The organism is Pseudomonas entomophila L48 (assembly GCF_000026105.1).
Classification (GTDB): domain Bacteria; phylum Pseudomonadota; class Gammaproteobacteria; order Pseudomonadales; family Pseudomonadaceae; genus Aquipseudomonas; species Aquipseudomonas entomophila.
Window position 1 is genome coordinate 3,372,718 of record NC_008027.1, and the last position, 115,343, is coordinate 3,488,060.

The 115,343-nt window shown below is 66.3% G+C and carries 74 protein-coding genes (2 of these 74 only partly in view); 42 read left to right on the forward strand and 32 right to left on the reverse strand.

Annotated elements, in window-relative coordinates:
- The 8 genes from PSEEN_RS14585 to PSEEN_RS14620 all read left to right on the forward strand — a co-directional run.
- Nucleotides 1-720, forward strand: the 3' portion of a protein-coding gene (locus PSEEN_RS14585; protein WP_011534306.1) for a microcin C ABC transporter permease YejB. Its footprint begins 339 nt before the window's first position; 720 of the gene's 1,059 nt are visible here — the last part of the coding sequence; the start codon falls outside the window, past its left edge; it ends in the stop codon at nucleotides 718-720.
- Nucleotides 720-1,736, forward strand: a complete 1,017-nt coding sequence (locus tag PSEEN_RS14590) for an ABC transporter permease (protein ID WP_011534307.1) — start codon at nucleotides 720-722, stop codon at nucleotides 1,734-1,736. Before PSEEN_RS14585 ends, PSEEN_RS14590 begins: the two co-directional genes overlap by 1 nt.
- Nucleotides 1,737-1,852: 116 nt before the next feature.
- A complete protein-coding gene (locus PSEEN_RS14595) occupies nucleotides 1,853-3,238 on the forward strand; it encodes a sigma-54 interaction domain-containing protein (protein WP_011534308.1) in 1,386 nt (461 codons plus the stop codon).
- Between the two features lie 334 nt (nucleotides 3,239-3,572).
- Complete coding sequence (locus PSEEN_RS14600; RefSeq protein ID WP_011534309.1) at nucleotides 3,573-4,964, forward strand: GntP family permease; 1,392 nt, start codon at nucleotides 3,573-3,575, stop codon at nucleotides 4,962-4,964.
- A gap of 10 nt (nucleotides 4,965-4,974) precedes the next feature.
- Complete coding sequence (gene hbdH, locus PSEEN_RS14605) at nucleotides 4,975-5,745, forward strand: 3-hydroxybutyrate dehydrogenase (RefSeq protein ID WP_011534310.1); 771 nt, start codon at nucleotides 4,975-4,977, stop codon at nucleotides 5,743-5,745.
- A 43-nt stretch (nucleotides 5,746-5,788) separates the two neighbouring features.
- Complete coding sequence (locus PSEEN_RS14610) at nucleotides 5,789-7,741, forward strand: acetoacetate--CoA ligase (protein WP_011534311.1); 1,953 nt, start codon at nucleotides 5,789-5,791, stop codon at nucleotides 7,739-7,741.
- Nucleotides 7,742-7,893: 152 nt separating this feature from the next.
- Entirely contained in the window at nucleotides 7,894-8,169 is a 276-nt protein-coding gene (locus tag PSEEN_RS14615) for a peptidylprolyl isomerase (RefSeq protein WP_008095636.1), read from the forward strand.
- A gap of 93 nt (nucleotides 8,170-8,262) precedes the next feature.
- Entirely contained in the window at nucleotides 8,263-10,431 is a 2,169-nt protein-coding gene (locus PSEEN_RS14620; RefSeq protein ID WP_011534312.1) for an autotransporter family protein, read from the forward strand.
- On the opposite strand, the gene PSEEN_RS14625 is transcribed toward PSEEN_RS14620, so the two are convergent.
- Nucleotides 10,428-11,051 carry a LysE family translocator gene (locus PSEEN_RS14625; protein ID WP_011534313.1) on the reverse strand — a complete coding sequence of 208 codons (624 nt, stop codon included), beginning with the start codon at nucleotides 11,049-11,051 and terminating at the stop codon, nucleotides 10,428-10,430. The two genes, PSEEN_RS14620 and PSEEN_RS14625, sit on opposite strands and share 4 nt — an antisense overlap.
- Nucleotides 11,052-11,185: 134 nt before the next feature.
- On the opposite strand from PSEEN_RS14625, the gene PSEEN_RS14630 reads away from it, so the two are divergent.
- Nucleotides 11,186-12,001 carry an AraC family transcriptional regulator gene (locus tag PSEEN_RS14630; RefSeq protein ID WP_011534314.1) on the forward strand — a complete coding sequence of 272 codons (816 nt, stop codon included), beginning with the start codon at nucleotides 11,186-11,188 and terminating at the stop codon, nucleotides 11,999-12,001.
- A gap of 155 nt (nucleotides 12,002-12,156) precedes the next feature.
- The gene (locus tag PSEEN_RS14635; RefSeq protein WP_011534315.1) at nucleotides 12,157-12,777 is read left to right on the forward strand and encodes a LysE family translocator; all 621 of its coding nucleotides are present in this window, start codon (nucleotides 12,157-12,159) and stop codon (nucleotides 12,775-12,777) included.
- On the opposite strand, the gene PSEEN_RS14640 is transcribed toward PSEEN_RS14635, so the two are convergent.
- Entirely contained in the window at nucleotides 12,755-13,450 is a 696-nt protein-coding gene (locus PSEEN_RS14640) for a metallophosphoesterase (RefSeq protein ID WP_011534316.1), read from the reverse strand. The two genes, PSEEN_RS14635 and PSEEN_RS14640, sit on opposite strands and share 23 nt — an antisense overlap.
- Nucleotides 13,451-13,524: 74 nt before the next feature.
- Between PSEEN_RS14640 and PSEEN_RS14645 the strand changes: the two genes are divergently transcribed.
- Complete coding sequence (locus tag PSEEN_RS14645) at nucleotides 13,525-14,037, forward strand: DUF3016 domain-containing protein (protein WP_011534317.1); 513 nt, start codon at nucleotides 13,525-13,527, stop codon at nucleotides 14,035-14,037.
- 2 nt (nucleotides 14,038-14,039) lie between these two features.
- On the opposite strand, the gene PSEEN_RS14650 is transcribed toward PSEEN_RS14645, so the two are convergent.
- Entirely contained in the window at nucleotides 14,040-14,549 is a 510-nt protein-coding gene (locus tag PSEEN_RS14650) for a DUF2867 domain-containing protein (RefSeq protein WP_011534318.1), read from the reverse strand.
- A gap of 99 nt (nucleotides 14,550-14,648) precedes the next feature.
- On the opposite strand from PSEEN_RS14650, the gene PSEEN_RS14655 reads away from it, so the two are divergent.
- Complete coding sequence (locus PSEEN_RS14655; RefSeq protein ID WP_011534319.1) at nucleotides 14,649-14,891, forward strand: hypothetical protein; 243 nt, start codon at nucleotides 14,649-14,651, stop codon at nucleotides 14,889-14,891.
- Nucleotides 14,892-14,895: 4 nt separating this feature from the next.
- Here PSEEN_RS14655 and PSEEN_RS14660 read toward each other — a convergent pair whose 3' ends face one another.
- Nucleotides 14,896-15,396: a methylated-DNA--[protein]-cysteine S-methyltransferase gene (locus tag PSEEN_RS14660; RefSeq protein ID WP_011534320.1), complete on the reverse strand. Its 501-nt coding sequence runs from the start codon at nucleotides 15,394-15,396 to the stop codon at nucleotides 14,896-14,898.
- Between the two features lie 120 nt (nucleotides 15,397-15,516).
- A complete protein-coding gene (locus tag PSEEN_RS14665; RefSeq protein WP_231845271.1) occupies nucleotides 15,517-15,897 on the reverse strand; it encodes a hypothetical protein in 381 nt (126 codons plus the stop codon).
- A 650-nt stretch (nucleotides 15,898-16,547) separates the two neighbouring features.
- Between PSEEN_RS14665 and PSEEN_RS14670 the strand changes: the two genes are divergently transcribed.
- Nucleotides 16,548-16,889: a DUF2388 domain-containing protein gene (locus tag PSEEN_RS14670; RefSeq protein WP_011534323.1), complete on the forward strand. Its 342-nt coding sequence runs from the start codon at nucleotides 16,548-16,550 to the stop codon at nucleotides 16,887-16,889.
- 12 nt (nucleotides 16,890-16,901) lie between these two features.
- Here PSEEN_RS14670 and PSEEN_RS26670 read toward each other — a convergent pair whose 3' ends face one another.
- Together PSEEN_RS26670 and PSEEN_RS14675 are read right to left on the reverse strand one after the other, a co-directional pair.
- The gene (locus PSEEN_RS26670; RefSeq protein WP_158020260.1) at nucleotides 16,902-17,042 is read right to left on the reverse strand and encodes a hypothetical protein; all 141 of its coding nucleotides are present in this window, start codon (nucleotides 17,040-17,042) and stop codon (nucleotides 16,902-16,904) included.
- 118 nt (nucleotides 17,043-17,160) lie between these two features.
- Nucleotides 17,161-17,976 (reverse strand): beta-barrel pore-forming toxin monalysin, encoded by an 816-nt coding sequence (locus PSEEN_RS14675; protein ID WP_011534324.1) that lies wholly within the window; start codon nucleotides 17,974-17,976, stop codon nucleotides 17,161-17,163.
- A gap of 510 nt (nucleotides 17,977-18,486) precedes the next feature.
- On the opposite strand from PSEEN_RS14675, the gene PSEEN_RS14680 reads away from it, so the two are divergent.
- Nucleotides 18,487-19,212 carry an META and DUF4377 domain-containing protein gene (locus PSEEN_RS14680; protein ID WP_231845272.1) on the forward strand — a complete coding sequence of 242 codons (726 nt, stop codon included), beginning with the start codon at nucleotides 18,487-18,489 and terminating at the stop codon, nucleotides 19,210-19,212.
- 338 nt (nucleotides 19,213-19,550) lie between these two features.
- Nucleotides 19,551-21,137: an ABC-F family ATPase gene (locus PSEEN_RS14685; protein WP_011534326.1), complete on the forward strand. Its 1,587-nt coding sequence runs from the start codon at nucleotides 19,551-19,553 to the stop codon at nucleotides 21,135-21,137.
- Between the two features lie 205 nt (nucleotides 21,138-21,342).
- Here the strand turns inward: PSEEN_RS14685 and PSEEN_RS14690 are convergent, their stop codons facing one another.
- From PSEEN_RS14690 to PSEEN_RS14705, 4 genes are all read right to left on the reverse strand, one after another.
- The gene (locus tag PSEEN_RS14690; protein ID WP_011534327.1) at nucleotides 21,343-23,880 is read right to left on the reverse strand and encodes a hypothetical protein; all 2,538 of its coding nucleotides are present in this window, start codon (nucleotides 23,878-23,880) and stop codon (nucleotides 21,343-21,345) included.
- A 358-nt stretch (nucleotides 23,881-24,238) separates the two neighbouring features.
- Entirely contained in the window at nucleotides 24,239-26,836 is a 2,598-nt protein-coding gene (locus PSEEN_RS14695) for an Ig-like domain-containing protein (RefSeq protein WP_011534328.1), read from the reverse strand.
- Between the two features lie 303 nt (nucleotides 26,837-27,139).
- Nucleotides 27,140-39,733 (reverse strand): filamentous haemagglutinin family protein, encoded by a 12,594-nt coding sequence (locus tag PSEEN_RS14700; RefSeq protein ID WP_011534330.1) that lies wholly within the window; start codon nucleotides 39,731-39,733, stop codon nucleotides 27,140-27,142.
- Nucleotides 39,734-40,184: 451 nt separating this feature from the next.
- On the reverse strand, nucleotides 40,185-41,345 hold the full coding sequence (locus PSEEN_RS14705; protein WP_011534331.1) for a substrate-binding domain-containing protein: 1,161 nt from the start codon (nucleotides 41,343-41,345) through the stop codon (nucleotides 40,185-40,187).
- A 373-nt stretch (nucleotides 41,346-41,718) separates the two neighbouring features.
- On the opposite strand from PSEEN_RS14705, the gene PSEEN_RS26675 reads away from it, so the two are divergent.
- The 7 genes from PSEEN_RS26675 to PSEEN_RS14735 all read left to right on the forward strand — a co-directional run bounded on the left by PSEEN_RS26675 (nucleotide 41,719) and on the right by PSEEN_RS14735 (nucleotide 48,451).
- A complete protein-coding gene (locus PSEEN_RS26675; protein WP_158020261.1) occupies nucleotides 41,719-41,874 on the forward strand; it encodes a hypothetical protein in 156 nt (51 codons plus the stop codon).
- Nucleotides 41,875-41,877: 3 nt separating this feature from the next.
- Entirely contained in the window at nucleotides 41,878-42,351 is a 474-nt protein-coding gene (locus PSEEN_RS14710; RefSeq protein ID WP_011534333.1) for a DUF2059 domain-containing protein, read from the forward strand.
- Nucleotides 42,352-42,476: 125 nt separating this feature from the next.
- Nucleotides 42,477-44,060, forward strand: coding sequence for a sensor domain-containing diguanylate cyclase (locus PSEEN_RS14715; RefSeq protein ID WP_044488198.1), 1,584 nt, complete (start codon nucleotides 42,477-42,479; stop codon nucleotides 44,058-44,060).
- A 206-nt stretch (nucleotides 44,061-44,266) separates the two neighbouring features.
- Complete coding sequence (gene glcD, locus PSEEN_RS14720; protein ID WP_011534335.1) at nucleotides 44,267-45,766, forward strand: glycolate oxidase subunit GlcD; 1,500 nt, start codon at nucleotides 44,267-44,269, stop codon at nucleotides 45,764-45,766.
- A complete protein-coding gene (gene glcE, locus PSEEN_RS14725) occupies nucleotides 45,766-46,818 on the forward strand; it encodes a glycolate oxidase subunit GlcE (RefSeq protein WP_011534336.1) in 1,053 nt (350 codons plus the stop codon). The genes glcD and glcE overlap by 1 nt, the downstream gene beginning before the upstream one ends.
- A 9-nt stretch (nucleotides 46,819-46,827) precedes the next feature.
- On the forward strand, nucleotides 46,828-48,060 hold the full coding sequence (gene glcF / locus PSEEN_RS14730) for a glycolate oxidase subunit GlcF (RefSeq protein ID WP_011534337.1): 1,233 nt from the start codon (nucleotides 46,828-46,830) through the stop codon (nucleotides 48,058-48,060).
- Nucleotides 48,053-48,451: a heme-binding protein gene (locus tag PSEEN_RS14735; protein WP_011534338.1), complete on the forward strand. Its 399-nt coding sequence runs from the start codon at nucleotides 48,053-48,055 to the stop codon at nucleotides 48,449-48,451. Before glcF ends, PSEEN_RS14735 begins: the two co-directional genes overlap by 8 nt.
- A 105-nt stretch (nucleotides 48,452-48,556) precedes the next feature.
- On the opposite strand, the gene PSEEN_RS14740 is transcribed toward PSEEN_RS14735, so the two are convergent.
- Entirely contained in the window at nucleotides 48,557-49,138 is a 582-nt protein-coding gene (locus PSEEN_RS14740) for a flavin reductase family protein (protein ID WP_011534339.1), read from the reverse strand.
- A gap of 246 nt (nucleotides 49,139-49,384) precedes the next feature.
- On the opposite strand from PSEEN_RS14740, the gene PSEEN_RS14745 reads away from it, so the two are divergent.
- Nucleotides 49,385-49,723 (forward strand): hypothetical protein, encoded by a 339-nt coding sequence (locus PSEEN_RS14745; protein WP_011534340.1) that lies wholly within the window; start codon nucleotides 49,385-49,387, stop codon nucleotides 49,721-49,723.
- A 73-nt stretch (nucleotides 49,724-49,796) separates the two neighbouring features.
- Nucleotides 49,797-51,230, forward strand: coding sequence for a MocR-like pyridoxine biosynthesis transcription factor PdxR (gene pdxR, locus PSEEN_RS14750; RefSeq protein WP_011534341.1), 1,434 nt, complete (start codon nucleotides 49,797-49,799; stop codon nucleotides 51,228-51,230).
- Here pdxR and PSEEN_RS14755 read toward each other — a convergent pair.
- The gene (locus tag PSEEN_RS14755) at nucleotides 51,223-52,419 is read right to left on the reverse strand and encodes a cyanate transporter (RefSeq protein ID WP_011534342.1); all 1,197 of its coding nucleotides are present in this window, start codon (nucleotides 52,417-52,419) and stop codon (nucleotides 51,223-51,225) included. The genes pdxR and PSEEN_RS14755 overlap by 8 nt on opposite strands.
- Complete coding sequence (locus PSEEN_RS14760; RefSeq protein ID WP_011534343.1) at nucleotides 52,416-52,874, reverse strand: nucleoside deaminase; 459 nt, start codon at nucleotides 52,872-52,874, stop codon at nucleotides 52,416-52,418. Before PSEEN_RS14760 ends, PSEEN_RS14755 begins: the two co-directional genes overlap by 4 nt.
- A 192-nt stretch (nucleotides 52,875-53,066) precedes the next feature.
- Between PSEEN_RS14760 and PSEEN_RS14765 the strand changes: the two genes are divergently transcribed.
- The gene (locus PSEEN_RS14765; protein ID WP_011534344.1) at nucleotides 53,067-53,504 is read left to right on the forward strand and encodes a carboxymuconolactone decarboxylase family protein; all 438 of its coding nucleotides are present in this window, start codon (nucleotides 53,067-53,069) and stop codon (nucleotides 53,502-53,504) included.
- 115 nt (nucleotides 53,505-53,619) lie between these two features.
- Here PSEEN_RS14765 and PSEEN_RS14770 read toward each other — a convergent pair whose 3' ends face one another.
- Entirely contained in the window at nucleotides 53,620-54,630 is a 1,011-nt protein-coding gene (locus PSEEN_RS14770) for an AraC family transcriptional regulator (RefSeq protein WP_011534345.1), read from the reverse strand.
- 170 nt (nucleotides 54,631-54,800) lie between these two features.
- Here PSEEN_RS14770 and PSEEN_RS14775 point away from each other — a divergent pair, with 170 nt between their 5' ends.
- Genes PSEEN_RS14775 through PSEEN_RS14785 form a run of 3 tightly spaced genes read left to right on the forward strand, consistent with a single transcriptional unit; the run spans nucleotide 54,801 to nucleotide 57,448 of the window.
- Nucleotides 54,801-55,985: an acetyl-CoA C-acyltransferase family protein gene (locus PSEEN_RS14775; protein WP_011534346.1), complete on the forward strand. Its 1,185-nt coding sequence runs from the start codon at nucleotides 54,801-54,803 to the stop codon at nucleotides 55,983-55,985.
- A 14-nt stretch (nucleotides 55,986-55,999) separates the two neighbouring features.
- Nucleotides 56,000-56,848: a 3-hydroxybutyryl-CoA dehydrogenase gene (locus PSEEN_RS14780; RefSeq protein WP_011534347.1), complete on the forward strand. Its 849-nt coding sequence runs from the start codon at nucleotides 56,000-56,002 to the stop codon at nucleotides 56,846-56,848.
- A gap of 12 nt (nucleotides 56,849-56,860) precedes the next feature.
- Nucleotides 56,861-57,448 carry a TetR/AcrR family transcriptional regulator gene (locus tag PSEEN_RS14785; RefSeq protein ID WP_011534348.1) on the forward strand — a complete coding sequence of 196 codons (588 nt, stop codon included), beginning with the start codon at nucleotides 56,861-56,863 and terminating at the stop codon, nucleotides 57,446-57,448.
- Nucleotides 57,449-58,524: 1,076 nt separating this feature from the next.
- Here the strand turns inward: PSEEN_RS14785 and PSEEN_RS14795 are convergent.
- The 5 genes from PSEEN_RS14795 to PSEEN_RS14815 are packed head-to-tail and all read right to left on the reverse strand — an operon-like array spanning nucleotide 58,525 to nucleotide 65,035.
- Nucleotides 58,525-58,902, reverse strand: coding sequence for a response regulator (locus PSEEN_RS14795; RefSeq protein ID WP_011534349.1), 378 nt, complete (start codon nucleotides 58,900-58,902; stop codon nucleotides 58,525-58,527).
- A 44-nt stretch (nucleotides 58,903-58,946) separates the two neighbouring features.
- Nucleotides 58,947-60,173 (reverse strand): hybrid sensor histidine kinase/response regulator, encoded by a 1,227-nt coding sequence (locus PSEEN_RS14800; protein WP_011534350.1) that lies wholly within the window; start codon nucleotides 60,171-60,173, stop codon nucleotides 58,947-58,949.
- Nucleotides 60,167-60,742, reverse strand: a complete 576-nt coding sequence (locus PSEEN_RS14805; RefSeq protein WP_011534351.1) for a chemotaxis protein CheB — start codon at nucleotides 60,740-60,742, stop codon at nucleotides 60,167-60,169. The genes PSEEN_RS14800 and PSEEN_RS14805 overlap by 7 nt, the downstream gene beginning before the upstream one ends.
- Nucleotides 60,739-61,560, reverse strand: coding sequence for a CheR family methyltransferase (locus PSEEN_RS14810; RefSeq protein WP_011534352.1), 822 nt, complete (start codon nucleotides 61,558-61,560; stop codon nucleotides 60,739-60,741). The genes PSEEN_RS14805 and PSEEN_RS14810 overlap by 4 nt, the downstream gene beginning before the upstream one ends.
- A gap of 4 nt (nucleotides 61,561-61,564) precedes the next feature.
- Nucleotides 61,565-65,035, reverse strand: coding sequence for a response regulator (locus PSEEN_RS14815; RefSeq protein WP_011534353.1), 3,471 nt, complete (start codon nucleotides 65,033-65,035; stop codon nucleotides 61,565-61,567).
- A 256-nt stretch (nucleotides 65,036-65,291) separates the two neighbouring features.
- Between PSEEN_RS14815 and PSEEN_RS14820 the strand changes: the two genes are divergently transcribed.
- Complete coding sequence (locus tag PSEEN_RS14820; RefSeq protein ID WP_011534354.1) at nucleotides 65,292-65,642, forward strand: response regulator; 351 nt, start codon at nucleotides 65,292-65,294, stop codon at nucleotides 65,640-65,642.
- Between the two features lie 139 nt (nucleotides 65,643-65,781).
- Here PSEEN_RS14820 and cobF read toward each other — a convergent pair whose 3' ends face one another.
- Nucleotides 65,782-66,531, reverse strand: coding sequence for a precorrin-6A synthase (deacetylating) (gene cobF / locus PSEEN_RS14825; protein ID WP_011534355.1), 750 nt, complete (start codon nucleotides 66,529-66,531; stop codon nucleotides 65,782-65,784).
- 71 nt (nucleotides 66,532-66,602) lie between these two features.
- Nucleotides 66,603-67,892 carry an OprD family porin gene (locus tag PSEEN_RS14830; RefSeq protein ID WP_011534356.1) on the reverse strand — a complete coding sequence of 430 codons (1,290 nt, stop codon included), beginning with the start codon at nucleotides 67,890-67,892 and terminating at the stop codon, nucleotides 66,603-66,605.
- Nucleotides 67,893-68,251: 359 nt separating this feature from the next.
- Between PSEEN_RS14830 and PSEEN_RS14835 the strand changes: the two genes are divergently transcribed.
- From PSEEN_RS14835 to PSEEN_RS14845, 3 genes are all read left to right on the forward strand, one after another.
- Nucleotides 68,252-68,611, forward strand: a complete 360-nt coding sequence (locus PSEEN_RS14835) for a histone-like nucleoid-structuring protein, MvaT/MvaU family (protein ID WP_044488201.1) — start codon at nucleotides 68,252-68,254, stop codon at nucleotides 68,609-68,611.
- Between the two features lie 206 nt (nucleotides 68,612-68,817).
- Nucleotides 68,818-69,345 (forward strand): lactoylglutathione lyase, encoded by a 528-nt coding sequence (gene gloA, locus PSEEN_RS14840; protein ID WP_011534358.1) that lies wholly within the window; start codon nucleotides 68,818-68,820, stop codon nucleotides 69,343-69,345.
- Nucleotides 69,346-69,441: 96 nt separating this feature from the next.
- Nucleotides 69,442-69,684 carry a hypothetical protein gene (locus tag PSEEN_RS14845; RefSeq protein WP_011534359.1) on the forward strand — a complete coding sequence of 81 codons (243 nt, stop codon included), beginning with the start codon at nucleotides 69,442-69,444 and terminating at the stop codon, nucleotides 69,682-69,684.
- Nucleotides 69,685-69,813: 129 nt separating this feature from the next.
- Here PSEEN_RS14845 and PSEEN_RS14850 read toward each other — a convergent pair whose 3' ends face one another.
- The gene (locus PSEEN_RS14850) at nucleotides 69,814-70,635 is read right to left on the reverse strand and encodes a shikimate 5-dehydrogenase (protein ID WP_011534360.1); all 822 of its coding nucleotides are present in this window, start codon (nucleotides 70,633-70,635) and stop codon (nucleotides 69,814-69,816) included.
- A gap of 164 nt (nucleotides 70,636-70,799) precedes the next feature.
- Here PSEEN_RS14850 and PSEEN_RS14855 point away from each other — a divergent pair, with 164 nt between their 5' ends.
- On the forward strand, nucleotides 70,800-71,147 hold the full coding sequence (locus PSEEN_RS14855) for a hypothetical protein (RefSeq protein WP_044488202.1): 348 nt from the start codon (nucleotides 70,800-70,802) through the stop codon (nucleotides 71,145-71,147).
- A 100-nt stretch (nucleotides 71,148-71,247) separates the two neighbouring features.
- A complete protein-coding gene (locus tag PSEEN_RS14860; RefSeq protein ID WP_011534362.1) occupies nucleotides 71,248-71,430 on the forward strand; it encodes a hypothetical protein in 183 nt (60 codons plus the stop codon).
- Between the two features lie 78 nt (nucleotides 71,431-71,508).
- On the opposite strand, the gene PSEEN_RS14865 is transcribed toward PSEEN_RS14860, so the two are convergent.
- Nucleotides 71,509-71,931 (reverse strand): GNAT family N-acetyltransferase, encoded by a 423-nt coding sequence (locus PSEEN_RS14865; RefSeq protein ID WP_011534363.1) that lies wholly within the window; start codon nucleotides 71,929-71,931, stop codon nucleotides 71,509-71,511.
- Between the two features lie 205 nt (nucleotides 71,932-72,136).
- Between PSEEN_RS14865 and pbpG the strand changes: the two genes are divergently transcribed.
- Complete coding sequence (gene pbpG, locus PSEEN_RS14870) at nucleotides 72,137-73,063, forward strand: D-alanyl-D-alanine endopeptidase (RefSeq protein WP_011534364.1); 927 nt, start codon at nucleotides 72,137-72,139, stop codon at nucleotides 73,061-73,063.
- Between the two features lie 156 nt (nucleotides 73,064-73,219).
- Here pbpG and PSEEN_RS14875 read toward each other — a convergent pair whose 3' ends face one another.
- Nucleotides 73,220-73,663, reverse strand: coding sequence for a hypothetical protein (locus PSEEN_RS14875; RefSeq protein WP_011534365.1), 444 nt, complete (start codon nucleotides 73,661-73,663; stop codon nucleotides 73,220-73,222).
- Between the two features lie 170 nt (nucleotides 73,664-73,833).
- On the opposite strand from PSEEN_RS14875, the gene pvdM reads away from it, so the two are divergent.
- The 7 genes from pvdM to PSEEN_RS14910 all read left to right on the forward strand — a co-directional run bounded on the left by pvdM (nucleotide 73,834) and on the right by PSEEN_RS14910 (nucleotide 83,761).
- Entirely contained in the window at nucleotides 73,834-75,183 is a 1,350-nt protein-coding gene (pvdM, locus tag PSEEN_RS14880) for a pyoverdine-tailoring dipeptidase-like protein PvdM (RefSeq protein WP_011534366.1), read from the forward strand.
- 16 nt (nucleotides 75,184-75,199) lie between these two features.
- On the forward strand, nucleotides 75,200-76,477 hold the full coding sequence (pvdN, locus tag PSEEN_RS14885) for a pyoverdine-tailoring periplasmic protein PvdN (protein WP_011534367.1): 1,278 nt from the start codon (nucleotides 75,200-75,202) through the stop codon (nucleotides 76,475-76,477).
- Nucleotides 76,478-76,490: 13 nt separating this feature from the next.
- A complete protein-coding gene (pvdO, locus tag PSEEN_RS14890; RefSeq protein ID WP_011534368.1) occupies nucleotides 76,491-77,372 on the forward strand; it encodes a dihydropyoverdine dehydrogenase in 882 nt (293 codons plus the stop codon).
- Nucleotides 77,373-77,483: 111 nt separating this feature from the next.
- A complete protein-coding gene (locus PSEEN_RS14895; protein WP_011534369.1) occupies nucleotides 77,484-78,815 on the forward strand; it encodes a lysine N(6)-hydroxylase/L-ornithine N(5)-oxygenase family protein in 1,332 nt (443 codons plus the stop codon).
- A gap of 11 nt (nucleotides 78,816-78,826) precedes the next feature.
- Complete coding sequence (locus PSEEN_RS14900) at nucleotides 78,827-80,476, forward strand: cyclic peptide export ABC transporter (RefSeq protein ID WP_011534370.1); 1,650 nt, start codon at nucleotides 78,827-78,829, stop codon at nucleotides 80,474-80,476.
- A gap of 130 nt (nucleotides 80,477-80,606) precedes the next feature.
- Nucleotides 80,607-83,045, forward strand: coding sequence for a TonB-dependent siderophore receptor (locus PSEEN_RS14905; RefSeq protein ID WP_011534371.1), 2,439 nt, complete (start codon nucleotides 80,607-80,609; stop codon nucleotides 83,043-83,045).
- 251 nt (nucleotides 83,046-83,296) lie between these two features.
- On the forward strand, nucleotides 83,297-83,761 hold the full coding sequence (locus PSEEN_RS14910; RefSeq protein ID WP_011534372.1) for an REP-associated tyrosine transposase: 465 nt from the start codon (nucleotides 83,297-83,299) through the stop codon (nucleotides 83,759-83,761).
- An 84-nt stretch (nucleotides 83,762-83,845) separates the two neighbouring features.
- On the opposite strand, the gene PSEEN_RS14915 is transcribed toward PSEEN_RS14910, so the two are convergent.
- From PSEEN_RS14915 to PSEEN_RS14945, 7 genes are all read right to left on the reverse strand, one after another.
- Nucleotides 83,846-84,799: an alpha/beta hydrolase gene (locus PSEEN_RS14915; protein ID WP_011534373.1), complete on the reverse strand. Its 954-nt coding sequence runs from the start codon at nucleotides 84,797-84,799 to the stop codon at nucleotides 83,846-83,848.
- 63 nt (nucleotides 84,800-84,862) lie between these two features.
- On the reverse strand, nucleotides 84,863-96,658 hold the full coding sequence (locus PSEEN_RS14920) for a non-ribosomal peptide synthetase (protein WP_011534374.1): 11,796 nt from the start codon (nucleotides 96,656-96,658) through the stop codon (nucleotides 84,863-84,865).
- Nucleotides 96,658-103,170, reverse strand: coding sequence for a non-ribosomal peptide synthetase (locus tag PSEEN_RS14925; protein ID WP_158020297.1), 6,513 nt, complete (start codon nucleotides 103,168-103,170; stop codon nucleotides 96,658-96,660). The genes PSEEN_RS14920 and PSEEN_RS14925 overlap by 1 nt, the downstream gene beginning before the upstream one ends.
- Before the next feature lie 2 nt (nucleotides 103,171-103,172).
- Nucleotides 103,173-110,987, reverse strand: a complete 7,815-nt coding sequence (locus tag PSEEN_RS14930) for a non-ribosomal peptide synthetase (RefSeq protein ID WP_011534376.1) — start codon at nucleotides 110,985-110,987, stop codon at nucleotides 103,173-103,175.
- Nucleotides 110,984-114,028: a non-ribosomal peptide synthetase gene (locus PSEEN_RS14935; protein WP_011534377.1), complete on the reverse strand. Its 3,045-nt coding sequence runs from the start codon at nucleotides 114,026-114,028 to the stop codon at nucleotides 110,984-110,986. The genes PSEEN_RS14930 and PSEEN_RS14935 overlap by 4 nt, the downstream gene beginning before the upstream one ends.
- Entirely contained in the window at nucleotides 114,025-115,101 is a 1,077-nt protein-coding gene (locus tag PSEEN_RS14940; RefSeq protein ID WP_011534378.1) for a TauD/TfdA family dioxygenase, read from the reverse strand. The genes PSEEN_RS14935 and PSEEN_RS14940 overlap by 4 nt, the downstream gene beginning before the upstream one ends.
- 57 nt (nucleotides 115,102-115,158) lie before the next feature.
- Nucleotides 115,159-115,343, reverse strand: the 3' portion of a protein-coding gene (locus PSEEN_RS14945; RefSeq protein WP_011534379.1) for a non-ribosomal peptide synthetase. It continues 9,082 nt past the right edge of the window; the window shows 185 of its 9,267 coding nt (coding positions 9,083-9,267); the start codon falls outside the window, past its right edge; its stop codon occupies nucleotides 115,159-115,161.

A 115,343-nucleotide genomic window follows, 5' to 3' on the forward strand; every position in this document is an offset into this window, starting at 1 on the left:
CTGATCCTCGACAAACTGCCCGTCACCCTGTCGCTGGGCTTCTGGGCGACGCTGATCACCTACCTGGTGTCGATCCCGCTGGGCATCCGCAAGGCGGTGCGCCACGGCAGCCGCTTCGACGCCTGGAGCAGCGCGCTGATCGTGATCGGCTATGCCCTGCCCTCGTTCCTGTTCGCCCTGCTGCTGATCGTGCTGTTCGCCGGCGGCACCTCGCTGAACTGGTTCCCGGTGCGCGGGCTGGTGTCGGACGACTTCGACCAGCTCAGCCTGCTGGGCAAGCTCGCCGACTACTTCTGGCACCTGGTACTGCCGGTGGGCGCCCTGGTGATCGGCGGCTTCGCCACGCTGACCCTGCTGACCAAGAACGCCTTCCTCGACGAGATCGCCCGCCAGTACGTGGTCACCGCCCGGGCCAAGGGGCTGAGCGAACGCCGGGTGCTGTACGGCCATGTGTTGCGCAACGCCATGCTGCTGGTGGTGGCCGGCCTGCCCCAGGCGCTGATCACCGTGTTCTTCGCCGGCTCCCTGCTGATCGAGGTGATCTTCTCCCTCGACGGGCTCGGGCGCATGAGCTACGAGGCGGCGGTGTCGCGGGACTACCCGGTGGTGTTCGGCACGCTGTTCATATTCACCCTGGCCGGGTTGTTGATCCGCCTGGTCGGTGACCTCTGCTATACCGCGCTCGACCCACGTATCGACTTCGACGCGAGGGCGCACTGATGCTTTCCCCGGTTTCCCGACGTCGTTTCAGGCGTTTTCGCGACAATCGCCTGGGCTGGGTCTCCTTGTGGCTGTTCGCCGGCCTGCTGTTGCTCAGCCTCGGCGCCGAACTGGTGGCCAACGACAAGCCATTGCTGCTCTCGTACAAGGGCGAGCTTTACACCCCCGCGCTCAAGCGCTACACCGAGCAGCAGTTCGGCGGCCAACTGCCGTTCCAGCCCGACTACCGCAGCCAGTACGTGCGCCAGCTGATCGAGGGCCAGGGCGGTTGGATGCTGTTCGCGCCGATCCCGTTCAGCGCCGACACCCCCAACTATGACCTGCAGGTACCCACCCCAAGCCCACCCAGCGCGAGCAACTGGCTGGGTACCGACGACCAGGGGCGTGATGTGCTGGCCCGGGTGCTGTACGGCACCCGCGTGTCGCTGCTGTTCGCCTTCGCCCTGACCGTGCTCAGCGTGCTGATCGGCGTGACTGCCGGCGCCTTGCAGGGTTACCACGGCGGTTGGGTCGACCTGCTCGGGCAACGTTTGCTGGAGGTGTGGTCGGGGCTGCCGGTGCTGTACCTGCTGATCATCCTGTCCGGTTTCGTCGAGCCAGATTTCTGGTGGCTGTTGGGGATCATGGCGCTATTTTCGTGGCTTGCCCTGGTCGATGTGGTGCGCGCCGAGTTTCTCCGCGGGCGCAACCTTGAGTACGTGAAGGCCGCACGGGCGCTGGGTTTGCCGGACAACCAGGTGATGCTGCGGCATATCCTGCCCAATGCGATGAACGCGACGCTGACCTACATCCCCTTCATGCTCACCGGGGCGATTACCACCCTTACCGCGCTGGACTTCCTCGGTTTCGGGATGCCGGCCGGCAGCGCCTCGCTGGGCGAGCTGGTGACCCAGGGCAAGCAGCACCTGGAAGCGCCGTGGCTGGGCTTTACCGCGTTCTTTGCCCTGGCGCTGATCCTGTCGTTACTGGTATTCATCGGCGATGCGCTGCGCGAGGCGTTCGACCCACGCCGGTAACCCTGTAGGAGCCGGCCTTGCCGGCGAACCGGGCGACGCGATGGATGGCACCGGCTGCGCCGGTGTTCGCGGCTGAAGCCGCTCCTACACGTACTTTTCAATTGAGCTTCGCTACCATGCACGACAACCTCAAGGACTACCCCCAGGTCCGCCAACTGGCGATCCGCTCGCTGTTCGAGATCATCGAGCAGTCCAGCGAGGGCACGGTGATCGTCGACCGCCAGGCGCGCATCGTCTGGATGAACGAGCGCTACGCCCGGCGCTTCGGCCTGGCCGACGCCGCCAGTGCCATCGGCCAGCCCTGCGAGGCGGTGATCCCCGGCAGCCTGATGCGCGAAGTGGTGAACAACGGCAAGCCCATCCTGCTGGACATGCTCGACACCCCCAACGAACCGCTGGTGGTGATGCGCCTCCCCATCCACGACGACCAGGACAGGCTGATCGGCGCCATCGGCTTTGCCCTGTTCGACGAGCTGCGCAGCCTGTCACCGCTGCTCAAGCGCTATTCGAGCATGCAGCAGGAACTGGCCTCGACCCGCTCGCAACTGCGCGCCCGCCAGGCCCGCTACAGCTTCGCCCAGTTCGTCGGCAGCAGCGCCGCCTGCCTGGAAGCCAAACGCCGTGCGCGCCGTGGCGCGAGCAGCGACTCGCCGGTGCTGCTGCTCGGCGAGACCGGCACCGGCAAGGAGCTGCTGGCCCATGCCATCCATGCCGCCTCGCCCCGGGCGCACAAGGCGTTCGTCAGCATCAACAGCGCGGCGATACCCGAGACCCTGCTCGAAGCCGAGTTCTTCGGCACCGCCCCCGGCGCCTTCACCGGCGCCGAACGCAAGGGCCGCAGCGGCAAGCTGCAACTGGCCGAAGGCGGCACGCTATTCCTCGACGAGATCGGTGACATGCCGCTGGCATTGCAAAGCAAGCTGCTGCGGGTGCTGCAGGAGAAAGAATACGAACCGGTGGGCTCCAACCAGATGCTGCGCAGCGACGTGCGCATCATCGCCGCCACCTCCATCGACCTGCAAGCGGCGATGGCCCGCGGGGCGTTCAGGGCCGACCTGTATTACCGGTTGAATGTGCTGCCGATCGACGTGCCGCCGCTGCGTGAACGGCTGGAGGACCTGCCAGCGCTGTGCGAGGCAATCCTTGCCGAGCTGGGCAGCCAGTACGAGCTGGACGCCGAGGCCCAGGCGCTGCTGGGGCGGCATGCCTGGCCAGGGAACATTCGTGAACTGCGCAATGTGCTGGAACGGGCGACGTTGCTGGCGGACCAGCCGCGCCTGGGGGTGCAGGAGCTGAAGAACGCCCTGGGACCACTGAGCCCGGTGGCGATCGAGACGACTCAGCTGGACTATCGTGAGGCCTGCGCACGGTTCGAGCGCGGCTTGATTGTGGATGCCTTGGCGCGGCATGCCGGGAATGTGCCGCAGGCCGCGCAGGCGTTGGGGTTGGGGCGGTCTACGCTGTACAAGAAGATGGTCGCGCTGGGCATTGAGTCTCAATAATGAGATTTTTGTTTCAAATTTGAGATGCGTGACCGGAGAGCAGCAGCGCCTTTGAAACCGAGCGCCGCCCACGCGGCGCATCGCGGATGAATCCGCTCCTACAGGTGCCCGAAAAGCCGTGGTGAATCACATGTACGGCACGTTGCGATGCGCCGCGCGGGCGGCACTCGATCTTGAACACGCAACAAAGCTGTTGCCTGGCCAAGAAGTCTCAAATACGAGACGAAATACGCTTGGTTTTTTGTATTGCTCAATAAAATCAATAACTTAATAGTTGGCACGATTCCCGCTATCTCCCCGGCAACCATAAAAACAATACCCTGGAGACCCCTCGATGACCGTGCTCATCGCCCTGGCTGCCCTCGCCCTGCTGATGCTCGCCGCCTACCGCGGCTACAGCGTCATCCTGTTCGCCCCCATCGCCGCCCTCGGCGCCGTGCTGCTCACCGACCCGTCAGCGGTGGCCCCGACCTTCACCGGGGTGTTCATGGAGAAGATGGTCGGCTTCATCAAGCTGTACTTCCCGGTGTTCCTGCTCGGCGCCGTGTTCGGCAAGCTGATCGAACTGTCCGGCTTCTCGCGCTCGATCGTCGCCGCCGCCATTCGCCTGCTTGGCACCCGCCAGGCGATGCTGGTGATCGTGCTGGTCTGCGCCCTGCTCACCTACGGCGGCGTGTCGCTGTTCGTGGTGGTGTTCGCCGTCTACCCGTTCGCCGCCGAGATGTTCCGCCAGAGCGACATCCCCAAGCGGCTGATCCCGGCGACCATCGCCCTGGGCGCGTTCTCCTTCACCATGGACGCCCTGCCCGGCACGCCGCAGATCCAGAACATCATCCCCAGCACCTTCTTCAACACCACTGCCTGGGCCGCGCCCTGGCTGGGGCTGATCGGCACGCTGTTCGTGTTCTGCACCGGCATGCTCTACCTGCAGCGCCAGCGCAACAAGGCCCAGCGCCGCGGCGAAGGCTATGGCAGCGACCTGCGCAACGAACCGGAAACCGCCGACGACCTCGCCCTGCCCAACCCCTGGCTGGCCCTGGCCCCGCTGATCCTGGTGGGGGTGATGAACCTGCTGTTCACCCACTGGATCCCGCAGTGGTACGGCGCCAGCCACACCCTGCAACTGCCGGGCATGGCCGCGCCGGTGCAGAGCGACGTGGCCAAGCTCACGGCGATCTGGGCGGTGCAGGCGGCGCTGCTGGTGGGCATCCTGATGGTGCTGGTGTGCGCCTTCGGCACGATTCGCCAGCGCCTGGCCGAAGGTACCAAGAGCGCGGTAAGCGGCGCCTTGCTGGCGGCGATGAACACGGCCTCGGAGTATGGCTTCGGCGCGGTGATCGCCTCGCTGCCAGGCTTCCTGGTACTGGCCGACGCCCTGCGCGGCATCCCCAACCCCTTGGTGAACGAAGCCATCACCGTGACCCTGCTGGCCGGTATCACCGGCTCGGCCTCCGGCGGCATGAGCATCGCCCTCGCCGCCATGAGCGACAGCTTCATCGCCGCCGCCAACGCCGCGCATATTCCCCTCGAGGTGTTGCACCGGGTCGCGGCCATGGCCAGCGGCGGCATGGACACCCTGCCGCACAACGGCGCGGTGATCACGCTGCTGGCGGTGACCGGGCTGACCCACCGCGAGGCGTACAAGGATATTTTCGGTATTACCCTGATCAAGACCCTGGCCGTGTTCGTGGTCATCGCCACGTTCTACGCCACCGGCATCGTTTGAGGAGAACGGCATGACGCTCAAAGGCAAGACCGCACTGGTCACCGGTTCCACCAGCGGCATTGGGCTGGGCATCGCCCAGGTACTGGCCGAGGCCGGCGCGAACATCCTGCTCAACGGCTTTGGCGACCCGGCACCGGCCCTCGCCGAAATCGCCCGCCACGGCGTGAAAGTCGCCCATCATCCCGCCGACCTGTCCGACGTGACGCAGATCGAACAGATGTTCGCCCTGGTCGAGCGCGAGTTCGGCGCGCTGGATATCCTCGTCAACAACGCCGGCATCCAGCACGTGGCGCCGGTCGAGCAGTTTCCGGTCGAGGCCTGGGACAAGATCATCGCCCTCAACCTGTCGGCGGTGTTCCATGGCAGCCGCCTGGCGCTGCCGGGCATGCGCGCACGGGGTTGGGGACGTATCGTCAACATCGCCTCGGTGCATGGCTTGGTAGGCTCGACCGGCAAGGCCGCCTACGTGGCCGCCAAGCATGGCGTGGTCGGTCTGACCAAGGTGATCGGGCTGGAGACCGCCACCAGCAACGTCACCTGCAATGCCATCTGCCCAGGCTGGGTGCTGACCCCGCTGGTGCAGAAGCAGATCGATGATCGTGCGGCCAAGGGTGGCGATCCGCTGCAGGCACAGCACGACCTGCTGGCCGAGAAGCAGCCGTCCCTGGCCTTCGTGACACCCCGCCACCTCGGCGAACTGGTATTGTTCCTGTGCAGCGAGGCCGGCAGCCAGGTCCGCGGCGCCGCCTGGAATGTCGACGGCGGCTGGCTCGCCCAGTGAGGGTGGGCCGTGCGGCTCGGTCCCCTATGCAGTGGAGGTTCCCATGAACGATGTACTCTGGCGCCCCAGTACGTCCCGGATCGAAGCCAGCCGGATGGACGCCTTCCGCCGCCGGGTCAACCTGCGCTTCAACCTCCAGCTGGACGACTATGCGGCCCTGCACCGCTGGAGCATCGAACACCGTCCACAGTTCTGGCAGACCCTCAGCGAGTACTTTCACGTTCGTTGGCATGAACCGCCCACTCACGTGCTGGAAGAAGGCCCACGGATTGCCGACGCCCGCTGGTTCACCGACGCCACGCTCAACTTCGCCGAACACTTGTTGCAGCGGCGCGATGATCGCACCGCCGTGATCGCCGTGCGTGAGGATGGCACCCGTCGCCAGCTCACTCACAACGAACTTGCCGCCCAGGTGGCCGGCTTGCAACGGGCTTTTAAGCAAGCCGGCATCCAGCCCGGCGACCGGATTGCCGCCGTGATGCCCAACACCTGGGAAACCCTGGTGGCCATGCTCGCCGCCACCAGCCTGGGCGCGGTCTGGTCAAGCTGCTCGCCCGAGTTCGGTACCCACGGCATCATCGACCGCTTCGGGCAGATCGCCCCCAAGGTGCTGATCGCCTGCGCTGGCTGCGAGTACGCGGGGAAAGCGCTCGACCTGGTGGAGAAGATCAACCAGGTCACCGAGCAATTACCGAGCCTGGAAACAGTGCTCGTCGTGCCCTACACACGCTCCAATACCCTGGCAGACGAGTTTACCCACGCTAACGCCAGGCTCTGGGACGACTTCTGTAAACCCGGTGGCGCACCGATCTTCACCGCGTTGCCTTTTGACCACCCGCTGTACATCCTCTACTCCAGCGGCACCACGGGCGTGCCCAAGTGCATTGTCCACCGTGCCGGTGGCGTGCTGCTGCAGCACCTCAAGGAGCACGGCCTGCACAACGACCTCAAAGCGGATGACGTGCTGTTCTACTACACCACCTGCGGCTGGATGATGTGGAACTGGCTGGTAAGCGGATTGGCGGTCGGCGCCACCGTGGTGCTGTACGACGGCTCGCCCTTGCACCCGGGCCCCGAGCGCCTGCTCGACCTGATCGACGCCGAAGGTATCCAGGCCTTCGGCACCAGCGCCAAGTACCTGGCGGCGCTGGAACAGGCCGGGGTGGAGCCGGCGAAATCCCATCGCCTCGACAGCCTGCGCCTGCTGCTCAGTACCGGCTCGCCGTTGTCGCCGCACAGCTACGACTACGTGTATACCCGAGTCAAACCCGATGTGTGCCTGGCGTCCATGTCCGGCGGTACGGATATCGTCGCCTGTTTCGTGGCGGGCAACCCGCTGCTGCCGGTGCGCCGTGGTGAAATTGCCGGCAAGGCGCTGGGCATGGCGGTCGAAGTGTGGAACGCGCACGGCAAGCCGGTGATCGGCGAGAAAGGCGAGCTGGTCTGCACCCAGCCGTTCCCGTCGATGCCACTGGGTTTCTGGGGCGACGACGATGGCAGCCGCTACCACGACGCCTATTTCAGCCAATTCGAAAATGTCTGGTGCCAGGGTGACTACGCCGAGGAGTATCCCGGCGGCGGCCTGGTGATCCACGGCCGCTCGGACGCCGTGCTCAACCCGGGCGGGGTGCGTATCGGCACCGCGGAGATCTACCGCCAGGTGGAAAAGGTCGAGGAAGTGCTGGAAAGCGTGGCCATCGGCCAGGACTGGGGCAACGACATCCGCGTGGTACTGTTCGTGCGCCTGCGCGACGGCCTGCAACTGGACGATACACTGCGCCAGCACATCCGCCAGGTGATCCGCCAGTACGCCACGCCGCGCCATGTGCCGGCGGTGATCGCCCAGGTCACCGACATCCCGCGCACCCTCAGCGGCAAGCTGGTGGAGCTGGCGATCCGCAATGTGGTGCATGGCCTGCCGGTGAAGAACACCGATGCCCTGGCCAACCCCGAGGCGCTGGAGCAGTTCCGCGACCGTGCGGAGCTCAAGGCGTGAACCCTTTGTAGGAGCGGCTTCAGCCGCGATGCGAGCAACGCGATGCGTGGCACCCGCTTCGCGGGTGATCGCGGCTGAAGCCGCTCCTACAGAGGCCATCGTCAGGCATAATGGCGGCCTCCATCTGCCGTTCGAAGTACAGGTACCTCGCCATGAAAGCCCAAGCCCGCCACATCCTGGTCAAGACCGCTGACGAAGCCGAGAAGCTCAAGCAGCGCATCGCCAACGGCGAGGCCTTCGACGTGCTGGCGAAGAAGTTCTCCACCTGCCCCTCCGGCAAGCGCGGCGGCGACCTGGGCGAGGTGCGCCCGGGCCAGTTGGTCGGCGCCATCGACCAGGTGATCTTCAAGAAGCCCCTGCGCGTGGTGCACGGGCCAATCAAGAGCAAGTTCGGTTATCACCTGGTGCAAACGTTCTACCGCGATTGATCTCAACTCGTCACCTGGCATTTCTGCCAGTTGTCTGGCAGCGGGCATTTACCTACAACTCAGGCAGTTCCGAATGGACACGGAGACCTGCCAATGCGTTATCTGCCCCTGCTTGCGCCTATCACCCTCCCCCTGCTCACACTGCCACTGCTCGCTCACGCCCAGACCCTGACGGTTTCACCGGGCGACAACCTGGGCGCGGTGGTGCAGACCGAAGCCATCGACGACGTCATCATGACGGGCGGAACCGTCGACTCCCTCAACCAGCGTGATGGCTACGACACGTTCAAGATGACCGGCGGGCATATCAAAGGTGTCTTCGAGAATGGTGACTCGGCCAGATTCGAAGGTGGCACGATTGGACGGGTGGACCTCAATCTCGCCAACAACGTATTCATCATGTCCCAGGACACGGCAGTTGACACTCGCATCGAGGGCGACCTGCTGAGTGAACGTGGCGACGACACGTTCACCCTCCGTGGCGGCAGCATCGGCGGCCGGGTCTACACCGGCTCCGGCGACGACCGAGTAACCGTCAGCGGCCTCGGCGGCAAGACCCAGCTCACACGCCTCGACGGTGGCGCCGGCAATGACAGCCTGGTCTTCCAGGGCAGCCAGCTCAGCACAGGCACCGACTACACCTACTGGGAGGTGATCTGGCTCAACGACAACAGCCATCTACGCCTCGATGACACCCTCACCCTGGGTGACGGCACCAGCGCCACTGGAATACTCACCATCGACGCCAGCAGCACACTGTCTTCACGGCAAGGCATGGTAGCGGCATTCATCCCTGGCCAGAAAATCACCGTACGCAACGCAGGACTGATCGACCTGAGCACAGGCAACGATGCCCAAGGGCGCCTCACCCTGAACGGCGACTACCTCGGCGACAACGGCACGCTGAAACTCAAGAGTGTGCTGGCGGGTGACGAGGCGGCCTCCGACCGCCTCGTGGTAAGCCTGGGCAGCATTTCCGGCAGCACCAACCTGCAGGTCGACAATCTCGGCGGTGCAGGCGCAGCCACGGCGCGCAACGGCATCCAGGTGGTGGAGGCCCGCGAGGGCGCTACCAGCGGCGACACGGCCTTCGTCCAGACCCAGACGCTTTCGGCCGGTGCCTACGACTATCGCCTGTTCAAAGGTGGCGTGACCGCTGGCAGCGAAAACAACTGGTACTTGCGCTCCACCCTGGTGGCGCCGCCGCCAGCCAGTGCGGGTGAGCCAACCATTCAAGTTCCGATTGCCGCGCCTGCCCCAGGCCTGGATGCGCTTCCCACGCCAATCCCTGGCCGGAACCTTCCCTTGTATCGCCCCGAAGTGCCGGTCTATGCCTCAGCTGCCCGGGGCGCCGCGATCATCACTCGGCAGGCCCTGGGCACCTTTCACCAACGCCAGGGTGACCAACACCTGCTCGCCGGCAATGGCGCGCTGCCCGCAAGCTGGGGCCAAGCCTACGGTGGTCACCTGCGCCAACAGTGGAGCGGCACGGTCAGCCCAAGCCTGGATGGCAACCTGCATGGATTCAAGGTGGGCCAGGACCTATATGCTCATGCCAGCGACAGTGGCTATCGCCAGCACATGGGCCTGTATCTCGGCCACAGCCGATTGGATGCCGACGTCAAGGGTTTCGCCCTGGCGGTAAAAGATCGCCGTGTCGGCGACCTGAAACTCGATGGCGACAGTGTCGGCGCCTACTGGAGCCTTGTCGGGCCGCAGCGCTGGTACCTCGACAGTGTGCTCCAATACACCCGCTTCGACGGCCGCGCCCGCTCCGATCGTGGCGGCAAGCTCGATATCGATGGCCATGCCTGGGCGGCCTCGGTCGAAACGGGCTATCCCATCGCCTTGTCACATCAGTGGACGCTGGAGCCCCAAGCCCAGCTGATTGTCCAGAAGACCGCGCTGGACAGCGCCAGCGACAGCGTCTCGCACGTCAGCCACGATGCCCAGGTCGAATTCACCGGTCGCCTGGGCGTGCGCCTGGAGGGTGCTTTCGAGCATCTGGGTGTGCGCCTGCTGCAGCCCTATGTCCAGCTCGACCTGTGGCATGGGGACGGTGGCCGCGACACCCTGACCTTCAACCATGCGGACAGGATCAAGACCGACTACCGCTACACCTCGCTGCAACTCGAAGCTGGCCTGGTCGCCCAGATCAGCGATGCGCTGAGCCTGCACGGCGCAGTGCTGTACAGCGGCAACCTCGACAGCCGCCAGCAGGAAGCCAGCGGCGTGAACCTGGGGGTACGCTGGCAGTTCTAGCGACGGGCAGCCAGCAACCCAAGCCCGGCAGCACCCAGCAGCGAAGCACTGACACGATTGAACACCCGGCGCGGCCCCGGGCGCTCGAACCAGCGCTGCAGGTAGGCGCCCAGCCCTGCGTAGATCGCGATGGCCGCCCATTCCAGCAGCAGGAACAGCACGCCCAATTGCAGGAACTGCTCGCTGACCGGCGTGGCGCCGCCTACGGTGACGAACTGCGGCAGGAAAGCGGTGAAGATCAGGATCGCCTTTGGATTGCCGGCCGCCACCCAGAACTCCTGGCGTGCCAGTTTCCAAGTGCCGCGCGGCTGATCCCCCGCCACCTGCGCCTCGCCCACCGGCGCCCGCCACAGTTGCCAGGCGATATAGAACAGGTAGCCCGCGCCCAGCACCTTGATCGCCAGGAACAGGTATTCGCTGGTGTGCAGCACCACCGCCAGGCCCATGGCGGCCAGGGCGATCATCCCGCTGAACGCCAGCAGCCGGCCGCCACCGGCCACGCAAGCGGTGCGCAGGCCATAGCGGCTGGCATTGTGCAGGGACAGCAGGTTGTTCGGCCCTGGGGCCATGTTCAGGGCAAAGCAGGCAGGGATGAACAGCAACAGGCTCGACAGGTCCATTCTTCTTCTCCTTCAAGGACCCGTGCAGCGTCGCGCCGCCCCGTGCTTGGGTCAAGCACAGTCGCCCGGCAAATGGCCGCAACAGTCGCCAGCGATTACACTGCTGCCGTCTGCGGATACCCCTGGCCCTTGCCATGTCTTCTTCAAGCAGTGAAATCTGGCACGACCCGGCCCTGCCCCATGTCGAGAGCCGGCGCGCCTGCCACAGCCGCGCCTGCTACAAGGCCCACAGCCATCCGACCTTTTCCATCGGCGCGGTGGATGCTGGTTGCAGCCGCTTTACCGGCGCCGGAGTAGGTGAAGTGCGCCTTACGCCCGGCACCCTGGTGCTGGTCCCGGCGCAGCGGGTGCATGCCTGTAACCCAGAACCTGGCCAGGCCTGGAGCTACCAGATGCTGCACCTGGACGCCGACTGGCTGCGCGGCTTGCGCCTGGAGTCCGGGGTCGCCGCTGGCGAGCCTGGGGCGCCGGCGCGGATCAGTGTTTCACGGGGGCTTTATCGGCAGTTCTGCGCGCTCAATGCACTGCTGTTTTCACCCGCCGCGCCAATCGAGAAGGACGCGGCGTTGGTGACGTTCATCGGCGACCACGATTTCTCCGGGCATCCTGCGTTACGACCAGCCCCGCCGCTACCGCCCTCGATCCTGCAGGAGCTGGTCGCGCGTGTCGATGACGACGACCTGGCGACATTGAACCTTGACCGCCTGGCGCAACAGGCGCAGTTGGGGCGTTACCAACTGATCCGCGCGTTCGCCGCCGCCACCGGCATGACACCCCACGCGTACCTGCTCAATGCGCGGGTGAGCAAGGCGCGCCAGTTGCTGCGCCAGGGGCACGGGTTGGCGGAGGTTGCCTATAAGCTGGGGTTCGCCGACCAGAGTCACTTCCAAAGGGTGTTCAAGGCCCACGCGGGAGTGACACCCGGCGCCTACCGCCGCGCGCATCTGTAGGAGCCAGCCTTGCAGGCGAACGCCTGCCACCACCTTGCAATGCCTTTCGCCAGCAAGGCTGGCTCCTACAGGTATCGGGCGGGTGCAATTTTCTTCAATACCCCGTGAAAGGCTATCGACAGACTACGGTTTTCCCTACACACGAAAACCGTCCCATGGAACAGTTCCTGCTCATCGCCACCGCCCACTTCCTCGCCCTGCTCTCCCCCGGCCCGGACTTCTTCCTGGTCGCCCGCACGTCGGTCAACGCCGGTTGGCGCGTGGCCAGCGGCGCCTGCCTGGGTATCGCCCTGGCCAATGGCCTGTTCATCTGCATGGCCTTCGCCGGAGTGTCCATCCTGCACGATGGCAGCGTGTTGTTCATGGCCCTGCAACTGGCAGGCTGCGGATACCTGATCTACATCGGGCAACGGTTCCTGAGGCATGCCGGGCATGGCAGCCTGGCCAGTGCGCAAAGCACTGGCGCGGGGTCACCCGGCGGTTGGTTTGCCAGCCTGGGCATGGGCTTCGCCTCGGGCGTTCTCAACCCGAAGAACGCGCTGTTCTATGCCAGCCTGGCAAGCCTGGTCGCCAGCGCAGGGGCCTGGGTAAAGTTCGGCTACGGGCTCTGGATGTTCAGTCTCGTCCTGGCCTGGGATCTGTTGGTCGCCCTGGCAATCGGCAACCCGCGGGTGCTGCAACGGTTTGCCCGGGTGCTGCCGTGGCTGGAGCGGGCTTCAGGGATGATGCTGATCCTGCTGGCAGGTGGCGTGCTCATTCACTTGGCATGGGGTTGATCAGTGTCAGCGATGCGAGGTCGAGCAAGCTGAAGTGGCCACTGCCCCAGCCACCCGTATCGAGGTGCCAGACGTTACCGAGCACTTTCATCCTGAGCAACGGTGTATGCCCGACCACCAAGGCACGCAGGCCTTCGACCAGATGCTCGTCGCCTTCCCTCAGGCGCCGCCGCGACCACTGGCAGATCTCCCGCACTTCAGGATCGTCATCGTTGCGCAGGCTTTCCTTGAGCGCCGCCCAATCACTGAACGGGCTGTCCGCATGCAGCAGGCCGATCGGCCCGTGATAGGTTTCGACCTCCAGCGCGATGGGCATCGTCAGGAAGGCATCCACGAAAGGCTGCTGCTCATGCTCCGGCAGGTCGATAAACCAGCCGCCCCCCGCCGCACGGTACATGTCCAGGTCCACCCGGCCGCCGTACAGGTGGTTGATCGCCAGTGTCTCGTGGTTGCCCTGCACCGCATGGAACCAGGGCTCGGCCAGCCATTCCAGGGCTTTCTCGCTGTCCGGCCCACGGTCGACCAGGTCGCCCACGCTGAACAGGCGATCGACTCGCGGATCGAAACCCACATCCTCCAGGCAGGCTTGCAAGCGCTGGAAATGCCCGTGGATATCGCCCACGGCCAAGTCGCGCCCGCGGGTGTTGGCGGCTATCCGCCGGTAACGGCTCATTGCATCGTCCTCTGCGGCGTCCCCGGCACAGGCGTAAAATGGGCGGGCAGATCATCCACACCCGGAGGTGCAGCATGCGTACCCCCCTGGCCTGTGCCGTACTGATGGTGCTGGCATTTGACAGCATGGCACAGGGCACCCCGGCCGCACAGGTCGACGTTCAATTCGAACACCCGGAGAACTTCCGCGATGCCAGCCTCGACAGCGCAGGCTACGAGCGCGGCGCCGAGACCCAGGTGATGCAGGCCATCACCGCACACCTGCAGAAACTCGGCCAGCGCTACCTGCAGCCAGGCCAACAGCTGGTCATCGACATCCGCGACATCGACCTGGCGGGGCGTTTCGAGCCCTGGCACAGCCAGGCCTACGAGGTGCGCTTCATGCGCGACATCACCTGGCCCAGCATCGACCTGGTCTATACCCTGACCCAACCCGGCCACCCCGCCGTTCAGGCGCAGGAACACCTGAGCGACAAGATGTACCTCAGCCGCCCCGGCCGCCAGGCCAGCGGTGATCGCCTGTTCACCGAGAAGGCCATGCTCAGCGATTGGTTCCGCCAGCGCTTCGCCCAGTTGCCGCCGTCCTGAACTCAATCGCGCAGGCGGGCCAGCGCCAGCGGTGCGATCAGCCTGTGGAACGGCGCCACTGGCAGCATGTACAACCGGCCCAGCAGGTTATGGGTGCGCACCACCGTGCTCACCAGTACCAGGCACCGGCCGTTGCTTGCGGGGCGTCGCGTGAGGGCGATGTGCACATCCAGGTGGCGGTCGCAATCGGCCAGCAACACTTCGTCCTCGGTGCTGGCCAACAGCGTGAAGATGCCCACCCGGTCCCCAGGCCGGTAGCTGCCAGGCGGGCGAGCAGGATCAATGGCGGTCAGCCGCCCCAGGTCCTTGAGCCCGAACAGCCCGACCAGGCGATTGCGCAGCACCATGAGCGCGTCGATCCAGCCGGGCATGCCGGCCATCAGCCGCAGGAAGTGGGCCATGGCGGGTTGGTGCGGGCCGGCCAGCTCGATCGCCCGGCAATGGCGGAACCCTGCCCGCTGGGCGTGCTCGGCGATCAGGGAGTCTGTCGGAATCGGTGCGGCGTGGCTCATCGTCATCTCCTTCCATGAAATCGACGCCCTCCCGCTGGTGAGGGCGGACGGCTCGATTGTATGCTCCGTGCACGAACCTGCGCCAAGGATGGAGTCGACATGAAGTACCTGATACTGGCCCTGGGCAGCTATGCCTCCAGCTACTACCTGGTGGGGCTGCTGATCCGCGGACGCCTGGCGGACATCGTCGAAGGCCTGCGCCATCGCCCTGAAGGCCCGCCTCCTGGCCAATACCTGCGTGAGGTCCAGGCCCATGCCCGCCGCGCCCATCGCCACTACGGCCTGTCCGCGGGGACGCTGCTTGCCGTCGTGCTGGGGTTGCTCTGCGCCTGGCTCGGCTGAACCTTCAGAAATCCAGCGCCAGGCTCTGGCGCCCCTCCAGCGCCAGCAGAAACTGCTTGGCCGGCAGCCCGCCCGCGAAGCCGGTGAGGCTGCCGGACGCGCCGATCACCCGGTGGCACGGGGCGATGATCGAGATCGGGTTGCGCCCGTTGGCCGCGCCAACCGCCCGCACCGCGTCGGGGTTGCCGATCTGCCGGGCGATGTCGCTGTAGCTGCGGGTCTCGCCGAAGGGGATGGTCAGCAGCGCCGCCCACACCTGGCGCTGGAATTCGGTGCCGGCAAAATCCAGGTCCAGCTCGAAGTGCTGCCGCGTGCCAGCGAAGTACTCGCCCAGTTGACGGGCGGTTTCGCGCAGCACGGGGTGATGATCATCGCGGTGCAACTCGCCCAGCCGCACACGGTTTTCGCGCTCGTGCTCCCAGAGCACGGCGGCCAGGCGCTCGCCCCGGGCCACCAGGGTCAGGGTGCCGACGGGAGAAGACTGCAGCGTGAAAGCGTTCGACATGGCGGGCTCCTGCCGTGAAAGCGAAGGCTCACTCTACCCATCCCTTCGCGGCGGCGCATCCGCTTTCTTGCCCACTGGTCATGCCTGGACCAAAGCTCGGCCCAGGCACGAAGCAGTGGGCTAGGCCCGCGAACACATGAGCGCAGCGTCGAGCAGACGCCCCTTGTCGTACCAGGCATCACGCTGGTAGGCGAGGAACTTGTATTGCCCATCCACCTGCTGCATCTCGACCAGGCCAGAGGCTTTGCGGGGGTCGGTACTGTCGACGAAAAGCTCAACCGTGCCGTTGCTTTGCAGCAGGTAGGTCTTCGCACCACCTTGCAACTCACCTTGCACGCAACCCAGGTATTGCGGCGGGTTCCTTGCCGTCATGCCGGACGTGTAGTCATGCCCCGCGCGAACATCCGTGTTGTTCGCGCAACCGCCTAGCAACAGGCTGCAAGCACTGGCCAGCACCAGTAACGTGAAAGCCGCCTTCGACCGCTTGATTGAGCATTTCATGCAACACCTTCCGATCCCCCGCCGAGAAACGTTGGAAAGCTGCGGACTGACCCTTTTTAGTTATGAAATCGCGCTAGACACCCAGATGCTACGCTAGCTAACTATTTTAGCCGCACCCGGTCGACACGCTATGCGGGTTGGCTATAGCCATCGAGTGGTTTGGTGAGTTCGCAGGCATGGGCGCCCCTGCGTGGCAGCCCTTCGTTCACATGGGCCGGACCGCTGGTCTGCCATGCCACTCGGGACAGCGAAACAGGCGTCTACTGAGGGGCAGTCCCTGTGACACAACCAAGAAGACACCCATGAGGTGCACGCCCATGAAACACCTCCATAAGTTGGTGCAGCAACGTCGTCGACAGTTGCACGTACATATGTCGCCCAGCGGGTTGCAATCGGCTCCGGACGAAGGCTGGGCCATGTCGGCACGCAGTGCCCCAGCACAGGAAGCTCGCAAGGTCATGGACGGAAGACGTGCACGTGAAGCGCTCGACCTTGGGCTGAACAACGTAGCCAACCTGCACGCCGCTCCAGTAACCACTCGGAAGGTAAAAGGTACGGCCGCGCTACAGACCTGAGCGTGATGCCGTCAGGTTCTTTGTTGTCAATAAGTACCCCAGGCTTGCTATCGTAGCGCCCCTGAACCTGACAGCATGGAAGCAGCACGCATGGCGGCATGGAAAACCCTGGTCTTTGCCCTCCTGGCAACGATCAGCGCACAGGGTTTTGCGGATGAAAAAAAGGGCACGTATGAAGGTGTCATGTTACTGATCACCATCCTCCCTTTCACACCCTTTACCGCCACCACCGGACTTTCCGAAATGGCGAAGGACAACTTCAAGCCCGCCAAGGACGATGCACTCACCTTCATTGGCTCAGGGGGCAAGATCCGCGGGGCGCAGTTCGAGCAGGCCGTTCGTTACTATCACGCAGCCTACGACCCTGCGCCCATGACGGATGATCAGCTGGCCCTCGCGATAGTGACGACATTCTGAGACTTTTCGGGGTCAGTACCGACGGTACTCCTGGCCATGATGATCGCCATCGTAGTAATGCCGGTGATGCCCGCCATCGTGCCAGTAAGGCCAGCAGCCACTGAGCAGCAACACACCACACACTGCAACGGCCCAAGCGGTCGTTCGTTTCATCTGAATACCTCCTGCCTGGCAAAGTCAGGCCTTGCTCAGGTTTGACCCCGCGCAGACAGGAGGTTCAGGCATGGCCTAGGCTTTCATCAAGCGCTTCATGATAAGCGATGGACCAGGCTCAATAACGGCGATGAGGATCGTTGTAGGCACTCCAGTCGAAGCTGAAGTGTCCGCTGTTACTGCCTGGGTTGTAGTTTTCCATCAGCACGTTGCGTTGCACCGTATCCCAGTCCAGCGGCGTGACGGCATTGCTCGACGGAACGATGACCCGCTTGCGCTGGGTAATGGCCGACAAGTAGTACAAGTCCACCCGCGAGCCCACTGCCTGGGTTTTGCTGTAGGCGAAGGCATTGGCATTCTGCCGCCCTGCCGAGGTGGCGTTGTGCGCATACACCAGCACGACCTGGTAAATGACGAACGTCCCTGGCCCCTTCATCTCGGTGGTATCGGTGAACGACTGCGTGGTGGACCAGGACTCGCTGCGGGTAAACCCGGTGGAAATCTCCGAACCCACGTTGACGATATCTATGTTGGCGCCAACGCTGTACTTGGCGTTGACACTGGTCTCGAAGGAACGGGTATGCCCCTTGGTCAGCTGATAGCTGAGGGTGGTCGTCACATTCTGTGGAATGGAGATGGTTTCCACATACTGTAGGTAGGCAAACACCGGGCGGGTATAAGTGCCCCAGTTCTGCTTGCCGATGTAGATATCGCCATAGACAGTGATACCGTCCACCCAGCAACCTTGCTTGGGTGAGCTGTAGTCCAGCAAATAACCATCGATCGCAAAGTCGCCCTTCTTGGTCGGGTACTGGTCGAAGCGGCCAGACAGGTTGGAAGTCAACGCGGCCCGCGTACTTGCGGCCTCCTTGCTCACCTCGTCCAGTTCGATCGAATGGCTTTGAGGCTGGCCCAGCTCTTCCTTGATCGTCATCGTCCTTCCCTCGTTGCATGAGTTCAAAGTGCCAGATGGCGCTGCGAAGTATCGAAGGTTGCACAGGATGCTCAAGGCCGATTTACCGCGTCGCTGGAGCAGCGATTGACGCCCACGCGCGTAAGCGCACTGCCCGTACTTATTTGATTCAACGACTTGCAACGCGCGCCTGAGGCCCACCTTGTAAGATTTGGCAACACTCCCAGGTCGCCATATACCCAACTCCCAGAAACTGAACGTAATGGATGCTGTCTGTTTGCCATCGATAACGACTGAGGTCGCCCGGTTCGACGTGCGGGCCGGGTAGGATCAACGTCGCGGGCCCCTTCCATAACGGCCCCGATTTCCCGGTTTACCCGCGCGCGCATCCTCTGTACAGAGGCCGCAGCTATCACTTTTCAAGGCTGAAAGAGCAAAACCATGAAACACAACATTCTCCTTGTTGCCGTCTGTGCAGCCCTGCTTCAAGCCTGCACCCCGGCTTCCACTTCCCATGAAGGGTCGCCTTCCATGCCCGCCACTTCCTCGTCTGTCGCAGCCCAGCCAGCACTCTCGGCCTACTACTGGAACCTGGCTTCCGCCAAGGATGCTTCCGGCAACCCCATCGCCAGCCTGGACAATGGCGTCGAACGCAAGCTGCGGCTGAACTTCTTCGACAGGAAACTGAACATCAGCGGCGGCTGCAACGCGCAGTTCGGGGGCTACAGCTATCAGGACGGTGTACTGAAGGTACAGCCACTCGCCTCGACCCTGATGGCGTGCGACAAGCGCTTGATGGACCTGGATGCCCAGGTCGGCCGCCTGTTCAAAGGCGACCTGCGCACGGTCATCACCACGACCGGCCCGGAGCCAGAGCTGCTGCTGACTGCCCAGGACGGTTCGGTGCTGAAGTTCCACGGCGAAGCCACCCCAGAGACCCGCTACGGCAGCAAGGGCGAGATCAAATTCCTCGAGGTGGCCGCCAAGACCGTCAAATGCAGCCACCCGCTGATCCCGAACTACCAGTGCCTGCAAGTACGCGAGCGCCGTTATGACGACGCCGGCCTGCAACTACCAACCGAGGGTGCCTGGCAACCGCTGTACCAGTCCATCGAGGGCTATGAGCACCATGATGGCGTACGTACCGTGCTGCGAGTGAAGCAGTACGCGTGGAAGAACCCGCCCGCCGACGCGCCGTCGCACGTCTATGTGCTGGACCTAGTGGTCGAGCAGGATGCTTCTGGCAAAGGCGAGTAAGCGCACCGTTGGTTGCAGGCCGATAGCAATCTGCCTGCAACCTGATAATCATGCCGAGCAGTCATCCAATCTGCCCATGCGGTCGATGCCTGTGATGAAAGAGCATGGGATCAGCCGTCAGTCCCCATACAACTGTCTTCATACCTATGCGACAATGCGCGCAATGTTCGGCCTCAACCCCCGCATTTTTCGCCCAACAGCTCGGGCACTGCGTGCAAATGCGCTCATCGGCGTATGCACGCTGGATCAACTCGTCCAACGACTGGCAGGAGCACGAAAAGCTCCAGATTGGTCCGTAGCTGCTAAGACGCCACGTAAGTTATTGATAGGTAAGCGCATTGATCTCCACTGCTAACATCACCATGCAGTTCGGCTCCAAGCCGCTGTTCGAGAATGTCTCGGTCAAATTCAACAACGGCAACCGCTACGGCTTGATCGGCGCCAATGGTTGCGGCAAGTCGACCTTCATGAAGATCCTCGGCGGCGACCTGGAGCCGTCCGGCGGCCAGGTGATGCTCGAGCCGAACACCCGCCTGGGCAAGCTGCGCCAGGATCAGTTCGCCTACGAAGAATTCACCGTGATCGACACCGTGATCATGGGCCACGAGCAGCTGTGGAAGGTCAAGGCCGAGCGTGACCGCATCTACTCGCTGCCGGAAATGACCGAAGAAGACGGCATGGCCGTCGCCGAGCTGGAAACCGAATTCGCCGAGATGGACGGCTACACCGCCGAATCCCGCGCCGGCGAGCTGCTGCTGGGCCTGGGCATTCCCCTGGAACAGCACTTCGGCCCAATGAGCGAAGTGGCGCCAGGCTGGAAACTGCGCGTGCTGCTGGCCCAGGCGCTGTTCTCCGATCCGGACGTGCTGCTGCTCGACGAGCCGACCAACCACCTGGACATCAACACCATTCGCTGGCTGGAAACGATCCTCACGGCGCGTAACAGCACCATGATCATCATTTCCCACGACCGTCACTTCCTCAACAGCGTCTGCACCCACATGGCCGACCTGGACTACGGCGAGCTGCGCGTGTTCCCGGGCAACTACGACGAATACATGACCGCGGCCACCCAGGCTCGCGAGCAGCTGCTGTCGGACAACGCCAAGAAGAAAGCCCAGATCGCCGAGCTGCAGACCTTCGTCAGCCGCTTCTCGGCCAACGCCTCCAAGGCCAAGCAAGCCACCTCGCGCGCCAAGCAGATCGACAAGATCCAGCTGGCCGAGGTCAAGCCGTCGAGCCGGGTCAGCCCGTTCATCCGCTTCGAGCAGACCAAGAAACTGCACCGCCAGGCCGTCACCGTCGAGAAGATGGCCAAGGCCTTCGACGACAAGGTGCTGTTCAAGGATTTCAGCTTCGCCATCGAAGCCGGCGAGCGCGTCGCCATCATCGGCCCCAACGGCATCGGCAAGACCACTCTGCTGCGCACCCTGGTCGGTGAGATGACCCCGGACAAGGGCGAAGTGAAGTGGACCGACAGCGCCGAAGTGGGCTACTACGCCCAGGACCACGCCCACGACTTCGAGGACGACGTCACCCTGTTCGACTGGATGGGCCAGTGGACCAGCGGCGAGCAGGTGATCCGCGGCACCCTGGGGCGCATGCTGTTCTCCAACGACGAGATCCTCAAGTCGGTGAAGGTGATCTCCGGGGGTGAGCAGGGCCGCATGCTGTTCGGCAAGCTGATCCTGCAAAAGCCCAACGTGCTGGTGATGGACGAACCGACCAACCACCTGGACATGGAATCGATCGAGGCGCTGAACCTGGCGCTGGAGAACTACCCGGGCACCCTGCTGTTCGTCAGCCATGACCGTGAGTTCGTGTCGTCGCTGGCTACCCGCATCATCGAGCTGACGCCTGATGGGGTGGTGGACTTCAGCGGGACTTACGACGATTACCTGCGTAGTCAAGGTGTGTTGGTCTGACTCATTGCCAACTCAGCTGTTGCCAGCTGCTTTCCAATGAGAAGTAGAGCCGACAGTCGAAAAAGCCGCGCCCGACTCTTATAGCTCCCTGTAGGAGTCGGGTTGTTCTGTTCACGCTTTGCCGGAAGCCTTCATGACTATCCGGGTCAACCTGCTTCAGTGCGTGGGCTCAAGTTCAGTAGCAAAGCCTTAGACCGCCCACTCACTAAACCTTACCGTACACAAAATACTTATCTGCAGAGCCATCACACTCAACAAGGAGGACGAATTCCCCAGCACACGCCTGCGTCTTGGTAATCATCCAGGTAGTTGAGCGCCTTATTGGTACGGGCTCCCCAAATGGTGGATTACAATCTATTTTCACACCCTCGCCTAACCTGTGCACACTTAACGTCACCGTGAGATCAAGCTCAAATAAGGGGCTGGAAGGTGACACATCCAAACCGACTACCGCGAACCCGCTGGAAGCATCAATAGGATTGGGGTGCAGCGGCACCTCTTGGGCAAAAGAATTTGGAATCAAAGCAGCCTTCCCCACATCAAGAGGGGGCGTCGAATCTCCGAAATTAAACGTCAGTCCGAACACCCCTTTTGCGTCTGACTGACCATTGATTTCCCACGAGAAAACACCTGGCAAGACGAAATGCTCGACACCATAATCCGGCTCCATCACTACATCACTTTCCTTCAAATGGGACAGCTCGACAAACTCCACCCACGCAGTGATTTTGTCATGCCCCCATAAAGGGCTGCTCGCTTTCGCCAACATACTTGCGAGCCTAGTTTGCCCACCCCAGAACACCCCCTTGTTATTCCAACCGACAGCCAGATCAAGTTCATCGGTCAAGTCCAGGGATAAAAGTATTGCTTCGCTCAAGACAATCTCGTTCGAAAAACCATCCATACAGATTCTCAAAGTGAAACTACCGCTGACGTCTGCCCCCCTCAGCGTCCAGCTCAAGCCTTGCTCAGTCATGTCTTGCTTGTGGTTTTCCCCATAACCTGGGTTTGCGGGTACCTGCTCCTCATCCAAGGTCCCACCGTCAAAGGTAATCCAGCCCTTGAGCGGGGTTCTCCCCAGCCCACTGTGCTCTCTGGGCACAAGCTTGATGCAGAGCGGCTTCCCCCGGCGCAGAACCAGTGCTTTGGCGCCGAACGGCTCCTCATCGTCATTGATGAACACCTGCGCTTCGTTGCCCAGCTCACGGGACAGTGCCAGCGCCTTTGGCAGCATCAACCCGTTTGTGAAGCCGGGCATCTTGATCGTCAAGCCAAACTGACCACTGTTTCCGCTATCCGCGGCCTTGAGACACCATGCGACCCCCGCATTCGTAACCCCCTCTCTCTTCGTGCCATATGTTGGCGTAGACGGCATCTGACCCTGCGAGAACTGCTCTTCGATTTGTTCGAAGTACAGGGTGGCGGCAAGCTCCATAAGCCCCAGCGGGCTGTCGGCCTTCGGTACGATGCGCACCTCTATCTCGTCACCTCGGTGGAAGATCGGCGGCAGGCCGCCAACAGACTCCTTGGGCGTCATCTCGGCCTCTTCAGCCAGGTTGGCCGACATCTGCACCCCAGGTTGCTTAAACAGTAGGCTCTCGCCCAACTGCAACGACCTTACATATAGGTTGAATAGCCCGCTCTTATCGCCACCGGTGATGTCCCAGGTAAGCCCCTCCGGTGGCATCTCCCGTGGGCCCGTGGGACTGAACTCGATGCCCAGCTCGCCGCTGCCGTCCAACCAATCCAGTGAGAGGCTGTCGCCAAGAAAGAAATCGCCATCAGGGGTCAGCATCAGCTGGTAATCACCACCACGAACCAAGCGCATGCCCTGAGAAGTGAACTCGATAACCTCCCCATCCTTTTCCCGCAAGACCACCTTCAGTTGTTCATGCCAGGGAGCCTCGACATAGGCCCGGAGACTTCGATCTCGCCAAGTGTTGTGCCCCAATGCGTCTTCGCAGGTGGCCTTGATCGTTATATGGTCTTCAACGATGTCATCTTTCGAGGGCGTGTACTCAAACTTCGACTTGCCCTCCACATCGGTCTCGATGACCCGGGGCACCTGCTCTGCAACCGTCCACGTCACCCTGGCACCCTGAATGGGGCGCTCGACGTCGAAGACGCTTTTCACCGTGGCGGTCAAGGTTGTGGGTTTCCCACCCTCGGCAATTGGGACCGTGCCGTCCCAGTCCAGGTCGGTGACAATGCCGTACCAGTGATCGCCCACGTGCGCGCTGATCGGATACATGGGCGCCTGCCAGTAGCTGCCCAGGCCCAGCGTCACATCGCCGGACAGCACGGCATCGCCAGGCGTCGACGTCAGCGCCCACTCGGCCCCCGTGGCAGATAGAACGTGATAGCTGGCTTCCTCATCGACAGTGTCGGTGACGAATGCAGGCTCGGCGCTCAAACCGTAGAGGCTAGGCGCAGTGCCGTCAGCGCCCATCCAGCGCAGGCTGAGTTTCTGCTCTAACCAAGTGCTGCCATCTGGTGCCTTGACCTCAAGGCGATGCCTGGCGCCGTGACACAGCTTGAACGGCGGTGAATCCAGGGAAAAATCATTGTCCGAATTGCCGTCGGGTGAAAGCACGATCAAGCACAATGACGTTTCGGTCGCCTTGAGGGGGGCTTTGGCGGATTCCCTGGTGAATACCTCGGCGATGAATTTGATGAGTGCGCAGACCATCACCCTGAGGGTCGAGAACAACGTTGAAGCTCGAGAAGTTTCGCGTCTGGGCATGGCGGTCTCCGGTGTGCGTCTGCACGGTGCCCGAAGACCTTAGTGGGCTTGGCAATCAGGCGAAACTGGCAAAAATATCAGGGGCACAGCCCATGAAGCGCGCTGTCGCCAGGGCGCAGGGGCAGCCAACAGCTGATTGCAACGGCTGTTCACCGGCAAAGCTGGCGCTCATGGAGCCACTCATTCCCATTGATTTTCCGGGCCCCCTGTGGGAGCGGCTTTGAACTGGTCAGGTGTCCAAAATCATCAGGCCTGCTCAGCTTGCCTGCAAAGGGAATGCCCCAACAGCCATGAGGCAACGCATGTTCATATGAAACCCTGGTCAATTTGATAGGTATGCCCCCTGCGTCGAACATCGTCATAATTCAGTCACCACATTGATGACTTTCGGTGTAGCAAAACCCTCCACCCATATTTCCAGCGTATAAGCTCCCGGATATTTATCACTGCCAATGTGCCAAGCTATACCGCCTGGATCCATGAATTTCATTGTTCCGAATTCCGGCAAGACACCTATCCCCCCACCGCCCTCGATGAGATTCACCCAGCCGCGGAGCCGCGTTCTTCCCAGCGGGCTTTCCGGGTGCTTATCGGGTTTCATCACTAGGACTTCGGTTAATACATTGACCTTCAATCTCATCACGCGATCAAAATACACCTCATTGATGTACATATTGATTTCGTCACCCAGGTTTCGTGACATCAAGTAACCTGTTTCCATATCCAATGACTCCGTGAAACCGGGTATCTCCACGCGCAAGCCGAATTCGCCGCGACTCTCCCTTGGCACGATCGCCCAAGTGACGCCACTGTTCGGTGTCACGGGTTCTGGTTGCCCATAACCCGGTGTCGCGGGCAGGTACGTTTCCGACAACTGCGCCTCCTTCTGATTGAATTTCAACGTCGCAGAAAGCCCCGCCAGGCCCAGTGGGCTATCCGTCTTCGGCACGAAGCGCACGCTCTTTCTCACTCCGACTTGGAAAATAGGTGCAACCCGCTCACTTGCCCTCTCGATAATCAGATCACCTTCGTCAATCAAGTGCTGTGACAGCAGCACCACCTTTGTCAACACGGTCGGTCCGCTGAACCCTTCGACATGGATCTGCAGCTTCAAACTGCCACTGACGTCCCCCCCCGTCAGTGTCCAACTCAAGACCCCCTCGACCATTGCCCGCATGTCCTTATAGTCCGGCACCGCAGGTACCTGCCCCTCACTCAGCCCCTCACTCTCAAACGTCAGGCAACCCTTGAGCGGGGTTCTTCCCAGCCCGCTGTGCGCTTGCGGCACCAATCTGATGGTGAGCGGTTTGTTTCGCCGCAAAACCAGCACATTGCCGTCCAGCGGTACATCGCTGTCATCGATGAACACCTGCGCCTCTTCGCTCAACACGTCGGACAGCGCCAACGCCTTGTCCAGCTTCAGCGCGGTGCGGAAACCGGGCATCCTGACTTCCAGGCCAAACTGACCGCTGTTGCCATCGCCCGAATCTCGAGGGCGGAGCACCCACTCGACGCCAGCCGCCGTCACCGTTTCACTCTCCGTGCCATAGTCTGGGGTGGACTGCACCTGGCGTTGCGGGAATTGCGCTTCGAGTTCCTGAAAATGCAACGTGGCGGCAAGCTCCATCTCTCCCAGCGGGCTCCCCGCCTTCGGCACGATGCGTACAGCCTTGCCTATGCCCCGGTGGAAGATCGGAGGTCTCTCTTTCACCTCGATTGTGACCTCCAGATCCGCTTCGTCTGCCAGGTTGCCCGACATCTGCACCCCTGTTAGCAGAAAAGGCATCTGCACAGCAGACATTGCAACCAACAGGTTGAACTGCCCGCTTTCACCACCGCCCCGAACGTCCCAGCCAAGCCCCGCCTCGGGCAACGGCCTCCCGTGTTCGGGCTCACCGGTGGAGGGGAACAGTTCAATCCCCAACTGCCCCCACTCCCCTGGCCACAGCAGCTTGGTCGGTTGGCCGATAAAAGAACTGCCCGCCTCGGGTACCAGGGTCAACGTGTGACGACCGCCCTGGGTCAACCTCGCCCCCAACACGCTGAATGGGATGAGCGTACCTTCATCGTCGCGAAGCTCCACCTTCAGTTGAGCTGGCCATGCATTGCTGGCAAAGGCAGGCAGTGCCAGCGGTTCACTTTCGCTGGTCTTATCCAAGTCATCTTTGCAAAATGCGCTGAAGGTCACTCGGTTATCAGCCCCTATCTCCCCAGCCAAGGGCGTATATGACAAGCACGCCTTCCCGTCCTCCCCGGTCAGCACGGGCTCTCCATAGTCGGCGCCGTTGAGCTTGAAACTCACCCGTTTCCCCGACATGACACGGGCATCGTCAAAAGGGCTGCTCACGGTAGCCGTCAGGAGCGTGGAGGTGGGAGGATCGACAATCGGTACCACCTCATTCCATGTCAGCTCGGTGACTACAAAATGGAAATCGCCCACATCCATCGAGAATTTGTACTTGGGGGCCTTCCAGTAGCTGCCCAGGGCCAGCAGTAGATTGTGACCGGACTGCGCCACTCCTCCCTTCGCGCTCAGCTCCCAGTTCGCGCCGGTTTCGCTGGACAAGCACAGGTAACTCGCTTCGTCCTCGGGCGGCAATGTGCTGTCAAATTTGAAGGGAGGTATCGCGCTCAGGCCGTAGGTCTCTGGCCGCCCCACTTCCCAGTGCACGCTCAATTTTTGACCGACCCATGTACTGCCATCCGGAGCCCTGACCTCCAAACGATGCCTGGCGCCGTGACACAGTTTGAACGGCGGTGAATCCTGGGGAAAATCGTTGTCCGAATTGCCGTCGGGCGAAAGCACGATCAAGCGCAATGGCGTTTCGGCCGCCTTGGAGGGGGCTGTGGCGGTTTCCCGGGTGAATAGCTCGGCGATGAGCTTGATGAGTGCGCAGACCATCACCTTGAGGGGCGAGAACAACGTTGAGACTCGAGAGGTTTCGCGTCTGGGCATGGCGGTCTCCGGTGTGCGTCTGCACGGTTCCCGAAGACCTTAGTGAGCTTGGCAATCAGGCGAAACTGGCAAAAATACCAGGGACACAGCCCATGAAACCCGCGCTGTCGCCGGTGCGAAGGGGCAGCCAACAGCTAATTGCAAAACCGGCTCTCATGGAGCGACTCATACCCATTGATCTGGCAGGCCCTCTGTAGGAGCGGCTTTAGCCGCGATCACCCGCGAAGCGGGTAGCAGGCACCGCGTTGCCTGCATCGCGGCTACAGCCGCTCCTACGCTCCCGGCGCGACAGGAACGGTGTCATCAAAGCAACAGGTTGCCCCGCTCCTCCTCGGTCAGCTGGGCCTTGGCCCGCTCATCCAGCGCCCCGGCGCCCAACACCTGCACCGGGCTCTGGCGGTTGTACTGCGGGTTCAGGCTTGCCCCGTCCTGCCCCGGCACCAGCCGCTCGCCCCCAAAACCCAGCACCTGCACGGTGATCACCGACGGCTGCCGCGCCCGGGCCGCCGACTGCTGCTGGCGGCCGGCCTCCTCCGCTGCCTGGGTCGCCGACGAGGCCGCCGCGCTGGCCGAGGCGATCGCCCCGGTGTTCACCGAGGCCACCACCGGCATGCCCTTGGCGTCGCCCTGGACCTGGATGTTGGCGGCGTTGACCACCTGCAACGCGGCGATGTTGACGTTGCCCGACACGCGGATCCCGGCCTCGCCGGCATCGATGGTGCCCAACGGCGCGATCAGGTCGATGTCACCCGGCGGCACCTCCGCGATCGGATTGAGCGTGGCGATACCTGCACCCGTGCTCGGTACGCTCGGCGCCAGGCCGACGTTGCCCCACAGGTCGTAGGTGCGCTTGGGCGGGGTGTAGACCACGGTGGTCTTCGAGCCACGGCCAGCGTTGATGTCGCCGCTGGCCGACCAACCGAGGATCGAGCCGCCGAAGGTGGTCATGATGCGGCTCTGACCGAGCAGGATGCTGCCCTGGGCATACAGCTGGATATCGCCGCTGCCCTGGGTGATCACCCCCGCGCTGGCCGGTGGCGCCTCACCCTCGATACCGAACACCTGCTGGCCGCCCGGCGTCAGCATCTGGATGTCGCCACCGAAGTCGGTATGGATGCCGGAACCTCCGTAGAACGTGGCGTTGCCGGTGTAGCGGATCGGGTTGCCGGCCACGTCGCGCTCGGGGAACAGCGCGGCGATGGCCTGGCGCCCGCGCAGGTAGCTGCCGGTGCGTGGACCGTCGATGTCGTTGTACTCGCGCCCACCCTCGCGCAGTTCGGCGAAGTACACCTGACGAGCGAAGATGCGCTGCTGTTCGGCGGGCAGCGTGGCGAACAAGGCGCGGGCCGCTTCGCCGTCACCTTCGAAGGCATGGCGCTCGCGCAACCAGGCCTGCAACGCGTGCTCGTAGGCCTTCACGACCTTGTCCGCTTGCCCGCTCAGTGGTTGCGACGGGTCGGCCAGGCGCGCTGGGTCGAGATAGCGGCGCAGCAGGCCAGCGTAGTCGGGACCGTGCTCGCCGGCACCAACGATCAGCGCGACGGATGCGCCATCGCTGCCACCACCGCCGACCCGGCCGATACTGTTGATCGCCGCTTCCTGGTAGGCCGAACCCACGCCCTGCCCCGACTGGAACAGGTTGCGCCCGGCCACCACCTCCAGCAGCCCGGGGCCTGCGATGTTGAAGGTGCTCAGGCGAATATCGCGCCCCGCGCTGACCAGCGACACATCGTTGCGGTCGCCGTGGATGATCAGGTTGCCGGTAGACCGCACCGTGCCCTGGCTGCTGAACCGCAAATGGGCAAGTTCACCCGGTGCATTACGCCGACCCTCCAGGGGCACACCGGCATTGACGATGTCGCGCCCGGCCATGATCCGCGTGGGCCCTGCGCCCTGGTACAGCTTCAGGCCGCTGCCGCTGAAGGTGATCAGTTCGCCGGTGTTCAGGCCGACGATGTCGCCTTGCAACGCGTAGAAGCGCGACGGCGCGCGCGGGTCCGCCCCCTGGAGCGAGTACGTGTTCAGGCCATAGGTGTACAACGGGTAGGCGCCCCGCTCGCTGGCCAGGTCGCCATGCAGGTTGCCGGCCTTGGTCTGGCCATTGCTCAAGCGGCCCAGGAACGCCGGGCGCTCCGGGGTGGCGAGCGGCGTGCTGTCGGTGCCGGCCTGGCTGATCACGTAGCCACCGGCGTAGATCGAGTGGCCGGCCAGCAGTTGCAGTTCGGCGTTGGCCGACGGCGCGGTCATCAATGAGAAGGGTGAACTCTCGAAAATGCCAATGTCGGCGGCGGAGCTGCCGTAGTACAGGCTGCCATTGGCCGCGACCGCGCGCAGGGCGGTCGGGTAGAAAAGGCGCCCGCCATCGAGCGACAGGTTGGCGCTGGCAGCGCTTCTGTCGTGGGGCGCCACCACCGGCACCAGGTTGCCCCCCGCGCTGAGCAGGTCGACCGCGGTGTCCGCACGCCACAGCGAGAACCAGCTGAAGCCATCGGCCTTGTAGGCCCGGCCATCGTCGCCGGTGAACGGCAACGTGTTGTACTGCGCCACCCGACCTGCATCGCCGACACCTTGCACCACCCCATCGCCGCGCGCCTGCAAGCGCACCGCGCTGTCGCCCGGGGTCAGCACCAACCCACCCAGCGCCCTGGCACGGGTGGCGGTGTAAGGGTCGTAGGCGCGGGACTCGTGGGTATCATGGAAGTTGCTGTAGCTGCCGTATTGCTGCTGGATCACCCCGACGCTCGCCGCCTCGACGCCCAGGGCGCCGCGCAGGTTGACCAGGTTGCCGGCCAGGTCCGTACTGGCCTTGGCGGCCGCGACGGCGCCCAGCCCCGGGTTGAGGCCGCCACCCACGCGCAGGTCCAGGTCGCCGCCACCGGTCTGCACCACCTTGCCATCGGCAGCGACCCGGCCGCTGCTGGCCACCACCAGGTTGAGGCCCTGGCTGCGCTCGATATCGGCCAGCTGCGCGCCGCTGGCCTGCAGCAAACCCGCATCCCCGCCCACCGAGACAGCCAGGTTGCCGCCGCCCAAGGTACCAATGCCAGTGAAGCCGACCAACCACGGGTCGACAGGGTCTGCGCCAGGCTTCTGCGCATAGGTGCCGAAGTTGATGCCCCAGGCGGCCGGCGTGCCCGCCTCGCGCTGCCCCTGGCGCCACAGCCAGCTGCCGACGGCGGCCGTGGCCTGCTGGGGACGGACACCGCCCGCCTCCTGCTTGCCGACCATCAGGTTGCCGGTCAGGTTGCCGCCTGCCTCGATGCGCACGTTACCGCCCTGTTCGGGGTACCAGGCACGGAAGTTCTGCGCGGTCACGGCCTCATAGGTGGCGCCGGGTGCGCCCAGCAATGAACCATCGGCTTGCTGGCCGCGGGCGATCAGGTACGGGTCGCGGCCGTCGACGAGCATCGCCGGGGCCTGGGTGCCGGCCGTGTAGACGCCGAACAGCGAATCCATGCGCCAGTCGCCGGCGCTGATCAGGTCCAGGTCGCCGGTGCCGGTACGCAGCACGCTGAACAACTGGGTGGTCGGCGTGACCACGATACGTTCGGGCTCGGGCTTCGGCTGTCCGGGGTCGTCGATTTCGCGGCACCAGTCGGGCACCAGCTGGCAGAACACCAGCTGGTCCTCGGTCACCGGGTCGCCGGCCGGGAAGCCTGCTCCGTTGTCGGGTGCCCAGACGATGATCTTCTTCGGCGGCGCGGCCACGCACCAATCGGGTACCAGTTCGCAGAACACCAGCTGGTCCTCGGCCACCGGGTCACCGGCCGGGAAGCCCGCGCCGTTGTCCGGGGCCCAGACCAGGCCCGGCTTGGGCTTGGGCGCCGGCACGCACCAATCGGGCACCAGCTCGCAGAACATCAGCTGGTCCTCGGCCACCGGCTCACCCGCCGGGAAGCCCGCGCCATTGTCCGGCGCCCAGACCATGCCGGTGCCCGGCGCGGGGCCACCGCCACCGGTCTTGACCTGGCCGGCGATGTAGTGCTGGTCGGCCAGGCGCAGCAGGCCGGCATCCGGTTCCGGTCGGGTCAGGCGATTGTCGGCGGCGTCCAGGTCGGCACCGGCCACCAGGCGCATCGACCACGACTGCGAGCCTTGCGGCAACATCTGCGCCAGGGCCCAGTTGCGGCCCTGCTGGCCATTGACCCTGGGGCGCAGCTCGATCAGGTCGACGCCTGCGGCCAGTTTCACCTCGGTGCCGGCCGGCAGCCGGGAGCCGGCCGCCAACGGCAAGGCGCCCCGCTGGCCGAGGCCGCCCTCGGGCAAGGTGACGCCCTTGTTCCAGGTGCCACCCTGCACCGCCACCGCCACCGGCAGGCGGCTGCCGGCTTCCAGGCGGCTGCCCTGGGCCAGGGTGACCGCGTCCTTGAGCAACGTGCCGGCCGCGTACAGCAGGTTGCCCGCCTGGTCATAGACTGCCGCGTCGAGCACGGTGCCGGCAGGCAGGTTCAGCGCCGCCGCCAGGAACAGCGCGCTGGGCAGGCGAGTATTGGCCGGCAAGGTAGTGTCGGCGAATGGCAAGTCGAAGTTGAGCACGCTGCCCCCCGGGTAGCGGGTGCCTTCGGCCAGTTCGACGCCGCTGCGTGGGATCACCAAGTCGCTGTCGAAGGGCTGCTTGCCCGGCAGCAGCAACCAGCCACGGCCATCCATGCGCGCTTCGTCGCTGGCGAACTCCGGCGGCGCGAAGCCGTCGTTGATGCTGCCGTAGATCTCCAGGTTGCCGCCGGCACGCAGCACCAGGTTGCCGACCTCGCCCGAGCCGTAGGCCAGGGTTTTCTGGAAGGCTGGGTTGAGGCTGGCATAGCGATGGCCGGACAAGTCCAGGTCGCCCTGGACGATCAGGTCGGTGCGATTGTCGACGGTGGCGATCTCCACCCCCGGACGCAGGTGCAGGGCCTGGGCATACAGGTTGTTGTTCAGGCCGGCCAGGCGGTTGTCGAGCAGCTCGCGATTGCCCAGCAAGGCATTGATGAACAACTCGCTGCGCTGGTGCTTGGCGTCGAGGTAGGCCTGGTCGATGGACTGGAACGGCCTGCCGCTGGCCGCTATACCACCCGTGGGCGCGTCGGTGTAGCGCTGGTTGCCCACCACCGCGATGCTGCGCGCCCCGAGAATGTTCAACGGCCCACGGGCCTCGATGGCGATGTCGCCGGCAATATCGCTGACCAACCGCGGGGCGATCAGTTGCAGGGTACCGAGCGCACGCCCGTCATGCTGGCCCGGGCCGCTGCCGGGGCTGGCCGTGGTGCCATGGCGCAGGTCGAAGGTCGCCCCGCTGGCGAGGTTCAATTGCCCGTTGCCACTGTTCAGCTCGATCAACGCCCGGTTCGGCGCCTCGATGATCGCGCCACGGCTGTCGACCCGCAGCACGCTGCCATGGGCGTCCAGCTGGCCGTTGCCGGTCACGGTCAGGCCCTGCTTGGCGGCCAGGCGGATGCTGCCGACCTGCTCGCCGCTGGCATCGACCCGGCCGGCGACGGTCAGTTGGCCATTGTCGAGGGAGACGCTGATGTCATGGGCCTTTAGCTCGTTGCCGATCACCAGGTCGCCCTGCCGAATCTGGAACGCTCGGCCGCCGAACACCTGGTCACGGTTCAGGCGCTGGTTGAGGCCAGCGAAGTCGTCCAGTTGCCGGGCGCGGATATCCACCACGCCCTGGGCATAGGGCACCAGGGTGCCGCCGGCGTTGTAGCTGCCACTGGCGGCGCCAAGGTTGTGCCCGAGCAGCTCGACGCGCCCGCCCCGCTCGCCCAGGGCGATCGCGCTCAAGCGCCCGGCGCGGTTGTTGCTGGCGCTGAGGTCGACCTGTGCGCCGGCAGCCTGGCGAATATCACCGACGCGGCTGCGCAGCGCCAGGTCGCCGCCCCAGCTGTAGCGGGTCACGTCGTTGAAGGTCAGGGCACGGCCTGCCAGGTCGATGCGCGCGTGCTCGCCCAGGTTCAGATCGTCGTTGGCCTCGAGGGTCAGCTTGCCGCTGGGCAGGCTGAAGGTGCCGTCGATGGACAGGCGCTGGCCGCTCAAGGCCAGCTCCGCACCCAGGCTGTCACGACCGCTGGCCAGGGCCGTGCCGCCGCCCATCACGGTCAGCTGGCCACCCGCGACAATGCGATTGACCGAGCCGGCGGCGCCGGTCCACAGCGGGGTGCTGACCAGCAGGTCGCCGCCACTGTACTGGAAGGCGCCGTCCACGAACGCGCCGCGCTGATGATGGACGCGCAGGCTGCCCTTGTGGTTGGCGCTGATCTGGCGGCTGGCCTGCAGGGTGACGCGGGTAAAACCCAGCACCTGGCGCGCCATGTCGTCGCTACCCTGGGACTGGCTGTTGGGGCCATAGCCAAAGTCCAGGCTGCCGACCTGGATATCCAGCACCCCGTCGCCACTGCCGGCGCCCCCGGCGATGGGGGTGCCCGGCAGGTGGCGTGCGCCGTTCCAGATCAGGCTGTCGGTGCGCAGGGTGGCCCGGTCGCTGGCGCTGCCATGGCCGTAGATCGCCGGGGTGCCGAGGATCAGGTCACGCAGGCGATTTTGCCCAGTCTGGCGGTCGTAGGTGTCCAGGGCGGTGGTGCCGAAGAAATTCAGCGAGTCGGCGGCCGACAGGCTCAGGGTCTCCAGGGCCGGCACCCCGGCCTGGGTGTCGCCGCGCAGCAGGCGGTCGAGCACGCTCTGGTTCAGGGTCAGCCCTTCACCCAAGGTGCCCGCCGTCTTCGCAGCCGCCAAGGCCTCGGCGGAACCGACGTTGATCCGGCCCACCGCCAGCCCCAGGTGCCGGGTACCGAAACGCACCTGCTCATCCAAACTGAAGCGCTTGTCGGTGGCGGCGAACAGCGAACCTTCCGAATACAGCCGGGTGGCGCCCTGGCAGGCCCCGCTGGGGCAATCGCCGATCAGGATGCTGCCTGGCGCGAAGAGCTCCCCGGCCACCGCCGGCAGGACATCGAGGCGCCCGTTGGATACCGCCAGCAGGCCATGCTGGCTGGGGTCGATGAGGAAACCGTCATTGGCATCGTAGGGCACCCGGCCCTGGCCCAGGGTGTCGATGGCCGCGCCCTGCTCGACGACGATGCCGCCGCCGCTCCTGCTGGTCGAAAGGAACACCTCGCCCGCCCGCAGCTCGGCGCCGGCGCGCAAGCGGATGGCCGTGGTGCTTTCGGTGAGGCTGAGCAAGTTGCCGCCCTGGCCATAGCTCACTTCCGGGCGGGCCCCGATGCTCAGGCGCGGCGCCTTCAGGGCGTTGAGCTCGCTGGCGAGGATTCGCGTCAGGTCAACTGTGTCGGCCCGACCGCTGGCCCCGGGGCCGAGGATCTCCAGGTGCTCGACGCCCATGACGGTCACGCTGCCCGGGCGCCCGCCTTCAGCGGCGGCGAAGTTGGCCTGCCCTGCAAAGCGCAGGGTGCTGGCCGCGTCGTCGTTGGCCCGCAGGCGCAGGGTCAGCCATTTGCCATCGGCTTCGCTCGCGGCGCGCGGCACACCCTTGGCGGCGGCATCGGCGGCGACGAAGCGGGCATAGGCGGTCTCGTTGTACTGGGAATAGCGCCGCAAGGTGTCGGCGGCGGTGAGGATGACCTGGCTGGCGAGCGGCTGCCGGAGCGTGGTGTTGGCCACCGACAGGCTGCCCGACGTGGTCCAGGAGCCGTTGCGCATCGCCAGGCTGTCGGCCTGCGGCCCCGCCTGGGCCAGGCCGTTGAGTTCGACGCGGTAAGCGCCCGGCAACAGGGCATAGCTGGCCGGCAGCAAGGTATAGGTGCCGGCGGCGAGCCCCGGCACGCCGTGGTCGAGGGTGATCCGCTGGCCGATGGCCGGGTCTGTCGCGCCGGAGGCACCGGCCAGGGGCGCATAGTCCAGCGCCAGCCCCGGCACGATGGCGTAGACCGGGTTGCTCGCCAACGACGGCAACAGCAGCCGGCCATTGCCGTCCAGTTGCACCAGCGGGTGATAACGCGCGTCGGTGGAGCCACCGCGCCCCGAGACGAAGCCCGCGCCGGTGAGCTCGCCGCCACCGGACAGGTCGATCAACGCCCCGGCCTGCACATCCACCTGCCGCGCCCCGAGCATGATGCCGTGGGACGTGTCGCCCGCCGCCCCGATCAGGCTCACCGCCTTGCCGCCATACTGGTAGCTCAGCCCGTCGAGGGTGCCACCGTAAGGCATCAGCAGGCCTGCGGCGCTGACCGAGGTGATGCTGCCCGGCAGCAGGCGCAGCAGTTGCACATCACCCGCCGCGCTGCGTGCCTCGGTACCCAGGGCGACCTCACCGAGCGGCGCGCGGAGCACCCCGCCCTGCTCCACGGTACCGCCCTCCAGGCGCACGCGACCGAACACCGACTGCGGCACCGCGGGCGTGGCGGTGCCGACCCGGCCGATGCGCAAGGTTGCGTCCAGGCCTGCCGCAATGGCGCCGAACGCTCCCGTGACCGGATAGATCTGCGCGGCGAGCAGTTCAAGGCCGGCGTTGCTGGTGAAGCGCCCGCGATCAACGACCGGGTTGGAACTGCCCAGCAAACGGATATCGCCTTCGCTGCGCAGGCGCCCCAGGGCGAAACCGCGACGGTCGAACGGCAGGCTCTGGCCAGCGGCCAGGTTCAGGCGCCCATGGGCGCCCAGGCTGACCTCATCACGCAGGTCGAGCAGGTTGGCCTCGACCTGCAACAGCGCCTCGCTGGTGCGTTGCGACTGCCCGCCCTTGACCGTGGGGCGCGTCGCCAGGTCGCTGCTCTGGTGCGTGCTACCGGCCAGGCGCACGTAAGGCGCGTGCAAGCGCACCCGGGTGTCGCTGGCCGCGCCTTCGGCGAGCACCAGGGAGCCGGTGTACAGGCGCAGGTCCTGAGCCAGCCCCAGGTCGACATCGCCGGCGAACGCCAGCACACCGTCGCTGAGCAGCGCCAGGCTGCCGAATCCGCCGGCCTGGATGCGCTCGATGCTCAAGCGCCCCTGACCATAGCGCAACGGCCCTTGCACGGCCGGGCTGGTGTGCTGCTCGAGTATCAGTTCACGGGGCGCGACCAATCCATCCACCAGCGCCCGGTTGAGATAAAGCCCGGTGTCCAGCGCCACCGCCAGACTACCCGCCGCCGCGCCCAGGCCACCGGAGGCGGCGCTGAACTCGCCGTCCAGGCGCAGGCCGTTGTTCGACGCCAGGCTGATGCTGCCACCCGCGCTGGCGACCTGCAGCGGCCCCTGGCCGCGTATGTCCAGGGTCGCCTGGGCACCGTCGGCACGCAGGCGCGAGCCCTGCTCGAGCACCACGAACAGGTCGGCCGCCTCACTGACGCCCTTGGCCTGGTCGAGGTTGCCGCCGATGACGATGCTGCCGCCGGCATCCACCCGGCCGTAGCGCCGCCCTTGGCTGTCCATGGCGGTGTAGGCACGACCGCCGACATCGATCAGCGCCTCGCCACCCAAGTGGATCGAACGCTGATGGGGCGCCTCGGTGATCCCGGAAGCCGCCAGCGGCGGGCGCTCCTGCAACAGGCTCACCGCGCCGCCCGGTGCTTGCAGGCTGCCGTCCAGCGTCAGTTGCGCAGTGCTGCGCAAGGCGATCGACTGCAGCGGGTCGACACTGATCGCGGCACCCCGGCCCACCACCAGCGCCGCCGCTTCGCGCTTGGCCTGGTTGAGCATCACATCGCCCGCCGCCAGGTTCAGACTGGCACCGCCGCGCTGGCCCAAACGGCCTTTGATGGCGTCTTCCTGCAACAGCGGCGGCAGCCACAGCTTGGCCTGGTCGAACACCGCGCCACCGGCGTCCAGCTGTTCCACCGGCCGGATCACTTGCACCTGGCTGCCTTCGGTCACCTTCAGGCTGCCACTGGCCCGCACGTTGTACTGGGCAAAACCCAGCGCGAAGAAATCCTCGGGGAGATAGACACCGGCGGTATCGCCGCGCGGTCCGCCGATCTGCACAGTGCCACCGCGGATGTCGAGGGTGCCGGCCCCGCTGTTGCCATACCCTCGCAGCTCGCCACCGAGCTGCAATCGGCCGTTGCTATCGCTGCTCCCGGTGCTGTCGAAATACGCCGTCTGCAAGGTGAGATTGCCGCCGCTGCCGCCGAGCAGCCGATTGCCATCGCCGCGTACCAAGCCCCCCGAGACATCGAGCAGGCCGCCCTGGCCCAGCACCAGGTCGCCGGTGCTGCGCAGCACCAGGTTGCCGCCATTGCGCCAGGCGCGTTCACTGGCCTCGCCGTGGTCGCTGCGCACGCCACTGGCATCCAGGCGTACACCCGCTGCGACGACCACCTGCGCCCGCAGCCCCGCCGGCGCTGCCAGCGCCTGGTCGACCACCGCGCCAGCGTTGAGTTGGCCAAGCACGTTGCCCAAGCGCAGCGTCCCCCCCCGGGCGACCAGGTCGGCGTCGACCTGCACCTGGGTGCCGTGCAACGCCAACTGCCCGCCATCGGCCAGGCGCAGCGCATCGGCAACCTCGACCCGTTCGCTGGCGGCCACGCTCAGGCCACCCAGGGCGAAACCGTTGAGCAAGCCGGTGTCCAGCACTAGGCGACCACGCCGGGTCTCGTCCAGCGGCGCTTGCAAGGTCACGCCCGCGCTGTCGCCTCGGGCGCCGTCGCGCAGCGATACCTGGCGCAGCACCGGGTACAGGCCATGCACCAGCTCCTTGCTCGACGCCTGGTACAACGGCACCTGCTGGCCAATCACCAGTTGCGCGCCACGCGCCTGGGCGGTATGCGCCTGCTGGTAGCCATCCAGCCCGGCCACGGGGGCCTGCTGCTGGCGCTGGTCGCGCCAGGTCTCCCCGACCAGTTGGCCATCGAGCAGCGCGGCCTGGGTGGCGACCACCAGGCTGCCGGCATCGCGGCCCACGGTGTAGCCCTGTTCGAAACGCTGCCCCGGGGCGATCAGCGGGTTGTGGAACAGACGGGTCTGGTTCCAGCGCGCGCTGGTCTGCTCGAAACCCTGGTAGACACCGGTGTACAGCAGGTCGCCCGGCGCACGGGACAGCTCATACAGGTGGCCATCCTCGCCACGCAGCCAGCTCTGGCGGATGACGCCGTCCTGCACGGCCAGGGTGCCGCCGGACAGGTTGATCCGGGCCCCCGCGCGGGTCACCAGGTCCTGGCCGGTGAAGGTTACCGTGCCGCCCTGGGCCATCCACTCACCGACGCTGTGGTTGCGCGTGCCCAGGTAGCCGCCGACTTCCAGCAGGCCGCCCGCCGTGTACCAGCGGTCGCTGGCGTAGCCGTTGACCCCGGCGGCGACCTGTACCAGCTCACGCACGTCGACCCAGACATCGCTGTTGATCAGGCCGCCCTTGTCGCGATTGCCGGGCGCGTCGCGCTGTTCGTTGCCTTGCACATTGATCTTGATGAGGTTGCTTTCCATCGCCACCTTGACGCCCAGGGCGCCGGCCACGTCGATGCCCGCGCCATCCGCCACCAGGCTGCGGCGGCCCGCGCTGACCGCCACCTGCCCGCCCGTGGCGAGGGTCAGGGAGCCTTCCTGGAAGTGCACGGTGCCGCCGCTCACCGCCTCCACCCGCGATTGCTCGGGGCGGTCGACGACCGTGCTGAGGTTGTCGAAACGGCCCGTGGCCAGGTTGCCGGTGCTGCCATTGACCAATGCCCGCGAGGCTTCGCGCTGGCTGTCCAGGGCGCTGCTGTCGTCGAGCAGCACGGCGGTCACGCTGCCCTGGCCGAAGGTCACGCTACCTGTGCTGTCGCTGGCCGCGTTGAGCAGGTGGATACTGCCACGACGGTCCACTGCGGTACTGGCCAGGGCCACGCCCTCCTGGCGCACCTGGTGGCCGGTCAGGGTGATATCGCCGCCCGCGGCCTGGACCAGGCCACGGTTGACGACCGTGCCTGCGCCGCTGTCGCCACGCAGGCTGCTGGCCACCTCATTGCCCCGGGTGGTCGAGAACTGATTGGCCTCGGTGCCGCGCCCCCGACGAATATAGAAGTCGTCGCCCGCCGCCAGGGTAGTCTGCCCCTTGGGGCTGGCGATCTGGCCGTCGTTACGTACCTCGCTGCCCAGCAGCAATACATAGCCGCCGCCCGCGGTGGAGGTCGCCGGCTCGCGGGTGTGGATCTGCGCGCCGCGCTCGACCACCACCTTGCCACCGGCATTGACGAAGGTGGCCTGGCTGGCGCTGTTGTCGACATACAGCCCGCGCTGGCTGAACTGCTCGTCGCTGACCTGGGCTGCGGCGGCCACCAGGTTGCGCACGTTGACCTGGCTGGCGCCGTTGAACACCACGCCGTTGCGGTTGACCAGCATCACCGTGCCGGCGGCTTCGATCTGGCCGTGGATCTGGCTGGGGCGGGCATTGGGGTCGTTGACCCGGTTGAGCACGGCCCACTGAGCCTGCTGGTCGAAGGTCACCGTGGTGTCGCGGCCGACGTTGAACGTCTCCCAGTTGAGGATGGCCTTGTCTGCGGTCTGCTCGATACGCACCTGGGTCTTGCCGCCGTTCTGGACCTGCTGGGGTGCCTTGGCATTGAGCCAACCCTGGGTCAGCGGATTTTCGTCGACCTTCAGGCCGCCCTCGCCCAGGCCGTTGGGCACCACCTGTGGCTGGATCTGGGCCAGGGTTCGTCCGTTGGCCTGTGCCGCCTGTTGCGCGGCGATGGCGGCGACCGTGTTGTTGAGGTTGTTGACCGAGTGCTGGAACTGCTGGTTGATGCGCTGCTGCTGGGCCAGCGGCGGTGGCGAGCCCGGTTGCGGCAGGCCAGCGCCTCCCGCGGCTGCGGCCGGCGCGGTCGAGGCGCCCTTGGCGGCGAACCAGGCCGAGCTGAACGCCTGGCCCGCCTGGGCGCTGCCCGCCAGCAGGAACAAGGCAATGGCCTGGGCCAGGGGCTTGAGCAGCAGGGGTTCGCCGCAAGGCTTGCCACGCGGTTGCACGGCTGGGGCTGGGGAGGCTGGCTGGGGCATGCCGCGCGACATCGCTTCGGTTCCTTATGCTGGGGGATGGCGGCGGTGATGCCGCTTTGCCTTAAGGCGCCTGGGGCGGTGGGGGACCGAAGGTTTGTCATGCAAAGTTCATGTGCTTGCGGTAGGGGCATTTCGAGGTGTTCGGCGGGAGGGATTTGGCGCCTGCAAGATCGAGCGCCGCAGGCGCGGCGCATCGCGGATGAATCCGCTCCTACAGGCAGGCGTCAACCGAAATACCGCGTCGTACAAACAAGGCAAACAACCATGGCCTACCGGTCATGGCCACGTTGCAACAAATGTAGGAGCGGATTCATCCGCGATGCGCCGTGCGGGCGGCGCTCGATCTCCAGGGCGCTGCAAAACCCCCGCCAAACACCTCGAAAATCCAGCACAAAAACCGGCAGTGCCCTACAGGCCACTGCCGGCTCCCCGCCAAGACCGACGGCGGTTTCAGCGCCCCGTATTACAGGCGGCCAATCCCGTTGCACACCGCGCTGTTGTTGATGTCCAGGCCATCACCGTAGGTGTTGTCCAGGAACACCTTCTTGATCTCGGCGGCATAGGTGGCCGGCAGATTGACGAAGGTATGGGCGGTGATCAGGGTCGACTTGCTGCCGCTGTACAGGTCGTTCAGGAAGCCACGCACGGCGGTGGCGTCGGCGGCGTCCTTGTAGCACTGGCCAACCAGCAGGTTGGTGTAGCCCACGATCGGGTAGCCGGAGGTCGGTACCGGGCGGTCACCCGCGGCGGAGCCGAAGGTCGGCACCCACTTGCTCGGCTGGACACGGTCAGCAAAGGTGCCCGGGGCCACGGCGGTGCCGAGTGCGGTCTGGGCGTTGGCGGCGGTCGGCAGCGGCGCGGTGCCGGCGGCTACCGGGTTCTTGCTGACACGAGCAACCACGGCGTTGTTACCCGGGTTGACGTAGTCAGGGCTGATGTAGCCGATGCTGCCGTCGGTGGCGTTGACCTGGGTCATGACGTCGCCGCTGCCGGCAACGCCTTTCCAGGTGGCAGGCACGGCGCTGAGCTTGGCGCTGGAGAAGGTGCTGCTGACCTTGAACTGGGTCGGGCAGGAATCGTTCAGGAAGCGGGTCAGCAACTCGGTGGTGCCGCTGCTGCCGGAGCGATAGACGATGGTGATCGGGGTGTTGTCAGCGGTGTTGAGCAACTGGCCCCAGGTGGTGGCCGAACCCGAGAACGCGGCGCACAGCTGGGCACCGCTCAGCTGCAGGGTGGTGTTGCCGGCTTTCTTGTAGGGGATGGTCACCGAGGTGCCCACCGACGGGATCTGGATCAGCTTGCCCCAGGCACCGCCACGCGCCGCGTCGGCGTTGTAGTCGCTGATCTCGGTGGCGCTGAGCACCGAGTCGCTGCCGGCGTATTCGACGTTGGCGCCGGCCTGGTTGACCGCACCGCCGTTGTTGAACAGGAAGGCGGTCTTGCCGCCGCCGCTGCCGACACCGACATAGGTGAAACCGGCGGGCAGGATGCCGGCCAAGGCGCCTTTGCCGTTGTACAGCGGCTCAGGCAAGGTGGCACCGCCACCGACAACGGCGGCCATGGATTGGGCCGAAGCCAGGGTAGCAGCCACCAGGGAGGCGGCGATCACAGTACGCTTAAACATGAAGCAATCTCCTATCGTCGTGTTCATACGTTGAGTGGGTCGCGCATTGCATGGCCACAGGCCGCATACCCCGAACCAGAGGGGTTCAAGACCTGTCCACGGCGCCAACATTCGCAGTTTGTGGTGACAGGGAAAGGAAAAAACATCGGGAGTTCGGCGCGGTTTTCCTCGGGACTGCGCGGCTGATCAGCGGCTGTTTGGCGGGGTGTTTAAAGCAAGCGCAGGCACACCGGGAGCGCCGCCTCCAGAGGATCGCGCCAAGGGACTCGGGAGGTCGGCAGGCGCGCAGTGCGAGGCGAAAATCGTTTACCATCGCCACCTTGTGCAAACCGGTGGTCCGGCACCGAACGAAGTGGCGAAAGGAAAATAGAAGATGCAGCGAATGATCCAGTTCGTGGCGGTGGTCGTGGCATGCACGCTCATCGGCGTGGCATGCGAGCACTACGGCGTGAACCAGTACCTGAAATGGCTGTTGATGAGCCTGCCGGCGATTGTCTGGGTACGCCTGCGCAACCCGGCGAAGCGCTGACCCATGCCGCGCCTGTCGAAGCTGCTGTTCCCCGTGCTGGTGCTCGCCGCCCTTGCCGCCTGCGACCAGAAACCTTCCCGCGAGGAAAAGATCCTCGCCAACCTGCCGCTCCAGGAAGCCTACGACCACAACATCGAGCGCATGGCCGAACTATTGGCCATCAGCCACAAGTTGCCTGAGGACACGATCAAGGAAGTCCTGCGCAAGCACCTGACCGTCGAGGACCAGCGCCAGGACCTGTTCAAGCTCTACAGCGAAGCGCATTTCAATGATGCCGAGTTCGACCGCATCGTCGAAGTGACCCGCGACCCGGCCAAGGCCAAGGCGCTGGCCGAGACCGACGAAGGCAAGCGCCTGAGCGACAAGCTGACCGGTTTCATGCGAGAAAGCGCCAACGACCCCAAGGTGCAGGCCGTCGCCGAGGAGCGCATGCGGCAGGTGGAGGACGAACTGAAATCCCTGGAGCAGGCCCCTTGACCCACCCAGGCCTTGAGGCGGCACATCCGCCTCTTCCTGCATCGCGTAGCCGCTGATGCCCATGGCCGAATACCACCATTACGCGTAAGGTTGATCACCTTTTTCGCCCGCCAGTGAGACCAGGATTGCCACACGCCAAGCACGGACTGCGCCTGGACCTGCGCACGCTCATCTTCGTTCTCTGCGCCCTCACCGCCCTGGTGATGCTGCTGACCAGCTATTTCGCCAGCTACCGGGTGCAGCGCCAGCTGCTGATCGACCACTCGCTGGAAGCCAACCGCGTGTATGCCGCCAAGCTGGCCGCGATCACCGAGACGTTCCTGGGCAACGCCCTGCAACAGCTGGCCTTCAGCGCCGACGTGCAGGGCCGCCAACTAGGAGACAGCGCCGCCCTGCAAGCAGAGACCGAACGCGTGCTGCACCAGAGCAACGCCTTCAGCTCCACGTTCCTGATCGATGCCCAGGGCACCCTGCGGGCGATTTCGCCCGCCCCGCTGCGCCACCTCGTCGGCACCCTGTCCACCTCGCCCGGCGCCCAGGAGGCGCTGCGCGAACGCCGCACGCTGGTGTCGACGGCCTTTCTGTCAGCCGCCAACAACCTGGTGGTGGTGCTGTCGCAGCCGATCTACGATGCCAACGGTCAATACCAGGGCTATGTCGGCGGTAGCCTGTACCTTCGCGAGCACAACATCCTCACCAGCCTGCTGGGCGAGCACTACTACCAGGATGGCTCCTACCTCTATGTGGTCGACCGCAACCATCGCCTGCTGTATCACCCCGAGACTGGGCGCGTGGGCACGCAGGTGACCGGCAACACGCTGATCGACCAGTTGGGCGAATTGCACGAAGGCACACGCCGGGTCGTCAACAGCCAGGGCGTGGAAATGCTCGCCGGCTTCGCCACGGTCCCCAGCACCGGCTGGGGCGTGGTGGCGCAGCAGCCACTGACGGCGACGGTGGCCCCGCTACGCCACCTGGTGCTCAGCGTGGTCGGCATTTCCGCGCCACTGGCGTTGCTCGGTTGCCTGCTGCTTTGGTGGCTGGCGCTGGTCATCGTGCGCCCGCTGTGGCAACTGGCCGCAGCGGCCCGGGGCCTGGACCGCGCCGGCACCACCGAGCGCATCCACCGGATGCGCGCCTGGTACTTCGAGGCCGCCGAGCTCAAGCGCGCCCTGTTGTTCGGCCTCAACCTGCTGCAAGAGCGCATCGGCCGGCTCAACCGCGATGCCCAGACCGATCCGCTGACCGGGCTGGTCAACCGCCGCGGGCTGGAGTTCGCCTTGTCGCTGCTCCAGGCCGAAGGGCGCGATTTTTCCGCCATCGTGCTCGATGTGGATCATTTCAAGCGGGTCAACGATGGCCACGGGCATGCCGTCGGCGATACCGTGCTGCACCGCCTGGCCGAGCTGATGCGCGGCGCTTGCCGGGAAGGCGACGTGCTGTGCCGCACCGGGGGCGAGGAGTTCCTGATGCTGTTGCCAGGGGCCAGCCTGGAAGCGGCCCTGAGCGTGGCCGAACGGCTGCGGCTGGCGGTGCAGAATACCGCCATCGCACCAGTGGGCGGGGTTACCGTGTCCCTTGGCGTGGCCCGCTGGCAAGCCTTGCCCGACAGCGAGCCCGACGCCACCCTGAAAGCAGCGGACCGCGCGTTGTACCAGGCCAAGCGCGCGGGCCGAAATCGGGTTTGCAGTGTTCGGGACCAGCGCTGAACCCCACCTGTAGGAGCCAGCCTTGCTGGCGAATGCGAGGCGCAGCCTTGCCAGCCAACACCGTGTAACGCCATTCGCCAGCAAGGCTGGCTCCAACAGGGTCCAGACGCATTTCGCAAAACTCGACGAAATCGCTTTTCGCGCCCAGGCTGCAAGGGTGACCACCAAAGCCCCTGGACAACGACAAGAAGCCACCGAGCGAGCCCATGAACATCCTCTACGACGAGCACATCGACGGGCCATTACCCAGCGTGGACAAGGCAGCGCTGCTGGCCGCCCTGCGCGACGCCCTGCCCGACCTGGAGATCCTCCACCGCGTCGAAGACCTCAAGCCCTACGAATGCGACGGCCTCTCGGCCTACCGCACGCTACCGCTGCTGGTGGTGCTGCCCGAACGCCTCGACCAGGTGCAGACCCTGCTGCGCCTGTGCCACCAACGCGGTGTGCCGGTGGTCGCACGCGGCGCTGGCACCGGCCTGTCCGGCGGCGCGCTGCCCCTGAGCCAGGGCATCCTGCTGGTGATGGCGCGCTTCAACCGCATTCTCGAAATCAACCCGCAGGGCCGCTTCGCCCGCCTCCAGCCGGGTGTGCGCAACCTGGCGATCTCCCAGGCGGCGGCGCCTTTTGGCCTGTACTACGCCCCCGACCCGTCCTCGCAGATCGCCTGTTCAATCGGCGGCAATGTGGCGGAAAACGCTGGGGGCGTGCACTGCCTGAAATACGGCCTGACCGTGCACAACTTGCTCAAGGTCGAAATCCTCACGGTCGAAGGCGAACGCCTGGTGCTCGGCGGCGACACCCTGGACAGCCCAGGCTTCGACCTGCTGGCACTGTTCACCGGTTCCGAAGGTCTGCTCGGCATCGTCACCGAGGTGACCGTCAAGCTGCTGCCCAGGCCACTGGTCGCCAGGGTGTTGCTGGCCAGCTTCGACGATGTCGGCCAGGCCGGCCGGGCGGTGGCCGAGATCATCGCCGCCGGGATCATCCCCGGTGGCCTGGAGATGATGGACAACCTGGCGATCCGCGCCGCCGAGGACTTCATCCACGCCGGCTACCCGGTGGACGCCGCGGCGATCCTGCTGTGCGAGCTGGACGGCGTCGAGGCCGACGTGCAGGACGACTGTGCCCGGGTCGACGCCGTGCTGCGCGCCGCCGGCGCCCGCGAGGTGCGCCTGGCCTGCGACGAAGCCGAACGCGTGCGCTTCTGGGCCGGGCGCAAGAACGCCTTCCCGGCGGTGGGCCGGATTTCGCCGGACTATTACTGCATGGACGGCACCATCCCTCGCCGCGAACTGCCAAAGGTGCTGCAGGGCATCGCCGCGCTCTCCAGCGAATATGGGTTGCGGGTGGCCAATGTGTTCCACGCGGGCGACGGCAACATGCACCCACTGATCCTGTTCGACGCCAACCTGCCCGGCGAGCTGGAGCGGGCCGAAGCCCTCGGTGGGCGGATCCTCGAGCTGTGCGTGGCGGTGGGCGGCAGCATCACCGGCGAACATGGCGTGGGCCGCGAGAAGATCAACCAGATGTGCGCCCAGTTCAACGCCGATGAAATCACCCTGTTCCAGGGCGTCAAGGCAGCCTTCGACCCGCAAGGCCTGCTCAACCCCGGCAAGAACATCCCCACCCTGCACCGCTGCGCCGAGTTCGGCGCCCTGCACGTGCACCACGGGCAACTGCCCTTCCCCGACCTGGAGCGGTTCTGATGAGCATGGACCGCGACATGGGCCAGGACCTGCTGGAGCAGGTCAACCAGGCGTTGAGTCGAGGCACCGCCCTGCGTATCCAGGGCGGCGGCAGCAAGGCCATGCTGGGCCGCCCAGTCGACGGCGAAGTCATCGACACCCGCGGCCACCGTGGAATCGTCAGCTACGACCCGACCGAGCTGGTGCTGACGGCCCGCGCCGGCACGCCGCTGCAGGAAATCGAAACTGCTTTGCAGGCAGCTGGGCAGATGCTGCCCTGCGAACCGCCGCACCTGGGGCCCCATGCCACCCTCGGCGGCATGGTCGCGGCCGGCCTTTCGGGGCCGCGCCGCCCCTGGGCCGGCGCGGTGCGCGACCAGGTGCTGGGCACGCGCTTAATCAGTGGTCACGGCAAATTGCTGCGCCTTGGGGGGGAAGTGATGAAGAACGTCGCGGGCTTCGACGTCTCGCGCCTGATGGCCGGCAGTTACGGCTGCCTCGGGCTGCTCACCGAAGTGTCGCTGAAGGTGCTGCCCCGACCACGCGAATGCCTCAGCCTGCGCCTGCAGTTGCCAGTGCGCCAGGCCTTGGCCGAACTGAGCGAGTGGGGCCAGCAGCCATTGCCGATCAGTGCCGCCTGCCATGATGGCGAGGCGCTGCACCTGCGTCTGGAAGGTGGCGAGGGCTCGGTGCGTTCGGCCCGCGAACGCCTGGGTGGCGATGTGGTGAACAATGGTTTCTGGAGCGACCTGCGCGAACAACGCCTGGCGTTCTTCCAGGACCCGAGGCCGCTCTGGCGCCTGTCACTGCCCAACGCCACGCCCGAAATCGAGCTGCCCGGGAGGCAGTTGTTCGACTGGGGCGGTGCCCAGCGCTGGCTCAAGTCGGACGCCCCGGCACAGGTCATCCGCGCCTTGGCCGCCCAGTACGCAGGCCATGCCACGGCCTATGCTCCCGGTGACCAAAGTGCCGCCCCGCTTCCTGCGGCATTGCTGCGCTACCACCAGGCGCTGAAACGGCAATTCGACCCCCAGGGCATCTTCAACCCCGGGCGCCTGTACCCGGATCTGTGAGGCCAGGCCATGCAAACCCACCTGAGCGACGCCGCCCGGCAACTGCCCCGGGGCGAAGAAGCCGAAAGCATCCTGCGCAGCTGCGTGCATTGCGGCTTCTGCACCGCCACCTGCCCCACCTACCAATTGCTGGGTGACGAGCTGGACGGGCCACGCGGGCGCATCTACCTGATCAAGCAAGTGCTCGAAGGCGCGCCGGTCACTGCCAGCACCCAGTTGCACCTGGACCGCTGCCTGAGTTGTCGCAACTGCGAGACGACCTGCCCGTCCGGCGTGAAGTACCACGACCTGCTCGACATCGGCCGCGCCGTGGTCGACCAGCAAGTGCGACGCCCCTTCGGCCAGCGTCTCTTGCGGGGAGCGCTGCGCTCGATAGTGCCACGCCCGGCCGCGTTCAAGGCCCTGCTGCGTGCCGGCCAGGCCTTGCGCCCACTGTTGCCCGCCGAGCTCAAAGCCAAGCTGCCCGCCACCGCCGCCTTGGGGCAACGTCCACCCGTGCGCCATGACCGTCGCGTGCTGCTGCTCGAAGGCTGCGTCCAGCAGGCCCTGTCGCCCAACACCAACGCCGCCGCCGCGCGCCTGCTCGACCGTCTGGGCATCAGTATCGAGCCTATCCGCGAAGCGGGCTGCTGCGGCGCGGTGGACTATCACCTGGACGCCCAGGCGCAGGGTCTGCAACGTGCCCGGAACAATATCGACGCCTGGTGGCCCGCCGTCGAGGCCGGCGCCGAAGCCATCGTGCAGACCGCCAGCGGCTGCGGCGCCTTTGTGCGCGACTACGGCCACCTGCTGGCGCAGGACCCGCGCTATGCCGCCAAGGCGGCGCGGGTCAGCGCACTGTCCCGCGACCTGGTACAGGTGCTGCAGGCCGAGCCACTGGAGCGCCTGGACCTGTGTGCCGAACAGCGCCTGGCCTTCCACTGCCCCTGTACCCTGCAACATGCCCTCAAGCTGGGTGGCGCAGTGGAAAGTCTGCTGACCCGCCTTGGTTTCCACCTCACCCCGGTGCCCCACGGCCACCTGTGCTGCGGTTCGGCGGGCACCTATTCGCTGACCCAGCCGGCCCTGTCGCGCCAACTGCGTGACAACCGCCTCGATGCCCTGGAAAGCGGCGAGCCCGAAGTCATCGCCACCGCCAATATCGGCTGCCAGCTGCACCTCGACGGCGCCGGACGCACGCCCGTTCGGCACTGGATCGAGATCGTCGAGGCAGCCCTCGCTCAGGAGGTACCCCATGCTTAGCAAGTCAGTGCTCGGCCAGGCGGATGTCGCCCGCCTGCTGGTAGCCGCCCGCCACGAAGCCCAGGCCCAGCAGTGGCCGGTGACCATCGCCATCGTCGACGATGGCGGCCACCCCCTGGCGCTGGAGCGCCTGGACGGTTGCGCGCCGGCCAGCGCCTATATCGCAGTGGAGAAGGCCCGCAGCGCCGCCCTTGGGCGACGCGAGACCCGTGATTACGAGCAGATGGTCAATGGTGGGCGCACGGCATTCGTCACCGCGCCGCTGCTCACCAGCCTGGAAGGCGGCGTGCCGCTGCGGGTGGATGGCCAGGTGGTGGGGGCGATCGGGGTGTCCGGGGTCAGGCCCGAGCAGGACGCGCAGGTGGCCATGGCAGGTGCTGCAGCGCTGTAAACACTGCACCTGTAGGAGCGGCTTTAGCCGCGATGCGGGCAACGTGGTGTATGGCACCGGCGTTGCCGGTGATCGCGCCAAGTCAATGTGTCATGTTGTGTTGACTCAATCCCCCTGGTCGATCACCAGCGGCTCGCCGATCGCATAGAAATGCCCACCCGCCACATAATGCAGGCTGCGCCACTCAGGGGCGGCATGCTCGTATGCCCAGTGCCCGTCGCGGAACACCCGGTCATCGGCCCAGGCCGCGACCACTTCGCCAATGAACAGGTCATAGACCTGCTGGTTGTGCGGCTCTTCGATTACCCGGCACATCAGCCAGGCCGAGCAGCCATTGACCAACGGTGCCGGGTAGCCCTCGACCCGGGCCAGCCCGACACCCAAACGCGCCAGCTTGTCGGGCTGATCGAGCAGGCTATGGTTACCCACCTGGTGCGTGAGCCGGGCCTGCGCGGCGTTGGGCACCTGCAGCACGAACCAGCCGCTGCCCTCCACCAGTTGGCGGGTGCGGGTGGCCTTGTCGAGGACCACGGTCACCTTGGGCGGGTCGAAATCCAGGGCGCAGGCCCAGGCGGCGGCCATGACGTTGTCGACACCGCCGTGGCTGGCCGAGACCAGCACGGTCGGCCCATGGTTGAGCAAGCGGTAGGCCTTTTTCAGGTCGACGGGCTGGAAGTGGCTGTTCATGGGGCTGACCTCGGCAATGTGCAACAGCGAAAGTGCGATTGTGCAGCACACCCGTACCTGGCCACCAGCGTCGTGCCGAGCTGACGCGGATCAAGGCGTCGACCACATGCCTGCTTGTAATTTAGGAAACTTCCTACTGCGATCACGGACGCTTCGTAATTGCCGCCCCCCATGGGCGACACCATCATCCGACCTGGAGACGTTACGGCCAGCCGATGGCCAGCCCTTTCCAGACGAGGCCAGACCATGCCCAGACACGACCAGCCCACCCGCGAACTGCGCCACACCCTACGCCAGCTCATGGCCCACGAAGTCAGCAACCCCGACGACAACCCGCACCTGTCCGGTGTGCGCTTCTTCTGCGCCACCGATGAACACACCCGGCAACTGATCGAGCGCGTCGAACTGCTGGCCAGCGAGGCCTTCTTCGACCCCCATGGCCGCGCCATCCCGGCACGCATGCGCGACGCCGCGGTCGATGGCGTATGCATCAGGCAGAAGCGCAAGGCACCCGCCGACGAAACGGTGATTCGCATCGCCCTGCCACAGAAGGGCTACATCACCGTCAGCGCCGCCAGGTTCTGATCACGCGACCCTCTTGCGGCTTGCGCCGTGAACCCCGAAGCTTGGACATCCCCGCGCTTCGGACCCACCCCCGATGGAACTGCATATCCGCCTCGAAGGCCGCAAAGGCCTTGCCGACCAGCTTTACCAGCAACTGCGTGCCGGCATCGACAGTGGCCACCTGGCCGCCGGCACGCAGTTGCCGCCCACACGCCTGCTGGCCGAGCAACTGGGTGTCTCGCGCAAGACCGTGGCCGAAGCCTATTCACGGCTGACCTACGACAACCTGCTCAGCGGCGTGGTCGGCCGCGGCACCTTCATCACCCCACACCAGTCCATTCGCCCGAGCGACGCCGAAGCCGTCCCCCTGGCTGCCGTAGGCTCACTCGAGCGCTGGCGCCAGCGCGCCACGGTGCTGGGCCGCCGGGCACTGGAGGCCCCGTCGCGCTACGACTTCGTCGGCGGTGCGTCGAGCAAGGCACAGTTCCCGTACGACCAGTGGCGCAGCTGCATGCAGTACGCGCTGCGCCGCAGCCAGCGCCATACCGAACGCCACTTCTCCCCTCAAGGGCTGCCCGAACTGCGCGAGGCCATCGCCCACCACATCGCCTTCACCCGCGGCGTGCATTGCAGCGCCGCCGACGTGATGGTGTGCAATGGCGCCCAGCAGGCCCTGGACCTGATCGCCCGGGTCCTGGTGGAGCCTGGTTGCAAGGTAGCGATGGAAGACCCGGGCTACCCGCCGGCGCGCCAGCTGTTCCTGGCCCTGGGCGCCCGCCTGCAGTCGGTGCCGGTGGATGATGAAGGCCTGTGCGTCGACCAGATCGAGGACGGCACGCAACTGATCTACGTCACCCCGTCGCACCAGTTCCCGCTGGGCATGCCCATGGGTGAACGACGGCGCCAGGATTTGCTGGCCCGGGCCGCCGAACTGGGCGCGCTGATCATCGAGGACGACTACGACTGCGAGTTCCGCTACCAGGGCCCGGCCGCCGAAGCCTTGCAACGCATGGACCGGCACGGCCTGGTAGCCTATGTCGGCACCTTCTCCAAGACCTTGCTGCCGGAGCTGCGCCTGGGCTATGCCGTGCTGCCGCCCGCCGTGCTGCAAGCCGCCTGCGTGGCCAAGCACCTGACCGACTGGCATAGCCCGAGCCTGCAACAGTGGGCCCTGGCCCGGTTCATCGACGAGGGCCACCTGAACAAGCACATCCGCCGCTGCCACGAGATCTACAGCGCCCGCCGCGAGCGGATCCTCGCCCGCCTGGGCGACGACCTGGCGCCGTGGTTCAGCGCCGTCCCCGCCAGCGCCGGCTTTCACCTGAGCGCCCTGGCCAGCCCCGGCGTGGACGTCGAGCTGCTGGTCAACCTGGCACGCAAGGTGGAAGTGGGGATCTACTCGCTGGCGCCGTTCTTCAGCGAAGCCCCGGTGCGCCCGGGGCTGCTGCTGGGCTTTGGCGCCATCGAGCTGCTGGATATCGACCCGGCGCTGGATCGGGTGCGCGACACCTTGCAGCGCCTCAGTTGACCGCTGTCACCGTGCCCGCCCCGTCAGCGCGAGCGATGGCCCTGGCGTAACCACGCGGGGCGAAGCGCGCGGTCACCAGCAGCATGGCCAGCACGGTGCAGGTGAGCAGGGTCCAGGACGCCTGGAAATCGCCACTGACGTCCCGCAGCCAGCCGGTGATGTACGGCACGATGCCAGTGACGATGAACCCCACACCCTGCACGAAGGCCGCCAGGCTGCCCGCCTCGGCCGGCGTGCGCAGGTGTTCCAGGGTCAACGTGAGGCTCAGGCTGAAGCACGCCCCCAGGCCCAGCCCGATCATCGCCACCCACAGGCCCATGGCGCTGGCGGGCGCCAGCAACAGCCCCAGGAAGCCACACAACTGGATCACCAGCGCCAGCCAAAGCCCCGGCCGGCGATCGACCAGACGGCGCAGCAGCAAAGGCAAGCCCAGCGCGCCGACGACCTGGAAAATCGTCATCAACCCCACCAGCTCGCCGCCGCCTTGGGCCGTACCGCCATGTTCCAAGTGATAGGCCGGCAACCAGGCCACCATGCTGGTGTAGCCGCCGTTGATCAGGCCGAAGTACAACGCCAGCAGCCAAGCGCGGCGGTTGCCGAACCAGTGCCCGCCAGCGCCCCCGGCCAGCGCGGGAGCCTCCTGGCGGGGGCGCAGCGCGATCCAGGCCAGCAGCGCCAGCACGGCGGGCAATGCCCAGACCCCCAGGCCTGCCTGCCAATGCCCGAAATGCGCACTGATGCCTGGGCCAAGCACCGCCGCCAGGCCGCCACCGCTCATCAACGCCGCCGAATACAGGCCCATGGTCGCCGCCAGGCGGGTGGGGAACCAGCGGTTCACCAGGCCCGGCATCATGCTCTGGACCACGGCCACCCCCAGGCCGGCGACCACGGCGCTGGCGATCAGCGCCCAGGCGCTGTCCAGCTGCAGGCGCCACAGGCAGGCGACGGCGATGGCCGCGAGGCCCGCGAGCATGCCGCCATGTTCGCTCAGCCAACGCCGCAGCCAGGGTTGCAGCAACGGTACCAAGCCCATGCACAGCACCGGCAGCGCGGTCAGCAGGGCCGCCTGCTGGTAGCCCAGGCCCGTGCCCTGGCGCATGGGTTCGAGCAACGGGCCGATGCTGGTGAGGATCGGCCGCAGGTTCAGCGCCAGCAGCATGACCAGCACCAGGTTCAGTGCCGCTCTCATACCTGGCCAGCCTGTTTCCACTCAAGGTACAGGCCGGTTTCGCCTGCCGGCTTTAGTGGCCGCAGCGGCAGGCTCTGCTGCTGTGGCGGGCGCGCCATCTGCGCATAGATGGCGGCGGTGGACAGCCCGTAGGGCTCGCCCTCCTCGTTGTCGTAGGCGAACCAGGCGCGCTCGATGCCGCACAGGTGCATCGCCGCCAGGCACATCGGGCACGGGTGGCCGCTGGCGTAGATTTCAGCGCCGTCCAGGCGTGCCCGCCCCAGAACCTCGGACGCCTGGCGGATCGCCTGCATCTCGGCGTGGCGGGTGGGGTCCTGGGTGCTGTGGATCTCGTTGACGGCGCGGGCGATCACCCGGCCCTGGTACACCAGCACGGCACCGAAGGGGCGGCCGCCGGCCTGGATGTTGGCGCGGGCCAGGTCGAGTGCCTCGCGCATGTAGGTTTCTGCGGACATGTATCGGTTCTCCGGTATTGACCCGGGCATTATCCCGGCCGCGGCGCACAGGCTGAAATGAAGAGATTGGATGCAGGTCAGTGGCCACCTGAATGTGCGGATTGGCCTCCTGGCAAAGCGCGGGATTGGCTATTCGGCGGCGGCAGCGGTGGCGCTAAGGTAGCGCCATCCCCACTCACTTGGAGAAACACCATGCACGACCGTATCGAATGGGCCAAGCACGCCCCTGAAGCCTACAAAGCCATGGTCGGCCTCGAACAGGCGCTGATCAACTCGGGCCTGGAACACTCGCTGCTTGAACTGGTGCGCCTGCGCGCCTCGCAGATCAACGGTTGCGCCTACTGCGTCAACCTGCATGCCAACGATGCGCGCAAGGCCGGTGAAACCGAAGCCCGCCTGCAAACCCTGAGCGTGTGGCGGGAAACCCGCTACTTCACCCCACGCGAGCGTGCCGCGCTGGCTTGGCTGGAAAGCCTGACCCGCCTGCCCGAGCGTGGCGCGCCGCAGCCTGAATATGAAGCGCTGCTGGAGCACTTCGAGCCCAAGGAAGTGGCCAACCTGACCCTGGCCATCGCCACCATCAACGCCTGGAACCGCTTTGGCGTGGGCTTTGCGATGGTCCCGGCCTGATCGTGCCCCGTTGATCGGGTGCGACCTCCGTAGGAGCGGCTTCAGCCGCGATCACCCGCAAAGCGGGTGCCAGGCACCGCATCGCGGCTAAAGCCGCTCCTACAACAGAAACGGTTCAATTCGGTTTGAGCTTCGCCCTGTAGCTCCCCGGGCTTTGCCCGGTCCACTTCTTGAACGCCCGGTGAAACGCGCTGGGCTCCTGGAACCCGGTCTGCTCGGCAATCTCGGCAATGCTCAGGCAGCCTTCGCGCAGCAGCTCGAAGGCCATGGCCCGACGCACCTCGTCCTTGATCTGCTGGTACGAGCGCCCTTCCCTTTCCAGCTGGCGGCGAAAGCTGCTGGCGCTGAGCCTTTGCCGTTCGGCCATGGCGTCGAGGGTCGGCCACTGCCCGTAATGCCGGGCGCGCAGATGGCGATACACCTCGGCGACCAGGCCATTCTGGTTGCGAAAACGGATCACCAACCCCTGCGGCGCACTGCGCAGGAAGGTCTTCAAGGCCGCCAGGTCCTGCATCACCGGCAGGCGCAGCCAGGCGCTGTCGAACTCCACCTCGGTGCGGCCACTGCCCAGGCGCAGGTCCGGCCCCCACAGCAAGGCATCGTCGTCCTGGGCCGGCCGGGCCAAGGCGAGCTCGGTGCGGTCGATGGCGATACGCCGCCCGGCCAGCCAGCACAACAGACCCACCACCAGCACCAGGAAGGTCTCCTCGGCGTAGATACGCGTCAGTGGGTCGTCGATGCTCGAGTGCACATTGATCACGGCGCGCGCGCCCCGCACCGTCAGTGTGCCGTGCACGTCGCGCAGGAACAGGGCGAAATTGCCCAGGCATTGGCGCAGGGCTTTCTCCAGGTTCGGTTCCTGGATCAGTCCGCGGCAGATCAGGGCGAAGCTGCCCAGGGGCATGCCGTGGCTGTCGAGGCGGAAGAATTCGTCATGCAACTCGTCGATCAGCGCCAGCCATAGCTGGGCGAAGGCCTTGGCCGGCACCCGCGCCTGGGGCTGCGCCAGCACCGCCGGGTCGATGCCAACCGCCCGCAGGTGGGCGTCGCGCGCCTGCGGGCGGTCGCGCAGGGCATGGACCATGGCATTGAGGAAGTACACCGCGACCGTGTCGCTATCGCGCATGGCAGGCATCCGCTGTCTATGCTGAGTGGCAAAAAATACCAGGTTGACTGAACAGATCCGGCATAGGCCGCCTGAAGGCCTTTGCCTAGACTCGATCCACCCCGGGGTTCTGGGCCGCCATTCTCGCAGAGCCGCCCCCGCCCCGCCACGCCTTCGCACACGGAGCCAGCATGAGCAGCACAGAAATCTACGTCGTCAGCGCGGTACGTTCGGCCATCGGCAGCTTCGGCGGCTCGCTCAAGGACCTGCCCCTGGCCGACCTCGCCACCCAGGTCAGCCGCGCCGCCATCGAGCGTTCGGGCCTGACTGCCGAACAGATCGGCCATGTGGTGATGGGCACCGTGATCCCCACCGAGCCCCGCGACGCCTACCTGGGCCGGGTTGCCTCGATGAACGCCGGGGTGCCCAAGGAAGTCCCGGCCTTCAACGTCAACCGCCTGTGCGGTTCGGGCCTGCAGGCCATCGTCTCGGCCGCCCAGGGCCTGCTGCTGGGCGACAGCGACATTGCCCTGGCCGCCGGCGCCGAGAACATGAGCCGCAGCCCGTACCTGCTGCCCCAAGCCCGCTGGGGCGCGCGCATGGGCGACCTGCAAGGCGTCGACTACCTGGTTGGCGTGCTGCAGGACCCGTTCGAGCACTTCCACATGGGCATCACCGCCGAAAACGTCGCCGCCAGTGAAGGCATCACCCGCGAGATGCAGGACGAAGTCGCGCTGACCAGCCAGCGCCGCGCCGCCCGCGCCATCGCCGAGGGCCGTTTCGCCGGGCAGATCGTGCCAATCGAGATCAAGACCCGCAAAGGCCCCGTGCAGTTCGCCGTCGACGAGAACGTGCGCGGCGATGTCACCGCCGAGCAACTGGCCGGCATGAAGCCGGTGTTCAAGAAGGACGGCAGCGTCACCGCCGGCAATGCCAGCAGCATCAACGACGGTGCCGCCGGCCTGGTACTGGCCACTGGCGACGCCGTGCGCCGCCTGGGCCTCAAGCCCCTGGCGCGCCTGGTGGCCTATGCCCATGCGGGCGTGGAGCCCGAGCTGATGGGCCTGGGCCCGATCCCGGCCACCCAGAAGGTGCTGCAGAAGGCTGGCCTGAAGGTGTCCGACCTCGACGTGATCGAATCGAACGAGGCCTTCGCCTCCCAGGCCTGCGCCGTGTCCCGTGCCCTGGGCTTCGACCCGGAGAAGGTCAACCCCAACGGCTCGGGCATCTCCCTGGGCCACCCGGTGGGCGCCACCGGCGCGATCATCGCCACCAAGGCGATCCATGAACTGCAGCGTGTCCAGGGCCGCTACGCCCTGGCCACCATGTGCATCGGTGGCGGCCAAGGCATCGCCATCGTCTTCGAACGTGTGTGACAGGAGCCAGCAACGTGAGCATTGAACAGATCGCCGTGATTGGCGCCGGGACCATGGGCAACGGCATCGCCCAGGTGTGCGCGCTGGCGGGCTACCAAGTACTGCTGGTGGACGTTTCCGACGCCGCGCTGGAGCGTGGCGTGGCCACCCTCGGCAAGAACCTCGAGCGCCAGGTCAGCAAGGGTACCGTCGACGCTGACAAGGCCGCGGCAGCCAAGGCGCGCATCCGCACCAGCACCGACTACGCCCAGCTCGCCGGCGCGCAGCTGGTGATCGAGGCGGCCACCGAGAACCTGCAGCTCAAGCAACGGATTCTCCAGCAGGTAGCAAGCAATGTCAGTGCCGAGTGCCTGATCGCCACCAACACCTCGTCGCTGTCGGTCACCCAGCTGGCGGCGAGCATCGAGCACCCGGAGCGGTTCATCGGCGTGCACTTCTTCAACCCGGTGCCGATGATGGCGCTGGTGGAGATCATCCGTGGCCTGCAGACCAGCGACGCCACCTACGCGCAGGCGCTGCTGGTCACCGAAAAGCTCGGCAAGAGCCCGATCACCGCGGGCAACCGCCCGGGCTTCGTGGTCAACCGCATCCTGGTGCCGATGATCAACGAGGCGATTTTCGTGCGCCAGGAAGGCTTGGCCAGTGCCGAGGACATCGACACCGGCATGCGCCTGGGCTGCAACCAGCCGATCGGCCCGCTGGCCCTGGCCGACCTGGTGGGCCTGGACACCCTGTTGGCGATCATGGAGGCCTTCCATGAGGGCTTCAACGACAGCAAGTACCGCCCCGCCCCGCTGCTCAAGGAGATGGTTGCGGCCGGCTACCTCGGGCGCAAGAGCGGCCGCGGCTTCTTCACCTACTGAGGCGCGTACGCTATGCCCCCGGTCAATGCGGCGATGCGCTGCGCCAACTTTGAGGAGCGGCGTGACAAGGCGATGGCATTGTTCGCCGAAAAAGGCTTCGGCCAGGTCAGCATGCGTGAGCTGGCGGCGCACGTGGGCTTGACCGCGGGGTCGCTGTACCACCATTTCCCGAGCAAGCAGGATTTGCTGTACGACCTGATCGAGGAGCTTTACGAGGAATTGCAGGCGACCCTCGACCAGGGGCGGCGGGCGCTGGCGCGGGGCAAGCCGGTGCTGGGCTGCCTGATCAGCGCGCACTGGCAGTTGCATGGGGAGCGGCCGTTGCAGTTTCGCCTGGCGGAGCGGGATTTCTGCTGCTTGAGCGAGGTGCAGCAGGCGCGGTTGGTCGGGTTGCGGGAGCGCTATGAAGCCGGGTTGCTGCGGTTGATTGCGCCACAGGCGCGGTTGGCCGGGGATGCGTTGGTGGCGACCGGGCATGTGCTGGCGACGTTGCTGAACCAGTTGCCTGGGATGTTGCGGGGCAAAGGGTTGGGCGAGGCTGAAGGGGTTGGGTTGATGGAGAGTCTGGTGGTGGGGGCTGTGGAGCGGACGTTGGGGTAGGCTTCGGCTTCGGCTTCGGCTTCGGCTTCGGCTTCGGCTTCGGCTTCGGCTTCGGCTTCGGCTTCGGCTTCGGCTTCGGCTTCGGCTTCGGCTTCGGCTTCGGCTTCGGCTTCGGCTTCGGCTTCGGCTTCGGCTTCGGCTTCGGCTTTCAGAGTGTGGGTTTGAAGGTTTGTGAGCATATCCGTTTGCTATGTAGACGCAGACTCACCTTTCCGCCCTTACGGCGGCCTACTTTGGTCTTGGCCAAAGTAGGCAAAACCGCCTGCTCCATCATCCGGCCCCTGCGCTTCGCTCCGGGGTTCCCTCGCTCCGTTCTTGCTCCCGTGGGTACCGCGCTGAACGCCCCATCCTGGGGCGCAGCGCTCGACGGCCATCCATGGCCGTCGCCCCACTACGCAAGAACTCCGCTCGGCCTCCTGAAGTCGCAATGGGCGGCGCCTGAACTATCGCGCATCAAGATCAAAAGCCGGGCGAGGCGCTGCGCGCTCGCAGAAGCAAAGAGCAAAGAGCAAAGAGCAAAGAGCAAAGAGCAAAGAGCAAAGAGCAAAGAGCAAAGAGCAAAGAGCAAAGAGCGGAAAGTTTTATAGCTATGTAATGCCGTGATGAACGTGTCGTTTGTGCGATTGGTTCGCCGGCAAAGCCGGCTCCTACAATGGTGCGGCGTACACCATTCGGTAGGAGCCGGCTTTGCCGGCGAATGCGTGCTCCAGGCCACGAATTAGCAGCTAGCGACAGCTGCGCCAGCCCAGGCGCCGCCCGTAACTTCGCGACTTCAGGAGGCTGAGCGCAGGCGTATGGAGGGCCAGGTGCGCAGCACCCTTCGGCGTTAGCCGAAGGCGCGAGATGTAGACTTGCGCAGCAAGTCGTAGGCCGCGCGGGCCCGGAAGGCGCCGGAGCGAAGGGACCCGGAGCGCAGCGTAGGGCCGTATGATGGAGCGAGCGGCTTTGGTTACTTTGGCCAAGACCAAAGTAACCCGCCGTAAGGGCGGAAAGGTGAATCAGCGTCTACATAGCAAATGGATATGTCCACAATTCAAAAACCAACTAACCAACACCACAATTCACAAAAACACGCCCTAACGCAACAACCCCTGAATCTCCTCCCGCAACGTATCCAGATCAAACGGCTTGGCCAAAATCGGCGCCCGCCGCGCAATCGGGCTCCCCGACTCAAGAATCTCCGCCGGATACCCACTGATAAAAATCACCTTCAAATCAGGCCTCAACCTCACCGCCGGCTCGGCAATCTCGACCCCCGATATCCCCCCAGGCAACCGAAAATCAGTCACCATCAAATCCAGGTGCGGCTTGCTCGCCAGGATCTCGAACGCCTGCTCGCCATCCTCGGCCACCAGCACGTGATACCCCTCGCCCGCCAGATAATCGCGCAGGATCATGCGAATCGCCGGCTCATCCTCGACCACCAGCACCACGTCTTGCGCATCTTCACTCATGACAACGCCTTCGAATTCAGCACGATAGCTATCAGACCCCAACCCTACGCAGAGGTTGCCTGCGTCTGGTCGCTTTGGCACTGCACCGTCGGCAGCGGCAGATAGACACTGAACGTGGCCCCCTGCCCCTCCTCGCTATCGACCTGGATCCGCCCGCCATGGGCCAGCACGATCTGCTCGGAGATATACAGCCCCAGCCCCAGCCCGCCCGTGGCCTGCTGCGCCGCCACCCGCTCGAACTGCTGGAAGATCCGCTGCTGATGCTGCGCACTGATGCCAATGCCCGCATCCTGCACTTGCACACAGGCCATCGCGCCCTCTTCGTACACCCGCACCCGCACCGGCTTGCGCTCGCCATAGCGCAAGGCATTGGACAGCAGGTTGGCGAGCACCTGCTCGATACGGAACTCGTCCCACTCCCCCTGCAAAGCCTGGCATCGCTCCAGTTCGATATGCGTCTCCAGGGCCCCTGCCTGCGCGGCGAAATTCTCGACCAACCCCTGCACCAGTTGCCCAAGATCGAAAGCCTTGGGCCGGATCGACAGCTTGCCGGTGCGGATCCGCGACACGTCGAGCATGTCCTCGACCAACCGGATCAGGCTGTTGATCTGCCGCTCGTCGCGCTCGACCATCGCCGCGAGCTTCTCCTCGCTGAACGCCCCCAGGTTGCCCCGGGCAAGGTGCATGCGCCGCAATTGGGTTTCAAGAATCAGGCCATTGAGCGGTGTACGCACTTCGTGGGAGACGATCGACATGAAGTCATCGCGCATGCGCACCGCCCGCTCCAGCTCACCCCGCGCCACCTGCAACTGCGCCAGCAACTGCGCCTGCTCCTCACGGCTGCGCTCCAGCGCCTGGAGCTGGCGGTCAAGGGCCTTGCGCTGGCGGAACAGGTCGACGAACACCGAAACCTTGCTCTTCACCGCCAGGGTGTCCAGGGGCTTGTGCAGGAAGTCCACCGCCCCGCTCTCGTAGCCCTTGAAGGCGTAGTTCATCTCACGCCCGGCGGCGCTGACGAAAACGATGGGGATGCTGCGGGTCTTTTCCATGCCGCGCATCAGCTCGGCCAGCTCGAAGCCGTTCATGCCCGGCATCTGCACGTCGAGGATGGCCAGGGCGAATTCGTGCTCGAGCAGCAGCGACAACGCCTGCTCCGCGGACTGGGCCTGGTGCACCTCGCGGTCCGCGCCCTGAATCAGGGCGTCGAGGGCCAGCAGGTTCTCCGGCAGGTCGTCGACGATCAGCAGTTTCGCGGTGATATGGCTTAGCATGCGCTGGGTTCCAGGGTAGCGAGCAACTGCCCGATACCACTCAGGGGAAGTAGATGGTCGGGCTGCTGCAGGGCCAGTGCGGCCTCCGGCATCAGCGCGACCTGTGCGTCGCGGGGGTCCTGGACCACGGTCCGGCCACCGCTTTGTCGGATGCGCAACAGCCCCCGGGCACCATCTTCGTTGGCCCCGGTGAGCAGCACGCCGAGCAGGCCCGGGCCGTAGGCGTCCGCCGCCGACTCGAACAGGTAGTCGATCGCCGGTCGCGAGAAATGCACCGGCTCCTCCTGGCTGAGCGACAGGGTGAAATCACGCTCCACCGACAAGTGATAGCCCGGCCCGGCCACATAGATGAAACCTGCCTCGATGCAAGCCTTGTCGACGGCCTCTCGCACTGGTCGGCGCAGGCGCCGCTGCAGCACGTCCGCCAACTGGCTGTGGCGGTCGTCCGGCAAGTGCAGCACGCACAGTACCGGGATGGTGAAGCTGTCCGGCAACGCACCCAGCACGCTGAACAGCGCCGTCACGCCGCCCGCCGAGGCACCGATGACCACCGCGCGTATGCCGGTCATGACTTGCGGTAAATCCGTTCGGGCCGCACCAGCGGCTCGAAGCGTTCGCTGTAGGCGGAGAAATCCACCGACTCCTTGCTGCCCAGCACCAGGAAGCCACGGTGGCACAGCGAGTCGTGGAACAGCCCGAGGGCGCGGTCCTGCAGACCTTTGTTGAAGTAGATCAGCACATTGCGGCACGACACCAACTGCGTCTCGGAAAACACGCTGTCGGTGGCCAGGCTGTGATCGGCGAAGGTCACATTTTCGCGCAGGCTGCCGTCCATGATGGCGTTGCCATAGGCGGCGGTGTAGTACTCGGAGAAGTCGCGGCGCCCACCCGCCTTGCGGTAGTTCTGTGCGTACTCGTGCATGCTCTGCATCGAGTAGATACCCTGCTTGGCGCGCTCCAGCGAGTGCGGATTGATGTCGGTGGCGTAGATGATCGTGCGCTCCAGCAGCCCTTCCTCGCGCAACAGGATGGCCATGGAGTACACCTCCTCGCCCGTGCTGCATCCTGCGATCCAGAGCTTCAGCGACGGCCAGGTGCGCAGCAGCGGCACCACTTCTTCACGCAGGGCGAGGAAGTGCCCCGGGTCGCGGAACATCTCGCTGACCGGAATCGTCAGGTACTGCAGCAGCTCCATGAACATGCCCGGGTCGTGCAGCACCCGTTCCTGCAGCGCCGACACCGTGCGGCAGTCGAACTGGCTCAAGGCGTGGAGGATCCGGCGCTTGATCGAAGCGCCGGAGTAATCGCGAAAATCGTAGCTGTACTTGAGGTAGATCGCCTCGATCAGCAGCCGGATCTCGATATCGGTGTTGCGTTCACTGGTCAAGATTTCAGATTCGCTCCAATTGCGGCAGCCAGACCCGGATCAGCGAGAACAGGCGGTCCAGGTCGATCGGCTTGGCCAGGTAGTCGTTGGCGCCAGCCTGCAGGCAACGCTGCTGGTCATCCTTCATCGCCTTGGCGGTCACGGCGATGATCGGCAGCTTGCGCCAGCGTGGCTGCTGGCGGATCAGCCGGGTGGCCTCGTAGCCGTCCATCTCCGGCATCATCACGTCCATCAGCACCAGGTCGATGTCGTCGTTGGCCTCCAGGCATTCCAGCGCCTCGCGGCCGTTTCGGCCAATCTCGACGATCGCGCCCTTGTGCTCCAGGGCGCTGGTGAGGGCAAAGATATTGCGCACGTCGTCGTCCACCAGCAGGATCTTGCGCCCCTCGAACACTTTGTCACGGCTGCGCGCGGTCTTGAGCATGCGCTGGCGCTCGTTGGACAACTGCGACTCGACCTTGTGCAGGAACAGGGTGACTTCGTCGAGCAGGCGCTCCGGCGAGCGCGCGCCCTTGATGATGATCGAGCGTGAGTACTTGAGCAGGTCGGCCTCTTCCTCGCGGGTGAGGTTGCGCCCGGTGTAGACGATCACCGGCGGGAAGCTGCGGATGTCCTCGGCGGTCATGCGCTTGAGCAGCTCGTTGCCGAGCATGTCGGGCAGCTTGAGGTCGATGATCATGCAGTCGTAGATGTTCTCGCGCAGCAGCGCCAGGGCGTCCTGGGCCATGGCCACGGCGGTGATCTCGATATCGTCGTCGCCGATCAGGCGGGCGATGCTGTCGCGTTGCAGGTCATCGTCCTCCACCAGCAGGATGTGCTTGAGCTTCTGCGTGAGCTTGGCCTCCAGGCGGGCGAACACCGCCTTGAGTTCCTCGCGGCTGGTGGGCTTGACCGCATAGCCCACCGCGCCCATGTGCATGGCCGCCTCGACGCGGTCTTCCACCGAGATGATGTGCACCGGGATATGCCGGGTGCTGGCCTGCTCCTTGAGGCGCTGCAGCACCGTGAGCCCGGAATGGTCGGGCAGGCGCATGTCCAGCAGGATCGCGTCGGGCATGTACTGGGCGGCCAGCTCGAAGCCTTCGTCGGCGGCCTGGGCCACCAGGCAGCTGTAGCCCAGCTCGTGGGCCAGGTCGTAGAGGATGCGGGCAAAGTTCGGCTCGTCCTCGATCACCAGGATGCAGCGGTTGCCGAACGGCGCGCGCGCACGGTCGTCGGCGAAGGCCGGGGCCGGGCGCTCGCTCTTGGCCGGGGCCGGGGCCGAAGGCGCCGGCGGCAGCGCATCGACGGTCGAGCGCAGGCTGTGGACTTCGTTGCTGTGCTCCACGCTCGGCTCGAAATGCACCGGCAGGATCAGGCTGAACACGCTGCCCTGCCCCGGGCTGCTGTCGACGCTGATCTGACCACCCAGCAGGTGTGCCAGGTCGCGGGAGATCGACAGGCCCAGGCCGGTGCCGCCGTATTTGCGGTTGCTGGTGCCGTCGACCTGGTGGAAGGCGCCGAAGATCGCCTGCTGCTGGTCGGCGGCGATGCCGATGCCGGTGTCGCGCACGGCGAAGACGATGCCCAGGCCAGCCTGGTGGCTGATGCCCAGGCTCACCTTGCCGTGCTCGGTGAACTTGATGGCGTTGGACAGCAGGTTCTTCAGCACCTGCTCCAGGCGCTGGCGGTCGGTGTGCACTGCCGGCGGCAGTGGTGCCTCCAGGCGCACCTCGAAGTCCAGGCCCTTGTCCTGGGCCAGGGGCTGGAACATGCCCTGCAGGCCTTCGGCCAGGCGCTCCAGCGAGGTGCTCTCGGGGCGCACCTCGAGCTTGCCGGCCTCGACCTTGGCGATGTCGAGGATGTCGTTGATCAGGTTGAGCAGGTCGTTGCCGGCCGAGTAGATCGACTCGGCGAACTTGACCTGGTCGTCGCTGAGGTTGCCCTCGGCGTTCTCCGACAGCAGCTTGGCCAGGATCAGCGAGCTGTTGAGCGGCGTGCGCAGCTCGTGGGACATGTTGGCGAGGAATTCGGACTTGTACTTGCTCGAACGCTGAAGGTCGTCAGCGCGGGCCTGCAGTTCGACCTGGGCCTGATTCAGCTCGTTGTTCTTGCGGTCCAGGGCCTCGGTGCGCTCGGCCAATTGCTCATTGGTCTGCTCCAGTTCCGCCTGTTGCGTCTCCAGATGGGCCTGGGATTCCTTGAGCACGCGGGACTGTTCTTCCAGCTCCTCGTTGGCGGTCTTGAGCTCTTCCTGCTGGACCTGCAGTTCTTCGTTGAGCTGCTGCGTCTCGGCCAGCACTTCCTGCAGGCGCTGGCGATAGCGGGCGCTTTCGATGGAGATACCGAGGTTGCCGCCGATGCGCTCCAGAAACTCCAGGTCGCGCTCCTGCAGCGGGCGCAGGAAGCCCAGTTCCAGCACGCCATTGGTCTGCCCGTCGTCGATGGCCGGCATCAGCACGCCACTGCGTGGCAAGCCGCTGCCCAGGCCGGAGCTCAGCCGGTAGTAATCCTCGGGCAGGTCGTCCAGGCGCAGCAGGCGCCCCTGGCGCAGGGCCTGGGCCAGCAGGCCGGCGTGATCGCCCAGCACCTGTTCGCGGGCCTGCTGCTCGGCGTCCAGGCCATAACAGGCCACCCGCACCAGCTTGCCGTGCTCGTCACGCACATACACGGCGCCCACCACGCTGCCGAGGTAGGTGGCAAAGAAGCGCAGGATGTTGTCGCCGAGCATCGGCAGGGTGAGCTGGCCAAGCACCTGTTCGGCCAGTTGGGTCTGGCCGGCGCGCAGCCAAGCCTGGTGTTCAAGGCGCTCGGCGGCGCGTTGCTGGCCTTGCAGGTTTTCGACATAACTGGAAGACAGCGCCAGCAGGTCACGCCGCCCCAGGTACGCAAGCAAGGCACTGAGCGCGACGATGAACAGCACGAAGGCCGAGATCGCGGTCACCGTGACGCTGCTGACCTTCTCGTTGCGGGCCATGCGCAACTGCTGCTCGGTGCCGATGAAGGCGTCGAATTCCTTGCGGATCTCGTCGGTGATGCGCTTGCCGCGGCCGCGGCCGATCAACCCCTGGTAGTCACCCTGGCTGCGGCGCAGGCTGATCATTTCGCCACCGAACGTGTTCCATTCACGCTGCAAGGCGACGATACGATCGATCCGATCAACTTGCTGGGGATTGTCCGCCACCATGGCTTTCAGGCTTTCAAGGCTGCCAAAAATGCGTGGCTTGGCCACCTCGTAGGGATCGAGGAAGCGCTCCTCGCCCGACAACAGGTAGCCGCGCATGCCGGTTTCCATGTCGATCGACAGCTTGACCGTTTCATTGGCATTGCCGATCACCCGGTCGGTGTGCTCGACCCATTGCATGGCCGAGAGCAGGTAGCTGATCACCGCGACAAAGGCCACGGCGCCCAGAAGCCCCACGCCCAGGGGCAGGCCGACGTTGCGGCTCAACAGCTTGCGGAAGCTGCGTTGGTCCATCGAGGCTGCTTGAATCATGTGAGTGTGCCCGAGCGAGAAAAGTCCATTGAACAGTGTGGCGGCGACGTCATGTATGGCTTGCCCTGCGCTACACCGACCGGGTTGATACAGCGAGTCTAACCAGCTTTGGCGGATCTGGCAGGGCATTTAGCCAGTATTTGAAGGCGCAGTGCGCCAATCGTTCCATCTCATTACGCAGGTCGGTAAGCTTGGGAACTTCTGCCGTTGCCGTGGGCACAGAGTAGAGACAACCCATCGAAACAGGACCCGCGCCATGCACCTTCTGGTAGTCGAAGACGACGACATCGTCCGCATGCTGATAGTCGAAGTGCTCGACGAGCTGGGCTACAAGGCCATCGAGGCGGATTGCGCCGCCGCCGCCTTGAAGATCCTCGAAGACCCCGGCCAGCCCCTGGCGTTGCTGATGACCGATGTCGGGCTGCCGGACATGCGCGGCGAAGAATTGGCCGGCAAGGCGCGCCAGGTCCGGCCGTTGCTGCCGGTACTGTTCGCCAGTGGCTATGCCGAGAGCGTCGAGGTGCCCGAGGGTATGCACCTGATCGGCAAGCCGTTCAGCATTGACCAGTTGCGGGACAAGGTGGTGGCGATTTTGGATACCGTTTGAACCGTCTGCGCCTGCCCTGTTCGCCGGCAAAGCCGGCTCCTACAGGTACGCCGCCGGCCACGAGATCACCAGCGCACTTGTAGGAGCCGGCTTTGCCGGCGAATGGGCCAGTGCCGACAAAACACCTCCCACAGGCCGCTCACAGCTCCCGCCGCAACAGGTAAGTATCCATGATCCAGCCCTTGCGCCGCCGCGCCGCCTCGCGCAGCTCGAGGATGCGCGCCTTGACCGCCAGCAAGGGCCCCGCCACCAGCACCTCGTCCGCCGTGCCCAGGTAGGCGCCCCAGTAGATCACCAACTGCGGATCCTCCAGCGCGGCAAACGCACATGCCCCGTCGAGCATCACCACCACATTGTCGACCCGCGCCAGTTCGCCCAGGCGTCTTCCTGGCAGCACGGTCAACGGCTCGCCGATACGGTTGAGGGGGATCTGGTGCCGGGCCGCCAGGGCCTGCACGCTGCTGATACCGGGGATGACTTCCAGGGTGAGCGCCACGCCACGCTGGCGGACCAGGTCGAGGATGCGCAGGGTGCTGTCGTAAAGCCCGGGTTCGCCCCAGAGCAAAAAGGCGCCGACGTCATCGGCGCCCAACTCGTCGTCGATCAGGCGGGCATACAGTGCCGCGCGCTCGGCGTGCCAATCCTGCACCGCGCCGACATAGTCGGCGGCCTGCCCGTCACGCCGGGGATCTTCGACCTGCACCAGGCGATAGCCCCCCTCGGGCAGGTAGCGCTCGAGGATGGCCTTGCGCAGTTGCAGCAAGGCGTCCTTGTCGGCGCCCTTGTCGAGCACGAAGAACACCGTCGCGCGCCGCAACGCCTCGACGGCCTCGAAGGTGATCTGGCGTGGGTCGCCCGGCCCGATGCCGATCAGTAGAAGCTGTTTCATCGCCTGCCCTGCCTGGTTGTCGGTGGCCATTGTCGGCCGGCCACCGGTTTTTGGCAAAGCAGGCGCCAGCTTCAGAAGATCGAGAAGTTATAGCTGACGATGACCCGGGTCTCGTCCATGTCACGCGCCCACTTCTCGTAGTTGCTGCGGTAGGTGGAGTTGCGCAGGCGCACGCTGACATCCTTGAACGTGCCGCTCTGCACCTGGTACTTGAGCTCGCTGTCGCGCTCCCATTCCTTGCCTTCGGCCAGGCTGCCCGGGACCTTGATGTGGTCGCCGTTGATGTAGCGGGTGAAGAAGCTCAGGCCAGGCACACCAAGGGCCTTGAAGTCATAGTCATAGCGCAGTTGCCAGGAGCGCTCCTGGGCGGCGGCGAAGTCGTTGACCTGGGCGTAGTTGACCAGGTACGGGTTGGTGCCGTCGAGGTACGGCATGGCGCTGTCGCCGAACATGCGCTGCCAGCCGGCGCTGATCTTGTGCCCACCCAGGCTGTAACCCAGCATGCCGCTGAATGCACGGTGGTCGATATGTCCGGCGCGGGCATTGCCGATGTCGTCGCTCTTGATCACCCGCAGGTCGGCCGACAAGGTGCCAACGTCCAGCGGCTGGCTGGCGACCAGGCCGAGGAAGTGCTGGCGATAGATGTTCTCCAGCTTCGACACCTGGTACTGGGCGCTGACACGGTCGTTGAAGCGATAGTCGACACCGGCGAGGTCGAAGTGGTCGGCCTCGATGTCACAGGCATAGCGCTTGTTCTTGCAATGAACGCGAATATCCTGGCGGTCGGTGGAGTCCCGCGCGGTGTACTGGTTCAGGCGCGCCAGGGTGAACTTCAGGTCGCGCACTTCCTCGGACGTCAACCAGGCACCGTGGAACATGGTGGGCAGCAGGCGGCCGTCGTTGTACTTGAGCAGTGGCACATCGGGCATCATCGAACCGTACTTGAACACGGTCTGCGAATACTTCACCTTGCCGGCGATCCCCATCTTGGCGTACTGGTCGACGGAATGACGCGGGTTGTGGCCGGAGGACGGCAATAAACCGCTGTTACTGTCGGCCGGGCTCGAATCCAACTTGTAACCGAGCATCCCCAGCGCATCCACGCCGAAACCTACCGGACCCTGGGTATAACCGGACTGGACATTGAGGATGAACCCCTGCGCCCACTCCTCACGCTTTGACGCGCCCTGGCTGGAACTGCTGTGGCCGTCACGGAAATCCCGGTTGAAATAGACATTGCGGGCTTCGACCTTGGCACTGCTGTCTTCAATGAAACCGGCGGCCTGGGCGTTGACACCGGCAAACAGGAAGAACAGGCCGGCAACTCGGCGCCCGGGGGCGAGGGGGAACGGGGCAAACATGCGAGGGAACATCCAAAAGAAGGGCAGAAAACAATCCGAGCAGTCACCTGCATCGGCACTACGGGAAGGCCAAACAGACTTCGACCATCATCTTGGATTTTGCGCCAACGCCTCTAGGGCGCGCCATTGGACCATGGTCTAGAACGCTCGAACGAAGCCCGCACAGGCATTTTCGAATAACGTGCGAGAAACCGGCAAAGTTCCCGGCTAATTGATTGAAAGTTTGCTGTTTACCAGCTCGCCAGCCACTACTACACTCGACATCAGCGAACAGCAGTCCCCTACCACGTGGCCAACGTTCAATACAATGTTCATGTTCGTCACGTCATGCCACGGCAGACTTAACAGGAGTGATGACAGTGTCCAGACTTGCAGAGTTTCGTGCTGCCGAAAAAGCGCTTCAGGAACAGATGGCACAATTGGAAGCGCTGAAAAAGGATGCCGGCCTCAAACGCGAAATCGAATTCGAGCAGAAACTAGTCGGCCTGATGAAGAGCTATGACAAGAGCCTGCGCGACATCATCGCGATCCTCGACCCGAAAGGCGCGAGCAAGGCCCCGTCAACCCCCGTCAAACAGCAACGCCGCCCACGGGTGGTAAAGGTCTACGAGAACCCGCACACCGGTGAGCTGATCGAGACCAAGGGCGGCAATCACCGTGGGCTGAAAGCGTGGAAGGAACAGTACGGCGCGCAGACGGTGGAAAGCTGGGTGCGCTGATGAAACTTCAACGCCCCCTTCACACTTTTTTCACTTATGCGGGTGCAGTATCGAACCAGCTAAAGGACTAGCGACCCCATCACGCGCCCGCACATGCGGGCCTCTAATTCCAGCGCCCTGCCACCGTGCAGGGCGCTTTCGTTTGCGCTGCCGGCGGACTGCCGTATCATGGCCCATCTGTTTTAGGCCTCGATCCTGGAGTACCCATGAGCCTGCACGACCTGCAACAACTGCCCGGCGTCACCGCCCAGCCGGACAGCGCCACCGCCAACTTCGTTTTCAACCACACCATGCTGCGGGTCAAGGATATCCAGAAGTCCCTGGACTTCTACACCCGCGTGCTGGGCTTCAGCCTGGTGGACAAGCGCGACTTCCCGGAAGCGGCCTTCAGCCTGTACTTCCTGGCCCTGGTCGACAAGAAGGATATCCCCGAGGATGACGCCGCGCGCCACCAGTGGATGAAGTCGATCCCTGGCGTGCTCGAGCTGACCCACAACCACGGCACCGAAAACGACACTGAGTTCGCCTACCATAACGGCAACACCGACCCACGCGGTTTCGGCCACATCTGCATCTCGGTGCCGGACGTACGCATCGCCTGCGAACGCTTCGAGGCGCTGGACGTGCCCTTCCAGAAGCGCCTGAGCGACGGTCGCATGAAGCACCTGGCCTTCGTCAAGGACCCGGACGGCTACTGGGTCGAGGTGATCCAGCCGACCGACCTGAAGGACTGACCTTCAGCTGTCACGCTCGTCGGGCGGGGAACCCCCGCCCCCTTGCTGTGGTATATGAAGGAGACGCTTCTTCCACGCCACAGCGAGGTCAGGACGATGCAAACCCTCCACTGTGAATACCGCAAGCACATCATCACCGCCAGCGTGATGCCCCACCCCGACTCGCCCCTGCCCTATGCCGCCGGGTGCCTGATCACCGACCCGCAAGGCCACACCAGCCGGCGCCTGTCGATGCCGATGAAGTTCTTCTCCGACCTGGACAACGCCCAGCACGTATCCCTGGCCCATGGCCGGGCGCTGGTGGATCAGCGGCTGGACGAGGGGCATGACACCTTCTGACAGCGGGAATCAACCCACCCCCTGTAGGAGCGGCTTTAGCCGCGAAGCAAACACCACGATGGGTGGCACCCGCTTCGCGGGTGATCGCGGGTAAACCCGCTCCTACAGGAAAAAGCGAAGTCAACGCGATCACGCCTGCCTGGCAAACGCCACCGCCGCCGCGACCTGCTCGTCACTGGGCCGCACCCCGGTGTACAGCACGAACTGCTCCAGCGCCTGCAAGGCAATGACCTCCAGCCCGGTGATCACGGGTTTGCCCAACGCCTCGGCGTACTGGATCAACGGCGTGCGCGCCGGCATGGCAACCACATCGAATACCCGCTCGGCCGCCGCGATCGCGGTTTCGCTAAACGCCAGCTGATCGGCCTCCGCGCCGCCCGCCATACCGATCGGGGTGACATTGACCAGCATCGACGGGCATTGCTCACCCAGCTCCGGCAACCAGCGGTAACCACAAGCCTGCGCCAACTGTCGCCCGGCCGGCTCATTGCGCGCCACGATGATCCCGTCGCGAAAACCCGCATCGCGCAGCGCGCTGGCCACGGCCTTGGCCATGCCGCCACTGCCGCGCAGGGCAAAGGCGGTGCCCGGGTCGACCCGATGTAGCGCCAGCAATTGGCGCACCGCCAGGTAGTCGGTGTTGTAGGCCTTCAGGTGCCCCTGGGTGTTGACCAAGGTGTTCACCGACGCAATGGCCGCCGCGGACGGGTCGATCTCGTCCACCAGGGCCATGCAGGCCTCCTTGTACGGCATCGACACCCCACACCCGCGGATACCCAGGGCACGGATACCCGCCACCGCGGCCGGCAGATCCTGGGTGGTCATGGCCTTGTAGTAGTAGTCCAGGCCCAACTGCTGGTAGAGGTGGTTGTGAAAGCGTACGCCGAACGTGCCCGGGCGCCCGGCCAGGGAAATGCACAGGACGGTATCCCTGCTCGGTGGTGTGCTCATGGCCTGCTTCTCCGCGTGTCGACTGAAACGATTGCGCCAGCGTACCAGACACGACCACCGGTCGCCCCTTACACAACCTTTACCATCCCCCTGCGAGCACTTGACAGTTACCGGAGTCATAGTAGTCAAGCCCCGAGCCTGGGGTTGTCTTGCGAGGATTGGCCATGAACCGTTTCATCCCCGGAATCGCCCTGCTGGTCGGCGCGCTGGCCATCAGCGGGCAGGCGTCCGCCCATGGTGGCGGCTGGTATGGCCCGGGCCCGGTGCTCGGCGCGGCAGTGGCGGGCGTAGTGGTCGGCGCGGCGATTTCCGGCGGCCATGACCGCACCGTGTACGTGCAGCAGCAGCCGGTCTACGCACCTGCGCCCGTCTATGTGCAGGCGCCACCGCCGCCACCGCCGGTCTATTACCAACCCTATGTCGTGGAACGCTACGTACCCGCCCCGCCACCACCGGTCTATCGCCGCTACTACGGCCCGCCACCGGTGTACTACGGGCCACCGCGCTGGTGAGCGGCATAGTTGATAAAAGCAATGACCACTATCGAGGACATTGATTTCAAACCCCGAAGGCGTCTGCGTAAGGTAGGGCCATGTTTACAGGAGATACCCCATGGCCCCTATCCAGATCATGTCCGTCGTCGGTAGCGCCGTCCCGAACAACCTGCGCCAGCAGGGCCTGCTGGCCTGCTGGTACCTGATGCGCAACGGCGAGGCCATCAGCGGCCCGCTGACCACGCGTTCCTCGGCGCAGGCCCTGGCCGACCGGCTGCACGATTCAAGCTTCATCGCCTGACCCGGATTTGTTGTTGTGCGTTGCTCCCTACGCCTCTTCTGGCCCGCTCTCCCGGCGGGCTTTTTTTTGCCTGCGATATTAAAGGCGCTTCTGCAGAAAGTAGCGGCTGTGCCCCGGTGGATAGTCGTTGATCTCGCCGAAGACCACGAACCCTAACCGGCGATAGAACTCGGGTGCCTGGAAACTGAAGGTATCCAGCCAGATGCCAATGCACCCGCGTTCCCGCGCCAGCGCCTCGGCCTGTTCCATCAGTTGGCGCCCATGGCCCTTGCCGCGCATCGCCTCTGGCACGCTGAGCAGCTCGATGAACATCCAACCTGCGGCGATCCTGCCGTACAGGCCGCCAATGACTGCGCCATCCGCCGTGTCACGCAACGACCAGGCAAAGGTCTGCAACTGCGGGTCACCGACCTGAGCGAGGTTGTAGGCGCGCAGCGGCGCGAGAATGGCATCGCGCTGCTCGGGCGTGGCATCCAGCGTGAACTCGAAATGGGTGGTCATGGCACACGTCGTCCTGTGACTGTGAAAGCGTCGAACACTAGCAGATGGCATCGTTGAAAAATGCAGTCGGATTAAATTTCGTTCACCTTGCGCCCTTTGGATATAAGGCATTCGACAGCCGCTGAACCATACTCCAAAATGCAGCGGTTTTCTGGGGGAAACCCTTGCACAGCCAACGACATACCAACATTTAGTGAGCCTCAACGTGAAAACTTCCCTGTCCATCCTCAGCCTGCTGCTGTTGCTCACAGGAACCGCGACCCTCCCGTCGACCGCTGCTGCACAACCCCCGGCCCAGATGCAACGCGATCCAAGCAAGCTGCACCTGGCCTCTGGCAGCGCCCTGTTGATCGACCTCAACACCAACCAGGAGCTGTATTCCAGCCACGCCGATCGCGTGCGCCCCATCGCCTCGGTCACCAAGCTGATGACCGCGATGGTCGTGCTCGACGCCAAGCTGCCCATGGACGAAATGCTCAGCATGACCATCGCCAACAACCCCGAGATGAAAGGCGTGTATTCGCGGGTGCGGCTGGGCAGTGAGCTGAACCGCCGCGAAACGTTGCTGATCACCCTGATGTCGTCGGAAAACCGCGCGGCGAACTCGCTGGCCAACCACTACCCCGGCGGTTACGGTGCGTTCATCAAGGCGATGAACGCCAAGGCGCGCAGCCTTGGCATGAGCCACACCCGCTATGTCGAACCCACCGGCCTGTCCACGCTCAACGTTTCCACCGCCCAGGACCTGGCCAAGCTGCTGATGGCCTCGCGCAAGTACCCGATGCTGAGCGAGCTGTCGACCACCCGCGAGAAGACCGTGGCGTTCCGCAAGCCCAACTACACGCTGGGCTTCCGTAACACCGACCACCTGGTGAACAAGAGCAACTGGGACATCAAGCTGACCAAGACCGGCTTCACCAACGAGGCGGGTCACTGCCTGGTGCTGCTGACCAGGATGGACAACCGCCCGGTGGCCATGGTCATCCTCGATGCCTACGGCAAGTACACCCACTTCGCCGACGCCAGCCGCATGCGCCAGTGGCTGGAAACCGGCAGCACCAAGCCGGCACCGGCGGTGGCCATGCAGTACAAGAGCGAGCGCCAGGGCCGGGCGCGCGTGGCCCAGGACTGAAAACGACGACGCCCCGCACGAAGCGGGGCGTCTGTTCACTTGTCTGGGCGACCTCTGTAGGAGCGGCTTCAGCCGCGATGCAGGCAACGCGGTACCTGGCACCCGCTTCGCGGGTGATCGCGGCTGAAGCCGCTCCTACAAAGTTTACCTGCCCTTTCAGGCCTGGGTGCTGACCATCCCGCCGGCACTGTTGCCACCGGACTCGGTCAACGCCTTGAGCAACTGCGCGGTGGCCGCCTGGATCTGCCCGCTGAGGGTGGCGATACTGGCCTGCTTGGCGATGACCATTGGCAGCTTGGTGGTCTCGTCCATTTTCCGCGCCATGAGCATGGCCAGCTGTTTCTGCTCTTCGGCCATTTGCTTTTGCAACTGCTTGATCATCTCGCGCAATTGCTCGATGTGCGCCGGCTCGCTCGGCTCTTGCCCCGCGGCTTCGGCCTGGCCAGGCGCGCCTTCGGCTTTTACGCCATCGCCCGCCTTGCCACTTTCCTCGGTCTTGTCAGTGTTGTCCGCCTCGGCGGCGCGGACCTGCTCGGCCACTTGCAGGCCGGTGGTTAGCGGCGTCGCGCTGTTGATGCTCATACCAGTGATACCTACCATGTCCCTGATCCTCTTCGGTGGGTCCTTTCGATGCCCTCGCTATCGGCCGCAGCGCGCGGAACTTGATGACCGCCCAGCGATAAATTTGCCCCGCCGCCATTCGTCCACCTGATACCCGAGCCCTGCCCCTGGCGGCAGGCCGATCCGATCAGCCCTGCAACGAGATGGCAATGACCAAGACCCGTTCCCGCAAAGCCCTGTACATCGGCCTGCCCCTGGCCCTGGCGGTCGCCCTGGGCAGCGCCGCCGGCTATTTCTACTGGCAAGGCCAGAACGCCGGCTACCCGCTGAAGATCGTCGAGCAGGCCAAGGGCATGCACGAGCACATGCTCTCGTTCGACGGCCATATCACCGTGCCGCTGACCTTCGGCGCCCACGGCCAGGAGGTGGACAAGGACGGCCCGCACCCGTTCGACCTGGCCAAGGCCGGCAAGGGGCGCCTGTCGGGCGCGGCGCTGACCATCCTCGCCTGGCCGGAGATGTGGAACGGCCCCAACGCCCCGCACAAGCCCACCCCGGGCTTTGTCGACGAGGCCCGTCACCAGCAGGAAACGCGCTATCAGATCATCGCCAACATGGTGCGCGACTTCCCCAACCAGGTCGGCATCGCCTATACCCCCGACGACTTCCGCCGCCTCAACGGCGAAGGCAAGTTCGCCGTGTTCGTCAGCCTGCTCAACGCCTACCCGCTGGGCGACGACCTGTCGCAGCTCGACCTGTGGGCCAAGCGCGGCATGCGCATGTTTGGCTTCAGCTACATCGGCAACAACGACTGGGCCGACTCCTCGCGGCCGATGCCGTTCTTCAACGACACCGCCGACGCCCTCGGCGGGCTGTCGCCGACCGGCGAGAAAGCCGTGGCCCGGCTCAACGACCTGGGGGTGATCATCGACGTCTCGCAGATGTCGACCCTGGCCCTGGAAGACGTGGCGCGCCTGAGCCGTGCGCCGATCGTCGCCTCGCACTCGGCGCCGCGCGGGCTGGTGGACATCCGCCGCAACCTCGGCGACAAGGAGATGAAGCTGATCAAGGACAGCGGCGGCCTGATCCAGGTGGTCGGCTTCAGCGGCTACCTCAAGCCCCTGGGCAAGCCGACCCTGGACAAGCTCGACGCCCTGCGCGCGCGCTTCGACCTGGGGCCGCTGCAGGACCTGAACTACGCCCTGATGCCAGGCGACCCGGCGATCACCATCTGGCCCGAGAAACGTTTCGGCGAATACGCCAGCAGCCTGTACGGCATCCTCGACGAAGAGCCCAAGGCAACGCTGAAGGCCTACGTCGACGCTATCGACTACACGGTGAAGAAGGTCGGCATCGACCATGTCGGCATCAGCTCCGACTTCAACGAAGGCGGCGGCCTGGTGGGCTGGAAGGATGTCAGCGAGATCCGCAACGTCACCGCCGAACTGCTCACCCGCGGCTACAGCGAGACGGACATCGCCAAGCTCTGGGCCGGCAACTTCCTGCGCATCTGGGACCAGGTGCAGAAAGCCGGCCATCCCGTCGCCACCACTCGCTGAACAAGGCCCGCCCTGCATGAACAACCGTCGCACCTTCCTCAAGCAGGCCGGCCTGGTCGCCGCCACCCTGCCCATGTTGCCTGGCGCCCTGGCGGCCACGCCCGCCGCCACCCCGCTGGATGGCCCGGACAAATGGCGCAACCTGCGGGCGCTGTTCCCCCTCGACCCCGAGGTGGCGCACTTCGCCAACTTCCTGGTCACCGCCCACCCCCGCCCGGTGCAGGCAGCCATCGACCGCCACCGCGCCGACCTCGACCGCAACCCCGCCGCGCTGATGGATTGGGAAAGCCAGTACGAGTGGAAGCGTGAAGGTGAAGTGCGGGACTGGGCGGCACGCTACCTGGAAGTCGGCCCCCGGCAGATCGCCCTGACCGGCAGCACCACTGAGGGGCTGGCGCTGATCTATGGCGGCCTGCAGGTCAGGCCCGACCAGGAGATCCTGACCACCGTCCACGAGCACTACTCCACCCACAAGACCCTTGAATTCCGCAACCGTCGCCAGGGCACCCAGGTACGCAAGATCCGCCTGTTCGACAAGCCCTGGGAAATCTCGACCGACCAGATCCTCAGCACCATCGACCAGAACATCCGCCCCGAAACCCGCGTGCTGGGCATGACCTGGGTGCACTCGAGCAGCGGCGCCAAGCTGCCGGTGGGCGAGATCGGCGAACTGGTGCGCAAGCACAACCACGAGCGCAGCGAAGCCGACCGCATCCTCTACGTGGTCGACGGCGTGCACGGCTTCGGCGTGGAGAACGCACGCTTCGCCGACTTCAACTGCGACTACTTCATCGCCGGCGGCCACAAGTGGCTGTTCGGCCCACGCGGCACCGGCATCATCTGCGCAGCGTCCACCACCATGGACAACCTCACCCCCAGCGTTGCCTCTTTCTCCCAGGAAGAAGACTTCGCCACCATCATGACCCCGGGCGGCTACCACGCCTTCGAGTACCGCTGGTCGCTGGGCGAGGCCTTCAAACTGCACCTGCAACTGGGCAAGGCCGATGTCCAGGCGCGCATCCATCAGCTCAACAGCCTGCTCAAGGACCGCCTCGCCGAGCATCGCCAGATCGAAGTGGTGACACCCCGCAGCCCCGAGTTCTCGGCTGGCTTCACCTTCTTCCGGATTCCCGGCAAGAACCCGGATGCGATCGCGGCCCACCTGGTGCAGAACAAGGTGATGAGCGATGCCGTGTACCGCGACGTCGGCCCGGTGATTCGCCTGGCCCCCAGCCTGCTCAACGATGAACAGCAAATCGATCGGGTCATGCGCCTGATCACCCAGAAACTCTGAACAAGGCAACCCCATGATCCCTTCCCTGCACCGCCTGACCCTGGCCGCGCTGCTGGCCGCCTGCAGCCTGCCGAGCCTTGCCGCGAGCGCCGGCGACAAGCCCGGCAGCGTGTTCCGCGATTGCGACAAAGCCTGCCCGGAAATGGTCGTGCTGCCAGCCGGCAGCTTCATGATGGGCACCCCCGAGGACGAACAGGGCCGTCAGGACGACGAAGGCCCGCTACACCAGGTGACCTTCGCCAAGCCGTTCGCCATCAGCCGCTTCCAGGTCACCGCCGAAGAGTGGGATGCCTACCTGAAGGCCTCCGGCGCGAAAATCGCTGACGGCGACGAGCGCCCCGGACGCCGCTGCACCGCCAGCAAGCCCAGCTACAAGCAGGGCCCGCGCCAGCCTGCGGTATGCATGACCTACTTCGATGTGCAGGACTATGTGGCCTGGTTGTCGAAGAAAACCGGCAAAACCTACCGCATGGTCAGCGAGGCCGAGCGCGAGTACGCCGCGCGCGGCGGCAGCACCGGCATGTTCCCCTTCCCGAAGGACCCGGACGCCGAGTTGGAGATCAGCCGCCACGCCAACGTCTACGGCCCCAAGGACGGCTACAGCTACACCGCCCCCGTGGGTAGCTACCCGCCTAACGCCTTCGGTGTCTATGACATGCATGGCAATGTCTACGAGTGGGTGGCCGACTGCCTGCACGACAACTACGTCGGCGCCCCCGCCGACGGCAGCGCCTGGGGCCAGGCCAGCCGCGCCGCGGACAGCTGCAAGGTGGTGCAGATCCGTGGCAACGACTGGGGCGAGGCGCCGATCTTCTCGCGCTCCGGCAACCGCAACGCGATGATCCCCGGCCGCCCCGGCGACTGGCTCGGCGTGCGCATCGTGCGCGAACTCTGAAGGCCCCGCGCCACGCTAAATTGTCCCACCCGCTCCTCGTCCTATCGATGTACTCCCGCAGCTCGGGGTGGCCGCCGTCGGCGCCCCCCGCCACTTCAAGGAACCGATAGCATGAGCCAGCCCCATACCTCCCAGCAGGTCCACGACCTCATCGGCGTGGGCTTCGGCCCTTCCAACCTGGCCCTGGCCATCGCCCTGGAAGAACTCGCCGAAACCCACGGCCACGCCCTCGACGCGCTGTTCATCGACAAGCAGAACGACTACCGCTGGCACGGCAACACCCTGGCTACCCAGAGCGAGCTGCAGATCTCCTTCCTCAAGGACCTGGTCTCGCTGCGCAACCCCACCAGCCCGTACAGCTTCGTCAACTACCTGCACCAGAAGCAGCGCCTGGCCGACTTCATCAACCTGGGCACGTTCTACCCCTGCCGCCTGGAGTACAACGACTACCTGCGCTGGGCCGCCGAACACTTCGCCACCCAGGCCCGCTACGGTGAAGAAGTGACCCGCATCGAGCCGGTGCTGGACAACGGCCAGGTGCGCCACCTGCGCGTGATCTCGCGCAACGCCCAGGGCCACGAGCACGCGCGCCTGAGCCGCGCGGTGGTGGTCGGCAGCGGTGGCACGCCCAAGGTGCCGGCCAGCTTCGCCGCGTTCAAGGATGATCCGCGGGTGTTCCACCACTCCCGCTACCTGAGCAGCCTGGCCACCCTGCCCTGCACCGAAGGCAAGCCCATGCGCATCGCCATCGTCGGCTCCGGGCAGAGCGCCGCCGAGGCGTTCATCGACCTCAACGACAGCTACCCGTCGGTCAAGGTCGACATGATCGTGCGCGCCAGCGCCCTCAAGCCGGCCGACGACAGCCCGTTCGTCAACGAAATCTTCGCCCCCGACTACACCGACCTGGTGTTCAACCAGGAACAGAACGAGCGGCAGAAACTGATCGCCGAGTACCACAACACCAACTACTCGGTGGTCGACATCGACCTGCTCGAACGCATCTACGGCATCCTCTACCGCCAGAAAGTCGCCCACCAGTACCGCCACGCCGTGCTCTGCCGCCGCCAGGTGCAGGCCGCCGTCGCCACCGCCGACGGCATCGAGCTGACCCTGCAGGACCTGGCCACCCACCAGTCGCAGACCCACCGCTACGACGCGGTGATCCTCGCCACCGGCTACGAGCGTCGCTCCCACCGTGACCTGCTGGCGCCGCTGCAGGGCTACCTCCAGGACTTCAACGTCGCCCGCGACTACCGCGCCCTGGCCAGCCCGGACCTGCAGGCGGCGGTGTACCTGCAAGGCTTCTGCGAGAACAGCCATGGCCTGAGCGACACCCTGCTGTCGGTGCTGCCCAACCGCGCGGCGGAAATCGGCGAGTCGCTGTACCAGGCGCTGGGCCAGGCACGCCTGAGCGGCACCGGCAGCCTTGCGATCAGCGCCTGAAGGATCACGCCATGAAAACCCCTTCTCGCGGCGCCACCCGCGAACTGCTGGCCTTGCTGCGGCCGTTCTGGCCGCAGGTGACGGCGTCGATCCTGCTGGGCATCCTCGGCGGCTTCAGCGTCACGGTGCTGCTGGCCACCATCAACCGTGGCCTGCACAGCGAAGACGGCCTGAGCCTGGCCCTGGTCGGGGCGTTCGCCGGCTTGTGCGTGCTGGCCCTGCTGGGCTCGATCTTCTCCGACATCGGCAGCAACCGGGTCGGCCAGCAGATCATCGCCAACCTGCGCCGCAGCCTGGGCGAAAAGGTGCTCAGCGCCCCCATCGCGCAGATCGAACGCTACCGCAGCCATCGCCTGATCCCGGTACTGACCCACGACATCGACACCATCAGCTCGTTCGCCTTCGCCTTTGCGCCGCTGGCCATCTCGGTCACGGTGGTCCTTGGCTGCATGGCCTACCTGGCGCTGCTGTCGCTGCCGATGTTCCTGCTGATGCTGGTGGCCATCGGTGTCGGCACCGTGGTCCAGTACATCGCCCGCGCCCGCGGCATCCAGGGCTTCATCGATGCCCGCGAAGCCGAGGACGAGTTGCAGAAGCACTACCAGGCCATCGCCGAGGGCGCCAAGGAGCTGCGCATCCACCGTGCGCGCCGTCAGCGCATGTTCGTCGACGGCATCCAGGCGACTGCCGAGCGGATCCGCGACAAGCAGGTACGCTCGGTCAACACGTTCGTGGTGGCCAAAAGCCTGGGCTCGATGCTGTTCTTCGTGGTGATCGGCCTGGCCCTGGCCTTGCAGTCACTGTGGCCGAGCAGCGACAAGGCGGTCATGAGCGGGTTCGTACTGGTGCTGCTGTACATGAAAGGGCCGCTGGAGCACCTGGTCAGCACCTTGCCGATCGTCAGCCGGGCGCAGATCGCCTTTCGCCGCATCGCCGAACTGTCCGAGCAGTTCTCCTCGCCGGAGCCTCACCTGCTGCTGACCGACCGCGAGCCGCCCAAGGTGCCGGTCGAGCGCCTGCAACTGGTCGATGTGCACCACAGCTACCCGGCTGCCGATGGCGGTACGCCGTTCAAGCTGGGGCCGGTGAACCTCGACATCGCCCAGGGCGACATCGTGTTCATCGTCGGTGAGAACGGCGGCGGCAAGACCACCCTGATCAAGCTGCTGCTGGGGTTGTACCCGCCGCAGCAGGGGCAGGTGCTGCTCAACGGCGAGGTGGTCGGCGACCGCGAGCGGGACGACTATCGCCAGCTGTTCACCACCATCTTCGCCGACTACTACCTGTTCGACGACCTGGTCAACGATGGCCCCGCAGTGCCGGCCAACGCCGTGCAGTATCTGGAGCGCCTGGAGATCGACCACAAGGTATCGATCCGCGACGGCGCCTTCACCACCACCGACCTGTCCACCGGGCAACGCAAGCGCCTGGCCTTGGTCAGTGCCTGGATCGAGGGGCGCCCGGTGCTGGTGTTCGACGAATGGGCGGCCGACCAGGACCCGGCGTTTCGCCGGGTGTTCTACACCGAGATCCTGCCGGACCTCAAACGCCAGGGCCGCACCCTGATCGTCATCTCCCACGACGACCGCTACTTCGATGTCGCCGACCAGATCGTGCGCATGGAAAACGGCCGCGTCATCTGCGAGCCCCAGCCCGCCTGACCAGGCGGCTGGCGCTCGCGCCTAAATAAAAATATTTCGCAAATGCTATCCGGTTTCACGGAACTGCAACGTCTCACTTAAAGCCAATGCTAATAATTCCCACTTAACACACACTCCAAGAGCTATAACGATGTCGACACTCAGTGACTTCACGCCCCTGGCCAAAGCCTTGCTGTTGCGCCACTCCTTGCGTCGCACCCTGCCCGTCGCCCTGATGGGCATTACCTTGGGCTTGCCAATGGCAGGCCTGGCCCAGGCCCAGGAATACGATGTCGATATCGCCGCGCAGAGCCTGCCGAGCGCGCTCAAGCAACTGGCCGACCAGACCAACCTGCAGGTGCTGTACAGCCCGGACGATGTCCAGGGCGTGCGCAGCAGCGCGGTACGCGGCCACCTCTCGGCCCAGGCCGCCGCCGCCGGCCTGCTGCGCGGTACCGGGGTGCGCTACAGCCTGGACGGCAACACCCTGACCTTGCAAAGCAACGACAGCAGCGCCGCGGTGACCCTCGACCCGAGCGTGATCAACGCCAAGGGCCAGGAAAACCCCTACGGCCCGGTCGAAGGCTACATCGCCACCCGTTCGACCACCGCCACCAAGACCGACACCTCGCTGATGGAAACCCCGCAGTCGATCTCGGTGATCACCCGTGACCGCATGACCGCCCAGGGCGCGCAGACCGTCAGCGACAGCCTGGCCTACACCGCGGGCGTCTATTCCAACGTGGCCGGCAACAACCCGACCGACAACACCATCATGGTGCGCGGTTTCCAGCAGATCAACGCCAACGCCTACACCGACGGCCTGCGCAACAACCAGGTCGGCTACTACTCGCCAGAGACCTACGGCATGGAGCGCATCGAAGTGCTCAAGGGCCCGGCGTCGGTGATGTACGGCCAAGGCTCGCCAGGCGGCACGCTGAACTTCGTATCGAAACGCCCGACCTTCAGCCCGCACCATGAAGTGGGCATCTCCGGCGGCAGCAACGACCGCGCCCAGGCCTACATGGACATCGGCGACGTGCTGGACGAACAGAAGACCCTCAGCTACCGCCTGGTCGCGCTGGGCCGCGACGCCAACAGCAGCATCGACTACATCAAGGATGACCGGGTCTACATTGCCCCCAGCCTGACCTGGGCACCGAATGAGGACACCAGCCTCACCCTGCTGACCTCCTACCAGCGCAACAAGAACCTGTTCACCAGCAACCTGCCCTACTCGCTGTTCGACGGCTCCAACCCCAACGGCAAGCTGCCACGCCATCGTTCGTTGAACGAGCCCGGCTTCGACGCCGAGAAAGCCGAGCAGACCAGCGTGGGCTATGAGCTGACGCACAACCTCACCGACAGCTGGACGTTCAAGCAGAACTTCCGCTACACCCACTTCACCGGCTACGAGCACCAGCTGTACCGCAACAGTGGCGTGATCAACGGCAACACCATCAACCGCTACTACCAGCTGCGCGACTACGAGAACGACAACTACGCGATCGACAACCAGCTGGTCGGCAAATTCGCCACTGGCGAACTCGAGCACACCTTGCTGATGGGCACCGACTACCAGCACGGCAAGCGCAGCGCCTTCACCCAGACCGGCAATGCGCCGTCGATCAACATCTACAACCCGAACCGCGACGTGGTGATCGACACCTCGCGCTACACCAGCCTGCTCAGCACCTCGGAGAAGAACCGCCAGCTCGGTGTCTACCTGCAGGACCAGATCAAGTTCGGCAACTGGATCGCCTCGCTGGGCGGCCGTTACGACTGGGCCAGCCTGGATACCCGCAACCGCCTGCTCGACACCAAGCAGAGCACCGACGCCGAGGACTTCACCGGCCGTGTCGGCCTGGGCTACCTGTTCGACTTCGGGCTGTTCCCCTACATCAGCTACACCGAGTCGTTCCTGCCCACCAGCGGCACCACCGCCAGTGGCTCGCAGTTCGAACCCGAAACCGCCAAGCAGTACGAGATCGGCGTGAAGTACCAGCCCAACGGCTCGCAGAGCTACGTGACCCTGTCGGCGTTCGACCTGCGTCGGCAGAACGTGCTGACCACCGACGTGAGCAACCCGTCGTTCAGCGTCCAGGAGGGTGAAGTCACCTCGCGTGGCGTCGAGCTGGAAGGTGTGTTCAAGCCGGTCGAGGGCCTGAACGTGATCTCCTCCTACTCGGTGACCGATGTCGAGGTGACCAAGGACAACCCGAACGTCGCCGGCATCAGCAACAAGGGCAAGACCCCGGTGCGCATTCCCAAGCACCTGGCTTCGCTGTGGGTCGACTACACCCTGCAGGGTGGCCCGCTGGCCGGCCTGGGCTTCGGCGTCGGCGCCCGCTACACCGGCTCGACCTACGGCGACGCGCAGAACACCTTCAAGGTGCCGGACTACACCCTGGTCGACGCCATGATCAGCTACGACTTCGGCAAGGCCGACCGCAGCCTGGAAGGCCTGAAGGCGTCGGTCAACGTGAAGAACCTCACCGACAAGTACTACGTGGCGGGCTGCTTCGCCACGGTTGGGTGCCTGCTGGGTGCCGAGCGTACCGTGACTGCGGACCTCACCTACAAGTGGTGATCGATGTGCCTGGGGTCTAGCGCCCTGGATGTGAAAAAGCCCCTTTGCCAGTCGCTGGCAAAGGGGCTTTTTCGTGGGATGTGCTCGGCGCATCGCGGCTAAAGCCGCTCCTACACGCGACTTGCCTGTAGGAGCGGATTCATCCGCGATGCGCCGCAAAGCGGCGCCCGACAAACCCTGAAAATGTTTCCCCCATCTCCTCCAGGGCACCACCACTAGGCTGGACCATGAAACCCCACATGGACGCCCTCATGCACACTCCCCAAGGCAGCCAACTCCGCCGCGGCAGGTATTCGGAGCCCGGCAGGCTCTACGTACTGACCACCGTCACCCACCACCGCCAGCCCCTGTTCCTCGACCTCCACCACGCACGAACGGCCATCCGATTCCTGCGCCAGGCTGACCAGGAAGGCCAGTGCCGATCACTGGCCTGGGTAGTGATGCCCGATCACGTTCATTGGCTGGTCGAATTAAAGGAGGAGTCATTGAGCACATTGATGCGCTATTTCAAGGCGCGGTCGAGCCATGCGTTGCGCAAGGCCGGAGTCAGTTTAATACCCGTCTGGCAGGCCGGTTTTCACGACCGTGCGTTGCGCCGGGAGGACGATGTGGTCAAGGTTGCGAGGTATATCGTTGCCAATCCGCTGAGAGCGGGGTTGGTGGATAAGCTAGGTAAATACCCGCATTGGGTTGCGGTCTGGGTTCAGGGGTTGTAGATCGAGCACGCCGCATCGCGGATGAATCCGCTCCTACAGGCAGGCGCTGTTGTAGGAGCGGATTCATCCGCGATGCACTCGCCATCAACAACGCTGGAAAAGCCACTCCAGCGCCCGGTCATAAATCCCCTGCACCTCCGGCACCATGCCGGACATGCGCAGAAAATCATGGGTCAACTGCGGCTGCAAATCGAGGGTCACCTCGGTGCCGCTGGCCTGCAGCCGCTCGGCCCAGGCCAGCCCCTCGTCGTACAGTGGATCATGCCCAGCCAGGCTGACGAAGCTAGGCACCTGCGCCGGCAGCTGCTCGATCAACAACGGCGAGGCCCGCCAGTCCAGGCGCTGCCGGGGCTCGGCCAGGTACAGGTCGTAGAACCAGCGCAGGGTCGCGCTCTCCAGCAGGTAACCTTCGGCGTAGCGGACGTAGGAGTCACGCTCGCGGCTGGTGTCGGTCACCGGATAGAACAGCATCTGGGCGACGGGCGCCAGCCGCGTTTCCCCCTTCTGGGCCGCCAACGCCAGCACCGTGGCCAAGGTGGCACCGACGCTGTCGCCGGCCACCGCCACCCGCGCGGCGTCCAGGCCCAGTGTCGAGGCCTGCGCGGCCAACCAGTCGGCCACGTCCAGCACATCATTGCTGGCGGTGGGGAATCGCTGCTCGGGCGCCAGGCGGTAGTCCGCCGCCAGCACCGCGAAACGGCCATCGGCCGCCAGGCGACGGCACACCGAATCATGGGAGTCCAGGCTGCCGACGACATAACCACCGCCGTGCAGGTAGAGAATGGTCGGCTGCGCCGCCGGGCGCGGGCCTTCGCCACGGTACAGGCGCGCCGCCAACGTGGCGCCATCGCGCGCGACGATGCTCAGCTCGGTCACTTCGAGCGCCGCAGGCGGGCTCGGGTCGAGAATGGCCGAGCTGCTGGCGAATTCACGACGGGCCTGCTCGACGCTCAACTGGTGCATCGGCTGGCTGTTGCCCATCAATCGCCCCATTTCCACCAGTTCGAGAAAGCCGGCAAGGTCGGGATGCAGAGACATGTTGATTCCTTGGAAAATGTACAGCGCAATAAATGCGGGCCCCGTCGCCAGGGCCCGGGAAGATCAACCGGCGACAGGCTCAGGCTCGCCGAGCAGTTGGACCAGTTGGGCCAGCAGCCCCGGATCGCGCAACAGCTCGAAGTGGCCGGCCTGGACCGTATGGCTGGCGGCCAGCGCGCCGAAGCCCGCCTCGAAGCCCTGCCGCGCGGACAACGCAACACGCGCCGCCCACCAGCAGTGCACCTCGCAATCCAGCGCCGGCAGGGGCGCCAGGCGCAGGCTGAGGGCTTTCAGGCGCATGGCCACCTGGAACACATGGGCCAGCTCCTGGGCGTCGAAACGTGGCTGTTCAGCGTGCACAGGTACCTGCGTCAGGCAAGCCTGGATGGCCTGAGTCAGCACCTGTTCGTCCGGTATCGCGGCCACTTCGAGGCCGGGCAATGTCTGTGGTCGATGGCCACAGACCACCCCGAGGAACGCCAGCAGATCCTCACGATAATCCTGTGGCGCGTCTGCACCTTCACCCGGCAGGTAGCTGTCCACCAGGCCGACCATGGCCACCTCCTGGCCCTGGCGGCGCAGTTCTTCGGCCACCAGCACCGCGAGGCTGCCCCCCAGCGACCAGCCCAGCAGATGGTAAGGGCCATCGGCCTGTTTCTGGCGGATGTACTGGGCGTAGTCGATGGCCATTGCTTCCAGCGACTCGTCCTGCCAGTTGCGGTCGAGCAGCATGCGGCACTGCAGGCCGAAGACACTGCGTTTGCCCTCGAGCAGGCGGGCCAGCGGCTCGTAGTCGAACACCGTGCCGAAACCGGCATGCAGGCAGAACAGCGCCGGCACGTCGGCGACCCGCCGGTTGAGCGACAGCACCGGGTCCAGCGCCAGGTCGTCGGCACTGTAGCCGGACAGCTCGGCGATGGTCGGCCGGGCCATCAGGTCGCGCAGCTTGAGGTCCAGCCCCAGGCCGCTGGCGCGCACCTTGGTCAGTACCTTGAGGATGCGCAACGAGTCGCCACCGAGTTCGAAGAAGTTGTCGGTCACCCCCACCTGCGGCACTTCCAGCACGTCCTGCCAGATCACCGCCAGGGCCGCTTCCACGGCATTGCGCGGCGCCAGGTACTCGCGACGCTTGAAGTCCGGGTCCGGCAGGGCCTTGCGATCGACCTTGCCGTTGGGGTTGAGCGGCAACGCCTCGAGCACCAGCAGCTGGCTCGGCACCATGTAGTCGGGCAACTCGGCCTGCAGGTCGCCACGCAATTTCTCGGCCAGGCCCTGCTGGGCGTCGGCGACCACATAGCCGACCAGTTGCTTGCCGCCTTGGGTGTCACGGGCCACCACCACCGCGTCGCGCACCGGTGCCATGGCGCGCAGGCGCGCCTCGATCTCGCCCAGTTCGATGCGGAAACCGCGCACCTTGACCTGATGGTCCAGGCGCCCGAGGTAGTCGATCACGCCATCCGGGCGCTGGCGCACCAGGTCACCGGAACGGTACAGCCGCCCGCCATTGCCGAACGGGTCGGCGACGAAGCGTTCGGCGCTCAGGCCCGGGCGCTGATGGTAACCCCGGGCCAGCCCCTCGCCGCCGATGTACAGCTCGCCCGCCACGCCGACCGGCACCGGGTTGAGCTGGTTGTCCAGCACATACAGGGTGCGCTCGCCGACCCGCACGCCAATCGGTGCGTACACGGCTTCACAGCGCTGGTCGACAGTCACCTTCCACAGCAGCGGCGTGACCACGGTTTCGGTCGGCCCGTAGCCATTGGTCAGGCAGCGCGGCTTGAGCACGCGCTTGACCCGCTCGAAGTTGGCCTCGGCCACCGCGTCGCCGCCAAAGCAGTAGATGTCCACCGGTGGCGCCTCGCGCCCTTCGCCGAACTCGGCCAGTTGCTGCAGGTAGGCCGGTGGGAAGCAGGCGATGCTGATGCGCTGCGCGTGCAGGGCCTGCCAGGTTTCCTCCGGCGTCCACAAACGGTTGTCGCGGATCACCAGGCAGCCGCCGCACAGCAGGGTCGACAGCCAGCGCTCCTGGGCACCGTCGAAGGCAAATGACATGAACAGCAGCTCGCGGGTGTGCGCGCTCATCTCATAAAGCTCGGCGATCGCCTGGCAGTGCATGCGGATCGGCCCGTGGGCCACCGCCACGCCCTTGGGCTTGCCGGTGGAGCCGGAGGTGTAGATCAGGTACGCCAGGTTGTCGGCCTGGGCGCGCGGCGCCGGGCAGTGCTCGGGCTCGCCGCACAAGTCCAGGTCGTCCAGCGTCAGCACCAGGCCGCTGGCCGGCTGCCCCAGGCGCTCCAGCACCCGCTGTTCGCTCAGCAGCACGCCCATGGCCGAGTCTTCGACGATCCAGTTGAAGCGTTCGCGCGGGTAGTCGACATCCAGCGGCACATAGGCCGCGCCGGTCTTCATCACCGCGTAGAAGGCCACGATCACCTCGACCGAACGCTCCAGGGCGACACCCACGAACATCTCCGGGCCGACCCCTTCGGCGATCAGCCGGTGGGCCAGGCGGTTGGCGCGCACTTCGAGCTCGGCGTAGCTCAGCTGCCGGTCGCCACAGACCAGCGCCGGCGCCTGCGGTTGCAGGGCCACATGGCGGGCGATCAGTTCTGCCAGCAACGCGCCTTCAGCCTTCGCCGCCAACTGGTTATCCCGTTCCAGCTGGCGTTGCTGCGTGGCGTCGAGGGTCGCCAGACTGCCTAGCGTGGCCTGCGGCGTGTCGATCAGCGCCTGCAGCAGCACCTCGAAACTCGCCATGACCTGGGCGCAGGATGCCTCACTGAAGCGGTTGCGCAGGTAAAGGAACTCGATGCTCAAGGTGTCGTTCAGATGGACCGCGAGGTCCATGGCATAGTTGGTGACGTCACGCCCGGTCACGGCACCGAATTGCAGGGTGCTGTCACCGGTTTCCTTGAGGCGCTCGTCGATCGGGTAGTTCTCGAACACGATGATGCTGTCGAACAACCCCTGGGCGCCCTGCCCCGACCAGCGCTGGATATCCGCCAGCGCGGTGTGCTCGTGGTCGCGGGCTTCCAGGTTGTGGGTCTGCAAGGCTTGCAGCCACTGCGCGGCGACCTGTTCCGGGCGCGGCGCCTGGATGATCGGCAAGGTGTTGATGAACAGCCCGAGCATCTCGTCGGCACCATCCAGCTGCGCCGGGCGACCGGCGACGATGGCGCCGAAGCACACGCTCTGCTGGCCGGTGAAGCGCTGCAACAGCAGTGACCAGGCGCCCTGCACCAGGGTGTTGGGCGTGACGCGCAGGGCGCGGGCCTGCTCACGCAGGCGCGCGGTGCGGGTGGCGTCCCATTTCAGGTACAGCGCGGCATGGCCGCTGAGCCCCGGTGCTGGCGCCGGCAGGCTGGCGGCCAGGCTGGTAGTGCCCTCCACCGCTTGCAGGCGCGCCTTCCAGAACGCTTCCTGGGCATCGGCCGGCTGGGCTTGCAACCAGGCGATGTAGTCGCGGTAATGGCCACGGCGCGGCGCCGGGGCCTGGCCGCCATAGACCTGGAACACTTCCCCGAGCAGGCGCGACTTGCTCCAGCCGTCCATCAGGATGTGGTGGCTGGTCCAGATCAGCTGGTGGCGGTCCTCGCCCAGACGCACCAGGGTCAGGCGCATCAGCGGCGCGGCCAGCAGGTCGAAGCCCTGGGCGCAATCCGCCGCGGCCAGCGCCTGCAGGTCCTGCTCGCAGAACGCGCGCTGGCGCCAGTCCAGGCGCTGCACCACCAGGCTTGCCTGGCGATGGACCAGCTGCAGCGGCTCGCTCAGGGCGGCGTCGCTCCAGAAACCGGTGCGCAGGATCTCGTGGCGGCCGATCACCTGCTCCCAGGCCCGCACGAACGCCTCCGCGTCCAGCCCGTCCACGGCCACGCTGGTCTGGTTGATGTACAGGTCGTCACCACCGGCTTCCAGGGTGTGGAACAGCATGCCCTGCTGCATCGGCGACAGCGGGTACAGGTCCTCGACCTGTTCGAGCGCCACGGGCAGGCGATCGAGCTGGGCCTGGCTGACCTGCGCCAGGGGGAAGTCCGAAGGCGTGACACCCCGCTGCCCGGGCGTCAGGCAGTGCTCGATCAGCGCGCGCAGCTGATTGGCGTAGTCGTCGGCCAGGGCTTGCACGGTGGCGTCGTCGAACATCGCCTGGCTGAAGGTCCAGGCCAGGTTGAGCCCGCCACCGTAGACCTGGCCGTTGATCGACAGCCAGTTGTTCAACGGCGCGGCTTCGTCCTGATCGGGGGCCAGGCGCTCGCCACGGGGCACGAACAGAGCATCGTCGGCCGCCGTGAAGCTGCCGTCGAACTGCCCCAGGTAGTTGAACGTCACCCGTGGCACGGGCAGTGCCGCCAGGCGCTCGCGCACCGCCGGGCTGCCCAGGTGGCGCAGGATGCCGAAGCCGATGCCCTTGTCCGGCACGCCGCGCAGTTGCTCCTTGATGGTCTTGATCGAGGTGGCCCACTGCGGGTCCGGGCTCAGGCGCAGCGGGTAGAGGCTGGAGAACCAGCCCACGGTACGGCTCAGGTCCACTGTCGGCGACAGGTCCTCGCGGCCATGGCCTTCGAGCTGGATCAGCGCATGGCGCTGGCCGCTCCAGTTGGTCAGCGTACGCGCCAGGGCGGCCAGCAGCAGGTCGTTGACCTGGGTGCGGTAGGCTCGCGGCGCCTGCTGCAGCAGCTGGCGGGTCAGCTCGGCGTCGAGGTGAGTGTTGACACTGGCGCGGTGGCGGTTGGCCAGGCTGCCGGTCGGGCGTTCGCACGGCAGGTCACGCGGGGCGTCCTGCAACTGGGCCGACCAGTAGTCTGCCTCGCCAGCCTGTTCAAGGGTGCCGGCATGGGTCGCGAGGAAGGCGGCCCAATCGCGCACGGCGCTGGTCTTGGCCGGCAGTTTGACCGACGTGCCGCCCTGGAGCTGGCGGCAGACGGTCTGCAGGTCTTCGAGCAGGAGACGCCACGACACGCCATCGACCACCAAGTGGTGGATCACCAGCAGCAACTGCTGCCCGCCTTCGCCGTTGGGCAGCAGGACGGCACGCAGCGACTGCCCATGCTGCAGATCCAGGCTACGTTGCGCTTGCAGGGCCAGTGCCCTGTTCTGCTCCAGTGTTTGCACAGGTGCTTGCCAGAGCAGCGGCGCCTGCTGCCAATGCGCTTCGAGCTCCACCAGTGGTACATGGCTGGCGTGCACCTGCCCGCCTTCGCTGACAAAGCGCAGGCGCAAGGCGTCATGTTGCATGACCAGCGTACGCAAGGCGCGCTCAAGCAGTTCAGGGGCCAACGCATCGCGCAGCTCCAGCAGCACCGACTGGTTCCAGTGCTGGCGCTCGGCAATGTCCAAGGCGAAGAATTCGGCCTGGATCGGCACCAGCGCACTGTCACCCGTCACCGGGCCCTGGTCGATCGACAGCGCTTGCTGGGTGCTGGCCACCGCCGCCAGGGCGGCGATGGTCTGGTGCTTGAAGACGTCGCGTGGGGTGAGGTTCAGGCCCTGCTGGCGTGCGCGCCCGACCATCTGGATGGAGATGATCGAGTCGCCGCCCAGGCCGAAGAAGTTGTCCTGACGGCCAATCTGCTCCAGGCCCAGCAAGCCCTGCCAGATCGTCGCCAGCACCTGTTCGGCGGCGGTGGCAGGCGCCTCGTAGTCCGTGCTCGGCGCCACCGGTTCGGGCGCGGGCAAGGCCTTGCGGTCAAGCTTGCCATTGGGGCTCAAGGGCATGCGCTCAAGCACGATGAATTGCGCCGGGACCATGTAGTCCGGCAACTGTTCGAGCAGGTGCGCGCCCAGTTGGCTGGCACTCGGCACTTCGCTGCCGGCCGGCACCACGTAGGCCACCAGCTGCTTGCCGTTGCGGCCATCGCAGGCGATCACCACCGCCTCGCGCAGCTGGCCTTGCTCCAGCAAACGCGCCTCGATCTCACCCAGCTCGATGCGCAGGCCGCGGATCTTCACCTGGTGGTCGATACGCCCGGCGTACTCGATCACCCCGTCGGCGCGGTAGCGCGCCAGGTCACCGGTGCGGTACAGCCGTTCGCCGCCGAATGGGCTGGCGACGAAACGCTCGGCGGTCAGCGCCGGGCGGCGGTGGTAACCGCGCGCCAGGCCCACGCCACCGAGGTACAGCTCGCCTGCCACGCCCACCGGCACCGGCGCCAGTTCGGCGTCGAGGATGTAGGTCGCCAGGTTGGCGATCGGCACACCGATCGGCACGCTGTCGCGCCCTTCCTCGCGGCAGGTCCAGTGGGTCACGTCGATCGCCGCCTCGGTCGGCCCGTACAGGTTGTACAGCCCGTTCCACGGCAGCCGCGCCAGCACCTGCTGCTGCGCGTCCACCGGCAGCGCCTCGCCACTGCAGACGATCCGCCGCAGCGAGGTGCAGCGGGTGACTTGAGGGTCCTGCAGGAACGCCTGCAGCATCGACGGCACGAAGTGCAGCGTGCTCACCTGCTCGGTCTCGATCAGTGCGATCAATTGCCCCGGATCGCGGTGCGCCCCCGGCGCCGCCACCACCAGTCGCGCGCCGGTGATCAGCGGCCAGAAGAACTCCCACACCGACACGTCGAAGCTGAACGGGGTCTTCTGCAGCACGTTGTCCGCCGCCGTCAGCCCGTAGGCCTCCTGCATCCAGCACAGGCGGTTGACCAGCGCGTCGTGACGGTTGCCGGCGCCCTTGGGCGTGCCGGTGGAACCGGAGGTGTAGATCACGTACGCCAGTTGCTGCGGCGCTGGCACGAGGCCCAGGTTGCTGTCGCCATGGCCGGCCAGCCAGGCGTCCGGCTGGTCCAGCACCAGGCTGCGCACACCCTCGCCCAGCGGCAGCTCGGCCAGCAGGTGCGCCTGGGTCAGCAGCAGTTCGATGCCGCTGTCCTCGATCATGTATGCCAGGCGCTCGCGCGGGTATTCCGGGTCCAGCGGCACGTAGGCCGCGCCGGCCTTGAGGATCGCCAGCAGGCCCACCACCATCTCCACGCTGCGCTCCACGGCGATGCCCACCAGCGCATCGGCCGTCGCGCCCTGGGCCACCAGTTCGCGGGCCAGGCGGTTGGCCCGGGCGTTGAGTTCGGCGTAGCTCAGCTGCTGGCCGGCGAACATCAGCGCCGGGGCCTGCGGGGTCGCCGCCACCTGTGCCTCGAAGCGCTGCGGCACGCTCAGGGCCAGATCATAGTCGCGGCCGGTGGCGTTCCAGCCGTGCAGCGCCTGCTCACGCTCGGCTGGCGCCAGCAGCGTCAGTTGCCCCAGCGGTGCCTGCACGTCGGCCACCAGGCCTTGCAGCAGCTGTTGCCAGTGCGCGCCCAGGCGCTCGATGCTCGCCGCGTCGAACAGGTCGGTGGCGTACACCAGCGATGCCGACAGGCCCTGCTCGCCCTCGAAGGTGTTCAGGCTCAGGTCGAACTGGGTGCTGTGGCTGTCCCAGCCCAGCGCCTCGACCTGCAAGCCGTGCGGAGCAGCCATCGCCGCCGCCACCCGCTGGTGGTTGAACATCACCTGGAACAGCGGGCTGTGGCTCAGGCTGCGCTCCGGCTGCAGCGCCTCGACCAGTTGCTCGAACGGCAGGTCCTGGTGCGCCTGGGCTTCCAGCGCCGCCTGGCGCACCTGGGCCAGCAACGCCTGGAAGCTGGCCTGGCCATCGACCTCGGCCTTGAGCACCTGGGTGTTGACGAAGAAACCCACCACGCCTTCGGTTTCCAGGCGCGTGCGGTTGGCGATCGGCACGCCGACACGGATGTCGGCCTGGCCGCTGTAGCGGTGCAGCAACGCCTGGAACGAGGCCAGCAGCAGCATGAACAGGGTCACCTGCTCGCGCTGGGCCAGCTGGCGCAGGCCGTCGGCCAGCGCCGGGGCCAGGTGCAGCGCGTGGCGCGCGCCACGGTAGCTCTGCGCCGCCGGGCGTGGGCGGTCGGTGGGCAGTTCCAGCACCGGCTGCTCGCCGCCCAGCTTGGCGGTCCAGTAGGCCAGCTGGCGGGCCTGCTCGCCTTCGGCCAGCCACTGGCGCTGCCACACGGCGTAGTCCAGGTACTGGATCGGCAGTGCCGGCAGCTGCGCCGCCTGGCCTTGGCTGAAGGCGTCGTACAGCGCCACCAGCTCTTCCACCAGGCGCTGCATCGACCAGCCGTCGGAGACGATATGGTGCTGGGTCATCACCAGCACGTGTTCCTGTTCGGCCAGGCGCAACAGACGCAAGCGCAACAACGGCCCTTGCTCCAGATCGAACAGCTGACGGGTTTCCTCTTCGACCACGGCGCGCAAGGCCTGCTCGTCAGGGTTGCCCAGCAGGCTCAGATCCAACGACAGCGTCAGTGGCGACGCTGCGTCGATCACCTGGCGGACCTGGCCCTCCTCGGTCACGAAGCGGGTGCGCAGGCTTTCATGGCGCTCGACCAGTGTCGCGAAGCTGCGCTCCAGCGCCGCGATGTCCAGCGTGCCGCGCAGGCGCAGGGCCATCGGGATGTGATAGGCCGCGCTGCCCGGTTCCAGTTGCCAGAGGAACCACTGGCGCTCCTGGGCGAACGACAGCGGCTGGCTGGCGCCGCGTGGCACCAGCGGGATCTCGCTCAGGCGCACGTCGTCCTGCGGCGCCAGGGCCTGGGCGAACCCGCCCAGGGTGGTGTGCTCGAACAGCGTGCGCAGCGCCACTTGGCGGCCAAGCACCTGGCGTACCCGTGAAATGACCTGGGTGGCCAGCAGCGAGTGGCCGCCCAGGGCGAAGAAATCGTCGTCCAGACCGACACGTTCGATATCCAGAACGCTTTCCCACACCGCCGCCAGGCGCTGTTCCAGCTCGCTGGCCGGGGCGCGGAACGCCGCTTGGGGCTGGCTGGCGTCCGGGCTTGGCAGGGCCTTGCGGTCGAGCTTGCCATTGGTGGTCAGCGGCAAGGCATCGAGCAGCAGGAAGTGCGCCGGGACCATGTAGTCCGGCAGGTCCTGACGCAGCCCCTGGCGCAGCGCATCACGGCGTGCCTGCGGCTCGCCGCCCTCGGCCATGACCACATAGGCCACCAGTTGCGCGCCACCGATGCCTGGCAATGCCAACACCGCCGCCTGGCGCACGCCAGGCTGGGCCAGCAGGCAGGCCTCGATCTCGCCCAGCTCGATGCGGAACCCGCGGATCTTCACCTGGTGGTCCATGCGGCCGATGTATTCGATCTCACCCGAGACCGTGTGCCGTGCCAGGTCACCGGTGCGATACAGGCGCGCGCCGGCCGGGCCGAACGGGTCGGCCAGGAAGCGCTCGGCGCTCAAGCCGCCACGGCGGTGGTAGCCACGGGCCAGGCCGGCGCCGCCGACATACAGCTCACCCACACAACCGGCGGCCACCGGGTTGAGCTGGCCATCGAGCACGTACCAGGACAGGTCGGTGATCGGTACGCCGATCGGGCTGCCGACCCCGTTGTCCAGGTCCGCCAGGCTCAACGGGCGGTAGGTCACGTGCACGGTGGTCTCGGTGATGCCGTACATGTTGATCAGCCGGGTCGGCTGGTCGCCGAAGCGCTCGAACCACGGGCGCAGCCCCTTGACCTCCAGGGCCTCGCCACCGAACACCACATAGCGCAGGACATGTCGGCGTGAGTCGGGGGCCTGGCAGGCCACCTGCATCAGTTGCTTGAAGGCCGACGGAGTCTGGTTGAGCACCGTCACCCCTTCGTCGCACAACAGCGCGTAGAAGTCTTCCGCGCTGCGGGTCACGTCCTGGGGCACGATCAACAGGCGACCACCGTGCATCAGGGCACCGAAGATCTCCCACACAGAGAAGTCGAAGGCATAGGAATGGAACAGCGACCAGACATCGTCGGCGCCGAAATCGAACCATTCGGCGGTGGCCGCGAACAGGCGCAGGATGTTGCCGTGGGGCAGCAGCACGCCCTTGGGGTTGCCGGTAGAACCGGAGGTATAGATCACATAGGCCAGGTTGTCCGGCCCCAGCGCCACCTCGGGGTTGTGGGCCGGCAGGTCGGCGGGCGCGGCCAACGGCAGCACGCTGACGCTCACCGGGACATCCATCTGCCGGGCCGTTTCGGGGTCGGCCAGCAGCAAACGGATGCCACTGTCGTCGATCATGTAGGCCAGGCGCTCGCGCGGATAGGCCGGGTCCAGCGGCACATAGGCGCCACCGGCCTTGAGGATGGCCAGCAGACCGACCAGCATGTCCGGCCCACGGCGACAGGCCAGGCCGACCTGGGTATCCGGGCCGACGCCCGCACCGATCAACTGGTGGGCGAGACGGTTGGCCTGCTCATTGAGCGCGCCGTAGCTCAGGTGCCGGCCTTCGAAGGTCAGGGCGATGGCCTCGGGGGCACGCGCGGCCTGGGCCTCGATCAAGTGATGGGCGCAGCCGCGAGCCGGGAAGTTCCGGGGTGACGGGTTGAGTGCCGCCAGGCTGGCGCGACGCTCGTCGGCGCCCAGCAGCGGCAGCTCGCCGATGCGCTGGCCCGGTTCGGCGACGATCCCGGCGAGCAGGTTCAGCCAATGCCCGGCGATGCGCTCGGCGCTGCCTTCGGTGAACAGGTCGCTGGCGTAGCTCAGGGTCGCCCACACGCCCTGCTCGGTTTCGTAGGTGTCCAGGGTCAGGTCGAACTGCGCGGTATGGCGCTGGGTCTGGATACCCTCGATGGCCAGCGCGCCGAGGTCGGCGGCCTGATCATCGCCCTTGGCGGTGTGCTGGTGGTTGTAGACCACCTGGAACAGCGGGCTGTGCCCGGCATTGCGCTGCGGGTGCAGGGCTTCGACCAGTTGCTCGAACGGCAGGTCCTGATGGGCCTGTGCTTCAAGCGCGGCCACCCGCACCTGCGCGAGCAAGGCGAGGAAGCTCGCCTGCGAATCGACTTCGGCCTTGAGCACCTGGGTGTTGACGAAGAAGCCGATCAGCCCTTCGGTTTCGACGCGGTTGCGGTTGGCCACCGGCACGCCGACGCGGATATCGGCCTGGCCACTGTAGCGGTGCAACAGGGTCTGGTAGGTGGCCAGCAACAGCATGAACAACGTCACGCCTTCCTGACGGGCCAGGGCCTTGAGGCCCTCGACCAAGGGTTGCGGCAGGTCGATGCGCAGCCGCCCGCCCTGGTAGCTGCGTCGCGCCGGGCGCGGCCAGTCGCCTGGCAGCTCCAGCACCGGGTGGTCATCGCCCAGGCGGGCGGTCCAGTATTTCAGCTGCCGCTCGCGTTCGCCGGCTTCCATCCAATGGCGCTGCCAGATCGCGTAGTCGGCGTACTGCACTTCCAAGGCCGCGGCCTGCGGTTCACGCCCCTGGCTGTAGGCCGCGTAGGCCTGCACCAGCTCATCGACCATCACCCGGCTCGACCAGCCATCGGAGACGATGTGGTGCAAGACCATCACCAGCACATGGTCCTGCGCGTCGAGGCGCAGCAGGCGCACCCGCAGCAGGTTGCCGGCGGCCAGGTCGAACAGCGCCGCGCCGTGCTCGTGGATGTAATTTTCGATCCAGACATCGCGCGCCTCCCCCGCCAGCCCGTCGGGCAGCAGGTCCAGCGGCACGTCCAGCGCCGTGTCGTGGTCGATCACCTGGGCCAGGCCCTCGCCCTGGTCGACGAAGCGGGTGCGCAGCACGTCGTGACGCGCCACCAGGGCCGCAAAACTGCGGCGCAGGGCCTGCACGTCCAGTTCGCCGCGCAGGCGCAGGGCGGTGGAAATGTTGTAGGCGGCGCTGTCCGGCTCCAGCTGCCAGAGGAACCACTGACGCTCCTGGGCGTAGGACAGCGGGATGCGGCCGAAGGCGTCACGCACCCTGGGGATCGGCAGGTTGGCCACCGACACCCCTTCCTCGCTCATCTTTTCCAGGTACAGCTTGCGTTTGTCCAGGGGCAGAGTGATAAAGCGCTTGGCGATCCTCGAAGCAACACTCTTGTCCATCAGACTTCCTCCATTTCATCAAGCAGGGCTTCCAGCTTGTTCAGTTTTACCGTGTCGACCTGCTTGCCCGACTGTTCCAGGTGCGCCGCGAAGGCTTCCAGGGTCGGGTGTTGGAACAACGCTTGCGGACCGGGCGCCAGGCCCAGTTCCAGCTGGATGCGGGAGACCACATTGACCACGGCCAGCGAGTGGCCGCCGAGCTCGAAGAAGCTGTCGGCAAGGCCCACCCGGGCGCAGCCCAGCACGGCCTGCCAGATCGTCGCGACCTGGCACTGCAATTCAGTGACCGGCGGGGTGAACGGTGGCCGCGCGCTGCTGGCCTCGATAGCCGGCAGGGCCTTGCGGTCGAGCTTGCCGTTGGGGCTCAACGGCAGTTGCGCCAGGAGCATGAGCGGCCCGGGCACCATGTACTCCGGCAGCGCCTGGCGCAGTTGGCCACGCACCTGCTCGGCCAGTTGCGCCTGGTCTTGGGCCGGTGCCTGCAGCACGGCGGCGTCCTCCGGCACCAGGTAGCCGGCCAGCTGCTTGCCGGCCGGGGTGTCGATGGCCAGCACCACGGCTTCGCGGATGCCGGGTTGCTCCAGCAAACGCGCCTCGATCTCGCCCAGTTCGATGCGCAGGCCGCGGATCTTCACCTGGTGGTCGATACGCCCGGCGTACTCGATCACCCCGTCGGCGCGGTAGCGCGCCAGGTCACCGGTGCGGTACAGCCGTTCGCCGCCGAATGGGCTGGCGACGAAACGCTCGGCGGTCAGCGCCGGGCGGCGGTGGTAACCGCGCGCCAGGCCCACGCCACCGAGGTACAGCTCGCCTGCCACGCCCACCGGCACCGGCGCCAGTTCGGCGTCGAGGATGTAGGTCGCCAGGTTGGCGATCGGCACACCGATCGGCACGCTGTCGCGCCCTTCCTCGCGGCAGGTCCAGTGGGTCACGTCGATCGCCGCCTCGGTCGGCCCGTACAGGTTGTACAGCCCGTTCCACGGCAGCCGCGCCAGCACCTGCTGCTGCGCGTCCACCGGCAGCGCCTCGCCACTGCAGACGATCCGCCGCAGCGAGGTGCAGCGGGTGACTTGAGGGTCCTGCAGGAACGCCTGCAGCATCGACGGCACGAAGTGCAGCGTGCTCACCTGCTCGGTCTCGATCAGTGCGATCAATTGCCCCGGATCGCGGTGCGCCCCCGGCGCCGCCACCACCAGTCGCGCGCCGGTGATCAGCGGCCAGAAGAACTCCCACACCGACACGTCGAAGCTGAACGGGGTCTTCTGCAGCACGTTGTCCGCCGCCGTCAGCCCGTAGGCCTCCTGCATCCAGCACAGGCGGTTGACCAGCGCGTCGTGACGGTTGCCGGCGCCCTTGGGCGTGCCGGTGGAACCGGAGGTGTAGATCACGTACGCCAGTTGCTGCGGCGCTGGCACGAGGCCCAGGTTGCTGTCGCCATGGCCGGCCAGCCAGGCGTCCGGCTGGTCCAGCACCAGGCTGCGCACACCCTCGCCCAGCGGCAGCTCGGCCAGCAGGTGCGCCTGGGTCAGCAGCAGTTCGATGCCGCTGTCCTCGATCATGTATGCCAGGCGCTCGCGCGGGTATTCCGGGTCCAGCGGCACGTAGGCCGCGCCGGCCTTGAGGATCGCCAGCAGGCCCACCACCATCTCCACGCTGCGCTCCACGGCGATGCCCACCAGCGCATCGGCCGTCGCGCCCTGGGCCACCAGTTCGCGGGCCAGGCGGTTGGCCCGGGCGTTGAGTTCGGCGTAGCTCAGCTGCTGGCCGGCGAACATCAGCGCCGGGGCCTGCGGGGTCGCCGCCACCTGTGCCTCGAAGCGCTGCGGCACGCTCAGGGCCAGATCATAGTCGCGGCCGGTGGCGTTCCAGCCGTGCAGCGCCTGCTCACGCTCGGCTGGCGCCAGCAGCGTCAGTTGCCCCAGCGGTGCCTGCACGTCGGCCACCAGGCCTTGCAGCAGCTGTTGCCAGTGCGCGCCCAGGCGCTCGATGCTCGCCGCGTCGAACAGGTCGGTGGCGTACACCAGCGATGCCGACAGGCCCTGCTCGCCCTCGAAGGTGTTCAGGCTCAGGTCGAACTGGGTGCTGTGGCTGTCCCAGCCCAGCGCCTCGACCTGCAAGCCGTGCGGAGCAGCCATCGCCGCCGCCACCCGCTGGTGGTTGAACATCACCTGGAACAGCGGGCTGTGGCTCAGGCTGCGCTCCGGTTGCAGCGCCTCGACCAGTTGCTCGAACGGCAGGTCCTGATGGGCCTGAGCCTCCAGGGCGGCGTTGCGCACCTGGGCCAGCAAGGCCTGGAAGCTGGCCTGGCCATCGACCTCGGCCTTGAGCACCTGGGTGTTGACGAAGAAGCCCACCACGCCTTCGGTTTCCAGGCGCGTGCGGTTGGCGATCGGCACGCCGACACGGATGTCGGCCTGGCCGCTGTAGCGGTGCAGCAGGGCCTGGAACGAAGCCAGCAGCAGCATGAACAGGGTTACCTGCTCGCGCTGGGCCAGTTGGCGCAGGCCGTCGGCCAGCGCCGGTGCCAGGTGCAGCGCGTGGCGCGCGCCACGGTAGCTCTGCGCCGGCGGCCGTGGGCGGTCGGTGGGCAGTTCCAGCACCGGCTGCTCGCCGCCCAGCTGGGCGGTCCAGTAGGCCAGCTGGCGGGCCTGCTCGCCTTCGGCCAGCCACTGGCGTTGCCACACGGCGTAGTCCAGGTACTGTATCGGCAGTGCCGGCAGCTGCGCCGCCTGGCCCTGGCTGAAGGCGTCGTACAGCGCCACCAGCTCTTCGACCAGGCGCTGCATCGACCAGGCATCGGAGACGATATGGTGCTGGGTCATCACCAGCACGTGCTCTTCTTCGGACAAGCGCAGCAGTTCGACACGCAGCAACGGCCCCGTTGCCAGGTCGAACGGGCGTTGCAGCAACTGTTTGATCTGCGCCTCGACCTGCGTCTCGGTCGCGCCTTGCAGCGCAAGCACGGGCATCGCCACGGACACAGCGTCTTGAATCACTTGCAGCGGGCCTTCGGCCGTCTGGCGGAAGGTGGTGCGCAGGCTCTCGTGGCGCTCGACCAGCGCGGCGAAACTGCGCTCCAGCGCCGCGACGTCCAGGGCACCGCGCAGGCGCAGCACGGCGGGAATGGTGTATGCCGTGCTGTCCGGAGCGAACTGCCAGAGCAGCCACTGGCGCTGCTGGGCGAACGACAGCGGCAGGTCCTGGTCGCGGGCAATACGGGTAATCGCCGCGACGGGCTTGCTCGCGACCCGGCCAACCGCCTGGGCGAACGCGCCCAGGGTGGCGTGCTCGAACAGCGTGCGCAACGGCACTTCGATCGCCAGACCTTGAATCACGCGGGAAATGACCTGGGTGGCCAGCAATGAATGGCCGCCCAATTCGAAGAAGTTGTCGGCAAGGCCGACCTTCTCCAGTTTCAGTACCTCGGCCCAGATCTGCGCCAGCTGGCACTCCAGCTCGCTGCGCGGCGCCTGGTAGCGCGCCAGGGCGAGGCTGGCGTCCGGCGCCGGCAGCGCCTTGCGGTCGAGCTTGCCGTTGGGGGTCAGCGGCATGCGCGCCAGCAGCATCAGCTGCGCCGGCACCATGAACTCAGGCAGCGCCTCGCCCAACGCCGCGCGCAGGGTTTCGCGCAGCGCCTGCTGGGCCTCGCCCGCCTCTACCAGCGCCGCGTCCGCCGGCACCAGGTAACCCACCAGCTGCGTGCCCAGGCCGGTGTCGCGGGCCACCACCGCCGCTTCGCGCACTTCGGCGCGGGCCAGCAACTGCGCCTCGATCTCGCCCAGCTCGATGCGGAACCCGCGGATCTTCACCTGGTGGTCGGCGCGGCCGATGTATTCCAGGCGGCCCTGGCCGTCGAAGCGCGCCAGGTCGCCGGTGCGGTAGATTCGCTCGCCGTCGGCGAACGGGCTGGCCAGGAAGCGCTCGGCGGTCAGCCCCGGGCGCTGGTGGTAGCCCCGCGCCAGGCCCGCGCCACCGATGTACAGCTCGCCGGCCACGCCCACCGGCACCGGTTGCAGGTCGGCGTCCAGCACCAGCAGCGCCGTGTTGTCCAGCGGCCGGCCCAGCAGCACCTGCGGGTGGCCCGCGTCCAGGTAGTGCAGCGCCGACCAGATGGTGGTTTCGGTCGGGCCGTACAGGTTCCACACATGGCCGCAGCGCTCGATCAGCCGCGCCGCCAGGTCCGGCGCCAGCGCCTCGCCGCCGCACAGTGCCTTGCACCCGGCCAGGCTCGCCGCCTGCGGGCTGTCCAGCAGCATCCGCCAGGTCGACGGGGTGGCCTGCACCACGCTGACCCGCTCGGTGTCTATCGCGGCCAGCAAGGCTTGCGGGTCGCGGGCCGTGGCCCGCTCCACCAGCACGATGCAGGCGCCGGCCAGCAGGCTGCCGTACAGCTCCAGGCCGGCGATGTCGAACGACAGCGAGGTCAGCGACAGCACGCGGTCACTGGCGTCGATGCCCGGTTGCTTGAGCATGCTGGCCAGGAAGTTCAGCACGCCGTCGTGGCGCACGCCCACGCCCTTGGGCTTGCCGGTGGAGCCGGAGGTGTAGATCACGTAGGCCAGGTTGCTCGGCGCGGCCAGGTTGGCCAGGTTGTCGCCGTCAAACTCCGCCAGCCAGTCTTCGCCGGCTTGCAGTTCCAGCGCCTCGACACCGGCCGGCAGTGCCAGCGCGCCGCGCAGGTGGGCCTGGGTCAGCACCAGTTGCGCGCCGCTGTCTTCGACCATGTGCGCCAGGCGCTCGGCCGGGTATTCCGGGTCCATCGGCACGTAGGCGCCGCCGGCCTTGAGAATTGCCAGCAGCCCCACCACCAGCTCCACGCCACGCTCCACGGCGATGCCCACCAGCACATCCGGGCCCACGCCCGCCGCACGCAGGCGTCGGGCCAGGCGGTTGGCGCGGCGGTTGAGGGTGGCGTAGTCGAGGGTTTCGCCGGCCACGCTCAAGGCGGAGGCCGTTGGCGTGCGCGCGGCGCTGGCCTCGATCAGTTGATGCAGGCACTGGTCATCGGCGAAGGGCACCGCCGTGGCGTTCCACGCCTCGACCATCAGCTGTTGTTCGTGCGCGGCCAGCAACGGCAACTGGCCAACCCGCTGAGCGGGCGCCTCGACGATCCCGTGCAACAGGTTCAGCCAGTGCCCGGCCATGGTCTCGATGGTCGCGGCATCGAACAGATCGGTGGCATAGGTCAGGGTCGCCGACAGCGCTTGCCCCGCCTCGTGGGTATCCAGGGTCAGGTCGAACTTGGCCGCCTGCCCCTGCGCCTCGAGCCCCTCGATGCTCAGGCCAGGCAACGCCAGGGCGTCACCGCCCTGGGCCGCGCCGCCCTGATGATTGAACATCACCTGGAACAGCGGCGAATGGCTCAGGCTGCGGCTCGGCTGCAGCGCCTGCACCAGTTGCTCGAACGGCAGCTCCTGGTGGGCCTGGGCCTCCAGGGCAGCACTGCGCACCTGCTGCAACAACGCCTGGAAACTGGCCTGCGGATCGATCTGGGCCTTGAGCACCTGGGTGTTGACGAAGAAGCCGACCAGCCCTTCGGTCTCGACCCGGTTGCGGTTGGCCACCGGCACGCCGACGCGGATGTCCGACTGGTTGCTGTAGCGGTGCAGCAGCACCTGGAACGACGCCAGCAACACCATGAACAAGGTCGCCTGCTCGCGCTGCGCCAATTGGCGCAGGCCATCGGCCAGCGTGGTGGGCAAAGCCACCTGCAGGCGCGCGCCGCGCAGGCTCTGGACCATCGGCCGCGGACGATCCAGCGGCAGTTCCAGCAACGGTTGCTCGCCGCCCAGCTGCCGCGTCCAGTAGCCCAGCTGGCGCGCCTGCTCGCCGGCTTCCATCCAGCAACGCTGCCACAGGGCATAGTCGCGGTACTGGATCGGCAGCGGCGCCAGGGCCGGCTCGTGCCCCTGGCTGAACGCCGCGTAACCGGCCAGCAGTTCCTTGAGCAGCACCTGCAGCGACCAGCCGTCGGCAATGGCGTGGTGCAAGGTCAATACCAGCACCCGCTCCTGGGCATCGACCTTGAACAACGCACAACGCAGCAATGGACCTTGACGCAGATCGAAAGGCTGTTGCGTCTCGCTTTCAATCATGGCTGCCAGTTGCCCAGGCTCGACAGTGCGCTCCATCAACTCAGGCGCGAAAGGCGGGCACACCCGCTGCAGGCGCTCACCCTCGGCCGGCTCGGCGAACACCGTGCGCAGGCTGGCCTGGCGTTCGACCAGCGCCGCCAGGCTGCGGCGCAGCGCCTCCAGTTGCAGTTCGCCACGCAGACGCAGCACCAGGGGAATGTTGTAGGCCGCGCCCGCCGGGTCGAACTGCCAGAGGAACCACTGGCGCTCCTGGGCGTAGGACATCGGTGCCGTCTCGCCTTCGACGCAGCCACCGGGTATCGGCAGCTGCGCCAGGCTCATCCCCTTGCTCGCAAGCTTTTCCAGGAAGGCCTGGCGCTGGGCCAGGGGCAACCTGATAAAACGTTGCACCAGTGCGGCGCTGTCATGTGCGGCCATTGTCATTCCAGCTCCAGTTCAGTCAGGAAGTCGTGCATGTCACTCAGGTTTTCTTCGAAGTCTGTATTGAGGTGTGGTGCTATACAGACGGCGTAGTCCTCGAGCGATTTAGCCCTGAACATGGCATCCAGCGGCAGGCTGGCGCGCAACACCTGCTGCGCCCTGGCGGTGGCCTGGGTGGCCAGCAGCGAATGGCCGCCCAATTCGAAGAAGTTGTCGGCAAGGCCGACCTTCTCCAGTTTCAGTACCTCGGCCCAGATTTGCGCCAGCTGGCACTCCAGCTCGCTGCGCGGCGCCTGGTAGCGCGCCTGGGCGAGGCTTGCGTCCGGCGCCGGCAGCGCCTTGCGGTCGAGCTTGCCGTTGGGGGTCAGCGGCATGCGCGCCAGCAGCATCAGCTGTGCCGGCACCATGAACTCAGGCAGCGCCTCGCCCAACGCCGCGCGCAGGGTTTCGCGCAGCACCTGCTGGGCCTCGCCCGCCTCTACCAGCGCCGCGTCCGCCGGCACCAGGTAGCCCACCAGCTGCGTGCCCAGGCCGGTGTCGCGGGCCACCACCGCCGCTTCGCGCACTTCGGCGCGGGCCAGCAGCTGCGCCTCGATCTCGCCCAGCTCGATGCGGAACCCGCGAATCTTCACCTGGTGGTCGGCACGGCCGATGTATTCCAGGCGGCCCTGGCCGTCGAAGCGCGCCAGGTCGCCGGTGCGGTAGATTCGCTCGCCGTCGGCGAACGGGCTGGCCAGGAAGCGCTCGGCAGTCAGCCCCGGGCGCTGGTGGTAGCCCCGCGCCAGGCCCGCGCCGCCGATGTACAGCTCGCCGGCCACGCCCACCGGCACCGGTTGCAGGTCGGCGTCCAGCACCAGCAGCGCCGTGTTGTCCAGCGGCCGGCCCAGCAGCACCTGCGGGTGGCCCGCGTCCAGGTAGTGCAGCGCCGACCAGATGGTGGTTTCGGTCGGGCCGTACAGGTTCCACACATGGCCGCAGCGCTCGATCAGCCGCGCCGCCAGGTCCGGCGCCAGCGCCTCGCCGCCGCACAGCGCCTTGCACCCGGCCAGGCTCGCCGCCTGCGGGCTGTCCAGCAGCATCCGCCAGGTCGACGGGGTGGCCTGCACCACGCTGACCCGCTCGGTGTCTATCGCGGCCAGCAAGGCTTGCGGGTCACGGGCCGTGGCCCGCTCCACCAGCACGATGCAGGCGCCGGCCAGCAGGCTGCCGTACAGCTCCAGGCCGGCGATGTCGAACGACAGCGAGGTCAGCGACAGCACACGGTCACTGGCGTCGATGCCCGGCTGCTTGAGCATGCTGGCCAGGAAGTTCAGCACGCCGTCGTGGCGCACGCCCACGCCCTTGGGCTTGCCGGTGGAGCCGGAGGTGTAGATCACGTAGGCCAGGTTGCTCGGCGCGGCCAGGTTGGCCAGGTTGTCGCCGTCAAACTCCGCCAGCCAGTCTTCGCCGGCTTGCAGTTCCAGCGCCTCGACACCGGCCGACAGTGCCAGCGCGCCGCGCAGGTGGGCCTGGGTCAGCACCAACCGCGCACCGCTGTCTTCGACCATGTGCGCCAGGCGCTCGGCCGGGTATTCCGGGTCCATCGGCACGTAGGCGCCGCCGGCCTTGAGGATCGCCAGCAGCCCCACCACCAGCTCCACGCCACGCTCCACGGCGATACCCACCAGCACGTCCGGGCCTACACCGGCCGCACGCAGGCGTCGGGCCAGGCGATTGGCACGGCGGTTGAGGGTGGCGTAGTCGAGGGTTTCGCCGGCCACGCTCAGGGCGGGTGCGGTTGGCGCGCGTGCGGCGCTGGCCTCGATCAGTTGGTGCAGGCACTGGTCGTCGGCGAAGGGCACCGCCGTGGCGTTCCACGCCTCGACTACTTGCGCCTGTTCATGCGCCGCCAGCAGGCCAAGGCTGCCCAGGCAGCGCTGGTCATCCTCGCAGAACGCCCGCAACAGGCCTTGCAGGTGGCGATCCAGCTGCTCGATAGCAGTGCGGCCATAAACGTCGCACGCATGGCTGTACTGCAGCACCAGGTCCTCTTCCAGGCCTGCCGACAGGGTCAAGGCATAGCTGGTGCGTTCGCGCTTGCTCGAATCACTGAAGCGCAGGCCGGCCGGCGCGCCCTGCTCCAGCGCCGCCGAAACCGGGTAGTTCTCGAAGATCAGGATGTGATCGAACAAGGCGCCACCGCCCTGCCCGGCCCAGCGCTGGATCTCGTACAGCGGCGTGTGCTCGTGGTCGCGCATGGCCAGGTTGAGGTCCTGCACCTGGCGCACCCACTGGCCCACGGTCAGTTGCGCCTCGGGTTGGGCGATCACCGGCAAGGTGTTGATGAACAGCCCCAGTTGCTCCTCGATGCCCGGCAACTGCGCCGGGCGCCCCGACACGGTGGCGCCGAAGGCCACGCAGTCCTGCTGGGTGTAGCGGCGCAACAACAGTAGCCAGGCAGCCTGCAGCACCGTGTTGGCGGTGACCTTCTGCTGCCTGGCGAAGGCTTTCAGCCGTGCGGTGTCAGCCACGCCCAGGCGGCTGACGCGCTCGGCGAAGCTGCCCGGCGCGGCCTCTCGCTCGCTGCCATCGGCCAGTGCATCGGCCAGCCGGGTGGGCTCCGCCAGCTCGGCCAGGCGCGCTTTCCAGAACGCCTCGCTGGCGTCCGCCGGTTGCTTCGCCAGCCACCCCAGGTAAGGGCGGTAGCTACTGGCCGGTGTGCTGCAGTCCTGCCCGGCGTAACGTTGCAGCACCTCACCCAGCAGGCGCGAGCTGCTCCAGCCGTCCAGCAGGATATGGTGGGTGGTCTGGATCAGGTGCCAGTCGTCCTCGCCGGTACGCACCACGACAAGGCGCAGCAACGGCGCCTGGTCGAGCTCGAAGGCACGCGCCAGGTCGCTGGCCGCCAGTGCGTCCAGGGCACTGGCCAGATCATCGCGACCGCGCCAGTCGTGCAGCTCGCGGGGAACGGCCAGGTGCTTGTGCACCACCTGCAGCGGCTGCTCCAGCCCATGCTGCCAGTGGAAGCTGGCGCGCAGCACGTCATGGCGGTCGACGCAGGCCTGCCAGGCCTGGACGAAGCGCTCGACATCCAGGCCCTGCACCTGCAGGCGCATCTGGTTGAGGTAGGCGCTGCCGGCCGGCTGGTAGAGGCTGTGGAACAGCATGCCCTGCTGCATCGGCGTCAGGGGCAGCACGTCGGCGATGGCCGAAGGCGCCACTGGCAAGGCATCGAGCTGCGCCTGGGCCAGGCCGGCCAGGGGGAAGTCCGAAGGCGTGACACCCTCGCCGCCGTCGAGGCAGCAATGCTGGATCAGGCCCTGCAAGGCTTCGAGGTAGAGGCCGTTGAGCTGTTCGATACGCTCGCGGGCGAACATCTGTCCGCTGAACGTCCAGCTCAGCCCCAGGCACCCCTGGTAGACCTGGGCGTTGAGCGTCAGCCAGTTGCCCAGGGGCGCGGCGGCGGCGCGGGTGTCGCCGCTGGGGCCGGCGCAGGGGCGCAGCCAGGCGTCGGCGTCAAAGCCCTGGTCGAGCTGGCCGAGGTAGTTGAAGGTGATGCGCGGCACCGGCAAGGCCGCCAGCGCCTGGCGCTTTTCAGGCGCCGCAAGATGGCGCAGCAGGCCGAAGCCCAGGCCATTGCCGGGTATGGCGCGCAACTGCTCCTTGACCGCCTTGATGCAGTCACCTGGCGCCATGTGCGGCGTCAGGCGCACCGGATAGAGGCTGGTGAACCAGCCCACGGTGCGCGACAGATCGATGTCCTCGAACAGGTCTTCGCGACCGTGCCCTTCCAGGCGTACCAGCACATCGGGGCGCCCGCTCCAGCGGTTCACGGCCTGGGCCAGCGCGGCCAGCAGCAGGTCGTTGATCTGGGTGCGGTAGGCGCTGCCGGCGGCCTGCAGCAATTCACGGGTTCGCTCCTGGGGCAGTTGCCCATTGACCACCTGGGCGTGGCGCTGCTCCAGCGAGCCGGCCGGGTCGTCGCACGGCAGCGCGGCGTCGGCGCCTTGCAGGCGCGCCAGCCAACCCGCCAGTTCGCCCGCCACGGACTCGCTGCCGGCATACCCAGCCAAGCGCGTGGCCCAGTCACGCCAGGCGCTGGTCTTGGCCGGCAACTCCGGTTCGCGGCCCAAGGCCAACGCCGTGTAGATCTGCTGCAGGTCTTCCAACAGGATCCGCCAGGACACGCCGTCGACCACCAGATGGTGAATCACCAGCAGCAGGCGTTGACTGCCATCGGCCTGAGTGGCCAGCACGGCACGCAACAGCGGCCCTTCACCAAGGTCGAGGCTAGCCTGGGCCTGTTCGCAACAGGCCTGCAACTGCTCGTCGTTCGCCACGTCGCGCTGCCACAGCAGCGGTTGCTCGTCGAGAGGGCCGTGCCACTGGCGCCAGCCCTCGCCCTCGGCGGCAAACCGCAGGCGCAGGGCGTCATGGTGACGCACCAGGCGCTGTAACGCGCCTTCCAGCCACTGCGCGTCGAGCCGTCGTTCGGGCTGCAACAGCACGGCCTGGTTCCAGTGGTGCTGCTGGGGAATGCGGCCTTCGAAGAAACCTTGCTGGATCGGCGTCAGCGGCACCTCGCCCTGCACCGGCCCCTGGTCGATGACCTGCTGTGCCTGTTCACGCGTCACCAGCGCCAGCGTGGCAATGGTCTGGTGGGCAAATACATCGCGGGCGGCCAGGTTCAGGCCTGCCTTGCGCGCCCGGCTGACCATCTGGATGGCGATGATCGAGTCGCCGCCCAGTTCGAAGAAGTTGTCGTCGACACCAATGTCTTCGCGCCCCAGCACCTGCTGCCAGACCGCCAGCAGGCCCGCTTGCAGCGCATCGCGCGGTGCCTGGCCAGCGGCCTTGGCGGCATTCGGCGCCGGCAATGGCAAGGCGCGGCGGTCGAGCTTGCCGTTGGCGGTCAGCGGCAGCGCCGCCAGGGTCAGCACATGGGCGGGTACCTGGTGTGCCGAGACGCGCTCGCGCAGGAACGCCTTGAGCGCCTCGGCAGCCACCACTTCGGCGCCCTTGGCCACCACATAGACGACCAGTTGCAGGCCGTTGGCACCGGGCTGGCCGACCACCACGCACTCACCCACCGCAGGATGAGCGAGCAGTTGGCGTTCGATTTCGCCGGGCTCGACCCGGTAGCCGCGAATCTTCAGTTGCTGGTCGGCACGGCCCTGGTAGCGCAAGGCGCCGTCGGCATACTGGCGCACGCGGTCGCCGGTGCGGTACAGGCGCTGCCCGGCCGCGCCGAACGGGTCGGGCACGAAACGCTCGGCGGTCAGCCCCGGCTGGCCCAGATATCCCCGGGCCAGGCCCGCGCCACCGAGGTACAGCTCGCCCTGGCCACCGACCGGCGCCGCGTTCAAGGCGGCGTCGAGCACATGGGCACGCAGGTTGGGCAACGGCGCGCCCAGGGGCGGCGCGACCCGCACATCGTCGAGCTGGCAGGTGAAGGCGCCGACGGTGGTCTCGGTCGGGCCGTAATGGTTGGCCAGGCGGCACTGCGGCGCCAGGGCCTGGACACGTTGCAGCAACGCGGGCGGGCTGGCCTCGCCGCCGAGCACCAGGCAGCGGCGCGGCAGCACGGCGGCATTGTCGCCGGCCAGCAGCGCGGCCAGGTGCGATGGCACGATCTTCAGCGCGTCGACGGCATGCGCGCTCATGTAGGCGGCGAACGCCTGGCCGTCGACCGCCGTGTCGGCGTCCACCAGGTGCAGGGTGCGGCCTGCCGCCAGGGCGCCGAACAGTACGGTGTGGCCGAGGTCGGCGGCCAGGGTCGAGACCAGCGCCATGCTGCGCACGTCGGCCAGCGGCAGGCGTTGTTCGATACCGTCGAGGTAGTTGGCCAGGGCCCCGTGGCCCACGCCCACGGCCTTGGGACGGCCGGTAGAACCCGAGGTGAAGATCACATAGGCCAGGTCGTCACCGAATACTTCGATGGCCGGGGCGGCCTCGGCGCATTCTGGGGCTTGCAGGGCATCGTCCAGCAGGCAGGTGGCGACACCCTCGAACCCGCTGAAGCGTTCGAACTGGTCGGAGGGCGCCAGGACCAACTGCGCGCCACTGTCTTCAAGCATCTGGCCCAAGCGTTCACGCGGGAACTGTGGGTCGAGGGCCACGTAGCAGGCGCCGGCCTTGAGCACGGCGAGCAGGCCGACCAGGGTTTCCAGGCGGCGCTCGGCGCTCAGTGCCACCAGCGAGCGAGGCGTCACTCCGCGCGCGATCAAGCGTGCGGCCAGGTGATTGGCACGGGCGTCAAGGGCGGCATAGCTCAGCGAGCGCGGGCCGTCGACCAGCGCCAGGCGCTCGGGATGCGCCGCGGCCTGGGCTGCGAAACGCTGGTGCAACCAGGTGCTGGCCGCACTTGCCGGCTCGGCCTGAACAGGCGCAGTCGGCGCTTCGAGGCGCAGCGCCTCGATGGCCTGGCCGGGTTCGGCCAGGGCCTGCTCCAACAGCAGCGCCCAGTGCTGGCCAAGGCGTTCGATGGTAGCGGCCTCGAACAGGTCGCAGGCGTACAGCCACGACGCCTTGAGCTGATCGCCCTGCTCCTCGGTGCTGAGGGTCAGGTCGAAACGGGCGAATTCGCGGGTCAGTTCCAGTGGCGCCAGCTCGACGCCGGGCAGTTGCCAGCTCACCGCCTCGCCACGGCTCGCCTGGTGATTGAACAGCACCTGGAACAGCGGCGTGCGGTCGAGGCTGCGCTGCGGTTGCAGGGCATCGACCAGGTGTTCGAACGGCAGGTCCTGGTTGGCCTGGGCCTCCATCACCCGTTGGCGCACCTGGGCCAGCACCGCGCTGAACGGCTGGCGACCGTCCAGCTCGACCTGCAGCACCTGGGTGTTGACGAAGAAACCGATCAACGCCTCGACTTCGGCGCGGGTGCGGTTGGCCACCGGCGTGCCGACCCGCACCACCTCGCTGCCGCTGTAGCGGAACAGCAGTACCTGCAAGCTGGCCAGCAGCACCATGAACGGCGTGCAGCCATGCTCGGCGGCAACGCGGCGCAGCGACGCGCCCAGGCCATCGGGCAAGGCCACGGCCACCCGCGCCCCCTGCTGCCCGCGGCGCGCCGGGCGCGGATGATCGAACGGCAGCTCCAACTCGTCGTCCGCCGCGCCCAGCCGCTCGCGCCAGTAGCCCAACTGACGCTCGGCCTCGCCGGCCTCCAACCACAGGCGCTGCCAGCGGGCGTGGTCGGCGTACTGGATGGCCAGCGGCGCGACGTCGGCCTGGGACTGGTAGTGACCCAGCACCTCGTTGACCAGGATCGGCATCGACCAGGCATCGGTGACGATGTGGTGGGTGCAGAACACCAGCACCCACTCCGTCTCGCCGGTACGCAGCAAGCTGGCGCGCAACAGCAGGTCACGCTCCAGGTCGAACGGCCGCGCCGAGCGCTCGGCGATGACGTCCTGCAGTTGTTGGGCGCTGGCCTGGCGCAGGTCCTGCTCGTCCACCTCGACCTCGCGCAAGCCATGGATCACCTGCAGCACGCGCTGCTCGTCCTGGCGGAAGTTGGTGCGCAGCGCCTCGTGGCGCGCCACCAGCGCCTGCAGGCTGCGCGCCAGGCGCTGGCGGTCGAAGTCACCGCGCACACGCAGCAACGCCGGCTGGTTGTAGGCGCTGGACTGCGGGTCGAGCTGCCACAGCAGCCACAGCCGCTGCTGAGCGAACGACGCCTGCACCGGCTGGTCATCCTCGCGTGCCGGAATCGGCAGCAGGTCGAACGACAGCCCCTGTTCACGCATGCGCCCTTGCAGCGCTTTCTGCTCCTGCGGGGCCAGGGCGGCGAAGCGCCTGGCCAGGGCCTGCATGCGGTCGGACAGCTGGGTCATACGTCCTCCACCGCATCGAACAGCGCTTCCAGGGCATCGGCCTTGGCGTCGCTGGCGCCGGAGCCACGATGTCGCTCAACCTGCTCGGCCAGCAACGCCACGGTCTCGCCCTCGAAGAACACCCGCAGCGGCAGGTCCAGGTTCAACTGGGCCTGCACTTGCGAGCGGATCCGCGTGGCCAGCAGCGAGTGGCCGCCCAGGGCGAAGAAGTTGTCGTGCACACCGACCCGTTCCAGTTGCAGGGCCTCCTGCCAGATCTGCGCCAGGGTTGCTTCCAGTTCGTTGCGCGGTGCCTGGTATTCGCGGCTCTCGGCCTGCACGGCGGCCAGTGCATTGCGGTCGAGCTTGCCGTTGGGGGTCAGCGGCAAGCGGTCGAGGGCGCGCAGGTAAGCCGGCACCATGTATTCCGGCAACTGTTCACGCAGACGCTCCAGCAGCTGGATCTCCACGCCGCCCGCAGCGGTTTCGGCCAAGACCACAAACGCCGCCAGCTGGGCGCCGCCACCGGTCTCGCGCACGACGACCGCCGCCTCGCGCACGTCAGGCAACTGCGCCAGGCGCGCTTCGATCTCGCCCAGCTCGACACGGAAACCGCGCAGCTTGAGCTGGAAATCCAGGCGCCCGAGGTAGTCCAGGGTCGCGTCGGTGCCCGGGCTGACCCGGTCGCCGGTGCGGTACAGACGCTCGCCCGGCGTGCGGGCAAACGGGTCCGGCACGAAGCGGCTGGCGGTCAGGCTGGGACGCTGCAGGTAACCCCGGGCCAGGCCCGGGCCACCGACGAACAGCTCGCCTTCACGGCCAAAGCCGACCAGCTCGCCATCGCGGTCCAGCACCCGCAGGCGCGCACCGGCGATGGCGCCGCCGATCGAGATGCGCTCGTGGGGCGGTTGTTGTTCCACGGCATGGGCCGAGCACCAGACCGCGCTCTCCGACGGCCCGTATTCGTTGACCAGCAAGGTGTGCGGTAGACGCTGATAATGGGCGGCAGGCAGGTCCACCGGGCAGGCCTCGCCGGCCACGATCACGCAGGCCAGCTCAGGCTGGCGCAGGTGCTCGAGGATCTGCGCGTAGAACGACGGCAGGGCCAGGAAGTGGCTGATCGCCTCGCCTTCGACCAGCGCTGCCAGGCGCACCGGATCCTTGTGCGCCTCTTCTTCGGGCAGGTACAGCGTGCCGCCCTGCCCCAGGGTCCAGAAGATCCCGGCCACGGAGCTGTCGAAGGAGAACGACGACAGCATCAGGAAGCGACGCAGCGGCGCCTGGTAGAACGCCGCGCGGGCGCGGGTCGAGGCGCAGGCATTGGCATGGCTGATCATCACGCCCTTGGGCTTGCCGGTGGAGCCGGAGGTGTAGATCACGTAGGCCAGGTTATCGGCGCTGATGGGCGCCTGCGGCGCCTCGGCCTGGGCCGGTGGCAGGCCGCCTTCCAGGGCCAGGCGCTCGACGCCGTCGGCCACTTCGATGCCTTCGGCCAGCGGCCGCAGGGTGATCAGGCTGTGGGCCTTGGCGTCATGAAGCATGAACGACAGGCGATCGGCCGGGTAGCTGGGGTCCAGCGGCAGGTAGGCGCCACCGGCCTTGAGGATCGCCAGCAGGGTGACGACGATCTCCACCGAGCGCTCGCCATACACCGCCACCACGCTGTCGGCGCCAACACCGCGCTGGCGCAGGACGGCGGCCAGGCCGTTGGCGTGCTGGTCGAGGGTGGCGTAGTCGAGGGTCTGCTCGCCCACGTGCAGGGCGATGTGCTGCGGCTGCTTGGTCGCCGCCAGCTCGAACAGGCCATGCAGGGTCTGGCCCGGCACGGCCTCCAGCGCGTCGCTGCGGTCGAAGCGCGCGAGCAGTTGCGCCTGCTGGGCGGCATCGACCGTGGCCAGGCGTGCCAGGGGTTGATCGAGGTCCTTGGCCAAGGCACCGGCGAAGGTATCGAATTGCGCCAGCCAGGCCGCCAGTTGCTCGACGGCATAGCGGCCGGCCGGGCTGGACAGGCGCAGCAATTGCCCATCGACCCGCAGCAACAGCTTCTGCGCGCGTGGGCAGTCCAGTTCCAGCTGCACACGGTCGTCCGGCGCCTGGTTGCGCAGACCACAGGCATAGGCCGGCACGGCGGCCTCGCCAAGGTCGGCCTCGTCGAGGCAGTCCAGCCAGGCGCGGGCCTGGCTCAATTGACCTGCCAGGCCAGGCAATTGCTCGCCCAGGCCACGGGTGCTGTCGAAACTCAGCACCAGCGGCAGTTGCCGGGCGAAATGCCCCAGCGTCTGTTCGAGCTGTTCGTTGCGGCCATCGACCTCCAGCCCCAGCACCAGCCCAGGTTGCTGCCCCAGCTCGGCGAGGAACGCGCCCCACAGCAGGGCCAGGGCATCTTCGCGCTCGACCTGCGCGGCCGCGACCAGCGCGTCCAACGCGGCAGCGACGCCATTACCGACCTGCTCGGCCACCGGCACCTGCGCGCTCGCCTGGCGCCGCTCGAACGGCAGCGGCAACGGGTGCGCCGCATTGCTCAGCAGGCCACGCCAGAAGGCCCGCCCTTCCAGGCCGATGGCCTCCTGCGCGAGGTCACCCTGCCAGGCGGCATAGTCGGCGTACTGCAAGGCATCGAAGGGTTCCAGAGACGCGCCGCGCAACAGCTGCCCGAGTTCATCGGCCAGTTGCCGCAGGGCCTGTTCGTCGGCGCTGGCCAGGGCCACGCCGAGCAGCAGCTGACCGGGGCACAGCGCGGCGACCAGCGGGTATTGCGCCAAGCCCTGGGCTACCCGATCACGGGCCTGTTCCAGGGTGTCGACCGCCAGCACCTGCAGGCTGGCCTGCGGGTGGATTTCCTGGGCCGGCAATTTCAGGCCGGGCACCTGCACATAACGGGTACGCAGCACCTCGTGGCGCTCGCACAGGGTGCGCAGGGCCTGCTCCAGGGCCAGCAGGTTCAGCCCGGCGGGGGTTTCCATCAGCAGCCTGGCGGCCAGTGGCTGGCCCTGCCCGGCCTGGAGCACCAGCACCTGTTGCGCCGAGGCCTGGAAGATTTCTGCGGGGTTGCTGGCGGTCATGCTTGGACTCCTTGGCCCAGTGCCACTTCATGGCTCTTCAACGGAATGGCCATGGCGGTGAGGATTTTTCGCGGCCCGGTGTAACCGTTGCGCGCGTGGATGGTGAGGATGTTGTCGAGGATCACCACGTCGCCCTTCTGCCAGGGGAACTCGACCATGACGTCGCGGTAGATCTGCTGCAGGTGGCGGATATGCGCCTCGGGGATCGGGCTGCCGTCGCCGTAGAAGGTGTTCTGCGGCAGGTCGTCGTCGGCGAACTCGGCGCGCAGGCTGTCGCGGATGCTTTCCGGCAGGGTCAGGGCGTTGAAGAAGGTGGCGTGGTTGAACCACACCACTTCGCCGGTGCGCGGGTGGCGCACCATGGCCGGGCCCTTCTGCCGCGTGCGCAGGCGGTTGCCGGGCTTCCACTCCGGGGTGATGCCGATCTTCGCGCAGTAGGCCTCGACCTCGGCGCGGTCTTCGGTCTGGAACACGGTCTGCCACGGCAGGCCCATGCCATCGCCGTAGTTGCGCACGTAGAGCACCCCGCCCTTGCGCTCGAACGCCTCGCGCACCTCGGGGTCGATACGCGGCAGGATCAGCCGGGTATCGCCGAATGGCGTCTCGCCGCCGGTGGGCGACGGCACGTCGCAATAGAAGTACAGGTGCAGCGGGAACACCGGCGAGTAGGAGTGCTCGTTGTGCGGGAAGATCCGCTCGGCGGACGGGTAGTCGGTGGAGCTGTAGACGTTCAGCGAACGGGTGATCTGGGTCCGTGGCGAAGCGCGGAACAGGTATTCCAGGGCGCCGCCGGAGATCGCGTCGACGCACTGGTTGAATTCGTTGATGTCCTGCACCGCGAAGCCCCGGAACAGGATGGTGGCGTGCTGGTCGAGCTTGCGCTCGATCAGTTCGCGGTTCTGCCCGGCCCACTGGGCCAGGCCCACGCCCGGCACCTTCGGCGTGCACAGCAGCGGCAGGCTGCTGCCTTCGAACATCGGCGAGAATTCCACCAGGCTGTCCTGGTCCACGCTCAGACTCTTGCGCCGCCCCTTGGCCAGCATCGGTATGGCTTGCGCCTCGCTCTTGGACATTTCCCTCTCCCGTTCGGTGAAGCCGGCGGCCAGGCAGGCCGCCGGCGATGACTGTGGCTACTGCAGCTCGACCCCGCGTGCGCGCCGGCGCATCGGATGCTGGGCCTTGAGCTGCGCCTGGCGCGCCTCGGTGCGCGCCTGGGTGGCCGTGGCCTGGACCTGCGCCGCATGGGCCAGCAGCTCGGCCAACGGCGCCTCGGGCTGGGCCAGCAAGCGCTCGAACACCCCTTGCAGCTGGGCGA

What these genes read in the sequence shown, in the direction of transcription:
- PSEEN_RS14590 (WP_011534307.1), top strand. Translation starts at nt 720, where the DNA reads ATGCTTTCCCCGGTTTCCCGACGTCGTTTCAGGCGTTTTCGCGACAAT.
- PSEEN_RS14595 (WP_011534308.1), top strand. Translation starts at nt 1,853, where the DNA reads ATGCACGACAACCTCAAGGACTACCCCCAGGTCCGCCAACTGGCGATC.
- PSEEN_RS14600 (WP_011534309.1), top strand. Translation starts at nt 3,573, where the DNA reads ATGACCGTGCTCATCGCCCTGGCTGCCCTCGCCCTGCTGATGCTCGCC.
- hbdH (WP_011534310.1), top strand. Translation starts at nt 4,975, where the DNA reads ATGACGCTCAAAGGCAAGACCGCACTGGTCACCGGTTCCACCAGCGGC.
- PSEEN_RS14610 (WP_011534311.1), top strand. Translation starts at nt 5,789, where the DNA reads ATGAACGATGTACTCTGGCGCCCCAGTACGTCCCGGATCGAAGCCAGC.
- PSEEN_RS14615 (WP_008095636.1), top strand. Translation starts at nt 7,894, where the DNA reads ATGAAAGCCCAAGCCCGCCACATCCTGGTCAAGACCGCTGACGAAGCC.
- PSEEN_RS14620 (WP_011534312.1), top strand. Translation starts at nt 8,263, where the DNA reads ATGCGTTATCTGCCCCTGCTTGCGCCTATCACCCTCCCCCTGCTCACA.
- PSEEN_RS14625 (WP_011534313.1), bottom strand. Translation starts at nt 11,051, where the DNA reads ATGGACCTGTCGAGCCTGTTGCTGTTCATCCCTGCCTGCTTTGCCCTG.
- PSEEN_RS14630 (WP_011534314.1), top strand. Translation starts at nt 11,186, where the DNA reads ATGTCTTCTTCAAGCAGTGAAATCTGGCACGACCCGGCCCTGCCCCAT.
- PSEEN_RS14635 (WP_011534315.1), top strand. Translation starts at nt 12,157, where the DNA reads ATGGAACAGTTCCTGCTCATCGCCACCGCCCACTTCCTCGCCCTGCTC.
- PSEEN_RS14640 (WP_011534316.1), bottom strand. Translation starts at nt 13,450, where the DNA reads ATGAGCCGTTACCGGCGGATAGCCGCCAACACCCGCGGGCGCGACTTG.
- PSEEN_RS14645 (WP_011534317.1), top strand. Translation starts at nt 13,525, where the DNA reads ATGCGTACCCCCCTGGCCTGTGCCGTACTGATGGTGCTGGCATTTGAC.
- PSEEN_RS14650 (WP_011534318.1), bottom strand. Translation starts at nt 14,549, where the DNA reads ATGAGCCACGCCGCACCGATTCCGACAGACTCCCTGATCGCCGAGCAC.
- PSEEN_RS14655 (WP_011534319.1), top strand. Translation starts at nt 14,649, where the DNA reads ATGAAGTACCTGATACTGGCCCTGGGCAGCTATGCCTCCAGCTACTAC.
- PSEEN_RS14660 (WP_011534320.1), bottom strand. Translation starts at nt 15,396, where the DNA reads ATGTCGAACGCTTTCACGCTGCAGTCTTCTCCCGTCGGCACCCTGACC.
- PSEEN_RS14665 (WP_231845271.1), bottom strand. Translation starts at nt 15,897, where the DNA reads ATGAAATGCTCAATCAAGCGGTCGAAGGCGGCTTTCACGTTACTGGTG.
- PSEEN_RS14670 (WP_011534323.1), top strand. Translation starts at nt 16,548, where the DNA reads ATGGAAGCAGCACGCATGGCGGCATGGAAAACCCTGGTCTTTGCCCTC.
- PSEEN_RS26670 (WP_158020260.1), bottom strand. Translation starts at nt 17,042, where the DNA reads ATGAAACGAACGACCGCTTGGGCCGTTGCAGTGTGTGGTGTGTTGCTG.
- PSEEN_RS14675 (WP_011534324.1), bottom strand. Translation starts at nt 17,976, where the DNA reads ATGACGATCAAGGAAGAGCTGGGCCAGCCTCAAAGCCATTCGATCGAA.
- PSEEN_RS14680 (WP_231845272.1), top strand. Translation starts at nt 18,487, where the DNA reads ATGCCCGCCACTTCCTCGTCTGTCGCAGCCCAGCCAGCACTCTCGGCC.
- PSEEN_RS14690 (WP_011534327.1), bottom strand. Translation starts at nt 23,880, where the DNA reads ATGCCCAGACGCGAAACTTCTCGAGCTTCAACGTTGTTCTCGACCCTC.
- PSEEN_RS14695 (WP_011534328.1), bottom strand. Translation starts at nt 26,836, where the DNA reads ATGCCCAGACGCGAAACCTCTCGAGTCTCAACGTTGTTCTCGCCCCTC.
- PSEEN_RS14700 (WP_011534330.1), bottom strand. Translation starts at nt 39,733, where the DNA reads ATGTCGCGCGGCATGCCCCAGCCAGCCTCCCCAGCCCCAGCCGTGCAA.
- PSEEN_RS14705 (WP_011534331.1), bottom strand. Translation starts at nt 41,345, where the DNA reads ATGTTTAAGCGTACTGTGATCGCCGCCTCCCTGGTGGCTGCTACCCTG.
- PSEEN_RS26675 (WP_158020261.1), top strand. Translation starts at nt 41,719, where the DNA reads ATGCAGCGAATGATCCAGTTCGTGGCGGTGGTCGTGGCATGCACGCTC.
- PSEEN_RS14710 (WP_011534333.1), top strand. Translation starts at nt 41,878, where the DNA reads ATGCCGCGCCTGTCGAAGCTGCTGTTCCCCGTGCTGGTGCTCGCCGCC.
- glcD (WP_011534335.1), top strand. Translation starts at nt 44,267, where the DNA reads ATGAACATCCTCTACGACGAGCACATCGACGGGCCATTACCCAGCGTG.
- glcE (WP_011534336.1), top strand. Translation starts at nt 45,766, where the DNA reads ATGAGCATGGACCGCGACATGGGCCAGGACCTGCTGGAGCAGGTCAAC.
- glcF (WP_011534337.1), top strand. Translation starts at nt 46,828, where the DNA reads ATGCAAACCCACCTGAGCGACGCCGCCCGGCAACTGCCCCGGGGCGAA.
- PSEEN_RS14735 (WP_011534338.1), top strand. Translation starts at nt 48,053, where the DNA reads ATGCTTAGCAAGTCAGTGCTCGGCCAGGCGGATGTCGCCCGCCTGCTG.
- PSEEN_RS14740 (WP_011534339.1), bottom strand. Translation starts at nt 49,138, where the DNA reads ATGAACAGCCACTTCCAGCCCGTCGACCTGAAAAAGGCCTACCGCTTG.
- PSEEN_RS14745 (WP_011534340.1), top strand. Translation starts at nt 49,385, where the DNA reads ATGCCCAGACACGACCAGCCCACCCGCGAACTGCGCCACACCCTACGC.
- pdxR (WP_011534341.1), top strand. Translation starts at nt 49,797, where the DNA reads ATGGAACTGCATATCCGCCTCGAAGGCCGCAAAGGCCTTGCCGACCAG.
- PSEEN_RS14755 (WP_011534342.1), bottom strand. Translation starts at nt 52,419, where the DNA reads ATGAGAGCGGCACTGAACCTGGTGCTGGTCATGCTGCTGGCGCTGAAC.
- PSEEN_RS14760 (WP_011534343.1), bottom strand. Translation starts at nt 52,874, where the DNA reads ATGTCCGCAGAAACCTACATGCGCGAGGCACTCGACCTGGCCCGCGCC.
- PSEEN_RS14765 (WP_011534344.1), top strand. Translation starts at nt 53,067, where the DNA reads ATGCACGACCGTATCGAATGGGCCAAGCACGCCCCTGAAGCCTACAAA.
- PSEEN_RS14770 (WP_011534345.1), bottom strand. Translation starts at nt 54,630, where the DNA reads ATGCGCGATAGCGACACGGTCGCGGTGTACTTCCTCAATGCCATGGTC.
- PSEEN_RS14775 (WP_011534346.1), top strand. Translation starts at nt 54,801, where the DNA reads ATGAGCAGCACAGAAATCTACGTCGTCAGCGCGGTACGTTCGGCCATC.
- PSEEN_RS14785 (WP_011534348.1), top strand. Translation starts at nt 56,861, where the DNA reads ATGCCCCCGGTCAATGCGGCGATGCGCTGCGCCAACTTTGAGGAGCGG.
- PSEEN_RS14795 (WP_011534349.1), bottom strand. Translation starts at nt 58,902, where the DNA reads ATGAGTGAAGATGCGCAAGACGTGGTGCTGGTGGTCGAGGATGAGCCG.
- PSEEN_RS14800 (WP_011534350.1), bottom strand. Translation starts at nt 60,173, where the DNA reads ATGCTAAGCCATATCACCGCGAAACTGCTGATCGTCGACGACCTGCCG.
- PSEEN_RS14805 (WP_011534351.1), bottom strand. Translation starts at nt 60,742, where the DNA reads ATGACCGGCATACGCGCGGTGGTCATCGGTGCCTCGGCGGGCGGCGTG.
- PSEEN_RS14815 (WP_011534353.1), bottom strand. Translation starts at nt 65,035, where the DNA reads ATGATTCAAGCAGCCTCGATGGACCAACGCAGCTTCCGCAAGCTGTTG.
- PSEEN_RS14820 (WP_011534354.1), top strand. Translation starts at nt 65,292, where the DNA reads ATGCACCTTCTGGTAGTCGAAGACGACGACATCGTCCGCATGCTGATA.
- cobF (WP_011534355.1), bottom strand. Translation starts at nt 66,531, where the DNA reads ATGAAACAGCTTCTACTGATCGGCATCGGGCCGGGCGACCCACGCCAG.
- PSEEN_RS14830 (WP_011534356.1), bottom strand. Translation starts at nt 67,892, where the DNA reads ATGTTTGCCCCGTTCCCCCTCGCCCCCGGGCGCCGAGTTGCCGGCCTG.
- gloA (WP_011534358.1), top strand. Translation starts at nt 68,818, where the DNA reads ATGAGCCTGCACGACCTGCAACAACTGCCCGGCGTCACCGCCCAGCCG.
- PSEEN_RS14845 (WP_011534359.1), top strand. Translation starts at nt 69,442, where the DNA reads ATGCAAACCCTCCACTGTGAATACCGCAAGCACATCATCACCGCCAGC.
- PSEEN_RS14850 (WP_011534360.1), bottom strand. Translation starts at nt 70,635, where the DNA reads ATGAGCACACCACCGAGCAGGGATACCGTCCTGTGCATTTCCCTGGCC.
- PSEEN_RS14855 (WP_044488202.1), top strand. Translation starts at nt 70,800, where the DNA reads ATGAACCGTTTCATCCCCGGAATCGCCCTGCTGGTCGGCGCGCTGGCC.
- PSEEN_RS14860 (WP_011534362.1), top strand. Translation starts at nt 71,248, where the DNA reads ATGGCCCCTATCCAGATCATGTCCGTCGTCGGTAGCGCCGTCCCGAAC.
- PSEEN_RS14865 (WP_011534363.1), bottom strand. Translation starts at nt 71,931, where the DNA reads ATGACCACCCATTTCGAGTTCACGCTGGATGCCACGCCCGAGCAGCGC.
- PSEEN_RS14875 (WP_011534365.1), bottom strand. Translation starts at nt 73,663, where the DNA reads ATGGTAGGTATCACTGGTATGAGCATCAACAGCGCGACGCCGCTAACC.
- pvdM (WP_011534366.1), top strand. Translation starts at nt 73,834, where the DNA reads ATGACCAAGACCCGTTCCCGCAAAGCCCTGTACATCGGCCTGCCCCTG.
- pvdN (WP_011534367.1), top strand. Translation starts at nt 75,200, where the DNA reads ATGAACAACCGTCGCACCTTCCTCAAGCAGGCCGGCCTGGTCGCCGCC.
- pvdO (WP_011534368.1), top strand. Translation starts at nt 76,491, where the DNA reads ATGATCCCTTCCCTGCACCGCCTGACCCTGGCCGCGCTGCTGGCCGCC.
- PSEEN_RS14895 (WP_011534369.1), top strand. Translation starts at nt 77,484, where the DNA reads ATGAGCCAGCCCCATACCTCCCAGCAGGTCCACGACCTCATCGGCGTG.
- PSEEN_RS14900 (WP_011534370.1), top strand. Translation starts at nt 78,827, where the DNA reads ATGAAAACCCCTTCTCGCGGCGCCACCCGCGAACTGCTGGCCTTGCTG.
- PSEEN_RS14905 (WP_011534371.1), top strand. Translation starts at nt 80,607, where the DNA reads ATGTCGACACTCAGTGACTTCACGCCCCTGGCCAAAGCCTTGCTGTTG.
- PSEEN_RS14910 (WP_011534372.1), top strand. Translation starts at nt 83,297, where the DNA reads ATGCACACTCCCCAAGGCAGCCAACTCCGCCGCGGCAGGTATTCGGAG.
- PSEEN_RS14915 (WP_011534373.1), bottom strand. Translation starts at nt 84,799, where the DNA reads ATGTCTCTGCATCCCGACCTTGCCGGCTTTCTCGAACTGGTGGAAATG.
- PSEEN_RS14920 (WP_011534374.1), bottom strand. Translation starts at nt 96,658, where the DNA reads ATGGACAAGAGTGTTGCTTCGAGGATCGCCAAGCGCTTTATCACTCTG.
- PSEEN_RS14925 (WP_158020297.1), bottom strand. Translation starts at nt 103,170, where the DNA reads ATGGCCGCACATGACAGCGCCGCACTGGTGCAACGTTTTATCAGGTTG.
- PSEEN_RS14930 (WP_011534376.1), bottom strand. Translation starts at nt 110,987, where the DNA reads ATGACCCAGCTGTCCGACCGCATGCAGGCCCTGGCCAGGCGCTTCGCC.
- PSEEN_RS14935 (WP_011534377.1), bottom strand. Translation starts at nt 114,028, where the DNA reads ATGACCGCCAGCAACCCCGCAGAAATCTTCCAGGCCTCGGCGCAACAG.
- PSEEN_RS14940 (WP_011534378.1), bottom strand. Translation starts at nt 115,101, where the DNA reads ATGTCCAAGAGCGAGGCGCAAGCCATACCGATGCTGGCCAAGGGGCGG.